Genomic DNA, 108,588 nt, shown 5'->3' with positions numbered 1-108,588 from the left:
AGTGGCCCAATCCACTACCCGCCACAAAGTTAAGAAAATCCCCCGGTAGGCGTAGGGTAGCCGTCTTTTCGCCCGGGGTCGAAGAGGCATAGCCTCGAAGACCCCGGGTTACAGCCAAGGAAAAGGTACCCCTCCGGGGTGCCCTGCGTCCCGTCCAGCCCACCCGCCGGACATTCGCCTTTCGCACCGTCCGACTCGTCCCACAAGATAGCGCGCGCCTCAAAAAAGGGGCAATAATCTAATACCGATAAAAGAAAACACTAATACCGATATTAGGCGCACCTAATATCGGTATTAGTGAAATCTCTCTCCAGGGCCGTATCGGAGAGCTACAAGGTCAGTCGTCCCAGAAGCCGAGGTCGTCGAGCATCTCCTGCTCGTCGCGCTCCAGCTGCTCGAGGTCGTCCGTCTCAGCGTCCGCAGCATCCTCACTCAGCTCGGGATCGTCGTCATCGAGCCAGTCGGGGATATACTGCGTCGGGTCCATGAATTGCTCGAGATCGCGCCGCTCCTTCTTCGTCGGGCGTCCCGTGCCCCGCGCCCGCCCCTGGCGATAAGCGGCCTGCATCGTCTCGAGGATCTCGTACTCGCTCCGTGGGGTGACGTTCTTGAGATACTCGGGCACCAGCTTGGCTCCCACGCGAGCCTTGGGGAGCCCCACCACCTCGAAGGAGAAGGTCATCGGCGGCTTCTTCACCTCGATGCGATCGCCCACCCTCACCTTGGAGGCGGGCTTGAGGGAGACGCCATCGCGGGTGACACGATTGATCTTGCACGCCTTGGCGGCTATGGAGCGGGTCTTGAAGACTCGGGCGCCCCAGAGCCAGCGGTCTATACGTAGGTCTTCCATGGGTCGATTTTTTCTCTCTTAGTGATGATGGCTCTTCTTGTGCGTCTCGTCCTTGGTGCGGGCGTTGTAGGTATTCATCGTCCGCTCGATGCCCTGCAGGGCAAAGCTGCGGATCACCTCGGCGGCAAGGATGGCGAGGTTGGGCCACTGAGCCTCCTCCTCTTCGTCAAAGGAGCCGAGGACATAGTCGATCTGCCCCCCCTTGGCGTAGTGGGAGCCGATGCCAAATCGGAGACGGGCGTACTTCGCACTCCCCAGCGTTGCCTCGATGTGCTTCAGACCGTTATGCCCGCCGGAGCTACCCTGAGCGCGGATGCGAAATTCGCCAAAGGGGATATTGAGGTCATCAACGACGACAAAGAGGTTCTCCTGCGGGATATTCTCCTTCTTCATCCAGTAGCGGACGGCATCACCGCTGAGATTGACGTAGGTGGAGGGCTTGAGGAGGATGAGGATCTTATTCTTGACCCTCATCTGGGCGACCATGCCGTAGCGCTTGTCCTCAAAGGCGACACCACCCTCCTCCGCCAGCGCGCTGAGGACGCGGAAGCCGGCGTTGTGTCGCGTATCACGGTACTCGGGGCCGGGATTGCCGATCCCCACGATCAGGTATTTGCTTGACTCACTCATGACTTGATAGATAATGATCTGCCACCTCCTCCAGCCGGCTGTACCACTCGGCTCCGTAGGCGCGCACCAGTGCGGAGCGGACGAAGCGGTAGATCCGAATTCCCTCTCGCTGTCCCCGTGCCACCGCTGCATCGCAGAGTGGCGACCAGACGTCGTAGTAGAGGATCGTCCGCCCGGCATCGGTCCGCCGGGTACGCACCGGGTAGAGGTGGCAGGAGATTGGCTTGTAGAAGAGCGACTGCGACCCCTCGGTGAAGCACTTCTCGAAGGCACAGCGGCAGCACTCGCCCTCCTCATTGCAGGTAAAGACGCACCGCCCGCCGTCGACGATCATCGTCGCCCAGGCTCCCGGAGCCGGGCTGTAGAGCACGCCATGGGTCGTCATATAATCGACGTTGGCAGGCGGGATGGTGTCGATCACCCGGGGTAGTGTCTCCAGGAGGAGCTCCTTCTCCTCCTCCGCGACGGGAGCACCCTCCACGCCCTCCACGCAGCAGGCGCCCCGGCAGGCCTCGAGGTCACACGCGAAGTACTCGGTGATGACCTCCGGACTGACGAGGATCTCTCCCACCTCGAGGTATTTACTCTTCTTTGCCATAAAAAAAAGGAGAGCCATCCCTACCATGCCGGCACGGGGTGACTCTCCTTAGATCTTGCGACCCGTCGTCTCCTGCATATAGTGCGGGAGGGAGGGGCGTGGGTAGCTTACTCTGCGGAGCCCTCAGCAGCCTCCTCAGCCGGAGCCTCGGGAGCAGCGGGTGCTGCAACCTCCTCCTCAGCCTCCATCTGAGCAGCCATAGCGGCCATCTCACGGGAGGACTTGATGGTGGCGACAACGGCGTTGCCGGCGTTGAGCAGCTCGAGGTTGTCGAAGCTCAGGCTACGTACCTGGATCGGCTGGTCAACACCCATATTGGTGATGTCGATGTGGAGACGATCGGGGATATTGGTATAGAGACCCTTGACCTTGAGGTAGCGCATACGAGTGATCAGCGTACCACCGGCACGGACACCCTTCGCGAATCCATCGAGGACGATGGGCATATTGACCACGATAGGCTTATCCTCAGAGATCTGGAGGAGGTCAATGTGCAGCACCTCGTCGGTGACGGGGTGGAACTGCAGGTCCTGCACGATGCACATCACCTTGTCGCCACCCTCTACAGAGAGCTCGACCGTGTGCACATCGGGGGAGTAGATCAGGTTGCGCACATCCTTCTTGGATACGAGGAGGCTCTGATTCTTCTCACCACCATAGATCTCTACGGGGATCAGACCCTGGCGACGCTGGTCGCGGGTCGCCTTCTTACCCACCTCCTTGCGGAGAGTGGCACTTAGACTGTACGTCTTCATACTTGCTTATTAGTTGTGTTACTCAAAATTAGCTCTTCCTAATTTCCCATCACACCTTGATAGGCCTTTTCCATAAGAAAAGCACGCAAAGATACTGATTTCCTCTCACATAACGACCCCCCCGACTCCCCCTTTGGGCAAAAAAAGGAGAGAAAGCCCGGGTAGGACTCTCTCTCCATAGAGGGATGATCGATTCGCCGACCTTACTCTAAGCGGCGAGCACCGTCACCGATGATGACGGGGTAGACCTTGGGTGCGTGACCAAACTTCTCCTCATACGCCTTGGTGGCGTGGGCGATGAAGCTGTCGTAGAGCTCCTCGCGGACGAGATTGATCGTGCAGCCACCGAAGCCTCCACCCATGACACGTGAGCCGGTGACGCCGTGATGAAGTGCCTCGAGTACGAGGAAGTCCAGCTCCTCACAGCTCACCTCGTACTTCATTGAGAGGCCCCAGTGGGTCTGGTACATCTTACGACCCACGGTGGGGTAGTCCCCCGCCTTGAGCGCATCGGAGACCACCAGCACACGATCGATCTCCTCGATCACGTACTCGGCCCGGAGCGCATCCTCAGCGGAGACCTTGTCCCGGATGCTATCCAGCATGTGGAGGTCAGCGTCGCGGAGATACTCGATCTTGCGGTCGGGATAGGCCTCGCGGAGAGCCTTGACCACATGCTCGCAGGAGGCACGGCGCTGGTTGTAGGCTCCGGAGGCGAGGTTGTGCTTCACCACCGTGTCGATCAGGACGAGGCGGTAGCCCTCAGGCTCCCAGGGGAAGTACTCGTACTCCAGCGAGCGACAGTCGAGGCGCATGATGTGCCCCTCCTTGCCAAAGACGCTGGCAAACTGGTCCATGATCCCGCAATTGACACCCACATAGTGGTGCTCGGTCATCTGCCCGGCGATGGCGAGGTCGAAGTCGTCCACCTTGCCGTCACCGAAGAGCTCATTGAGCGCCCTGGCGTAGCAACTCTCGAGAGCAGCGGAGGAGGACATACCTGCCCCGAGCGGCACATCACCGGAGAAGGCGGTGTCGAAGCCCCTGACCGGGACTCCGAGCTTCTGCATCTCGCGGCTCAGACCGAAGATGTAGCGCGCCCACTGCTCCTCGGGGGCTTCTTCCTCCGTGAGACCGAAGGAAGCTCTCTCGTCGAGGTCGATGGCGAAGGCGTTGATGCGGTCGGTACCATTGGGACGGATTGCCGCCATGATACCGGTATCGACGGCGCCGGGGAAGACGAAGCCTCCGTTGTAGTCGGTATGCTCACCGATGACATTGATCCGGCCGGGGGCGAAGTAGAGGCACACCCCGTCTGTGTGGTCAAAGGCCTGCCCAAAGGCAGCTCTCACTTTTTCTCTATTTCTCATAAGGACTCAGGCTGCAGTGTGGGTGGCAGGGACGTCGGTCTTATTGGGCTTGCACCCCCAGAGGGCGTAGAAGAGGATCCATGCCTCACCGATGGCGACGAGGATCCAGGAGATATTCCAGCCGATACCATCAGCCATCGCGCCCTGGATCACAGGGAGGAGCGCACCACCGAAGCAGCCCATCATCAGGATGCCGGATGCCTTGGAGGTGTAGCGACCGAGGCCATTGAGGGCGAGGGTGAAGGTGGAGGGCCACATCACGGAGTGGAAGAGACCGATGGCACAGAGGAAGTAGGGATTCTCCGTCACCATAGCGAGGATCACGAGGATCAGCGCGGCGAGGGCGGCGATCATCAGCTGCGTGCGGGCGCTCACCTTGCTGAGGAAGCTGCCGACGAAGCGACCGACCAGCAGACCACCCCAGTAGAAGGAGGCAAGCGTGGCGCCGAGCTTGGCGGCCATGGCGAGGTCATTCATCGCATAGAGGACGATATTGGCACCCACGCAGACCTCCACGCCGACGTAGAAGAAGAGGGTCACCAGCCCGAGTGAGAGCTGACGGAAGGACCAGACACTATCGGGGAGTTTCTCGTCACCCGAGGAGACACCCTCGATCTCGGGGAGATTGATGCGGGTGAGGGCAAAGACGATCACCGCCACGAGGACCATCAGGCAGATGATCGGGAGGTAGAGGGAGGTGATATTGACCTCGAGTCCGCTCTTTCCGCTAAAGATCACGTAGGCGACGAAGAGCGGGCCGAGCGTGGTCATAAGGGAGTTACCGGTACCGGAGATATTCTGCCGCTGTACACCGGTGGTGCCGGGGACATCGCAGGCGACGAGGTAGGGATTGACCACAGCCTGGAGGTAGGTGAGTGCCGTACCGGCGACAAAGGCGGCAATGAGGAAGATCCAGTAAGCGATCGGAAGGGTTACGGGACCCTGCCAGGTGAGACCGGTGAAGTCACCGGACTTGGCGGTATTTATAACAAAATTGCCCGTCTCAGCCGCAGATGCCTGCATGGCAGCGATACTGCCCTGCTCCTCGATAGACTTTGCCTCACTGATCGCGTCAGAGAAGCGAGGCAGGTCAAAGCTGTCGAAGCACCAGGCGGAGCACATATAGATCGCAAAGGCAACGATCAGGATGCCGAGACCGAGGATGAGTGACTTCTTGTACCCATTCTTCTCGATATATCGGGTACTGATCGGACCCATCACTAAGTAGGCGAGGAAGAAGGCGAAATTGAGCGCCGTCGTCAGCGTATTGGTCATGCTACCTCCCTTGATGAGGTAGGCGGCCTGCATCGGGGCCTGGAATTGCTGATTGAGGTTGGTGATCAGGCCGATCAGAGCCATCAGCACCACCATGATGATGAAGGGCACCAAGTAATTGGGCTTCGTCTGATTGTACGTTTTAGTCATAAGATATTGTGGAAAGTGTTAGTAAGCGTATGGTCAGAGCTCCTCGTCCTGTATCTCCACGGTGGAGAAGGCGAAGGTGGTCCGACTCTCGTAGGTGTCTCCCGGGCGGAGGACCGTAGAGGGGAAGTCGGGCTTATTGGTCGAGTCGGGGAAGTGCTGTGTCTCGAAGCAGATCGCTGAGCGGGCGGGATAGCGGCTGTCGCCTTTGCCCCTCATATTGCCGGTGAGCCAATTGGCGGTATAGATCTGCACGCCGGGCTGGTCGGTCTGCACCTCCATGGAGATGCCGCTCTTGGGAGAGAAGCAGATGGCGCAGGGTCCGAAGGTACCCGGCTCCTTATCCAGCACCCAGGTGTGGTCGTAGCCACGCGCCTGGAGGAGCTGCTTCTCCTCTCTGTCGATCCGCTCGCCCACCTCGTGCCAGTCGAGGAAGTCAAAGGGCGTCCGCTCCACAGCCTCAGCGGTGCCGAAGGGGATCGCCGTGTCGTCCGTCGGGAGGTACTTCGACCCGAAGAGCCGCAGCATATGGTCGTGGACGGAGGGGTCGCCCTCCCCGGAGAGATTGAAGTAGGAGTGATTGGTGAGATTGACCACCGTCGGCCTGGTCGTAGTCGCCCTGTAGCGTATGTCGAGGGTGTTATCCTCCGTGAGGCTATAGGTCACCTCCACCTCCAGCTCTCCCGGGAAGCCCTCCTCGCCGTCTGCAGAGGTGTACCGCAGCACGAGCGTGGCGTCATCCCTCTGCTCGGCCTCCCAGACACGGAAGTTGAATCCGGTGGGTCCGCCGTGGAGGCTATTGGGACCATTATTGATCCTGAGGCGGTAGGTTATGTCATCAAGCGTGAACTTCCCCTTCGCGATCCGATTGCCGTAGCGACCGATGATAGAGCCGAAGTACTGCTCCTCCGTCCCGAGGTAGTCATCAAGGCTGTCGTGTCCGAGGACGACATCTACCGGCTTGCCTTCTCGGTCGGGGACGAGCAGCTGGACGATCTTGCCGCCATAATTGGTCACCAGCATCTCCATCCCGGCCCCATTGGTGAGGCAGTAGAGGTGGGTGGGATGACCGCAGAGGTTGCGGTCAAATTTCTCTGCGTCTATCGCGACAGGCTTTCTATAATAGTTCATACGTAAGCATTGGTTGGAGTGGTGCATGAGCCGAGAGAAACCCTCCCGGACGATATTCCGTCATCAAATGTACACTTTTTTACCCTTACACCCCACCGATAAGCAAATAATTTACTGTACACCACCGCCACCCAGCTCGATCAGCCAGCGACAAAAGAGGAGGAAAAGGTAGGCCAAGAGGACCATGAGGAGGATCAAGACGATGATGGCCACGACGAAGTAGCGGGCTCGGCGATTGACCTCACGGATCGTCTCGCGGTCATCCTCGACAAAGCCCCGAACCAGCTTGGCGGTCCGGCTATTGGCTCGGAAGAGGAAGTCCAGCACCGGACCGATGAAGGGGACCAGCCCGACGCAGGCATCGATGAGAAAATTGTAGAGTATCGCCAGCGTCAGCGGGAGGGACTTGATCTTGCGGGTCGAGAGTCTCAGGCCGGGGATCACGAAGAGGAAGCCCACCACGTCGCCCGCATAGGGGATGAGGCCGATGAGTGCATCGATCCCGTAGCGGTCCATATACCTATCCGCCCAGAGGATGATCCTGTAGTCGCGGTCGCTGAGGAGCTCCAGCTGGCGCTCCTCCTTCCTCGCATGGCGCGCTGCCTCCTCCGCCCGAGCGCGATCCATAGAGGCTTGCTCCTCGGGGTCAGTCAGCCGGAGCTGACGCCGCAACTGCTCTCGTCGTCCCTCGTGCATCGCCTTATACGTCCAGAGTCGCCTCGCCGCTGAGCAGCTTACGGAGGTCGTCCGGCCCGAGGTCCTGCTTGCCCTCTCCGGCGAGGAGCAACAGGTCCTCACGGACACGCTCATCGGTCAGGTCGGTGTGGACACGGCGCCTCACCTCAGCAAGGAAGGCGGACTTATCATCGATCTGCCGCATATTATACTGAAAGGTCTCACGGATCCGCTCCAGCTCACGCCGGTAGTGGTCCTCGGTCACCTTACTCGCCACCTCCTTCTGCCGCAGCAGGAGGAGCTCATCGACAGCTGCCGCCGACCGCTGAGCGGCGACACGCGAGCGGGCTGCCGCCACCTGAGCCAGCTGGCGGGCACGCTGCTCATCCCGAGGGTCGGCCGGTCTCGAGGGAGTGACAGAGTGAGAGACCCTCTCTGCGATCACCGGCGCCGCCTGTTGCTCCACCCCCTGCAGGCGCTGCCGGAGGCGATCGATCCGCTCCGTCATCTCGGCAGGGAGCGGGGACTGCTCCAGCTCCCTGAGAGACTGAGGAGCCACTAAGCGATCCTCCAGCGGACTCTCGATGATGTCCCGAGCGATGGAGAGGAGCTTTAGCACCGGAGTAAGGTGGGCGGCCGCATCGCTCAGCATCGTCGGTGAGAGGGTCTGCAGCTCATGGATATGCTCCGTCAGGTCACCGGCGTCCATACGCGACTGGTGGTACTCCTTGAGCGACTCATCGTAGATGCGCTGTAGCGAGTCGATCTCCTCGCCGAAGACCCTCAGGTCAACTCTCAGCTCCTCGTACTTACGCACGATCTCTCCATCGTACTTATCCCACTCGGTGAGGTCTCGGCCGTAGCTCTCGCTAGCCTTACCAAAGGTGACCATACGGCGGAACCAATTCGGCTCCTTTGGCTTAGCCTGTAGAGCCTCCTGGTAGCGCCCCTCCAGCGAGTCAAGGAGCACCTTTGTCGTCTCCACCTGATCCTTATAGTAAGTGATATTGAGCCGGGCGTCGAGCATTTTCTCCTCCAGCCCTCTCATATGCTTATGGATCTCCTCCCGCTCGTGGACGATCTGCTTCACCTCGGGATCAGAGTAGAGCGCCTCCCGCAGCGCCCTCCACTCACCCGAGAAGACGCTCTCCCCATACTGATAGAAGAGGTCCGCCCTCGAGAGGTAGAGGTCGTTTATCGTCCGATACACCTCTACCAACCGCGCCATATCCGCCTGTATCGAGGAGGCATCCCGCACCACATCGCTCCGGAGGTCGAGGAGCTGCCCCTTCAGTCGTGCGGTGTCGCCGACCGTCTTGCTGTAGTGCGTGACGAGATTGACCGCCGCCATCACGAGGGCAAAGCGACGACCGGAGGAGTGGCTGTAGTCCCGCACCGAGTCGGAGATGCTGGAGCGGAAGTCCTCCGAGATAGAGCTGAGCAGCTCCGAGGCACGCCCCGAGAGGCTGTCATAAGAGAGCCTCGCCCGGCCGTACATCTTGTCCACATCGATCCAGCGAAGTTTATCAAAGTCAAAGAGCTCCGGCGCCACACTATGGATCCGATCACCAAAGAGATCCTTCAGCAGCGCCACCCACTCCCGATAGCTGTAGAGGACCTGCTCCCGCAGCTCACCATAGGCGGTGATGGCCCCCTTGATATCCCCTTTTGCTTCCTTATATGCCTCTACCAGACCGGCATAGCGCCGGAGGAGATCCTCCGACTCCGCCTGGATCGTCTTGATGCCGGCGGTGCCGACGATGGTATCGACCGCCTGCTGAGAGAGCTGAGGCTTCACACCCGGGCGGTAGTCTCGGGACGCCTCGTCCACCTGCAGGAGTACCCGGTCCATAGCCCTCTTCCCCTCCTCAAGCAGCTTCGTCACCACGCTCACCGCCTTGGCGCTCTCGCTCGACTCGATCAGGTCGATGATGCGGTACTCATCGACGAGGCTCTTGCTGCTGCTGTTATTGAGGAAAGCCTCCCGGATGTGGGGGTCGTCGCCCATCGACCTATACGCCTCCCAGACCAGCCGGCTCACCTCGGACGAGTCCCCGGAGATGCCGTCACCCCGCAGCTCATAGGCGAGGTCGGCACGGGTAAAGTGGTCGTCCCGGGCGACCAATTGGTCAGCAATAGACTTGATGCGCTCGTAGAGACGCTGCAGATCGATATCGGACATAGAAAAAAAGAGAATTTCGGTACATATAAAAAAACAGCCGTGAGCGACACCGCCCACCCGACTGCTCAAATGTAACGCTTTTCAGTGGATCCTCTCCGCCGGAGGGACCCTACCCGGATCTCTATCGGTCGAGCCAGAGGGTCATCTGGCAGGCGCGGCAGTCCGTGGTGATGCGGGAGCGCTCCTGGCCACGGACGAGGTAGAGGGGCAGGGCAAAGGGTGGCCGCTTGCCCTCCCGGGTGCAGTAGCCCAGCCGATGAAGCAGGCAGTGACGGGTCTGCATCACCGGCACCGACCCCTCCGGCATCGCCACCTCCATAGCGGGGGCGATCTCTCCCTCTACACCGAGACGGCGGTAGAGCCGCTCTGCCTGCCGGTTGGCGACGTTGTAGGTAAAGTCAAGGCTCTCCGGCAGACCGGACTCCTCCCGAGAGTGCTCCCGACTGAGGAAGTCCTTCCGCCACTCCCGAAGCCGCTCACCCCGGTGGTCACGCTCCTCGACCATCACCCTCCGGCAGGCTTCCCTCAGTCGCTCCACAAGCTCCCTCCGCAGCTCCGTCACCACGGAGGGCGGCAGGTACAGCCCCCGAAGTCTCAGCTCAGGTTGCTCGACCCTGTAGGGCGTGTCGCCAAGCTTGGAGAGCGTGTCGATGAGTCTCGCTGTGGGATCCTTCTCTGCCGGCTCCAGGGCCATCTCCCTCTGTACCTCCACCGCTATGGAGGGCGCTTCGGCCACAGAGGCACGGAGGATAATCCCCTGCTCCGTCGCCTCGCACTCCATACCTATTTGGACCTTTCGGTTCGAGGCATCATCGCGCCTCAGGAGCCGGTCCAGCCGATGATTGAGGTTGCGGAAGACCGTCGCACCTGGCGTCATCTCGACCGAGGCGGAGAGCCTCAGCCGGTAGGTCCCATCGCCCTGGGGCGTCACCTGATTGACCAGCGCACCGGCTGTCGTTGTTTCATCAGAGGAGACTAAGAGGAGGCCGTCGCCATTACTCAGCTCAGTCCCCATATCGCGGAGCTGCAGCACCATCTCCCGTCCCCGACACTCAGTGAGCGTGCCGAGCTCCTCCCCGACACTCTTATTGGTATAGGGGGTGATGCTCTCCGTCGGGATCGGCGTATGCAGTGGGGTATTGTAGGCGGTGAAGCGGCGGGAGAAGGTCTGCTCCGGTCGTGGAGCAAAGGTAAGCTCCGTCTCGCCCCACGAGCTGCGGCAGTACTCCTCACTGCGTCTACTGATGATCTCATCCACCACTCGACGGTAGTGGGCGGTCACGTTGCGGACGTAGTCGATGTCCTTTAGCCGCCCCTCGATCTTTAGCGACGAGACACCCCGGTCGAGCATCTCCTCGATGATCTCGGTCCGATTGAGGTCCCGCAGCGACAGCAGGTGTTGCCCGGTGAGAAGTTTTCGCCCCATTGCATCCTCCAGGTCGTAGCTCATGCGGCAGTACTGTGCGCAGGCACCTCGATTGGCACTGCGGCCACGGCACGCCTCGGAGATGAAGCAGCGCCCGCTGTAGGAGACGCAGAGGGCTCCGTGAACAAAGCTCTCCACCCGCATCCCTACCCCGTCAAGCAGGCTCGGCAGGTCCGCCGTGCTCACCTCTCGCGGGAGCACCACCTGCTCCATGCCCAGCGCCTCGAGGGTGCGGAGCTTGGCATTGCTGTCGTTGTGGCACTGCGTACTGGCGTGGAGGGGGATGGGAGGCAACTTCTCCATCAGCAGCCCCATATCCTGTATGATCAGCGCATCGGCACCGGCACCATAGAGATCCCATGCGAGCGAGACCGCCTCGGGGAGTTGCTCATCCGTCAGGATCGTATTGAGCGCCACATAGACCCGTGCGCCCACCTCGTGTGCCTCTCGGGTGAGCGTCGCAATGTCCTCGAGAGAGACCCCGGCGGCAGCGCGCGCGCCAAACTTCGGTGCCCCGATATAGACTGCGTCCGCCCCTGCCGAGAGAGCCACCCGCCCGCTCTCGAGGGACGAAGCGGGTGCCAGTATTTCGATGCTTCTCTTCATGGCACAAAGGTACCCATTCCTCCCCTCAGTTCGCCCCCCTGAATTCAGCATGAAACTCGATGCGGTGAGTTAACGAGGCGAAAATGGGTAACTTTGGGCATCAGAGCAGGAATTGGGAGCAAAGCACTGACCAAGACCATGCACTTCACCAAGATGGAGGCACTGGGCAACGACTACGTCTACACGTGATTATCCTCGTGACCGACCTGGTAAACCCCGCCCACATTGAGACCAGCGCGGTGGCGGGTCGCTGCGGCTTGTATTGCGACGGACGGTGGGCGAGGCTATGATACCTGCCGTGAATAAAGAGAATGAACCTAAATCCCCCCCTCTACCCTTGCAGCACTTCGACCAGCTCTACCTCTGCCACCCCAATAACACAACCATTACTTACCTTTAAATATGCCCGTTTCGCTGTCTCGATTCCATACACCCTTTTGATCTGACTGATATTTACGTCCGCGTGAAAGATTCCATGTCAGATTCAAAGAGATCATATTTCCCCACTCCGGAATATATACAGTTAGATCTTTCTTGATGAACTGCGAGTGCGTTGCCTCCCCGAAGGTAGATCCATTTTTCAGGAATAGATGAGAGCCATAAAGACCAATGGAGAGGTTTTGGCTCAGTTTATAATTCACTTGCGCTTCTATATTCTGGCCGGTGGTGTTCTCACTTTCTCCTCTAAAGTTTCTTTCCTTTGCAGACCAAGAAGCTCTAAAGCTCCATTTGCCAAAAAAAAGTTTCGAGCCAACATATCCCCATAGGCGATGGAAGTCGTGGGTATAATTATTTCCCACGTAACGAGATAGCAGGTACGAAAATCCGCCATCCAAAGTCAGAACATTGGGTATTATATAGAGTTGAACAGTTGTATAATTCCAAAAGTCTGCTGCTGACTTCTGCTGTTCATAGCCTAAGTCAAACCATGTCCTCCCATTTGCGTCACTGTGTCTCGTTATTTCTTCTAAGATAGGATTCCGGCTATACGTGTACCCCGTTGTGTTTTCAGTATAGAAGTATTTATGCTCGTAAGAAAGGGTCAGCGTCTGTGTATACCTGCTGTAAGGTTTCAAGTTAGGATTACCTACATGATATTCGTATTCATTTGACTGCTGTCTGTTATTGCTCAGATTAGCCAAGGATGGTGCATTGGGAGATATATTAAAGACATATCGTATGTTTCCCTTGTCCAGAAAAGGGTGGCTGAGACTTAGAGATGGGCGTAAAAGGAAGTAATGATAGCTCTCTGTCCCTTGCGAATAATATTGATAGCTTCCTCCTAAACCAAGCATATAACGTAAGTTGCTGAATCTTCCTGAAATCTGGGAATAAAGATAGGTGCTGCTGTTGTGCATATCATTGATGATGTCGGAAGTCCCTGTATATTTATTTTTGGTATAGCCCTGCAGGTGACTGACGCCAGAGGTCCAGCTGGACTTGCCCAAAGGCTGGCTAAACTTGACGTCACCTATAAGGGAATAGCGTTTGCCGTCTGTATCGTAGCCATATTGTGATGTCGGCAAGTCAAAATCTTCATTGTCAAAGGTCTTAAAGCTATATCCATATTTCGTGTCGTACATGGTACCTACTAAATTGAAGGTCAATGTGCGATTTTTCTTAAAATAGCGCCTAAAGAATAAATCTATCGTTGGCGAGAAATAATGCTCTGTAGGTTCGGTCAAAGCGTAATATGTAGGCTTGCCCGTTTCATAAATGCGCTGGCGGTGGCCTCTGTCCGGACTATTATAGAAGTGACAGCTTGCCTGTGCCATAAAAGTATACTATCCCTTCTTTGTCCAATCATAGGTAATGCCGAAATCATGGTTTGCGTATGCCAGCATTGTATTCATTCCCTCACGGCGTATTCCGTGAAGGTTTCCATCAGATAAGATATAGCTATCCGTTTGGTCGATGTGTCTTCGGCCTAACTTTGAAAAATCATTCTGATAGTAAATGCCCCACTTGGACAGGCGATGATTATATTGTGCATAGATATAATTCTGTCCATTCAACGTAGTCACAGCATCATTCAGATTAAAACCGATGGACATACCTTTCACTCGAGGCTTAACGATAAAATTGATGATGGCAGTAGGTGTCTCCAGCCCAAATTCAACACCGGGATTATCAATGTACTCTATACGCACAACCTCATCTGGTCGCAGGGCAACGACATCGGCTTGTGAAGCACGCTTTTCATTGATAAAAACAGGAACACTTCCCGACCCTCGCCTCTCCACTTTTTTGTTTGCCGTATCAACATAAACTCCGGGCAAGTTGACTTTATCTATGAGATCATAGCCAGAGCTCGAAAGCCTGATGTCATCTTGGGATGGAAACAGTAGCTTTCTATCTACTTTATGGATAATTCTATCAGCCATGACCGTCACCTCCTCGAGGACGTTATCCTCCAATCTTATTGTATCAAGCTCTATCGCTTTCGGCATTTTCTGTAAAGAAAGGAGGTAGGGAGCATAGGCAGCATGTCTAATTTCAAGAATGCAGTCTTGTCCCTCAAGTGTTTTTGTTTCCACCCTAAACTCTCCTTTCATATTTGAAATAGAAATATTCTTAGCCGGACTCCCCTTGCAGGTCAGTGTAACAGAGGCACCACCGACAGGTTGTTTCTCCCTATTAACTATTGTGCCGATAACTTGTGCAGAGCAGACATTACCCATCAATAGTATGATAGCACATATAGTACAAAATAGAAATCGATTATTCATAATAATGTTGTTCGGTTTTCTGATCTATAAAATTGAGAAATTCCTTTCCGTTCTTATCTTGCCCATCAGTCGTGCGGTATCACTGACTATTTTTCTATAAGCACCACCTGCTCCATACTCAGCGCCTCGAGGGTGCGGAGCTTGGCGTTGCTGTCGTTGTGGCACTGCGTACTGGCGTGGAGGGGAATGGGAGGCAGCTCCTCCATCAGCAACCCCATATCCTGTATGATTAGCGCATCGGCACCGGCACCATAGAGGTCCCACGCTAGTGAGACCGCCTCGGGGAGTTGCTCATCCGTCAGGATCGTATTGAGCGCCACATAGACCCGTGCGCCCACCTCGTGTGCCTCTCGGGTGAGCGTCGCAATGTCCTCGAGAGAGACCCCGGCGGCAGCGCGCGCGCCAAACTTCGGTGCCCCGATATAGACTGCGTCCGCCCCTGCCGAGAGAGCCACCCGTCCGCCCTCGAGGGACGAAGCAGGTGCCAGTATTTCGATGCTTCTCTTCATAGTGCAAAGGTACCCATTCCTTCCCTCAGTTTTACCCACCCCAAGTGGAGCTATGGGTCGTCGGGGTGCACGGATCGGTCACTTCTGTCATAGGGGAGAAATGCCGAGATCAGCCCCCTTACCTCTGTTGTTTCCATGGATCCTAACTACCTCCTCCCCTACTATCTACTGCCTTTGCCGTGGAGCCCAAAGGGAGGGGTGTCCAATGCCCGATGGATAGGCGCTTGATCTAATACCGATATTAGAGAATTCTTTTATCGGTATTAGGCGACACTAATATCGGTATTAGAGATTTCTCTGAGAAGCGAGCTGCTTGAACAGGGAGTCACAGATCACAGGGGTTACGCATTTGAGCATTAGGGTAATCATATACCAAGGTGTGCTCACCCGTGTGGCACCCGCAAGGGTGCTCGCTCCTTAGGCATCGGTCATCCGCAAAGCGGTGACCGATGTGCCGAGACCCGCCCCAACACCCTCGACCCCTGGCGGGTCGCCGAGCAGAAAGCCCCCCTCCAGCAAGCGTGTTGCACTCCACGGAGAGGCTTGATAGCGCGACACACTGTGACAGACCATCTCAACCTATCATTAAATATAAATATTGCCTACATTTGCATACTATATGATAGGTTGAGTGAGATGGCAAAGAACACGATGGGGACGAAGTTGCCCCGAAAGTTAGAGCAAAAGATGGAGACTGTAGGCGAACAGATCAAGCTGGCTCGCCTCAGGCGCAATCTGACAATGGAGCAGGTGGCAGAGCGAGCCACCTGCTCCCCCCTCACGGTATCTCGGATCGAAAGGGGGACCCCAACCGTTGCCATCGGCATCTACCTCAGAGTGTTGTATGCGCTTCAGCTCGATGATGACATCCTATGGTTAGCCAAGGAGGACGAGCTGGGGCGACGCCTACAAGACTTAAGCATGGTGGATAGGCAGCGGGCTTCGAAGAAGGGATAGCCATGAAGACATTGCTGATATATGCCGATTTCGATTGGCTTAAGGAGGTGAGGTTGGTCGGGAAGCTCTCTTACGAGTCGCTTCGAGGGAGTGACACCTATGGTTTCTCCTTCGACAGAGAGTGGCTTCGGGATTACGGAAGTCTCTTCTTGAGTGCAGACCTCAATCCCTATCCCGGGATGCAGTATACCGAGGAGGGAAAGGATATCTTCGGGTGCTTCTCTGATGCCCTGCCTGATCGCTGGGGTAGGATGCTCTTTATGCGTAAGCAGCAGATCCTGGCCGTGGAGGAGGGGCGACCGCTCCGCCATATTTCCTCCTTTGACTACCTCCTGGGCATCGATGACTTTTCTCGTATGGGCGGCTTCCGCATCAGGGAGTCGCCGGGTGGTGAGTTCATCAATAGCAGTCCGGTACTGAGGATACCCCCCTTGACGGACATAAGGGCACTGGAGGCTGCCAGCCGGGCCATAGAGCAGAGCGAGGAGGCAAACGAGTTGCCTGACAAGAAGTGGCTGACCCAACTTCTACAGCCGGGTTCTTCGCTCGGAGGAGCCAGACCGAAGGCAAGTGTAGTAGACACCGATGGGGCGCTATATATCGCTAAGTTTCCCTCCCGAAAGGACGACTACGATGTGGGCTTATGGGAGCACTTTTGCCACCAATTAGCCATAGAGGCTGGTATTAATGTGGCTGAGACTAAGGTGATTGCCTCAGGACCTAAGTACCACACCCTACTATCTCGAAGGTTTGACCGGGGCGAGGAGGGGCAGCGGATCCACTTTGCCTCGGCGATGACCCTCTTAGGATTGAGTGATGGGGACAATGCCTCCAATGGCTATGGCTACCTCGACATAGTTGATTTCATCATCCAGCACTGCACGGACGTGCAAGCCAATCTGCAGGAACTATACAGACGAGTAGCCTTCAATATATGTATCGGCAATAGCGATGACCACTTCCGCAACCACGGCTTCTTGCTGACGGCAAAGGGCTGGACCCTGTCACCGGCCTATGATCTCAACCCCACTCTCAGTCAGCATCAGAGCCTCCTGATCAACTCCGTCACGAGTGAGGCCAACATAGGATACCTGGCAGATGCGTCTGAGGAGTATATGATCGAGAAGAACGTAGCCCGGCAGATCATCAGCGAGGTGACTGACGCCGTGAGGGGATGGCAAGAAATAGCAACAAGGCTGCACATTCCAAGCCGTGAGATACCGGCCTTTGCGGGGCGCTTCAGCATCACTTCCGTATCCTGATGCTTTTGCCCTGGAAGAGCGAACGAGGCGAAAATGGGTAACTTTGGGCATCAGAGCAAGAATTTGAGAGCAAAGCAATGACCGAGATCCTGCACTTCACCAAGATGGAGGCACTGGGCAACGACTACATCTACATCGATCGTGACCGCTACCCCTCCCTCGACTATCCTGCACTCGCCCGGCACTACTCCGACCGCCACACCGGCATCGGGGGCGACGGTGTGGTGACCTACTCCCGGCACGACGCCGAAAGCTTCGAAATGCATATATACAATAAGGACGGCTCCGAGGCGGAGATGTGCGGCAATGCGATCCGCTGCGTCGCGAAGCTCCTCCACGAGGAGGGGCGCACCGAGGAGACCTCCCTTCGCATCCATACCGGGGCGGGACTCCTGACTGTGGACCTCCTTTTTGATAAAGAAAAAGAGGTTACCGGGGCGCGCGTCGAGATGGGCATCCCCGAGGTGACCGCGACCCCCGAGACGGTCGAGGGAGTCGAGGGCTGCATTGCAAGTATGGGCAACCCCCACTTCGTCATCCTCGCACAGGGAGATTTCCCGCTCGAGACCAAGGGGCCGATGCTGGAGCAGAGCCGGCGATTCCCCGAGGGGACGAATGTGGAGGTGATCCGCCCCATCGACCGGCACACTCTTGAGATGCGGGTCTGGGAGCGAGGCTCCGGGCTGACCCGCGCCTGTGGTACCGGAGCCTGCGCATCAGCCGCCGTGGCGATCCGCCTCGGGCTGGCGCTCTCCCCTGTATGCGTTCGCATGCCGGGCGGTGATCTGACGATCGAGTGGAGCGGGGAGGAGAGCCGGCCGCTCTATATGACCGGACCCGCCACCCGGGTATTTGATGGCACACTTCAGCTAAGATAAATCCGTATGAATCATAAGATCAACACCAATTACCTCAAGCTCCCCGACAGCTACGTCTTCGTGGAGATCAATGACCGCATCGACTGCCACCTCAAGCACCACCCCGATGCCGACCTGATCCGCATGGGCATCGGCGATGTCTCGCTTCCCTTGCCGGATGCCTGCCTACAGGCTATGGCTAAGGCAGTGGAAGAGCTGGGCCACAGCGAGACGATGCACGGCTACGGCCCCGAGGTGGGGCATAAGTTCCTCCGGGAGCGCATCGCCAAGGACTACCGCAGCAAGGGGCTTCCGGTCGACTGGTCGGAGGTCTTCATCAGCGATGGTGCGGGACCGGACGCCTCCAATATCGTCGACATCTTTGACGACAGCGTGATGGTCGCCGTGACCGACCCGGTATACCCCGCCTACATCGAGACCAATGCGATGGCGGGCCGCTGCGGAGAGTACCGCGACGGACGGTGGACGAGGCTGGAGTACCTGCCGTGCAATAAGGAGAATGACTTTATCCCCCCACTACCCTCCCGGCACGTCGACCTGCTCTACCTCTGCTACCCCAATAACCCGACCGGAACGGTGCTCAAGCGAGCCGACCTGCAGCGCTTCGTCGACTACGCCCTCGCTGAGGATGCGGTGATCCTCTTCGACGGCGCCTATGAGGCCTACATCCGTGAGGAGGACGTGCCCCACAGCATCTACGAGCTGGAGGGAGCAGATCGGTGCGCGATCGAGTTTCGCAGCTTCTCCAAGTCTGCCGGCTTCACCGGGGTCCGCTGCGGCTACACGGTGGTCCCGCACGCTCTGAAGGCGCACCTCGAGGACGGCTCCAAGGTGGAGCTCAATCGGCTCTGGGCGCGGCGTCAGGGGACGAAGTTTAATGGTGCTTCCTACATCTCTCAGGTCGGTGCCGCCGCCTCCTACCTGCCTGAGGCTCAGTCGCAGATCCGCGACCACGTCGACTACTACCTCGAGAATTGCCGAATGATCCGCACCGTCTTTGCAGAGCGGGGCATGGAGGTCTTCGGCGGAATCTCGGCGCCCTACATCTGGATCAAGACCCCGGAGAGCCACCCGAGGAGCTGGGACTTCTTCCAGTACCTCCTCGAGGAGAAGGGCGTGGTGGGTACGCCGGGCGTCGGCTTCGGTCCCGAGGGCGAGGGCTACTTCCGCCTCTCCGGCTTCTCCACGCACGAGCTGACGGAGCGGGCGATGAAGCGGATCCTCGGCTGACCCAATGGGCACGCCTGTCGCCCAAAGAGCACGTGAGCAGATCATCATCGGGATAGACCCGGGGACGATCGTGATGGGCTACGCCATCATCGCCGCCCGGGGGCGCAAGATGCGCCTTATCGCCATGGGTGTGCTTAAGCTCGACCGCTACGCTGACCCGTACCGCCGACTGCGCAAGATCCACGAGGGCGTCTCTCAGCTCATCGCCCGCTACCACCCCGATCAGCTGGCGATAGAGGCACCCTTTTATGGAAAAAACGTACAGAGTATGCTCAAGCTGGGGCGCGCCCAGGGGGCGGCAATCGTCGCTGCTCAGCTCGCTGACCTGCCGGTGACGGAGTACCCCCCATCGACAATCAAGAAGATGGTGACCGGCAACGGCAGCGCCTCCAAGGAGCAGGTCGCCTACTACCTCCGCAAGATGCTCTCCATCCCCCCAGAGGCGATGATGGATGCGCTCGATGCCACCGATGCCACCGGTGCAGCGGTCTGTCACGTCCTCTCCGCAGGTCGCGGACCGGTCACGGGCGGTCGCTCCTCCTCGTGGCGCGACTACCTCCGCAACCATCCCGACAAGGTCGTCAAGTGAGAGCCGATTTTCCGTCCCTCTAAAGATCATTTGCCAGATCCCTCACGACGTGGTGCAAAGGCACAAGAAGAAAGGGAGGGCGTAGTGTCATCGAGACTCATACTATCTCCTGACTGAAACAACATTCACACGATACGCCAAAGGGGCTGTCTCACTTCTCGGTGAGACAGCCCCTTTGGGATTGATCTATACTCTAAAGCTGTGCCTTAGGCATTGGCAGCGGCGACGAGGTCAGCTACCGTCTTATTGGCATCGCCGAGGAGGAGAGTCACACCGAACTCACGCTCGTAGAGCGGGTTGGGGACACCGGCGTAGCCGGGGTTGAGGTCGTAGTTGCAGATGATGACGTACTTCGCCTGATCGACGTTCAGCACCGGCATGCCGTAGATTGGCGTACCCTCGGCCTCACGGGCGGCAGGATTGAGGACGTCATTGGCTCCGATCACGATCACGAGGTCGGTTTCCTTGAAGTCGTCATTGATCCGTTCCATCTCGAAGAGGTCATCGTAGGGCACATCGGCCTCGGCGAGGAGGACATTCATGTGGCCCGGCATACGACCGGCGACGGGGTGGATGGCAAAGCGAACCTCTGCCCCCTTACGGGTCAGGGTGTCCGCCAGCTGCTTCACCAAGTGCTGTGCCTGGGCGAGCGCCATACCGTAGCCGGGGACAATGATCACCTTCTTCGCATCAGTGAGCACCTTGGAGAGGTCGGGACCACCGGTGGCCTTCTTCACCTCCGAGGGTGCAGCGGCAGCCTCGGCAGCGAGCTGAGCCACGGTCTCCTTGGCGTCACCAAGCTTCAGCGTCACTCCCTCCTTGCGGGTGTAGAGCGGGTTCTCCACTCCGGCATAGCCCGGCTTGAGGTCGTAGTTACAGATGATGATGTGCTTCGCCTGGTCGACGTTGAGCACCGGCATGCCGTAGATCGGCGTGCCCTCAGCCTCACGGGCGGCAGGATTGAGGACGTCATTCGCTCCGATCACGATCACGAGGTCGGTATCCTTGAAGTCGTCATTGATCCGCTCCATCTCGAAGAGGTCATCGTAGGGCACATCCGCCTCGGCGAGGAGGACATTCATATGCCCAGGCATACGACCGGCAACGGGGTGGATGGCAAAGCGAACCTCAGCGCCATTGCGCCGAAGCGTGTCGGCAAGCCCCTTCACCTCGTGCTGCGCCTGAGCGAGCGCCATACCGTAGCCGGGGACGATGATCACCCGCTTGGACTCGTGGAGGAGAGCACCCTCATCGGAGAGCTCCGTCGGCTCACATGCAGTGGCGAGGGGTGCGGTCGTCTTGGCGAGGAGCTCGCCGACCGTCTCCTTGGCATCGCCGAGACACATCGTCACGCCCTCCTTGCGGGTATAGAGCGGATTCTCCACTCCGGCGTACCCCGGTTTGAGGTCGTAGTTGCAGATAATAATGTGCTTTGCTTGGTCAACATTGAGCACCGGCATGCCGTAGATCGGTGTACCCTCAGCCTCGCGCGCGGCAGGATTGAGGACGTCATTTGCCCCGATCACGACGACAAGGTCGGTCGACTTGAAGTCGTCATTGATCCGCTCCATCTCGAAGAGATCATCATAGGGCACGTCCGCCTCGGCAAGGAGGACATTCATGTGGCCAGGCATACGACCGGCGACGGGATGGATCGCAAAGCGTACGTGTGCGCCATTGCGGGTCAGCGCATCGGCGAGGTGCTTCACCTCGTGCTGCGCCTGTGCGAGTGCCATACCGTAGCCGGGGACGATGATCACCTCCTTAGCCTCGTGGAGGAGCTTGGCGGTATCATCGGGAGCGGCATCCGCCTTGGCAGGTGCCTGGGTAGCGGCACTGACGAGGTCAGCCACCGTCTCCTTGGCATCACCGAGACACATCGTCACGCCCTCCTTGCGGGTGTAGAGCGGGTTCTCCACTCCGGCGTAGCCCGGCTTGAGGTCGTAGTTGCAGATGATGATGTGCTTCGCCTGATCGACGTTGAGCACCGGCATGCCGTAGATCGGTGTGCCCTCAGCCTCACGGGCGGCAGGATTGAGGACGTCATTCGCTCCGATCACGACGACAAGGTCGGTCGACTTGAAGTCGTCATTGATCCGCTCCATCTCGAAGAGGTCATCGTAAGGCACATCCGCCTCGGCGAGGAGGACATTCATATGGCCCGGCATACGACCGGCAACGGGGTGGATGGCAAAACGAACCTCTGCGCCATTGCGACGAAGGGTGTCGGCGAGCTGCTTCACCTGATGCTGTGCCTGTGCGAGCGCCATACCGTAGCCGGGGACGATTATCACCTTCTTCGCATCGTGGAGGAGCTCCGGGAGGGAGGCCTCCTTCTTAGCTGCCGGAGCAGCAGGGGCGGCGGCGGGAGCGGCAGCCTTGGGGGCAGCTTTCTTCTTCCCTGCAGGAGCAGCGGTCTTGCCGAGGAGGATATCCCCGAGGGAGCGATTCATCGCCCGACACATGATCTGCGTGAGGAGGAGTCCGGAGGCACCTACGATACCACCGATGGCTACCAGCATCACGTTGCCGATAGCCATACCGGCGATCGAGCCGGCGACACCGGAGAGAGAGTTGAGGAGCGAGATCGTGATCGGCATATCGGCACCACCGACGCGGATGGTGAAGAGCCCACCGAAGAGGGCAGCAAAGAGGACCGATAGGCAGACGATCCATGCGGCATTGCCGTCATTGACACCGAAGAAACTCCAGATGAAGAGGATGCCACAGAGGGCGAGGGAGACAGTGAGGTAGAGGCTGTGATTCTTGATCACCTTGGGTCGACCATCGATGACGCGGTGGAGCTTACCGGCAGCGATGAGACTGCCGACGAGCGTGATCATACCGACGATCACGGCGAGGACACCGGTGGAGGACTCGAAGGCCCCCAGCGAGAAGGAGTCGGCGTGCATACCGACTAAGGTAATCGACACCTCGGGCGAGGTGATGCCCATCAGCGTGACGATACCGACGAGGGCGGAGGCACCACCACCGAGACCATTGAGCAGTCCGACCATCTCAGGCATCTCGATCATCTTGACCTTACGAGCCATCATAAAGCCGATCACGAGACCGATGAGGATGAAGAAGAGGGTGCAGAGAAGTGGCACCATACCGTGTCCCCAGAAGGCGACGAGTATCGCCAGGATCATCGCCAGGATACTGGTCCGATTACCATTAACAGACGAAGAGACACGGCTCATCATCCAGAGGCCGGCGAGCACTAAGAGGGGGATAATAATATTGAGTACAGATATCATAATACCGATCATTTACCCCCCTTGGAGGACTTGCTGTGGTGAAACATCTTGAGCATCCGCTCCGTGACGCCAAAGCCACCGACGACATTGATCATCGCCAGGATGAGCGCAATGCCGCCGAGGATCAGGGCGAGGTAGTAGCGGAAGTCGCCCCCGTAGGCATCGATGCACTCCACCGTCTCACAGACGACGATGATCGCGCCGACGATGGTGATGCCGGAGAGTGCATTCATACCCGACATCAGCGGCGTATGGAGCAGACTGGGGATCTGCCGGATGATGAAGTATCCGACCACTGCGGACACTATGAAGACCAGGACTAAGACTAGTGGTGAAGCCATATCATAAGAGATAAAAAAGAGCCAAACCGGTCTCCCTATCCAGGAAAATCGATTTGGCTCATGGTGATTAGATGATTAGCACTCCAGAGGACCGTCTGCACCGAGCGCCTCGAGGCAGCCGGCATGTACGATCTTGCGGTCCTTGGTCACGGTGATACCCTTGCAGATCTCATCCTGAGGATCGAGGACGATCTTGCCGTCGTGAGTGAGATACTTGGTCAGGTTGTAGATATTCTGAGAGAACATCCAGGTGGAGCTATTGGCGAGCAGTCCGGGGATATTCTTGATACCATTGATCATAACATCGTGGACACGCTCGTGCTTTCCGGGAGGCGTGCACTCGCAGTTACCGCCCTGGTCGATAGAGATGTCGACGATGGCAGCGCCCTTCTTCATCCCCTTGACCATCTCCTCGGTGATGATCGTAGGAGCGATCTTACCGGGGATCAGTGCGGAGCAGAAGACGATGTCCATCTCCTTGATCGTAGGATAGAGCTTCTCACGCTCTGCAGCCAGCACATCGTCGGGAAGACGCATAGCGTAGCCTCCCTCGCCGACAGCGAGCTTGGGATCGACACCGGTCTCGACGATCTGAGCGCCGAGAGACTTTGCATTCTCAGCAGCCATCGGGCGGATATCAGCAGCGTAGGTGATCGCACCGAGACGCTTGGCGGTGGCAAGAGCCTGCAGACCGGCAACGCCGACACCGATGACCATCACCTTGGCGGGGACGATCTGGCCGACAGCGGTAAACATCTGGGGCATAAAGTAGGGCAGGTCGTTGGCTGCCATGATCATACCCTTGTATCCGGCGCAGGTACTCATCGAGGTGAGTGCGTCCATATTCTGAGCGCGAGAGATACGGGGTACACCATCGAGGGTGAGAGCTACGACGCCATTGTGGGCGAGCTTCTTCACCATCTCATGATTGACGGGGGAGGCGGGGTGGATGAAGGTGATCAGCACCTGACCCTCGTGCATCATGTCTGCCTCATTCTTCTGCAGCTGCTCATTGAAGAGCGGCTCCTTGACCTTGAGGATCACGTCGGCCTTGTCGAAGAGTGCCTGAGTATCGGTCATCAGCTTGGCACCGGCAGCCTCGTAGTCCTTGTCGTGGTGGTAGGAGGGCTCTCCTGCACCGGCCTCTACGAGGACTTCGCAGCCGTCAGCGACAAACTTCTTCACGGTCTCCGGAGTCGCTGCGACGCGACTCTCACCGGGCATGATCTCACGCGGAATGCTTATAATCATAGATGATAAGTGGTTGGTTTTGGTTTTAAAGGTGATTGTAATTGTCTTGTCTGAGACAAATGTATGGAAAAAAGAGTCGGACCAAACAAGAAAAATAGAGGTTCGGGGATACTAAATTTTCACATTAACTCACTCGCTAATAAAAAGAGCCACCAAGAAGATCGCGTACATACTTAATATACAGAGATCTACATCCCACAAGAGCCGCCGACAATCATCTGAGGGAGACGCATCTCAGCTGATGGCAAGTAGTGCTAATTGCTTACTGCACTTTGCACATCCCGTGCTACCTTCACGCGCAATCCGCATCCTACCCTACGGAGTGGTAGACGAGCAGACTGCCCTCTCAGATCACCGTTTATGATCCACGATGGCAACCCCCGGGCATAGACGCTTGTTTTAATGGGAATAAAGAGTACTTTTGTACCCTAATCTATTGTTAATCATTGGAAATACTTTCTAATCATTTTACTTCATCATGGAAGTACGAGTAAGTCGCATTATTGCTGAATACTACGACTACACCCGACGCGAGGCCGAGGATTACATCCGCCAGGGGCGCGTCACTGTCAATGGATCGAAGATTCAGATCGGCGACAAGGCCGGCTCCGGCGATATCGTCGCACTGGATGACGTCTCCATACCCCTCAAGGGGATCTTCCGCCGACTGGAGCGTCAGGAGATTGGGCGGACCGAGGTCGGCTCGGGAAAGCAATTTCGACAGGAGGATGAGCGCTACGAGGACCCCAAGAGTCGCGAGCTGAGGAAGGGTCGGAAGAAGCACCGTCGTACCCGCTCCAAGGTGGACGAGTACGAGGAGGATGCGTACGACGAATAGATAAGTAGACACACAATATATATGAGCGTGATGAGGATGGGAGTGGGGAGTATGACTCTGGTGCTCCTATTGGTGGGCTCTCTCTCCTGCAGCGGCAGTAAGCGGCAGAGCGAGGAGAAGAGCTGGGAAGAGGCGACCCCCGCCCCTCTCACGACTGAGCAGAGCGTCCCGATGGCGACGGAGGTGGAGGAGCCCTGCACCTTTGCGGTGTACCAGTCCAATAACTCCCTCCTTGAGAGCATCGAGGCGCCATGCAATCAGGGGACCGAGCCACTGACCTCCTTCCTCGTAAGCTTCCGTAAGGACGCCGGAGTGGTACGCTCGCGCGCCCTCCTCCCAAGCGGAGTCACTCCACCTCATGTGGTCGAGGATCCCTTCCGGATCATCTCGCCTGACAGCACCGGTTACTTTGCCTCATGGATCATCATCGAGAGGGACACTGCCTCCTTCTGCACCGGATACATCGACTCTGACATCCTTGAGCAGTACACCTTTGCCCGGAAATCTCCGGACGACAAGTGGTACCTCATCGATTACTACAACGCCGCCACACAAGACGATATCAGCGAGTACGCCGACTGAGCCGCTGATCCGGTAGGCAGTTTGCCGGGAAGTATGTGATAGATTTTGCCTAACTTTGTCCCTGATCATTATCAGGCAAGTGCTATGGGCAAAGTAATAGCTATATCCAATCAGAAGGGCGGTGTCGGCAAGACAACGACGGCGATGAACCTCTCTGCGGCACTGGTCGCGCTGGGGTGCCACGTGTTGCTTATCGATGCGGACCCGCAGGCCAATGCTACCAGTGGTCTCGGTGCTCAGGCCAAGTCCGCCGAGCTCTCTACCTACGGCTGCATCCTCGGGGATACCGACCCGAGGAAGTGCCTGATCCCCTCCTCCGTGGAGGGACTGGAGATCCTCCCATCACACACCGACCTCGCTGGGGCTGAGGTGGAGCTGGTCAACGTCCCACAGCGGGAGTATGTCCTCAGGCGCATCACGGAGCTACTCAAGCCGGACTTCGACTTCATCCTCATCGACTGCGCGCCCTCCCTCGGTCTCATCACCATCGCTGCCCTCGCTGCCGCCGACTCGGTCATCATCCCTGTCCAGTGCGAGTACTTCGCCCTCGAGGGGATCAGTAAGCTCCTCAGCACCCTACGCATCGTCAAGGAGCGGCTCAATCCCCCCATCGACATCGAGGGCTTCCTCATGACTATGTACGACAGCCGCACCAAGCTCTCCACGCAGGTCTATAAGGACGTCAAGAAGCACTTCAAGGACCTCGTCTTCGACACGGTCATCAATCGCAACGTCCGCATCAGCGAGGCACCGAGCTTCGGCAAGAGCGTACTCGACTTTGACCTCTCCTCCAAGGGGAGTCAAAACTACCTCGAGCTGGCTCACGAGGTGATGGAGAATAATCACACCCCGATCCGCCGAACCATCTCATGAGTACGAGCAATAGAAATAGCGCCTCTCTCGGGCGAGGACTTGACGCCCTCTTCCCCAATGACTTCGTCAATATAAAGAAGGTAGAGACCGGAGGATCCTCCTCCATCTCTGAGCTACCTCTCGATGCCATTTACCCCAATCCCGACCAGCCACGGCGAGACTTCGATGCCGAGACCCTCGAGGAGCTGGCCTCCTCGATCAAGCACATCGGGCTCGTCCAGCCGATCACCGTGCGGGAGGATGGTAAGGGGCAGGGAAAGTACATCATCATCAGCGGTGAGCGCCGCTACCGAGCTGCCCGGCTGATAGAGTTGGAGACGATCCCCGCCTATATCCGCACCGTGGATGACGACCAGGTAGTGGAGATGGCGCTGATCGAGAATATCCAGCGCGAGGACCTCAATGCGATCGAGATCGCCCTCACCTTCAGCAAGCTGATCGATGCCGACGGGCTGACGCAGGAGGAGCTGGCGACACGCGTGGGGAAGAAGCGCGCCACGGTCGCCAATTACCTCCGGCTCCTCAAGCTCCCGGCGCAGATACAGCTGGGGCTGAAGAATAGGAAGCTCACCATGGGGCACGCCCGCGCCCTCCTCAGCATAGAGGACACCGAGCTGCAGCTGGCGCTCTACAAGCAGATCCTCACCGATGATCTCTCCGTCAGGGACGTGGAGCAGATGGCTCGCGAGTACAGCACTGCTGAGCCGAGCGACCGGGCAAAATCGCAGGAGGAGGCACGCCGGGTCGCCAAGGAGCGCTTGGCACAGTACCGCAGCACCACCGACCAGATCTCACAGATCTTCGGGACGAAAGTGAAGATGAGCTGCAACGCCGCCGGTAAGGGTCGGATCACGATCCCCTTCGCAAGCGATGATCAGCTGCAGGAGATCCTCTCGATGCTGAGCAAGCTGTAGCGTATGTACCGCCTGAGTCATCGTCTGGCACACCTTTTCTTCCTCCTCTTGGCTCTCGGCTTGGGGACAAGCTTGGCGTATGGGCGCGAGACGATCGGCTGCGACACCATCCCCTCTGCCCCACCACTGCAGCCCGACACAACCATCCTCACACCCGCCAAGACAGACGCCCTGGCAGTACAGCAGGATAGCACTCGGCTGATACCGACCGAGGTCCCCACTGAGGAGGAGGAGGTGACGAAGGTGGAGCAGAAGACCTTCTCCCCCAGTCCCCGCGCCGCAGTCCTCTGGGCGATCATCCCCGGAGGCGGACAGGTCTACAATAGGAAGTACTGGAAGGTCCCGATCATCATCGGGGGCATGACCGCCCTCTACTACGCCATCTCGTGGAATAACAACAACCTCCTCGAGTACGCCAAGGCCTACAGCGACATCAAGAGCGACGACCCGATGACCAACGACTCGTGGATCGCCTTTGTCCCCGCCGGTGCCGACCCCAAAAGCTACCGGACTAACGGCTCCTTCCAAGAGACCCTCCGCCATGGACGCGACTTCTATCGGCGCAATCGCGACCTCTCCATCATCGTTGCCGTGGGCGTCTACGCCCTCTCGATCGTCGATGCCTACGTCGATGCGGAGCTGGCACACTTCGACATCTCCCCGGAACTGACACTTCGGGCGACCCCCTCCTACATCCCCTCGACCACTCTCCCCTCATCGGGAGGACCTGCCGTCCAGGTAGCTCTATCCTTTTGACCTTATATGAGACGCCCATTCCCACTCCTCCTACTCCTCCTGCTGACAGCACTCGCCCTACCTCAGGCCTATGGTCAGAGCAATGGTGAGGAGCCCGACCTAGGACGTCTGCCGGAGAGCTTCGATATGGCTCTCGACTCGCTCCTCAACTCTCGGTACAAGGAATACTACTCCCTCAGCAAGCCACACCGACAGGCGAGCAAGCGAGAGCTGGAGGGTAAGGACCAGCTCTACCGCGACCGGCTGGCACGGATGGAGAGCGCCATACCGCTCACCTACAATCCCGCTGTGCGGGAGGCGATCGACCTCTATGTCAATCGCCGGAGCAACCTTATGAGCCTGATGCTAAGTCGGGCCACCTACTACTTCCCTATCATCGAGGAGGAGCTCGACAGACAGGGGCTGCCCCTCGAGCTGAAGTACCTCGCCATCGTTGAGAGTGCACTCAATCCCACCGCCGTCTCCCGGATGGGAGCGACAGGCTTCTGGCAATTTATGCTCCGCACCGGCAAGATCTACGGTCTCACGATCAACTCGGTGATCGATGAGCGGATGGATCCCCGCAAGTCCACCCGCGCCATGTGCGAGTACTTCAAGGACATGTACGCCCTCTACGGCGACTGGATGCTCGCCATAGCGGCCTACAATTGTGGTCCCGGCAATATCAATAAGGCGATCCGCCGCTCAGGGGGGAAGAGAGACTTCTGGGAGATCTTTCCCTACCTCCCCCGCGAGACCCGCTCCTACGTCCCCTTCTTCATCGCTGCCTTCTACAGCATGGAGTACTACCGGGAGCACGACATACGACCCTCAGCGATCCACATACCGCTCGCCACAGACACAGTCCACCTCGCCCGTCGCTGCACCACGAGAGAGCTGGCGGAGATCACCAGCGTCTCCCTCGATACCATCGAGCTGCTCAATCCTATGTACAAGAAGGGGATCATCCCCGGCAACCAGCAATCGCAGGTGATCGTGCTGCCGGCGCAGGCAGCGATCGACTTTGACTCCAAGAGGGAGAAGTACTTCGCCACTCACCACGAGAGCGAGGCGAGGGAGGAGGACAGCACGTCCGACTCTGATGACATTGACGAGCAGCAGACTGCCGACAGTGAGCGAGAGGTGACCTACCGCGTCCGCCGAGGCGACTCTCTCGGCTCCATAGCCCGCCGCTTCCACGTCACCACAGCTCAGATCAAGCAGTGGAATGGATTGAGGTCAAATACGATCCACCCCGGGCAGCGGTTAGTGATCCGGACAGGCGACAAAGCCTCAGTCTCCGCAGCCAAGTCCGGCACGACGAGCAAGAAAAAGGGCAGCACCCAGCAGCATAATGCCCGCTACTACACCGTGAAGAGAGGCGACACCCTCTCCGGGATCGCCTCGAAGTACAAGGGCGTCACCGTCACCAAGATCAAGCGAGCCAATAACCTCCGCTCCAATAACATCCGTCCCGGGCAGCGCCTCCTGATCCCGTAAGTCCCCGTCTGCCATCTGAGAGGGCTATAGTACGAGGCCTCGTGGAGCAGGTCGTCACCTACGAGATACGCCCTATGGAGCATCCCGTGGCCCTCTTCCTCCACTTCAGATCTTATAAAAGAGGTCAAGCGGACCACTTAAGTCGGACACTTTGGGTATATTTGTGGTCGGTAAAGAAAGATTTTTAGTACTAATCCTATAGAATAATGAGAAGAATGGAAATTCAGAACGTACATGGTCGCGAGATCCTCGACTCTCGCGGCAACCCCACCGTAGAGGTAGAGGTAGAGCTGGAGTATGGCATCATCGGTCGCGCTTGCGTCCCCAGTGGTGCCTCCACGGGTGAGAACGAGGCTCTCGAGCTCCGCGATGGCGACAAGAAGCGCTACTGCGGCAAGGGCGTCCTCAAGGCTGTGGAGAATGTCAATACTAAGATCGCTCCCGAGCTGATCGGTATGGACGTCCTCGACCAGCGTGGCATTGACCAGAAGATGCTCGAGCTCGACGGCACCAAGACGAAGTCCAAGCTCGGAGCCAACGCCATCCTCGGCGTCTCCCTCGCCTGCGCCCGTGCTGCCGCCACCGCACTCGACCTGCCCCTCTATCGCTATATCGGCGGCACCAATACGTACGTCCTCCCGGTACCGATGATGAATATCATCAATGGTGGCGCTCACTCCGATGCGCCCATCGCCTTCCAGGAGTTTATGATCCGCCCCGTGGGTGCTGAGACCTTCCGTGAGGGTCTCCGTATGGGTGCTGAGGTCTTCCACGCTCTCGCCAAGCTACTCAAGAAGCGTGGCCTCTCCACCGCTGTCGGTGACGAGGGTGGCTTCGCCCCCAAGCTCGATGGCATCGAGGACGCCCTCGACTCCATCATCCAGGCTGTCAAGGACGCCGGCTACGAGCCCGGTAAGGACGTGCGCATCGCTATGGACTGCGCCGCATCTGAGTTTGCTGTACAGGAGGATGGCAAGTGGTACTACGACTACCGCCAGCTCAAGACCGGTATGCCCAAGGATCCCAATGGCAAGAAGCTGACCGCTGAGGAGCAGATCGACTACCTCGAGCAGCTCATCGCTAAGTACCCCATCGACTCCATCGAGGATGGTCTGGATGAGAACGACTGGGAGAATTGGGTGAAGCTCACCGACCGCATCGGTGACCGCTGCCAGCTCGTCGGCGACGACCTCTTCGTCACCAACGTCGACTACCTCAAGAAGGGCATCGAGATGGGCGCTGCCAACTCGATCCTCATCAAGGTCAATCAGATCGGTACCCTCACCGAGACCCTCGACGCCATCGAGATGGCTCACCGCGCCGGCTACACCAGCGTCACCAGCCACCGCTCCGGTGAGACTGAGGACACCACCATCGCCGACATCGCTGTGGCCACCAATAGCGGCCAGATCAAGACCGGCTCTCTCAGCCGCACCGACCGCATCGCCAAGTACAATCAGCTGCTCCGCATCGAGGAGGAGCTGGGTGACAAGGCTCAGTACGGCTACTGCCGCGTAAGCCGCAAGAAGTAATCTCTCCCTCGAGAGAGAGCCCACAGAGAGGGGGCGACAGGTCACTACTGACTTGTCGCCCCCTCTTTTTTCCCCAAAAAAAAGATCGTCAGGCACCAAAGGAAAGGCGCCCCGGGGGATCTAAGTCCGCCGGGGCGCCATAGGTTTGGATGAAGTGGAAGTGGATTACTTCAGGATCCCGAGGTCGTGGCCAATCTTATCGAAGGCAGCGATGCAGCGGTCGATCTGCTCGTGGGTGTGAGCAGCAGAGAGCTGTACGCGGATGCGTGCCTTGTCCTTCGGTACCACCGGATAGCTGAAGCCAGTGACGAAGATGCCCTCCTCCTGCATGCGGGCAGCAAACTCAGCAGCCTTGGCAGCGTCGTAGATCATCACAGCGACGATGGCGCTCTGTGTGGGGAGCAGGTCGAAGCCGAGCTTCTTGATCTTCTCCTGGAAGTAGGCGACATTGTCCATCAGACGGTCGTGGAGCTCCGTTGACTCCTCGAGGATGCGGAAGGTCTCGATGCCGGCACCGACGAGAGATGGGGGGAGAGAGTTGGAGAAGAGGTAGGGACGTGAGGTCTGGCGGAGGAGCTCGATGATCTCCTTCTTACCGGTGGTGAAGCCACCGACAGCACCACCAAAGGCCTTGCCGAGGGTACCGGTGATGATCTCCACCTTACCACGCACGCCATACTGCTCGGTGACACCGCGACCGGTCTTGCCGACGACACCGGCAGAGTGGCTCTCGTCGACCATCACCATAGCGTCATACTTCTCAGCCAGCTCGCAGATCTTATCGAGCGGAGCGACGTTGCCGTCCATAGAGAAGACACCATCCGTGGCGATGACGCGGAAGCGCTGAGCCTGAGCCTCCTTGAGCTTCGCCTCCAGGTCGGCCATATCGCCATTGAGGTAGCGGTAGCGCTGTGCCTTGCAGAGACGGACACCATCGATGATGGAGGCGTGATTGAGCTGATCGGAGATGATCGCATCCTCCTCGGTGAGGAGGGAGCCGAAGAGACCGCCATTGGCATCAAAGCAGGCAGCGTAGAGGATCGTGTCCTCGGTGCCGAAGTAGCGAGAGATAGCCTTCTCCAGCTCCAGGTGTACATCCTGCGTACCGCAGATGAAGCGGACAGAGGACATACCGAAGCCACGGCGGGCCATCATCTTCTCTGCGGCATCGATCAGGCGCTGATCGTCAGCGAGACCGAGGTAGTTATTGGCGCAGAAGTTGAGTGCATGGATCTCCTTGCCATTCTGATCCACGGTGATGGCAGAGCTCTGCTTGCTGGTGATGAGGCGCTCACGCTTGTAAGTGCCGGCATCCTTGATCGCCTGGAGAGTCTCCTCGAGGTGCTTCTTATACTTGTCGTACATAGATTGTGATTGTGTATAGAGATGATTAAAAGTGTCTTCTACTGAGGATTCGCTTTTTGAGTACCCCAAAGATACCATTTTTTACTCGTCTTGACTGCCTCTCAAGAGCCGGTGTGAGAGTATGGAGAAAAGGGATCATCCGCCCATCCCTAATGCGCCTGCCCCATGACGAAAAACAGGCGCTTGTCTAATACCGATATTAGGTGATTCTAATACCGATATTAGGAAAGTCTAATACCGATATTAGAGTTACCTAATATCGGTATTAGACTTTTCCCTTAGGACTGGGCTCCGACCTTTCATCCTCTGAGCAAAAGAAAAGGGTCCCCACAGCCGGTGCGACTGTGGGGACCCTTTTGATTCTCTATTAGGGAAAGGCGATGGCCTTACTTCATCTTGCCGGTGACGATGGCGACGGTATCGCGTGCGATGACCAGCTCCTCGTTGGTCGGCACGACGATCACCTTGACCTTACTGTCGGGGGCAGAGATGACGGTCTCGGTACCGTGGACCTTGGCATTGAGCTCCTTGTCGAGCTTGATGCCACAAAACTCCATATCGGAGCAGACGGTCTCACGGGTGATGGCCTGATTCTCTCCCACACCGCCGGTGAAGATGATCGCATCGGCACCACCGAGCTCAGCGAGGTAGGCTCCGACGTACTTCTTGATCCGCTGATCGTACATAGAGAGGGCGAGGATGCAGTCCTTGTCGCCTGCAGCCACACCAGCCTCGATGTCGCGCATGTCGCTGGACTTGCCGGTGACGCCGAGGACGCCAGACTCCTTATTGAGCAGGTGGTCCATCTGATCGGGAGTGAGTCCCTCCTTCTTCATGATATAGAGGACTGCAGCCGGGTCGATGTCGCCTGAGCGGGTACCCATCATCAGTCCCTCCAGCGGGGTGAGCCCCATCGTGGTATCGATGCACTTGCCATCCTTGACAGCGCAGATAGAGCCTCCGTTGCCGATGTGGCAGGAGATGAGGCGATTGTGATCGGGGTCAAGCCCGAGGATCTCGCAGGTGCGGTGGCTGACATAGCGGTGGCTGGTGCCGTGGAAGCCGTAGCGACGGATCTGATACTCGTCGTAGAAGCGGCGAGGGATGGCGTACATGTAGGACTTCGCCGGCATCGTCTGATGGAAGGAGGTGTCGAAGACTACCACCTGGGGAGCCTTGGGCAGGACCTGTGAGACAGCGTCGATACCCTTGAGGTTGGCGGGGTTGTGCAGTGGCCCGAGGGGGATGCACCTCTTGATCCCCTCAATCACCTCGGGGGTAACGAGACAGCTCTTCGTGAAGACGGAGCCACCGTGCAGGACGCGGTGACCGACAGCGCCGATCTCATCAAGGCTGGAGATGCAGTGGTACTGCGGGTCGGTGAGCTGCTTGAGGATCAGCTCCACCGCCTGGGTGTGATCGCGGAAGTACTGCTCGATGGTATTGGACTTGCCGTCCGGGGTCTTGACCTTGAGGAACGACTCCTTGTCGCCGATGCGCTCAGCATTCCCCTTGATCATCACCTGCTCCGACTCGGTGTCGATGAGCTGAAACTTGGCAGACGAGCTGCCGCAATTGAGGACTAAAACCTTCATATCCTGATATTACTTCTGAGACTTACGATGAGCAGCCTGGAGGGCGGTGACAGCAGCGAGGTAGTAGATGTCCATGGGGGAGCAGCCGCGGGAGAGGTCGTTGACAGCACCGTCAAGACCCTGCAGGATCGGGCCGATGGCGGTGGCACCACCGATACGCTGTGCGATCTTGTAGGCGATGTTGCCCACCTGGAGGTCGGGGAAGACGAGGACATTGGCGTGACCGGCCACCTCGCTACCGGGAGCCTTGAGCTCAGCGACAGTGGGATCGAGGGCGGCATCGATCTGGAGCTCGCCATCGATCTTCAGCTCGGGAGCGATCTCGCGGGTGTACTCCATAGCCTCGACCATGAGGTCGACCTTCTCATCCTTGGCACTGCCCTTGGTGGAGAAGGAGGTGAAGGCGATCTTGGGATCCATACCGAGGACAGACTGTGCGGTCTCGGCGGAGGAGATGGCGATCTGAGCGAGCTGCTCCTTATTCGGTGAGATCATGACGCCGCAGTCGGCAAAGACGAAGAGGCCGTCGGAGCCGTACTTGGGCGTGATCTGGTCATTCATTTGGATGATGAAGCTACCGCTCACAGCCTTGACTCCGGGAGCGGTGCGGAGGATCTGCAGGGCGGGGCGGATGGTGTCGCCGGTGGAGTGGATCGCACCGGATACCTCTCCGTCGGCGTCGCCACTCTTGATCATAAGGCAGCCGAGGAAGAGCGGGTCCTCAGCCTTGGCGAGTGCCTGCTCGGGCGTCATGCCCTTATGCTTGCGGAGATCGTAGAGGAGGTCTGCGTACTCCTGCTTCTTGGGGTTGCTCTTGGGACAAACGATCTGAGCCTCATGGATGTGCTCCAGCCCGAGCTCCTCGGACTTCCTCCGGATCACTTCCGGGTCGCCGATCAGGATAGGCGTGAGGATCTTGTCCCGAAGGAGCATATCGACGCCCTTAAGCGTCCGCTCCTCCTCGCCCTCTGGGAAGACGATCGACATGACATTTTTCTTTGCCTTCTCGGCAATAGACTCCAGTAGTTTCATAGGATATGATGAACGTATTGATTGTAATGATTTTTTCTCTCTCGCTGGGCAAAAGTAACCATTTTTTACCACTTTGGGGTGGGTCGGAGGAGAGCGACAAATCGGGTGTCGGGGAGGATCGGGGTGAGCAGCGTGGGGGCGTACGTGTGGAGTGACCCGGTGAGGTAGAGGGGGAGGTCGGTAAGACCCTGCGGGGAGGTGATCTCGTAGAGGAGGGTCAGTCCGGTCGGCTCGGCATACCGCCGCGACAACTCGAGGGCGACGTGCCCCATCGTCCGCCGGAGATTGATCTCCACAGAGGGGGCGAGCCGTAGGTGGTCGCCATCCCTCCATACCACAGTGTCGATACCGAAGGGACCGGTGTAGCCGTGGAAGTCGTAGCCTCGCAGTCGCTCCAGCAGGTGTGCCACATACTCCTCGTGCGTGGGCGTGGTAGGCTGACGGCGGAGTTGCTCCAGCACCACCGCTTGAGGAGCAACGAGACTGGCGCCATAGCGACCCTGACCGGTGGTGAAGAGATGGACACCCACGTACTCGATCCCGCCATCGGGGTGGCGGACAAACTCGTACCCTCGGTCTGCCACCCGATCGAGCCACGGCTCCAGGTAGAGCTCCTGATGCCTCCGGAGCACCTCCCGAAGCTCCGGTATGGACTTAGGGAAGAAGACCCCACGACCGGAGCTGCTGAAGTCGAGCTTGGCGACCCAGCGTCCCTCCTTGGGCACTTCGCTCTCCTCCGAGATGCGTCGAGGTGGCATCATAGGACCGAAGAGCGACGGCTCGTACAGTTTTTTCCACAACTCCTGTGACCGCTCCCGACTCGCGAGCCGGCGCATCACTTCCGGTTCATACCCGATCCCCGGCACTTCCGGTGCCGCCCCCCACGGCACGATCCGGTCGCCCGTCTCCGCCCGGCTGACCATTTGCTCCGTCCGCAGCTCCGTAGGGAGGTCCTGCGGCACCAGCACCCCCTCACCCTCCGCAGCGTAGTAGATCGGCAGGGTGGCGAGGTCATGCCGCAGCTGCCGGACCGGCTTCGTCGGCGTGTAGTGAGCCTGCCGCCGCTTTGCGGAGAGCTCGTACCCGGGATTGAAGTAGTGGAGGATCATAAAAGATATGGTAAGAGCACCCGCACCTCGCATAAAGACGAGCGAGGTGCGGATGCTCTCAACTACTCCTTAGTCTACGTATTGAAAAGCAGTCCCCAAACCGGACAAATATTATCAATGAAAAGATAGGAGAAGATCACAATCCAGAGATAGATCTCCCTTCGACGCGCAGATACATAAGGAGGATTTTGGTATGTGTCTTTCTTTTTCTCTAGCTCGATCAAGTTAGAGATGTACAGGACAAGTCCCAAAAGACCAATAACCAGAGGAAATAAAGGTCGCCAATTCATAAAACACTTATAACAATAAGGTTACTCTATCATTCAATTAGCAAAGTCATATACCGGTATACCCGCCAAACACAGGGAAAATCCTGTCACGCCCATCTGCGGTATCTGTAAAGGTGATGCCCGTCCCTCACAAGCTCTTGGTCAGGTGTCAGTGCGTCCAGCGACGGAGCTTTCACCCCCTCACCGAGCGTCACATCCGGCACCTGCTCCACGTAGATCTCATCCCAAAGGTCCGCCTCCAGGAACGCCCTCAGCGTCTCTGCCCCACCCTCGACGAGCAGCGAGGTGACACTCTCCATCAGGAGGTAGGACATACTCTCCGGCGAGACGCTGCGGAGGAGCTCCCAGCCGGGATCCAGGTCAACCTCCTGCGAGGAGAGGAGAAAGCGCTTCGGCGAGTAGGGCGAGAGCGGCCAGTAGCGATTGGTGAGCGACGGCCGGTCCAGCTCAAGGGTCCTCCTCCCGACCACAATCCCACTACAGCAGCTCCGGAGCCGATGAACCAGCATACGCGTATGAGGGGTGGAGAAGGCGACCGGGCGCTCCTCCGGGCTTTGCCGCAGCCGATCGAGGAAGTGATCGGCCGACTCCGCCCACTTCAGTATAATATATGGCCTTCCCTGCTCCTGATTGGTGAGGAAAACTCTCGCCACCTGCCGGCACTGCTCCTCGAGGCAGCCGGTGGAGACCTCAATACCGGACTGGCGCAGGAGACTGATCCCCCGTCCGGAGACAAGAGGATTGGGATCGAGGCAACCGACGACCACCCGCCGGATGCCTCTTGAGATCAGCATACGGGCGCAGGAGGGGGTTCGTCCCTGATGAGAGCAGGGCTCGAGAGTGACGTAGAGTGTGCTGTCGGGGATCTTCGACTCGTCCTCGGGGGCGACAGAGCCGAGACAATTCACCTCCGCATGCCCCTCTCCACACCGCTGATGATACCCCTCACCGATGACCCTATCCTGCCAGACCAGCACCGCACCGACCCGGGGATTGGGGCAGACAGCCTGCAGCTCTGCACGGCGAGCGAGATCGATGGCTCGCCACATATATCTCTCGTCACTCATCATTTCATTAGGGAAAATGCTTGTATATTTGCTACAGATGGATATCCAGTCGCATAGTCGCCATATCGCAGACCGCCTCGCGAGCTACTACACCGACCGACGCGAGGCGATCGGTCTCTCCCGTCGTCTCCTCGAGGAGGTGACGGGGAGGGGCTACCCTGAGATGATCCTCTCCGACTACAAACTTACGAAAAAGGAGATCGAGACCCTCACGGACTACACCGATCGGCTCATAGAGCACGAGCCGCTGCAGTACATTCTCGGTCGTGCCGACTTCGGGGAGCTGACCCTGGCGACCGCCCCCGGAGTACTGATCCCACGGCCCGAGACAGCCACCCTCTGCGACCTCATCGACCGACGAGGCTGGCTCGTAGGTAATGAGCGGGTGGCAGACCTCGGCACCGGCACCGGTGCCATCGCCCTTCTCCTTGCCCACCGCCACCCTGGGATCCGTGTCACCGCCATAGACGTCAGCCCGGATGCCGTCCGACTGGCACAGCAAAATGCGGAGACCACCGGGCTCTCGGACCGGGTGACGATCCTCCGGGCCGACCTGCTCATCAACACCTTTGCCCTTCCCCACCCTGTGAATCTCGTGGTGAGCAACCCACCTTACATCCTCGAGCGGGAGCGTCAGGAGATGGCACCACACGTAACGGAGCGGGAGCCGGCGGAGGCACTCTTCGTCCCGGACGATGAGCCGGCACTCTTCTACGAAGCGATCCTCACTCGCTGCCCCGCCCCTCGGTACGCTCTGGAGATCAATCCTCTTGCCGCCGTGCGCCTTGAGGAGCTTTTCCACAGAAGGGAGTACGAGGTCACCTTTGGCTACGGCTACAGGAGGGAGAGGCGATTCTTATTTGCAGAGAAGGGATGATCGACGAGAAGGAGCGGAAGCGACTGCTGACCAAGGCGGGTTCCTACTGCGCCAAGGCGGAGCGGTCGGCGAAGGAGGTGACCGACAAGCTCTACAAATGGTCTCTCGAGCCCATCTCCGCAGAGGAGGTGGAGCAGATACTGGAGTGGCTGAGGTCACAGCACTTCATCGATGAGGAGCGGTATGTGAGGCACTTCGTGGCGGATAAGACGGAGCTCCTCGGCAAGGGACCCTTTATGCTAAGGCGAGAGCTTCGGGGCAAGGGGGTCTCCGATGAGGCGATCGAGCGTGAGCTGGCGACGATCCCTGACGCCAAGTGGATCGAGCTCCTCGAGCGCTACCTAGCGCCTAAGCTCGAGCGATACCGCAAGAAGTCTAAGTCCGCCTACGACCTCCGCGGACGGCTGATGACCGCAGCCTATGGTCGAGGCTACCCCTCCGAGATCACCGAAGAGGTGCTGCGGGAGATGGACCTCACGGTGGAGGGCGAGGATGAGGAGCGATGGTACGAGTAGCAGAGTGGCTCAGCGTGGCGGCGAGAGAGCTGGGTAGCACGCTCTTCCCTCACTACTGTCTCGTCTGTGGCGAGCGGCTATCCGCTGACCGACTGATGATCTGCCCCGCCTGTCTCGACCTCCTGCCCCGCTACCCGGGATCCGAGACGCTCTACGATGCGGAGAAGCGGATCGAGGGACACGCCCCCTTCACCGAGTATCGGAGCGACCTCGGCTTTACGCACCACAATCCCGTGCGAGACCTTATCCATACGATCAAGTACGAGGGTCATCCCGAGCTGGGAGAGCGACTGGGGCGACTCTTCGCCCCGGAGCACCTCAGGGCGGGACACTTTGCTGACATAGGAGTGGCGGTACCGGTTCCCCTCACACCAAGTCGCCTCCGCCAGCGTGGCTACAACCAGTCGGCTTACATCGCCCGCGGACTGACGGATGTCCTCGGCATCCGCCTTGATGAGACGCTCCTCGCCAGACGCGACAGCACCGGCACCCAGACCCACAGAGGGCGAGAGGCGCGGTGGGCATCGATGCGAGAGACTTTTTACGTCCCCGATCCCGACAAGGTCTCTCGCCGAAGGATCCTGATCATCGATGACGTGCTGACGACCGGTGCAACGCTCTCCGCCTGCGCGCTGGCGCTGATGGAGGCGGGCGCCGAGAGTGTCTCCTACTACACTCTCGCTTGTGGCGAAAGGACGATATGACGGACGAGCAGAAACTACCTGAGCTGGTGGAGGACTTCCGGCAGTACCTCACACTGGGACGAAACCTGAGCTCCAATACGATCCGGAGCTATACCTTTGACCTCAAGCACCTCTACGAGTACGCCGCTGACCGGCGACTGGAGGTGCTGCAGCTCACCTACCCCGACCTGGAGCACTTCCTTGCCTACCTCGCCGACCTGGGGCTTGACGCCCGGAGCATGGCACGGGTGGTGAGCGGGGTGAGAGCCTTCTACCGGTACCTCTTTGCAGAGGAGATCATCCCCGCCAATCCTACCGACCTGCTGGAGGTACCGCGGATCGGACGGCGCCTTCCGGAGGTGCTGACGGTGGAGGAGATCGACCGGCTGATCGACAGCATCGACCTGAGTACGGCTCACGGCGTACGCAATGCCGCTATGCTGGAGCTACTCTACAGCTGCGGGCTGCGGGTCAGCGAGTGCTGCGAGCTAAAGTACGAGCACATCTTCCTCGAGCACAAGTACCTCCGAGTGATGGGGAAGGGGAGCAAGGAGCGGCTCATACCGATGTCCGACACGGCGGTGGCGCGGATCGAGGACTACATCCCGATCCGGCAGGAGATCCGGGAGAAGCCCGGCTGCCGGGACTACCTCTTCCTGAGCCGTCTCGGGCGACCGCTCTCGCGGCAGATGGTATTTATGGTGATCAAGGAGCTGGCTAAGGAGGCCGGCATCCGGAAGCCCATCTCCCCGCACACCCTACGCCACTCCTTTGCCACCCACCTGCTGGAGGGCGGCGCCTCCCTCTCCGCCATCCGGGATATGCTCGGGCATGCCGACATCGCCACGACGGAGATCTACACCCACGTCGAGCTGACCGGACTCCGCGACGAGATCCTCACCCACCATCCCCGCAATAAGTAGCCAAGTCCGGATCCGGATTATTGCTGTCCGATAAAGCGTGATCCTCATCCGTACCCCCCTACTCACGGCCACACCGGCAGTCAAGTCTGAAAGGGGAAGAGGAGCTGTACATCTATAGGACAGTACAGCTCCTCTCCATAGACCGGTCAACGCAGGTTACTCTGCCGGACCGGACAGATAATAATGTGTGATGTGACTACCGCTTATAGCGCCCCTCTCGGAGATCCTGAAGAGTGGGATTGTACCCACACTTGGTGACCGTCCAGCCATTATCTGGGATCACGCCACTCTCCACTGCAGTCCTGACCCCTGTGTAGTCGGTTAACTGACTAAAGCCGGAAATCGTGATTTTCCCAACGTGCGTGAGGGAGGAGAGGTCGGGGAGAGTAGTCATAGCATAATTGGGAAACGAATTGTACCCCAGTGCCAAAGTCTGGACCTCAGAGAGCACTGGGAGGAGAATCTCCTTAAGTCCGCCCGACCAGAGCGTGAGGGACTCTGCCTTCCTCAGCTTCGGTAGACTGACAGACACCATCGCATCACCACCAATGACAGAGAGCTTACCCACCTCCTCAAGTGAGGGCGCGGAAAAGGGACCATAGTTATTGGAAGCGAGGGAGATCTCGCCTGTGACTACCCTAAGTGAGGCAGGGAGGCTGATTGCACTGGTGAGCTGGAAGGGATTGTCAAAGATAATCTTCTTGCATCGCTCCAGCCCCTTGATGACCGGAATGGAGGTCTTACCGGACTGGGCGTAGGTGAGCTGCTCGATCTCGCTCGGGAGGAGGATGGTGCACTCATCTGTGCAACCAACGACTTTCACATTTTTCACTCCCTTAAGTGGTGAGAGATCAAGGGTGAGCCCCTTGCCCTCGTCTACGGGCATTAAGACCACCTCTGTCACACGACTAAGCTTAGGGAGTGACTCTTTACTGAAGAAGGGGAGAGAGATGCTACTCCTGACCTCCTCCAGTGCAGGCAGACTATAGGATCGGAGTGTGGCTGACAGCACCAAGTTCCCTACGACCCGCAGCGAGGGAAGAGAGAGCTCCTCCATAGCAACGAAACTCATCAGACTCAAACGATCTGTCACCTCTGTCAGCTTAGGTAAGGTGATGGATCGGATCAGCTCGTTGTGGCGGGACGGAGAGGAGGAGTAGGAGGCGTACAGTAAGCTTCCCGCCCGGGTGAGTTCCGGTAGCTCAAGGGAGGTGAGACCGGGCAGTCCCCCAAGACTCAGCTCACCTCCGACAGTAGTAAGAGAGGAGAAATCAACCTGAGTCACCTTTTGGAAACCCTCTATAGCGAGGTCACCCTCGCAAGTCTTTAGCTTGGGGAGACTGAGGGAGGTGATGGGTCCCGGCTCCTCCTGACCATAGGCCGGCTCGTCCTCAAGGTAGAGGCTACCCACCCTCTCGAGGCTAGACAGGTCCAGGATCGCCGAGCGACATGTGCTGAGACTCAGCATCTCCGCCTCAACCAGCGATCCAAGCTTGATAGCACTCACAGAGTCGGCCTCAAGTAGCAGAGCCCCCAGGCTGTGTAGCTCCGGCAGGTCAATGATGCGCAGACTATCTGAGCGGATCTTACCACCATAGCCGGTAGACTTAATGTCCCCACCGACATACTTAAGCGAGGGAAGTCTGACAGCCCTCACCCGGTTGATACGATCTGTCTCAAAGACTATGTCCGTGACACGCTCCAAAGAGCTGAGCTCAAAGAGCTCCCCAACATAGCTGTCTCTGATGATGACGCTTCCTCTCACCTCGCGGAGACCTGCAAGAGGGGCAAGGCTTGTGACCTGTGAATTCTCCTCTGACGGACTATTCTTCTTGACCTTCTCACCGATGATCAGACTGCCATTGAGGATCTCTACTCCACGTGCGGCGAAGGCCTCCACCTCAGCATCAGACTTCAGGAGGACATCCTCGGTAGCCTCCTTAAAGAGAAGTGTGGGACGATAGGTGTAGGCTCGCTTTGCCCCGGAGTAAGAGGTGATCTCAAACTTTGTCTCCAGAGACCAGTCCTTTACTGTCTCCGGTCTGGGAGCAATGGTAGCATGCTCGCTGATGTGGTAGACCGGATTGAGACCGGACTGAAGCGAGCTCGGCGGGAGATCGATGCGGATCTCTTCACCTGAAATACGGGCTGTGTAGATCTCGCCATCAGCAGACTGAAGCGAGAAGTCCAATAGGTAGTCGTCACTTCCCGAGAATGGAGTGTCTCTCTCACATGCAGTGAGAAGGAGCAGCGATACAATCAGGGAGGCACAGAGACTTAGTGTATATCGTGCATTCATCTTATTCTTGTCTATATATGTGTATAGTGAGACGCATCATTACCTATTAGTGAACCGACCCGCCTTGAGATCATCAAGGGAGGGATTGTATCCACACTTGGATATAGAGAGGGAGGTGAGGGATCCGCTCTCTACCGCCCTCTTAAGGAAGCTGTAGTCTCTAAAGGCGCGGTACTTACTGATATGCACCCTCTGTACCTCCTTGAGGCTTGAAAGAGAGCTGAGATCCTCCATAGCGTCATTATGGACAGTGTAATAGATGCAGTCAAGCTTGAGCTCATCGACCCTCCGGAGCTTGGGCATATCCAAAGTCTTAAGGGTGACACTATTGGCTCCCACACCATCCGCCTCTGTCAGGAGGGGACAGGAGAGAGTGTGGACATCCGTCACGGGATGGAGGTCCTCCTGCTGGTAAAACTGAGTGATATAACTCAGGTATATATTGGCCCTCTTCCGGGTTTTGTCACCCTCAAGAGCATGGACGGTCGTGAGTGCCGGGAAGGAGACCTTCTCTACCATCGCAACACTGACCTCAAGCTTCCGAGATATCGTCTCAATGCCGGGGAAGGAGAGTTCCTTAGTACTCTTTTTCGTCCAGTAATTATTGTAAGAGAATTCCCCCACATGCTTGAGTCCCGTGACTGCAGTAAATGCATCTGTCCCGGCATCCTCAACACTGCTAACGTAAGAGAAGCCCTTGAGGCGCACCACGTCCATCGACTCGGGGAGAGCTAAGGAGGTAAGGTGAGGGGCATCGGTGATCACGAGCTCCGTAATCCCCGTATGGGAGAGATCAATCCCCTCGTGTCCCTGATAAGTATCTATCACAATACTCTTGACGGCCGTAAGAGCCTCAAGCGTCAATCCCAGATTGAAGAGATTGGAGACTTTCATAACACTCAGCTTCCCTCCGACCTTAGTCAAGGGTATATCTGACAGGCTCTTAAGACCAGCCTGGGAGATCAAGAAGTCCCCTGTCACCTCACTCAGCTTTGGGAGGGAGAGACGGACAAGCTGTGGCACATTGGACAGCTCCACATTCTCCGCCGTGACGAGAAGGGGTAGCGAGAGATCTGTCATCTTGGGCGAGGATATAGAGACAGAGCCCACCTCCTCAAGGGAGGGGAATGATACATTCTGTAGCGACTCAGAGGCCTTGATGGAAAGGGTCCCGGAGACACGCCCAAGACGACGCACCTTGAGATCAGAGAGCATGGGCGCTGTGGAGATAGTCAGATCCTTACTTACCGACTTAAGTACCGGCAGATTGACGAAGCTGAGGATAGGACAATTCATGACGATGAGGCTCCCGCTAGTGGAGAGACCGGGTAGTAGCAGCGAGCGCATCGACTTACTCTGCAACTTAAGTGTACCCTCGACTTGCTGCAGAAGAGGGAAGTGTACCTCCTCAAGGACGTCACTCTCAAGAGATATGTCCCGGTGTACCACCCGCAAGGATCTCAGCTCAGCTTTCTTGAGCTCCTTGGCACTCCGTATGACGAGACTGCCGACCTCAGAGACATTTCGGAGCCCCGTGAGGTCTGTCCCCTTGAATGTAGGATTGATGACAATGCCTTGCTCCACCTTGGTCAGCGCTGTGAGCGGCGTAATGTCTGAGATGGAGTCCCGCCCTGTAGCAGCTCCAATGATCAGATTTCCTCTCACCACACCGGTGTGAGTTGCCCCAAAGACCCTCACCTCTGCATCGGTAGTGAGACGTACATCATACTGGGACGTGGGATGATCGGTGATCACTCTCAGGATATAGGAGCGTCCCTTGCCGGAGGCCGAGGTAACCCTGAAGACTTGATCCTCCCTCCAGTCGCGGACCCTCTCCGGAGCGGGGAAAATGGTCGCGTTCTCACTCAGTAGATACCTCGGCTTAGCGTCTGTGAGATCCACTCCGACCGGGATGGTGATCACCAGCTTGCTCTCACCCTCAGTGTAAGCCGGATACTCCTCCCCCCCCAGAGTGAGGGCAAAGCTGAGTATGCGATTGTCTCCCTCAAAGTCCGGCATATCCTCTTTGCAACCGGACATGAGGAGCATAATGATTGTAAAAAGGAGGATCCCGCCACTTGTGATGAATCTATTTCTCATATCTCTTACTTGCTTGATGGTACTTGGATGTCAATGAACTTGAAGCACTCGGTGGATACTTCCCCAAGCCATCCGGACTTGGTATTCAGTCCCGTGACGACCTTGACGAAGTCGATATACTCCAGATGTATGGGCTTCCCGTTGGAGTCCATGGCATCCTTGATCCTGAAGTGATTGGCATTAGGTGCTGCGCCGTAATTGATATCATCGGTCAGTCGATCTATCGGGCTGAAGTTGTCCACATACCCCCACTCGTACTCAGGATTGATCCAGTAGGTGCCCTGACCGGACTGGTCAAAGTTGGCACTCTTAAGACGAGTCCCTCTGAGGACATATCTATTCGGCTTGACCCATATTGGATAGTAGGAGTCTTGCTGGTGGAAGTTGAGCCAGTCTATCTCTCCAGTGTTGCCCATATTGTCTGCCCAGAGGACATTTGATCGGGCCGTTGCAGGACGGAAGTAAGTCACCTCATAGTCCTGTATAGTCCCCTCCTTACCGGTCTCACTACCTCTGAGTTCATACCAGTTGTCATCCGGGAGACCATTTCCATTCTCATCCTGCATAACCCACACAATGCCCGGCTCAGAGCTACCCTTGAAGGAATTGCCCATTACAGCGAAGTCGTACCCCTTGAAAGCGCCGGTATTGGGGATACTGTGGTCAAATCCAATGACGAGATATCCTCCAAACCCACCCAGTGAGACATAGACATCCTGTGACAGTCGCTCCTCAGCATACTTGATAGCATCATCCATGGTGTGAGCACTGTATCCCTCGTTGACAAACTGTCCCGGAGCGGCGAGGAACTCGTAGACCTTGCCCCCGTACTTACTACTCTTCGCAGGATTAAAGCTTCGGAAATGTGCATCGGGCTCTCCCACCTGCACCGGTATGATCGACTCTCCCGCTCTCTCTTTCTTCGCTCCGCTTGGATCTGTCTTGTAGGCGCAGACCTTCACCTGCAGGGTCCCCACCCGGGTGGGCGTATAGACGAGTATCGGCCCGGTCTGACCCTCAATCACCTGTCCGTCCACGGACCACTCATAGGAGATGTTTTTCGTGGTGCTGATCCGGGGCTCTATACGGAGCGGACGACCTACCGTGCCGGAGTGCTGCGGATAGGGGAAGCTTATCTCTAGTGGTATGGAGGGGACCACCACCACCTTGACCAAGTAGTCGTCCTCACCATCATCATTCTGAGTAAAGAGGTGGACGAAGTGTACGCCCTCCTTGTCTGGTCGGAGCTCAAAGACCGGCTCGCTGGAAACCGCCTTCCCATCAAGCTCCCAGGTATACTTGATATTCTCCGTATTGGCTATCTCGGGGGTGAGCGTCAGAAGCTCCCCTATCTCAGCCAAGATGTCATTGCCCTCCTTCATCCCGATGATGGGTAGCTCGAGGTCAATAACCTTTACAACGATCTCCTGCCATGCTGTTCCGTCTGCTGTCGAGACGCTATACTTAATGGTGTAGTCTCCGGTGATGGGGAAGGAATACTCGAGGTTCTTCTCTGTCGAGATGACCCTACCGTCCAGCTTCCAGGAGTAGATCGCATTAATGTTGTCATTAGACACCTCAGGTGTGATCAGCAGCTTGCGATCAGGCTTGATGGTGTACGTCTTCTCCATAGTGATCGTAGGTGGCATCTTTGACTCGATGTCCCTGCACCCAGAGAGGCCGCCTATTAAGAGTAGGAGCATAGTAAGCAGCAGATTGGCTTGAAGAGTGTGTTTCATGGGCATGAATGAGTTATTTGTGATACAGGAAGGCAAAGTGCCCGGGAATATCCCCGGTGTCGGTCTTCCACTTGAGGTATCCGTCCTTGCCGTAGCAACGCAAGTCTCCAGGCGTTACGTAGTCAAGGGCGTCTGTGATGTATATATCTTTATTGATAGGATTGACCGCTATACCATAAGGTATGCGTATGTCCTCCTCCGTGTGATCCTTGATGAAGTTGGTGGAGGTGAGCTCGTGGGTGCGTATGTCAAATGTCCCATAGGTGATGGTATTTTGCTGGGTATTATAGCTCCAGTCAACGGCATAGAAGTAGGCCTTTTCTGTCTCGTAGTCGATGTAGAGATTGGTGACCGCCTTGCTAAGAGTATCGATGACCTGGTCGGTCTTAAGGTCGATGAAGAAAAGCCTCGATGGATGATCATAATAGTCTCCTCTGCTGGTGACGATTAGCTCCTGTGGTCCATTACTATCCTCAGACAACTTCCCCTTACGCAGTCGGTGGAGGTTAATGTCCACATCAATCTTCCTCTCTTGAGTAAAGGTATTGAGATCAATGACGGAGATCGTATGGTCGTAATTGGGGAACATATAGCCACCGGAGTTGGCTACATACAGCTTCTGCCTATTCTCCTTACGGTCGTACCAGATCACCATCTCCTCCGGCTGATAGCCTACATTGCAGGTCCGGGTGACCTCCAGCGTAGCAGTGTCGATCTCTGCGACATAGCCGACACGGGCGTTTTGGTCAAATTTCACCGGTGCCACATATGACGAGGCGTAGGCCTTACCATTAGCTTCATTGAATATGATGTACCTCACGTTGGGGATCTTGATCATCCCGATATGCCTGGCTGTGCGTGCATCCATCACTTCGATGAAATTGGAGACATTGATCACGGCGTACAGCTTACTACCGAAGATCCCAATGTCATTGCCGACGTCACCCAGCTCCTTGACCATATGAGGATTAGCTTCCGCATAGACATTCCGATGGTACACCCCGGTGCTCAGATCACAGTAGTCGAGAGTCGCCTTGTTACTCCCCATATTACCCTCGTTTAGGAGATAAAAACCTCTCAGATCCTTGTAGTCCTCGTGAGGGATATTGAGCTCATTGGAGACGACGGGCAAGATCTCATACTCCCCTCGGCAGCCTACGAGAGTCAGGCTGCAGATAAGTAGTAGTGCGATAGTATGTGTAAGTCTCCGGATCATGGCAGTATTTCTTAGAGGATCAGCGCAATAGTAAGCTTATAATTACGTCCCGGCATCGGGTAATTCAGCACCACATCATAGTGCTGATCAAAGATGTTATTGATATCCACGGAGGTCCTGATAAGCCCCTTCCCGCCAAAGCCGGTGAAGGCCTTCCGGAAGGAGAGATCGCTTGTGTACCATGGGAGCATACGACTATTCACATCGTTGTACTTAGCATTGTATCGTATGCCGGTATAGATGAAGCTGTAATTCACGCCCCAACTCTTGTAGTCCATCATCGTCGTGAAGGAGCCACTGTGCCTGGGAATGTAGATGATCTGGTGTCGATAGTTCTTGTCCTCACTCGAGGTGACATCAATGGCACTCTGGTACGTGTAGCCGGCTCGGCAAGATACGGCGAAGTCCGGTAGGAGCATTGTCCCGAGAGAGGCATTGAGCTCCAGACCGGTGACCTCCACCTGTCCGAGATTGAGCATCATCCAGCGAAACATATTCCCTGCCGGGACGGCGATGATCTTATCAGTGACGTGATTTAGGTACGCCTCTGCCTTGAGATCGACTTTCCGCAGCCACCCCTCGGAGCGCTCCAGATCGTAGTGTACCCCGAGACTGAGCTGTCTGGTGTACTCCGGCCTAAGGGCAGCATTGCCTATAAATGTGTAGTACAGGTCATTGAAGGTCGGCATCCTGAAGATGCGCTTGTAGAAAGCATCGATGGTGAGATCGTGCTCCTCCCACGGCTTGTAGGAGAGAAAGACGGAGGGAGTGAAAATGTCCTTCGGTGGGGCAGCTGCATTTCTCTTTACCGTCTCCCGGACAATCGTCTCAAGACCGCTGAGCTGGAGTATCAGCAAGGATCCCCAGCGGAGCTGTGTCGCCAAGGCGATGAGGGCGGTGTGTCGTGTAGGCTCGGAGAAGTTGACTAGATTGGCCTTCATCATATTATACTGGTAGTCCGTCGAGAGACTGATATGCCACCAGGGGCGTATACGGAGTAAGTTGGCCGCTGATAGGTACACCTCATGCTGCAGGTACTCGTTGTCCACATAGGTGGGGCTGGTCCACTCATCATCGACATATCGGGTGTAGTCATTGGCATACTTGACATTAAGCTTCAGGGCATAGAGATCGGAGAAGTCCATACTGTATTTACTCTGGACGAAAGCGTTCTCATCAGTGAGCCGCTGCCCGTGCTTAAAGACATTTCTGATGATGGGACCGGGCAGACCTCTGTGAGACTGGTAGTAGTATCCGTGTATGTCCCATGCTCCATTCTCGAGGGTCTTGTAGAGAGATGCCTCTACACGATAAGCTGTGATATCGCTATTCTCTCGGTATGCAGTAGTGTCGTATGCCGTCACTCCGTCTTGAAACAGTCGTCGGTACTTGAAGGGGTAATTGCCGCGAGATCGGATAACCTCGGCGTTGGCACCTATGGCATAGTGCCGAGGCAGTTTACGCTCCCAGAGGATGGAGGATGATAGGTAGCCGAATGAGCCACCCCTCGCTGTAAGTCGGAGATTACTCTCCTTGCCATCAATGAAGCTCGGATTACGTGTCTTGATGTATACAGAGCCGGCACTGCCAAAGTCCTTAGCCGGCTGGAAGATCATACTCCTCTGACCATTGTAGAGGGAAATGGATGCGATGTTGTCCATTGAAAATTTCCCGAGGTCGACTTGTCCGTTTTGGGCGTTTCCCACCTCTATCCCGTCATAGAATATCCCGACATGCTGGGAGCCCATACCTCTGATATTGATCGTCTTGAGTCCGCCAATACCTCCATAGTCCTTGATCTGTACACCCGAGAAGAAGCGCACCGCATCCGCTATAGAGAATGTACTCATCCGCTGCAGTGAGGGTCCCTCAAGCACCTGTCCCCGGATCACCTCTTGTCTCCGGATAGTCTCCTGCACGACCACTTCGGGGAGGCGAAAGAGCGTATCCGAGAGACTGCTCTGTGCCGAGAGACGGCAGGAGCAGGTGACAGCGTACAGTAGGAAAAGCAGGGCACCTATAGACCTTCTCTTTATCACCACTCTGACTCTCTTCGCTCTACTTGTGCCTGCACTCCTAACCAAAGGAATGCAGGCTATTGATCTATCGGTTACTTATTGATCCACTCATTCGTGAACCGGTAGTAGAAGTCCACGCCCGCCGGGCTAGCGCCCTCTCTCGAGCCGTAGAAGAACTCCCCTACAGGAGCAGGCTGGTCACCGACAGTGTAATTGAATACCGTACTTGTGGTATAGTCCTTGGAGGTCCCTATCCACAGCTTCCCGGTATACTTATCGACACCCATATATCCGTAATTGACATAAGGGGTGATGATGTACTGACTGTCAAAGGTGTCGGCCTCATAATTGTACCGAGCGGCCGTATAGGAATTGAAGTCTGAGGTACCCCTGAAGTAGAGGTAAGGATCAGTGAAGGATGCACAGGCACCTATGTTGGGTGACCATGTGGCAATGGGGAGTGTGATCTGTGCCGGAGCCTCTGCTTGATCGATGATATTCCCCTCCTTATCCAGCTCCACGATCAGCGGGTTAGAAGTGAATTGAGCTCCCCACTGCATATTTCCGGTAAAGGTGCCGGCAAAGAATGCAAATAGGTTCCCATTGGCACCCTTGACCACGTCCTTACACTGCCGTCCCTCCATCTTCACCGTCTTGATGACCTTTGATGTCGTGGGGTCCAAGATGCTTACACCGTGACCATGAGCGAAGTAGATCTTCCCCTTGGAGAGGATCATTCTGGCCTTGATGGCATTCTCTTTTGTCCAGAGACCATAGGTTCCCTCAATGTCTTCGGAGATCTTTGTCACCTTATCGTCTGCCAGGGTGATCTCTCGCATACCGCCCGTTCGCTCATAGTCAGACGAGCCATACTGGATGAAGATCTGAGTGGGACTGGTGACGATCAGGTGCTGAGGCCATGCATGGGCACCATTGGCCTTAGGATCGGTGATCGGGATGTCAAGGGCATCCTTGCTGAGCATCTTCATCGTCTTGAGATCACAGATGACGAGCCTTCCCTCTCCGCCAAGATCCTTACGCGTACCATTCTGAGTGATGAGATAGACCTTGTCCTTGTAGATGAACATATCCTGCACCACATTGCCAATCGTCTTGCCGGGATTAGCGTTGCGGAAGATGTGCCGGTACTCTCTCCCTTCCCCATCGTAGTACATCAGCATCCCATTGGAGTCGGTCATATTGCCCTCCACGACGACGAAGACACCCCTCGGGTCGGTAAAGTCGGCTACTCTCACATCTGTGGAGGCTCGATAGAGCTTCCCGTCTGCATCCACTCCCTCCACGACGATGATCCCACCAGAGCAGTAGGAGCCCGATGCCGGAGGAGTTACCTCTATGGCGAGGGGGAAATTCTGACCGATGCGGACTGTCCAGCCGTCAGGCTGCTTGGCGATCGTCAGGTCTTGGATGCCCTCAGCATCCAGCTTGATGGATCGTGTCTTCTCTCCGTACTCAAAGGAGTGGTACGGAGCTCCCTTAGGCTCATTGATATGAAGATGAGTGGCTCCGGCTATCGGCAGGGTGAAGGACTCTCCTCCGGCGAGCGTGAAGACAACCACGCCCTTTCTCTTGTCAACCCTGACATCCTTGAAGAAGGAGTCTCCCTGAGCTTTGACCTCTTTCCCATCAGGGTCTTTCAGTCTCTCTCCGTCAACAGTCCAGAAGCCATCACTATCAATGGCAATCGAGGGAGAGTGTCCCGGGGCACCGGGCTCTCCCTTCTCTCCCGGGGCACCGGGCTCTCCCTTCTCCCCGGGGGCACCGGGCTCTCCCTTCTCCCCGGGGGCACCGGGCTCACCCTTCTCTCCCGGGGCACCGGGCTCACCCTTCTCCCCGGTGGCACCGGGAGCTCCATCATTGCCTGTGACGGGGATCTTATTGCCCTCCTTATCTGTGAGGAAGACCTGAGTCCCATCAGGCTGGATAAGTACCCAGTAGAAGCGGTCTCCCTCCTTGGCGATATTGACCTCAGCCGGTTTCCCATTCCGGATCTCTATCGGCTGTGCATTGCCACTCAGAGTGATTCTCCATCCCTCATTATCGGGAAGAGGTGTCACACCCGTGATCACATTCCCTTTGGAGAGGGCGTCTACTACAGTCTGTGCAGATGTGATCTGATCTCTCAGCTGCTTGAGCTCTGTTTTGATCTTGTCGACCTCCTTCCAGAGACCGCTGTCGTCATAGGAGCAACCCAAGGCTATCACGAGGACAGCCAACAGCGACAAGACTCGACCTGTGTTTTTTGTCATACTCTACTCAGTAAGATGATATAAAAGTTAAATAAACTCCTCCTGTGTGGGGTGAGGATGTGGTCGGTGAGCGATTGAGTACAATCAGCACCCTCTACGTCAAAGCGGGAAAAACACACCGATGATGGAGCTCCTCATTCCCCGAAGCTCACATCTCATATACTCGTGGCAGGTCTTCCGGCTTGCTTCCTCCCCCTCACATCCTTCCCATTACCATAGTGGCAACAGTGGATCTAATAGAGTGTGCGGGGAGCTTCATAGTGAAGCTTACGGCAGTGGGTCTGCTCAGGTTTTGCACCTGATTCCCTTTTCATCGTCTTACCCTTAGACATAAGGCAGACGACACCAGAGTATGTGCTCGCAATATTACTATTTTTTTCATTCCCCACAAATGAGATCCCAGAATAACAACCCATTGATGGCTCATCGTAGGTATAAGAGTACCATCTGATGTATTTAGAGATCCCCTCACCTCACTATTCCTCAGATGGGCGAATCTGCACGTGTGGCTAATGAAATGAGAGTAGGTGAGGTAGCCGATCTTACGGGGGAGTAACCGCAACTACACCTCCTCCCACACCTCTACTCATTTGAGGAAAGCTTTGACTTGTATTGACCACAGTCACCCGCCACAACTATCCACCGAGACGTACACAACTGTGCGCATAGCACGTAGGCAATAGTATTCTCTGTCAGAGCCGGTCCGGCGCCTGCCGGAGGTGCTGACGGTGGAGGAGATCGACCGGCTGATCGACAGCATCGACCTGAGTACGGCTCACGGCGTACGCAATGCCGCTATGCTGGAGCTACTCTACAGCTGCGGGCTGCGGGTCAGCGAGTGCTGCGAGCTAAAGTACGAGCACATCTTCCTCGAGCACAAGTACCTCCGAGTGATGGGGAAGGGGAGCAAGGAACGGCTCATACCGATGTCCGACACAGCGGTGGCGCGGATAGAGGACTACATCCCGATCCGGCAGGAGATCCACGAGAAGCCCGGCTACCGGGACTACCTCTTCCTGAGCCGTCTCGGGCGACCGCTCTCGAGGCAGATGGTATTTATGGTGATCAAGGAGCTGGCAAAGGAGGCCGGCATCCAGAAGCCCATCTCCCCGCACACCCTACGCCACTCCTTTGCCACCCACCTACTGGAGGGTGGCGCCTCCCTCTCCGCCATCCGGGATATGCTCGGGCATGCCGACATCGCGACGACGGAGATCTACACCCACGTCGAGCTGACCGGCCTCCGCGACGAGATCCTCACCCACCATCCCCGCAATAAGTAATTCCCTCGTCAGCCGCGTCTTGGCGGAAAAAGGAGATAGCGGATCTTGCGAAGGAGATACGGTAGACGCCCCACCTCCAGCCCAGGGATACGGAAGTGGTGGTCTCTCGCAAAGCAACGGATATCGGCTATCATCTCCTGCCGATCTGCCTGTACCGCTTTGTGTCGATCCGGATCTAGCAGGAGTGATCCCTCATTTCGCCTATAGAAATACTCCGCCCCGGGGACGGTGACGATGCGATCAGCGTAGTAGACCGCTCGGAAGGAGAATGGCAGATCCTCGCAGTACCGCCCAAGAGGGAAACTGAGCTCGTGCTCTCGGATAAGATCGGTCCTGATTAGGTAGCGCCAGGCGTAGCCCCACTTGCCGACATAAGTAGCGCGCATCTTCTCCTCCACATCGGAGAAGACCCGCTCCTTGGTGAAGAGCTGTGTGTACTGCGGTGCCGCCTCATTGACCATACCTGCGAAAGCCATATCGGCATCGTTCCGCTCAGCCGCCTCTACGAGTCGCTCGTAGAAGTGACTGCTGATCTGGTCATCTACGTCGAAGAAGTGGATGTACTTCCCCCTTGCCTCCCCGATCCCTCTGTTGCGGGTGTAGGAGCTGCCACCATTCTGCTCATTTCGGAGGACGGTCACCCCGGGATAGCGCGAAGCCCTCTCTACGGAGCCGTCACTGCTACAGTCGTCGATGAAGAGCACCTCCAGCTCCTCATAGTCCTGCTCGTGGATGCGGTCGAGGCAGCGGTCGACGTACTTCTCGCCATTATAGCAGGGGATGATGATCGTGACAAGTGGCTTGGGATTCATGGCTTGAGTTCTTCTGTAAGATCGGTCTGACGAGAGGCAAAGAGCCTGCGGCGGAGGTACTCGAGTCCGAAGCGGAGGAAGCCACCATTCACCCCCGGTATGCGCTCGCCCTTCTCCTCCGCAAATCGGCGAACCTCCTCCCGTGACAATTGCCTGTCTCTCCTTCGCCTCAGCTTATGAGCCTCGTCCCGGGTAGTCAGGATCGAGCCCTCGTTGCGGATGTAGAGATACTCGGCATCAATGGCGGTGGAGACCTTTTGTGCGAAATAAAAGGCTCGGATGGTAAAGGGGATATCCTCCATAAGGCGTCCCTCGGGGAAGGTTATCTGATGCTCCCGTAGCAGTGAGGTGCGGAAGAGGTAGAGCACCGAGTAGCCCCAGCGACCGGGATAGGTAATGCAGTACTTGGATCGCCCGGTATAGGTCTTGATCTGCGAGAAACGCTGATTATGGTAGTACCGCCCTTGGAAGACCGCACCGCCGATCACGATATCCGCACCGGTAGCCTGTGCTGACTCTGCCATCCGGAGGTAGTAGTCGGAGCTGACCCGGTCGTCGACATCGAGGAAGTGGACGTACCGCCCATGCGCCAGCTGTATCCCTCTATTTCGGGTGTAGGCGAGGCCTCTATTTGAGTCATTGGAGATCACCGTCACCTCCGTATACTCCGCAGCGAGGGCGACAGAGTCATCCGTACTACCGTCGTCGATCAGCAGCACCTCCAGGTCTCGGAAGCTCTGCCGCCGGATCGAGTCGAGGCAGCGATGCACATACTTTGCCCCATTGTAGCAGGGGATGATCACGGTGATGAGTGGAGTCATATATCTATGGATCTGAAGCGCTCGGGCAGCCTGACTACCCGCTTGCGACCGGGCATGAGTGGCTTATTCCAGGCAAAGAGGGGGCGAAAGAGTCTCTGTAGGCGGCGCGCCCTTCTCAGGATTCGATCTGCGTCAATAGGTGTGCGGGTGGAGGTGAAGTGAATGGTCCTCGCACGTCGGGAGAGGTGATTTCCCCAGTCCACACCCCGCTCGCCCTGCCGTGCTTTCACCATCTCGAGGTCGCAGTAACCGGCATGGATCAGGTAGAGATCGGGAAGGATGTGGAGGTTGTGCCCCCTCACTCTGTGGAAGCCGCTTCCCCAGTCGAGAGGGCGGGTGAGGATGCAGCTCTTAGTGTAGCGAGCGGTTAGCACGGCATAGCGACGCTGCTCGAGGAGGGAGCGATCGGGATCCAGAGGAGCCTCTTCGTCAAGTCGCTGTCCCAGGTCAAGTCCCAGAGCTGAAGCGTGGCTCTCCGGTCGGTGCTCCGAGAGGTACTCCCTCAGAGAGAGACCGGTCCGAGGGTCGGGCACGACGAATTCGTCACTGTCGGTCCCGAGGATTAGATCGTACCCCTCATCGAGCAGATGATGAGCTAGTCTCGTCAGGAGTCCGATGCGATACTTATCGCCTGCCGAGCGAGAGAGAGACCGATGGGGCAGTTTCGTGATATGGACCTCCTCCGGTGTGCCGACTGGGATCTCCTGATCCTCCCCATCGAGGTATACATAGAGGTGATCGTACCCCAGCTCTCGTCCGTAGTAGCGGATCCATCGGGAGAGGAAGAAGGAGTCGTTACGCGCCATCGTCACAGCGGCTATCCGTATCGTATCACTCATCGCATCAGTCGCTCTGTCAGGTCGGTCTGACCACCGCGTAGGCGATTGGAGACCTTGTGCAGGAAGTAGGAGATGAGGTGGGAGTCTCGTCCCGGTCGGCGATGCACCCCGTGTGCAGCGAGGAAGGTCTTGACATCCTCCTCCGCAAGATCATATCCCTCGGCAAAGGCTCTCCTCACCTCCGGATCGTCCGACTCCGTCAGAGAGTCCGCCTCGTAGCGGTAGAGATACTCCGCCCGGGGAGCAGTCGCCACCTTATTGGCATAAAAGAGTGCCCGGACGGCAAAGGGCAGATCCTCCACGAGTCGTCCGACCGGGAATCGAAGATCCTCATGACGGCGAATAAAGTCGGTGCGGAAGAGGTATCTCCAGACCACACCTATCTTGCAGACATAGGTGACCCGAAGCTTGTCCATCGTCCCTGTGTAGACCCGAGGGGTGCGGAAGATCTGAGACTTCTCCGGCACATACTGGTAGACGAAGCTACAAGCGGTGACGTCTGCCCCGGTCTGCTCTGCGCGCCGAACCATCGCCTCATAGAAGTTGCTGCTCACCTCATCGTCGACGTCGAGGAAGTGGAGATACTTCCCCTTCGCCTCTTCGATGCCTCTGTTGCGTGTGTAGGAGACACCCCGATTGGTCTCGTTGCGCAGCAGTTTCACAAAGGGATACTTCGCCACCGCATCAGCCGTCTCATCCGTACTGGCGTCATCGATCAGTAGCACCTCCATGGGACTATAGCTCTGCCTCTCGAGGGCGGAGAGACAGCGCCCCACCACCTTTGCCCCATTATAGCAGGGGATCACCACAGTGACTAAGGGACTCATACTACTCTGATAAAATCTGTGTCAGGAAGCGCTCCCACTCATCGGTGATCGCATCTATGTCGTACCGGTGCGACCACTCTCTGCCGGCCCGCGACATCTCCTCCCGCCCGGCATCGTCCTCCATCAGTCGGGAGAGGCTCTCAGCGTATGCTCTGAGGTCAAAGGGGGGAACCATCACCCCCAGCCGCCCCTCATCGGTGACATCCCTGAAAGCGGCATAGCTGTCGAAGGCGATCGGCACCACGCCATACTGAAGCGCCTCGAGGATCACGAGGGGCAATCCCTCGTAGCTGCTCGAGGAGACCAGGACCGCAGAGCGGCTTAGGTAGGGCTGCGGGGAGCGCACGCCCTCGAAGTGGATCCTCTCCAGATGGAGTGTCTCCGCCCGCCTCCTCAGGTCACGCTCCACCCGCTCGTTTCCCCCTCCCACGATGTAAAGCGACCAGTCCGGGAAGCGATCCTGTATCATCCCCCACACATCCAGCAGGCGGTCGGTTCGCTTCTGACCGTAGTCGAAGCGTCCCACATAGAGGAGCATTTTCTCCTTAGGAAGCTCTGCCGGTATTTCGGTCGGGTCGTAGGTGTTGGGATTGGAGATACTGATCAGCTTGCCCTCCGAAGCGTTACCTACCAGGTCTCTAAAGATCGGTACATAGGAGGGCGAGAGAAGCACGATCGCATCGCCGACTCTCGAGATGAGCCGCCACTGTCGGAGAGCCTTGTGGCGCCGGAAGAGGTACTCCGCCCGGTGGAGGAAAGGAGGTGTCCGGCGCTTAAACTTGTACATCGTCGGATCGGTGTGGATCTCAAAGACAAGTCTTGCCCCCAGTCGGTCGGCCACCTCGGCGAGAAGCAGTGCCAGCCGACGGCGGTAGGCATTGTGGCAGACGATCACATCGACGTCGTGGACTCCGAAGTACTCCACCAATGCATCAAAGTTAGCCTTGGAGCGAATACGCTGCTTATCCGGCAGAAGGAGGTTCTCAAATCCCTCTACCGAGGGATAGCCCTCCTCCACGGCTGCCAGACAGACGTGGTGCCCCCGGGCGGTAAGCGCACGGGCAACTCGGGCACCGACCGCTTCGATCCCGCCCATGACCGTATTGAAGGTCCACCAATTGACAAACGCTATATTCAAAACTCTCTACTCTGACTTTTGGTGCAAGTTACTCATAATTACCGAGAGGGCATACGCCGAAGTTCCCCTCAGACCTGCGCCCCCAAACTAAACCCGGTAATAGTGATCACTAATACCGGGTTTAGAATTCACAGACCTCTATCCCGCTCGATACGATACTCCCCGGCGCCTGCATAGGGGATGAATGCGGGATATGTCGGGGGTGTGGTGTCAGAGAGGGGAACCGGCGGAAAAGTCCCTGCAGGATCGATCCGGCGCGTGATTAACGACGGCTCTCAAATGCGTCACCTCTCCTCTTGCCCCGGGATTACCGAGACCAAGAGAGAGATAACCCTTATATTTGCGGTGAAGTATCAGGCCAGCTACTCGCAAAGCCACCGGTGATATGAAGATAATAGACTATTTCAAGAGACTGAATCATCGTCGGCTGTCTCGCCGACAACCACGGAAGCATCAGAGGGCTGCCGCCGTCTGGTACGGACTGATAGACGATTACTACAAGGGGAAGGCTAAGCACTACGAGGTGATACCGAAGCACCCGGAGTTGGTGGGGGAGAAGATCATCTGGCAGTACTGGGCACAGGGTCTCGACGAGAGTAAGCTCCCGGAGATGATCCGCCTCTGCTACGCCTCGGTGGATCAGCGCAGGGGAGACTACCGGGTGATCCGTCTCTCGGATGAGACGGTCAGCGAGTATATCGATCTCCCTCCGATCGTGGATCAGGTGCGGCAGTCCAATCCTGCGATGATGATCGCCTACTACTCAGATATACTGAGGCTGGCACTCCTCTCCGCTTACGGAGGCGTGTGGCTCGACTCGACGATCTTTATGGCCGGACCGTTTGAGCCTTACTATACGGAGCCGGAGTTCTTTATGTTTCAGAGAGATCCCTCGGAGCCGCTAAAGAAGTACTGGCGGGATCATCTGCCCTTTGCCTTCGACTGGCGAGAGGAGTATCGGACCAATGTGCAGAATGCGATCATCTTTGCGAAGCCACAGTCGGAGGTGATCGGCACGCTGCTGGATATCCTGATCCTCTACTGGGAGAGGAAGGAGGATCAGAAGTTTCCGGAAGTGTACTTATTCTTCCACATACTCTTCGACTGCCTGGTGGGGCGAGAGGATGGTCGGCTCCATGACCACAATTGCCGGAGGATCAGCGATACGAATGTGGAGATCCTGCAGCGGATGATGTTTGACGACTGGCCCGCCAAGTACGGCACGACGGAGGAGATCCTGGAGCGATACCACCTGCAGAAGATGACCTTCAAGGTCGATCACCCCACCTACCTCCACTTAGTGGAGCTCTTAGAGGAGTCCGGTCACATGCCTTACATTTAGACTTACTGGGCGGTCTCGTCGGTGTCGGAGAGCAGGTCGGAGAGGACGAAGAAGCTGCCGCCGACGAAGAGGGTCCGGACAGAGTGCGCCCGGCAGTAGTCGATCGCCGCACGGTACGCCTCCCGCACATCCTCGATCACCAGCACCGGCTCGATGCCGTGCGACCGAGCGTGCTCGGCAAAGTCCGCACCGCTCATCGCGCGCTCCACATGAGCCCGAGTGCAGATGAGATGCGTCTCCCTCGGCAGCCGCTCCAGCACGTGGTCGACATCCTTGTCGGCCGACATACCCAGCACCACGGCAAGCCCTCCGTCCCCGGCCCACGTCTCGAGCTGAGGACCGAGGTAAGCCCAGGCGCCGATATTGTGCCCGGCGTCGATGAAGATCCGCGGGTCGCTCTGCCGGATCATCTGTAGCCGACCGCTGAGACCGAAGTCTGCCACCCGGGCGACTCCCTCCCGGACCATCTCCGGGGTGATCCCATACCGATCGCGGATCAGCTTGATCGTCTCGAGGACGGTCCCGAGGTTCTGCAGCTGGTATGCTCCCATGAGTGGCAGATCGATGGTGCCAAAGGTCTTTGTCTCCACACGGTACCCTACCCCCTCGATCTCCTCGTGCGACAGGATCTCATCCGACCGATCCGCCAGCGTGAGGGGTGCCTGCTCCTCAGCTGCCTTAGCCCGCACCACCTCCAGCACAGGCTCATCGATGCTCCGCCCCAGCACCACCGGGGTATGAGGCTTGATGATCCCCGCCTTCTCATGAGCGATCTCGCCGAGCGTATTGCCGAGGAACTGCATGTGATCCATGCTCACATTCGTAATCACGCTGACGAGGGGGCGGAGGACGTTGGTGCTGTCGAGCCGACCGCCCATACCGACCTCCACCACGGCTATGTCCACCCTCTCATCCACAAAGTAGCGGAAGGCGAGCGCCGTGGTAAGCTCAAAGAACGACGGCTGCAGGTGGTCACCCAGGTCGTGGAGGAATTGCTCCACAAATCGGGTGATATACTCCTCAGGGATCATCTCCCCATTGATCCGAATCCGCTCCCGGTAGGTGACGATATGGGGCGAGGTGAAGAGCCCCACCCTCAACCCGGCCGCCCTCAGCACGGAGGCGAGGAGGTAAGAGGTAGAGCCCTTACCATTGGTCCCCGCCACATGGAGAGCGGTCAGCTCTCTATCAGGGCGACCGCAGGCGGAGAGGATCTCACGCGTCCGCTCCAGCCCCGGTTTATAGGCTCTTCCTCCCTCGATCTGATAGACCGGTAGTTGCTTAAATAGAAAGTCCAGTGTCTCCTCGTAAGTCATAGTACTGCTTATTGTTTCTTGGTCGTTGGTTTCTTAGTCTGGGGGCGGCGCTTCGTTGCCGGATGCTGGCGGTCGTAGAGCTGCCGGAGGTACTGCCCGGTGTAGGACTCCTTGCACTCCATCAGCTCCTCCGGCGTGCCGGCAAAGACGAGGTGTCCCCCCTCGAGACCGCCCTCGGGTCCCAGGTCGATGACGTGATCAGCCAGCTTCACCACCTCCAGATTGTGCTCCACGATGACGACGGTGTGCCCCGCCTCCACCAGCCTCCGGAAGGTTCCCATCAGCGTCCGTATGTCGTGTATGTGGAGGCCGGTAGTAGGCTCATCAAAGATAAAGAGGCACTTCTCCGAGACCCCGGCGAGGTAAGAGGCGAGCTTGAGCCGCTGACTCTCCCCTCCGGAGAGGGTCGAGGAGGACTGCCCCAGGTGGACGTACCCCAGCCCCACATCGCTCAGCACCTGCAGCCCCTGCAGGATGGAGGGGACCTCCTTAGCCTCCTCCGTGAGAGGGGTGAAGAAGTCGATCGCCTCCTCAACCGTCATCTCGAGGAAGTCGTAGATATTCTTGTCGTGGAAGGTCACCTCAAGGATGTCGTCCTTGAAGCGCTTGCCGTGGCACTCCTCGCAGAGGAGCCGCATATCGGCCATAAACTGCATCTCCACGGTGACATAGCCCTCGCCCTGACAATTTTCGCACCTACCGCCCTCGCGATTGAAGGAGAAGTCTCCCGGTCCGAAGCCCATCTGTCGAGCCAGCGGCTGCTGCCCCATCAGCGACCGCAGGTCGTCGTAGAGGCCGATGTAGGTGGCGGGGTTGGAGCGCGAGCTGAGGCCCAGCGCATCCTGATCCACATACTCCACCCTGTCGACGGCATTGAGGTCCCCTCTCAGCCCCTTCATCTCCAGCTTGACACCGGAGAGCCCATAGAGCAAGTACTTGCTCATCCCCTCGTAGAGCAGGTCCTTCATCAGCGTACTCTTGCCGGAGCCACTCACCCCGGTGACCACTGTGATCACCCCGAGAGGGATGGAGACATCGATATTCTTCAGATTGTGCCGATAGGCGCCCTTGATATCGATAGTGTGGGAGAAGGGGTGCCGCTCCTCCGGCCACGGGATCATCATCCGCCCCGTCAGGTACTCCACCGTCAGGCTCTTGCTCTTCCGTGCCGGCAGTTCCTTTGGACTCCCCTCATAGACGATCTCACCGCCGAGCCGTCCCGCCAGCGGTCCCAGGTCGACGAGGTGGTCCGCCGCGCGGATCATCTCCTCATCGTGCTCCACCACGACCACGGTATTGCCGGCATCGGTGAGTCTCTTGACGATGTCGATCAGTAGGTGGCTGTCCCTCGCATGAAGTCCTATCGAGGGCTCGTCAAGGACATAGAGCGCACCGATGAGTCCACCACCGAGCGAGGTGGCAAGGTTGATCCGCTGACTCTCGCCCCCGGAGAGGGTCCCCGAGACGCGGTCGAGGGTCAGGTACCCGAGGCCGATGTCGACTAAGAGCCGCACCCTGCGGCGGAGCTCATCGAGCAAGCGCGCGCCCACCTTCACATCCTCCTCCGGCAGTTCGAGCGCATCCAGCCAGTCTGCCAGCTGGCTCACCGGCATCTCCACGAGGTCGCCGATGTCCTTGCCGCCCACCTTGACATAAAACGCCTCCTTCCGCAGCCGCCGGCCCTGACAGTCGGGACAGAGCGACCGACCCCGATAGCGTGCCAGCATAATCCGGAAGTGCATCTTGTGCTGATTCTCTCGCAGGAAGTCAAAGAAGTCATCGATCCCCCGGACCCCTCTCCCGCCATGCCAGAGGAGGTTTTTCTCCTCCCTCGTCAGCTCGTGGTAGGGGGTGTCGAGGGGAAATCCCCGATCCCCTGCCTGGGTCATAAAGCGCTTCTGCCAGCGAGACATCTTGGGTCCGTGCCAGCACTGGACACACCCCTCACGGACGGAGAGGGACTTGTCGGGCACCACGAGGTCCTCATCGATCCCCATCACCATGCTGAAGCCCTCACAGGTGGGGCAGGCACCGATGGAGCTATTGAAGCTAAAGAGCTTGTCCGTCGGCTCCTCGAAGACGATCCCGTCCGCCTCGAAGCGGTCGCTGAATGAGCGCGCCCCGCCTCTCCAGACGATCCGACAGTCGCCATGTCCCTCAAAGAACGCGGTCTCCACCGAGTCCCCTACCCGACCCCGGGCAGCATCGGCATCACTCTCCACCCTCAGGCGGTCGATCACCAGCAGCATCTCACCGAGCTGCCGGGCGGAGGGGAGCTCCTCCTTCCCCTCTACGAGATCATTGATCCGCTGCACCTCGTCCCCGACCAGCACGCGCGAGTAGCCATTAGCCCTCAGGATGGCGAGGTGGTCCATCGGCGACCGGTCGCCGGGGATGAGGAGCGGGGCGCAGATCATGTAGGGCGTGCCCTCGCCGAGGGACTGGATAAAGTCGACCACGTCCTCTGTCGTCTCACGCTTCACCTCCTCCCCACTAATGGGGCTGAAGGTGTGCCCCACCCGGGCGAAGAACATCCTCAGGTAGTCGTAGATCTCCGACGAGGTGCCAACGGTGGAGCGGGGGGTCCTATTGGGGATCCTCTGCTCGATCGCGATGGCGGGCGGGATGCCGAGGATATAGTCCACCTCGGGCTTGGCCATCTTGGCGACAAACTGTCGGGCGTAGACACTCAGGCTCTCGACGTAGCGCCTCTGACCCTCCGCGTAGAGGGTGTCAAAGGCGAGCGAACTCTTTCCCGAGCCACTCAGACCGGTGAATACGGTGTAGTGGTCCCTCGGGATCGAGAGGGAGACATTCTTCAGGTTATTGACCCGGACGCCATGCGCCACGATGTACTCCTCGGTGTCGATGGGGTCTGTCTGAGGGTCTTCGTGTAAAGTCTTTTTCGCCATAGATGATGCTGCTGGTGAGGATCCGACATCAGCCGGGACCTCCATAGGTCATTAGCCCGTAAAGGTACCCATTTTTGCAGACCCCCACCCACCCCTCGAGCTTTTGCCTGCAGGGGTGACGTTTTTGGATTTGCCCGAGGTCTCCCGGGTAAAAAAACGAGCACGCCTGTCGGGGTGCTCTTCCTGCCGACCTCCTTAGGGTCATCGGACAGGAGCGCATGTGAAGACCGCTACATAGGCGACTTTCCCGCATCCGAAGGATGCACGCTCCATAGGCATCGGTCGAGGCACGAAGTGCCGATGACCGATGTATAAGCGTACACATCATCCCTCGACCCCTTGCGGGTCGCCGGCATTGGAGATGTCTGCTCGGCGACCCACAAGGGGTCGAGGTGGTAGGCTGGGGCTCTGTACATCGGTCACCGCTTCGCGGATGACCGATGCCTATGGAGCGAGCACCCCTGTCGGGGTGCATCGTTCACCACCCTTCACAATGAGTGGATAGGCTTCTGTACCGCTCAAATGCGTCACCCCTGGCTCTTGCCTGTGGCGAAAAACTAATACCGATATTAGACTTTTCTAATACCGATATTAGTCGAGCCTAATATCGGTATTAGTTTTCTCTTTTACCGGTATTAGATTTCGCTCTCCTCAGGGCGGTGCGGCAGAAATCGTTAACTTTGTCATCCACAGATGACAATTTAGGAAGAGAATCCATGAGAGAGACCAAGATAGACTTCATCCGCCATACCCGCCTACACAACGTCGATGGCTCCTTCTGCTACGGAGCATCCGACCTGGATGTGGCAGAGAGCTTCCGGGAGGAGGCGGAGAGCGTGAGGCGCGCCCTCGAGGGGCGTACGTACGATGCCACCTTCACCAGTCCGCTCAGGCGCGCTCGCAAGCTCGCCGCTTACTGCGGCTACGAGACAGCGACGATAGATCCTCGGCTGGCGGAGCGAAACTTTGGCGAGTGGGAGATGAGGCCTTGGGATGAGCTCTACAGTGAGATCCGCCGTCAGCCCGACCTGCTCCTCCTCGAGGAGCGAAATCCCGAGCTGGTGACGCCTCCGGGAGGTGAGAGCATCGATGAGATGCGTCGCCGAGTCACGGACCTCGTAGAGGAGGTCTGCCTCCATCCGGAGTGGGAGCGGGTAGCCTTCTTTTGCCATGGTGGCGTGATCAATATGGGCCGGTGGATCAAGGGGGTGATAGACTTCTCTGACCTCTTCATCGACATACCCCACTACGGCAGCATCACCACCCTGAGCTTCACGCCCGATGAGCTTGCGCATAACGAGTAAGCGACACTTTTGGTACCTTTACCTCACAGATAACCAATCAATCAATGGGGAGAGATGAGTAATAGATCCACAAGACCCTGTCCGGTAGGCGGCAGCACCGACTGCTCCACGGCACGACCATTCTTCATCGGTATGATCGTCGGTATCGTCGTACCCTGCACTGTGACACTGCTGGTCGATCGGTGCATACGGCGATCTCAGGAGAGTTGCCCGCCCACAGGCGCGCGACATATGATGTATGACGACGGCTCTCTGGAGCCCGAGCTATTATCAGAGAGATGACTACGAAATGAAAAAGAGAAAGTTCCTCACCCTCGGCGGACTCATCGCCATCGCAAGGAAGCAGGTGGGCAGGATGTCCGTAGAGGATATAAAGAGGTATGGAAAGCACTTTAGCGAGCTCGGGCTCAAGGAGAAGGTCCAAGAGGTGGCACGTCTCGCCGGCGAGCAGATCCTGCTCCCGGTGCTGCGTCTATGGTACGTCTTCCGTGCCGACAGCACCCCGGCGGTCCGCAAGGCGTACATCGCTGGTGCGCTGGGATACTTCATCCTGCCGGTCGACCTGATCCCCGATGCGCTGGGGCTCCTCGGCTTCTCCGATGACCTCGGCGTGGTGCTGATGATCACGAAGTGGGTCAGCGAGCTGATCACACCCGAGATCGAGGCGCAGGCGCAGGCGACCTACCGCAAGCTCACCCCCTGCCTCCACTCAGCCGACACCCACTTAGTCACCCGCGAGTAGATCCTCCGACCGAGGAGCTACTCACTGTCACCCTCCTGCCGGTTAAAGGCTCGAGGGAGTATCAGGTTGTCCGGCAGCTGAGACTCGTCCCCGATGGACTGCCAAAGGAGACGTCGCACCGTCGCCGGCTCCCACCCGGCTATGCCGCATCCGATGAGAGTGAGGTAAAAGGTGTTACGCGGGTGCTGACGCACGTATGCGATGAAGCGCCTTAGGCTCGCTCTGAGCTGCTCCTCAGTGACCCGATGATGGACGGCATCGAGCGTCGGGATGGCGTAGGTCCTCCCCGAGGGTCCCTCACCCATCCCCCACTCTGCCCCGAAGCGCTCAAAGGCCTGCAGCGCTGCCCCACCGCCGTGATGGCCGAGGGCATTGGAGCCAAAGACAAAGACCTCATCCGGACCAAGGGCGGTGATCAGGTCAGGGGTATATCTCTCACGATTCATAGGCTTCGACTTTTTAGGGTAAAAAAAAGAGCGCACTACGCTGGTCACCGGGACCACACGTAATGCGCTCGTTGCGTTTGTTTGCGACTTGGACTGAAATAGGGGGTCAGAAGCGGAATGTGAGCGAAGCGACCATCCGATTGGTCACCGTGCTCATCGCCGCACCCTCAGAGGAGATGCCTGGAGCAACCACCTGACCCGACGACTGGTCCTTCACCTCGCCCGCGCCGGGGAAGGGGAAGACCCGCTCGCTTGCCTTGCCCCTCACGTAAGCGAGGTCAAGGGTGGTCCGACCGAAGAGTCGGCAGCCAACCCCCGCAGAGATGGTCTGGTAGCTGTCCCTCAGCACCGCGTCGGTGATCGCACCGCTCGCGATATAGTCGTAGGCCATCACGTTGCCCTCTTGAGGGCGGATGCCCTCCGACTTGAGCCCCCCATCGGAGTAGCTGTAGCCGGCACGCAGGTAGAAGCCGCTCACAGGGCGGATCTCCAGACCTACGCGGTGGGTCATCTGACTGCCGTAGTCCTCCTTGAGGAACTGGTTGGCGTCCTGGAAGTTACCTCCCTGCAGGCGAGCAGAGCCGAGGTCACGCCAATTAAAGTCGTACGTCACCATACCGTAGCCACCGAGGAAGACCATCGCGCTGGCGGTCAGGTCACCGGGAAGCACAAGGTCGTAGGTATTGGTCATGTCGTCCGAGCCATTGGTGTAGAGCGGCTCGAGCTCTCCCTTGCCATTGGTCCTATTATTATTGTACCACTGGGTCGTGGTAGAGAAAACCTCATTGTAGCGACCAAATTGCGGCGTATTGTAGGAGATGCCGACACGACCGAAGTCGCCCACGGCAGCCATCAGACCAAACGTGGCACCGACAGTACCGCCGGAGACGGTCAGATTATTGCCGAGCTCGGTGTAGTAGACCTGGTCCTCGACATTATACTTAGGCTTGTAGGTGTAGTGGAAGTCCTCCCGATACATGGACGACCGTGCGTAGGTCGATGATGTAGTCCGGAGGGTGGCTCCGAAGTAGACCTTGTCAGCCCAGCTACCACCGATGGTGAAGTCGTACATCTTGCGGGACCCTTTCTCGGAGACATTGAGCCGCCCAGCGTCCGGCTTGAGGTACGTCACATTGGACTCGGCATACTTGTCGTGAGCAAAGGGATCAATCGCTGCATAGGTAGCGGGGACGTAGACATTGTCATAGCCCGGTCTCGTCTCAATAAAGCCTCCATTGTACGCCATCGTGCCGAGGAAGTAGGGCGAGCTCGCCATATCTCCGAGGGTCTTGTAGGGCGCACCGAAGAGGGTCGCCTTATTGGCGATATACTCCGAGAGGCTGTACTCAGGATTGACGGACCTCATCTCGTAGTCCCGGTCGTAGTCGTAGAGGGAGCTCATCGAGGCACCCATGACCACTCTCCAGTCAGACGTAGCGAGGTAGGGATTAGAGATCGGGAAGATGAAGCTGAGGTGGTCGAGGTTGCCGACCCACCTGCTCATATCGGCTCCCTCCTTATCCTGCCAGTTGGTGGAGCTCTTGACGTGACCGACATTGAAGCCAAAGGTCACCTCGCTCGAGCGGTAGAGCCCGATGCCGGCAGGATTGACGGAGACCGCAGTAGGATCAGCGCCCAAGGCTCCGACGGCATTGCTCATCCCCTGAGCACGCGCCGTACCATAGGTCTCCCGCATACTATTGCGGTAGACATCGGTGGGAGCCTGCGCCATAGCGACACTCACCCCGAGCAGGAGCGTGGACGCCAAGAGGGGAAGGACTATCTTATTGCGTGACATTGTAGTATAATCTATGCTGATGAGAGGGGGGATGGCCCCTGATGATTAGCGACGACCGCCTCCGGTGCCGTTATTGCGCGTGGTCGTAGTCGTCGTGGTCGTGGTAGAGCGAGACGGCGTATAGGAGCGGGACGGCGTGCTGTAGGTGCTACGTGAGGTACTGTAGCTGCTACTTGAGCTGCTGCTTGAGCCGCTATTCCACCGCGAGGTGGTCCGGTTGGTCGAGTAATTTCCCCCATTGCTGTAGGTATTCGCCCGAGTGGTACCGATGGTGGGACGGCGACCGCCATTGACGTAGCGGGAGTTATTGGAGCGGGTATAGCTTACCCCATTGCCGCCATTGCTCCAGCGGGACACATTGCCCTGACCGAGTGCGCGACCATAAGTGGCGGCGTGACGGTCGTAGTAGCTCTCCGTGCGACGTGCACCGGGCGTGTAGCGACGAGAGAAGTCCCGGCTGTACCAGCCATCGTAGTAGCCACCCCAGTAACCACCGCCATAGTAGCCGTAGTCGTAGGGATAGTAGCGATAGTAAGGTCTCGACCACGTGTAGCCAAAGCTATAGTAGCCACCCCAGGGGGAGTACCACGGATCATACCAGGGGTCATACCACCCGGGGTAAGACCAGCGGCCAGCGTACCACGGGTCGTAGTAGCCATGACCATAGGCACCACCATACCAGGGATAGTAGTAGGAGGAGTACGCGCCACCCCAGCCATAGCCTCTATAGCCACCGTACCAGGGATCTGTATTGATGGTGATGTAGACGCTATTGTTGCGATCCCATCCTCTGCCGTAGTAGCTCTGAGTCCACGGGTCGTACTCATAGTCATCCATGACGTACACCCTCTGCACGTCATCGAGGACGATGCGGCCATCATCCTCACCATTGAAGCGTCTCATCTGGGCAGCGTACTTGCCTCCGTTGCGAGGCGTATCTAGGTTGTCCAGATTACGCTCCATATCCTCGACCGTGACCCTCATGTCACGGCGGTTATACCAGTCTGTAGCCCGATCCCGGGCCTGCAGCTGAGCATCGCGTATGGAGTCGCGCTTAGCCTGGCGCTGTCTCTCCAAAGCCATCTCGCGGGCGTATGCCTTCTTAGCCTGCTGACGTGCTACCCGAGCCTTAGAGGGGGTCAGGTACGCATCGTCCTGCGCTTGTCCGACATAACCCACAGAGACTGCCGCCAGCATTAGCGCGGCAGTTAATATCCGATGTAAAGCTTTCATATCGCGTCGTTAGTCTAATAAGTTATACTCACCATCTCTTCTGTGGACAAGAGTGTCATGGGATACTCGATCCCATCCGCAAGGTACGAAAAAGTATGATACTTCGCTCCATACCGCACACTCCCTATCTACTACTTGGATCAAATTGTGAGCCAATAGTTTAACCACGCCCGCTCTACAGCTCAGAGACTGATCGAGAGATCTACTCCGAAGGTGAGCGGAGCACCCTTCTGGAAGAGATCCTGGCCGAAGAAGCTGAAGTAGAAGGGGTGGTACTCCGTATTGAGCAGGTTGCGGCCCCAGAGGGTGACGTCGACGAGACCGAGCTGGACTCCGGCGCGCGCTCCGAGGAGGGAGTAGAAGTCCTCCCGTACCGTATTCTCCGGATCACGGTAGATCGGTCCGACACCGCTGTACTCCACGGAGGCGTGTACCGCCTTGAGGACGCGGCGGTCGAGTCCCTTGTGGTAGCTCAGGAGCGCGGAGGCGGTGTTCTGTGGCATATAGGGGACAAAGTTGCCTGCCATATCTACCTTCTTCTTCTCGCCGGTGGGGCTAGTCACGCTCGCATGCCAGACCTCAAACTTCGAGGCGGCATATCCGTAGGAGGCTGAGGCACGCAGACCCGGGAGGATCTGCCACGCAGCGGTCACCTCCACACCGGTGCTGCGACTGCGTCCCGCATTGTCCACATACCGACCGGCACTGGTTGTGACGAAGCGGGTGATCTGCTGATTGGAGATCCGGGTGTCAAAGACAGTGGTGGTCAGGAGGAGGCGGTTCTCGAAGAGCCGAGCCCGGAAGCCCACCTCATAATTGATCCCATACTCCGGCTCGTAGGCGGCAGCCTTGGGGTCAGATGGCACGATCGGCAGATTGTTCCCATCGATCGGAGCAGGGCGCCCAGGCTTGGCTCCGGGCTTCGGCATCAGGCTGGCAAAGGCGGCCTGCATAGCCGTCTGAGTCATCACCTGATCGCTGTATCCTCCCGTCTTGTACCCGCGAGAGACAGTGATGAAGGCATTGAAGTCATCAGTCAGATCGTAGCTCAGTGCCAGCTTAGGCAGAGCGACGAGGAAAGTCTGGGTGCCGTGATCCTTCACACGCCCACCGATCGGCTGGGGCATGCGCATCACCTTGCCCCCGCGGTTCATCTCCATGATGACCTTCGAGGCGAAGTCACTGTCGTAGTCAAAGCCCTGATGCTCGAGGTCGACCCGCAGCCCGGCGGTCAGTGTGAGGTGTGGGATGAGGAAGTCATTGATGCTGCCCTCCACGTACGCGGCAACGCCGTAGTCCTTCTTCCAAGACTGATTGTTATTCAGCGCCATCTCCGTGTCAGCAAGCAGCTTTCCCGGCATCTTGATCCCCTTCTTCGCCATCATCGCCATAGCGCGATTGAGCTGGGGCTGCACCAGCTTCTGCAATCCGTCAGGGTAAATCTCCACCGGGGAGAGGTGGTCCGAGTAGAGGTAAAAGGCTGAGAGCCCCGTGGTCCAGTGGAATCGGCCCTCTCCCTTTGACTTCAGTGCCAGCTCCAGTGTCGTGGCAAGCTGCTTCTCCCGCTGATTGACCGAGAAAACATCCGCCGGGCTGTAGTCCTGATCCATATGGATCTTTCCGTGGAGGTACTCCACGCCTCCGGTCACATGGAGGTCTGCCTCGTCTCCGGCATAAGTGTAGCTAATCCGCTCCTGGGTGGAGAAGCGCTTGTACGTCCCGGGGCGATTGATATTAGGTGCCATCACCTTACCCGTCTCGGGATCCTTAGGGGCGTAGGGGAAGGCGCCCTGGTCCACTCCGTCGGCATTGGCTGAGAGAATCAGGGTATGAGCCCCCCTTCGCCACTCACCGCGAATGGTCCCGCCTCCCGTGAGGGAGCGGTCCAACTTCTTCCCATCGTACTGATTAGTGTAGTAGCCGCCGAGGTACTGGACATATCCGCCCACAGTCAGTCCCCACTCCGGCGATAGCAGCGTGCGGTAGATCGCCTGTCCTCGCCCGGTCATATAGCTCCCCCCACGGAGCAGTACCTCCAGCCCTTGCTTCTCAAAGGGGCTGACCGTCCGCACGTGGATGTTGCCGGCCATCGAGTTGCGCCCATAGGTGGAGCTCTGGCTGGCAGACATGACGCGTATCGATGCGGCATCGAGGATGTCTTTCTTCAGCGTCTGAGTAAGCGTCGGCACTCCATCGATGTAGAGGGAGGCAGCGGAGGAGCCACTACGCGAACCGATCCCTCTGTAGTAGATCGGGGCATTGTATCCCGAGCCGTAGTCCGGGATATAGAGTCCGGGGACCAGCGCCGTCAGGTCGGTCATATTCTGCAGGTGAAACTCCCGCATCACCGTCGGTGTGATCATCGTGACACCGCCCGGCACACGCCAGAGCTCATTTGCCTCCTTTACCAGAGGGGTCTGCGCATAGACTCGCACCTCCTCCAGCTGCCTCGTCTCGAGGCTGTCTACAGGCACCTCGTCCCGATCGATAGGGGTTACGGCAAGAGCGACCTGAGAGACCGCCAGGAAGGACAGAGTGTAGATGAGTTGTCTCATGGGTAGGTATTTACCAGTATTGTCAAAATTAAACTCTATTTCAGACCACAAAGATAGGCAAAAATAAGAGTCCCCAACCTCCCAAGCCACCACGAGGATAGGCGGGAATATGATTAAAAAGTTTCTGTACTTTTGTACTCTATAGAGCTAACTGCGCATTTTCCCATCACAAGTGAGATATGATATGATCGAGAAGCCATTGGTAAAGTTCTTCGAGGAAGCATTCCGCAAGCACTGGATCCGCCCGGCACTCTGCAACTACGACACCGGGACCATCTATAGCTACGCCGAGGTGGCGCGCGGGGTGGCGAAAGTCCACCTCCTCCTTGAGGCCTCCGGCGTGAAGAAGGGGGATCATGTGGCTCTGCTGGGCGAGGATAGTGCCGAGTGGTGCGTTGTCTGGCTCGGCGTCGTCACCTACGGGGCGGTGCTGGTGCCGATACTGCCCGCCTTTACCCCCGAGGACACGATGCACCTCGTAGAGCACTCCGACTCTGTGGTGATCTTCGTCGGGCCGGAGCATATCTCCTCCCTTGACTCCAAGAAGATGAAGGCGATCCGCGCCACCTACCGGATCGATACGCTCGCCCCTCTCCCGGACTTCACGCCCCACAAGGAGTACCGGACCCTCGATGCCGACCAGCTGATGACGGAGCGCTACCCGGATGGCTTCCGCAGGAGTGACGTGGTCTACGACAAGGTGTCCAATAGCGACTTCGTCCTCCTCAGCTACACCTCGGGCACCTCAGGCTTCAGTAAGGGCGTGATGCTCTCGGCAAATAACCTTGCCGCCAATATCAATATCACCCACACGAGGGGCGTCTTCCGCCCCGGTCAGCAGATGCTCAGCTTCCTGCCGCTGGCGCATGCGTATGCGCTGATGTTTGACTTCCTCTCCCCGCTCACCAGCGGCGCTCAGATCTACATCCTCCGCTACAAGCCCACCCCCACGATCCTGATCAAGGCCCTGCAGGAGGTGCGGCCTCAGGTGGTCCTCTCCGTGCCCCTCGTCTTGGAGAAGATCTACAAGAGCATCATCCTCAAGAAGATCAACGCCTACTCTCACGCCGTCAAGACGATCATCGGCATCCCTGTGCTCAACCTCCTCGTCTACAATCGCATCGGAAAGATCATGATCGACACCATGGGCGGGAGGGTCGAGCAATTCATCGTCGGTGGAGCGGCGATCAATGACCAGGTGGAAAAGTTTGTCCTCAATACCGGCTTCCCCCTCACGGTCGGCTACGGCATCACCGAGTGTGCGCCACTCATCAGCTACGTCCCTCCGCGGGAGCACAAGTACAGCAGCTGCGGCAAGGTGCTCCCCGAGATCGAGCAGGTACGCATCAGCCCGGTGGAGGGGAGCTTCCAGAGCGACTCCTCCGGTCACGAGGTGGGCGAGGTACAGGTGCGCGGGGAGAATGTCTGCCTCGGGTATTATAAGAATGAGGAGGCGACCAAGGCACTCTTCACCCCCGACGGCTGGATGCACACGGGCGATCTCGGCTTCATCGATGCCAATGGCTATGTCTACCTCCGCGGTCGGAGCAAGGCGATGCTACTGACGGCAAATGGGCAAAATATCTTCCCCGAGGAGATCGAGTCGCTCTACGGCTCTAGCCCACTTGTCTCGGAGTGTGTGGTGGTGCAGCGCGACTCCAAGCTCGTCGCCATCGTCGTCCCCGACTTTGATGCACTCAAGGCCGATGGGAAGGTAAAGCAGAAGGAGGTCGCCGAGGTGATGAATACCCTCCGCGATATGATCAATCAGCGGCTGCCGATGTACGAGCAGGTAAGTGCCGTGGAGCTGAGGGAGGAGCCCTTCGAGAAGACCCCGAAGCAGAGCATCAAGCGCTACCTTATCAAGTAACTTCCTAATATGAATCCACTACTCAAGGTTCTCTGGGCGATCTACTACTGGCTCATCTTTGTCCCCCTCTTCGTCCTCGCCACAATCCTCACGTCGATCCTCACGGTGCTCGGCTCTGCGCTCGGCTGGAGGAGGGGAGCCACTTACCTCCCCTCCCGCATCTGGAGCAAGCTCACGATGACCCTCCTCTTCTCGCCCGTCACGGTGCGGGGTAAGGAAAACATCCCCGACGAGGCGGTCCTCGTGGCGCCCAATCACATGAGCGCCCTCGATGTCTTTGTCATGGGGGGGTATCTCCACATGCCGTGCCGCTGGGTGCTCAAGGCACCGATCCGCAAGATCCCCTTCGTCGGCTGGGCGTGCGAGAGGATCGGCTTCATCTTCGTCGACCACACCCCGAGTGGGGCACGGAGGGTGATTGATGATGCCAAGGCGACGATTGCCGAGGACTTCAGCATCCTGATCTTCCCAGAGGGGACACGCTCCACGACCGGACGGGTGGGACGCCTGCGTAAGGGCGTCGCCAGCATCGCCCTCTCCACCGGTACGCCCGTGCTACCGGTGACGATAGATGGCACCTTCGAGGCACTGCCCAAGGACCACTACTTCGTCCACCCCCACCGCATCACGATGACGATCCACCCGCTTATCCGCACCTCCGGCTACAGTGAGGATGCCGAGGGGATGATCCGCCTCACCGATGACCTCGCCGCCGCCATCAAGAGCGGCATATAGCACCGGCTTACAGCCCCGCCTTATACCCTCCGCCACTCCCCGGGTCGTACCCCGAAGAGTGGCGGAGGTGTTTTTCCTACAGCCCCCTACCCTGATCTGAGTAATTGGTGCCGGAGAGGTACTCGGCAGTGGGTATTTTCCTTCGCTTTACGAAAAACGAGGGACTCTATTTCGTATTTTTGCCCCGCTGAGGAGGACTGGTTCACTCCTTTTATGTTATTAGTTCGAAAGTAGATATGAGAGCAATCACCAAAGTCATCATTGCCGGCATCGTCCTCGCGCTCCTCGGAGGCACTAATGCGGTGGCCCAGGAGCGGGTCGAGCAGGAGCGGGTCGAGCAGGAGCGGGTCTTCCCAAGGACGGGCATCCACGGGAAGGACCTGCTGGATCGGCTGACCTTGTCGGGGTATGGCACTGTCAATTACCAGAATTATCTCACCAAGGAGCGCGACCCGTACCTCAAGGACCGCCTTGACCAGGAGCGCTTCGCTCTCTATCTCAAGCTCCGCTTTACGGATCGGATCCGGATGAGCAGCGAGATCGAGTTTGAGCACGGTGGTACCGGTGCCACGATGGAGTTTGACGCACTGGAGGAGGCTGGTGAGTACGAGATGGAGATCGAGCAGGGCGGGGAGGTAAAGCTGGAGCATCTCTACCTCGACTTCCTCACCCACGAGATGGCCAATCTCCGTGTCGGCCGCTTCAAGCTCCATATGGGGCTCGCCAGCAGCCTTGACCGACCCAATAAGTACTTCACCGTACTTCGTCCCGAGGGCGAGGATGCGATGATCCCCCTTGGCTGGTACGAGACGGGCGTGATGCTCTTCGGAGGCTTTTTCCACAATAGACTCACCTACGAGCTGGCAGTCAGCTCCGGTCTCGACTCCAGTGGCTTCTCAAGTCGCAACTGGGTCAAGAGGGGGTATCAGACCCGCTTCGAGATGCCGGTGGCTGAGGCGCTCGCCTACTCGCTCCGTATGGACTACCACTTCGGTCGCTTAGGGGAGTCCTTTGTCGGCTTCTCCGCCTATGCGGGGAATACGAACCCCAATCGCCCTCGATACGACATGGAGAATGTGAAGGGCTGGCTCAAGGTCGCCGGTGCTCACCTGGCGGTCAATGAGGGCAACTGGCGCTTCCATAGCTCCCTGCTCTGGGGAGACCTGCAAAATTCGGACAACATCTCCTTCAAGAACGCCCACCTCTCCAAGCACCTCAATGCCAAGCGCACCGCTGTCGGCAAGCAGGCACTCTCCGTCTCGGCAGAGCTGGGATACAATGTCCTCCCGCTGATTAATCGAGAGACGAAGCAGAGGCTCTACCCCTTCGTCCGATACGACTACTACGATACGATGTTCCGCACCTCGGGCGATGTGATCAAGCTCGATATGTGGAGCCGCAGCGTCATCACCGCGGGGCTCAATTGGATGATCACGCCCGGTCTCGTCGCCAAGGCCCAGTACACCGACCGCACCTATGGGGACAACTACGTCGACCCGGTCTCCAAGCAGGACATGGGGCGCAAGACCAAGGAGCGGGAGCTGCTGGTCGGACTCGGTTTCTCTTTCTAATTGCAAAATCAACAAATTATTACATACCCATATTATGCGTTTTTCTAACATCTTTAAGGCAGGGCTCTGCCTGTCCCTTATGAGCAGTTCTCTGCTGCTCTCCTCATGCGATGGTGACAAGCCCAAAAATCCTGAGAAGCAGTACGACACCTCCTCGGTGATCGCTAATACCATCGACATCGTTACCGTCCGCTCCTTTGCTGACCTCACCGCTGAGGTTACCGCTCTTGACAAGGCTTGCATGGAGCTGAAGAAGAGCCCCACGCAGGCCAATCTCGACAAGGCGCGGGAGCTCTGGAAGGTTGCTCGCAAGACCTGGGAGCAGACAGAGGCCTTCGGCTTCGGTCCAGTCGGCGAGCTGGAGCAGGGCAATGATATCGCTGAGGGGGAGGATAATTATCCCCTCGACATTGACCCCAACATGGATACTTGGCCGGTCGATGTCAGCCTGATGAACCAGACCATCGCCTCCAATGAGCCGATCACTAAGGAGACCATCGAGAAGCACAATGAGACCCGCGGTTTCCACCTCCTGGAGTTCATCCTGTGGGGTCCGCAGAAGAGTCCCTTCACCATCGAGACGCTCCAGGGCAATCCCCGTCTCCTGGAGTACCTCGTCGCCGGATCCAACGACATGAAGAGCGTCTGCGACAAGCTGACCACCAAGTGGCCCGCCTTTGCCAAGATGATCAAGGCGGCCGGTAAGGGCAGCAAGGCTTATCCCACCACCAAAGCAGCCATCGAGGAGATGGTGACCGGCATGCAGGACATCGTCGACGAGGTGGGGAAGGAGAAGATCGAGTTCCCCCTCAATGGCGGTGGCCCCACCGGCAGCGTAGAGGGCGGTGATATCAATAAGGACGGCAAGCCCCACTTCGAGAAGGAGGAGTCCCCCTTCTCCAATAACTCGCTACAGGACTTCCAGGACAATCTCCAGAGTGTCTACAACCTCTACACCTGCAGCTACAAGGGTCAGTCCGGCGCCTCCATCTCCGACCTGATCGTCAATGTCTTCAAGAAGCCCGAGCTGGACAAGAGGTTTAAGGCTCAGATCATCAAGGCCCAGACGGCGCTCAAGAACCTCCCCGGCACCTTCACCGAATGCATCGAGCACCATCGTCCTGAGGTGAAGAGTGCTCAGGCAGAGGTGATCAAGCTCTCCGAGATCCTCGAGAAGGAGATCGCACCGCTCGTCAGCGACTCTCAGGGTGAGATCTAAGTGATGACCATGGGTACAAGAGAGTGGATAGCCATCGTCTGCGGGACGCTGACCCTCACCCTTGCGGGGTGTCGTCAGGAGCCGGCGGTGGAGCCCGACCCCTACGACATCGTCGCCCACCTGCGTCCCGGCGGTGCTGCCTCGACCAATATGTCCTCCAGCAAGGCCTACGGACAGCCGGTCGATGGGATGACGGAGGAGCAGACCCGGAAGTTTGATCACGGCGACTACATCTTCGAGCACCAGTTTGTGCCGAGCGGAGACGTCATGTCCGGCCTCGGACCGCTGTACAATAATCACACCTGCGCCCAGTGCCACCCCAACGAAGGTCGCGCCCCCTTCCCTCGTAATCTCAATCAGCCGAGCGGCTTCTTCCTCCGCATCAGTAGCGGCAACGATCCCGTCTACGGGCACATCGGTGTCCCCGGCTTCGGTGCCCAGCTCCAGCAGCTCGCCATCGACGGTGTGAAGCCTGAGGCGAAGTTTCACGTCGAGTGGTCGGAGAAGGTAGAGGTCTACGACGATGGGACCAAGGTGGTTCTCCACCGCCCGACGTTCTCCATCTCTGACACCCGCATCCCGCTGCCTGCCTACTATATGCTCTCGCCCCGTATCGGTATGCCGACATACGGTCTGGGACTGCTGGAGGCGATCCCCGAGGAGGAGATCCTCTCTCATGCAGACCCCTACGACAAGGACAATGACGGCATCTCCGGCAAGCCCAATTATGTCTGGGACAGTGAGTATAAAAAGGTGCGCATCGGTCGCTTCGGATGGAAGGCCAATACCTCCTCCGTCATGGAGCAGACCTGTCAGGCCTTTGTCAACGACATGGGCCTCACCAACCGCCTCTACCCCGTGGAGGAGGACTGGGATCGGCAGGGCGACGGTGATCCGACCACCTACGAGGTGCCGGACGATGTGCTGGATGCGGTGGTCTTCTACGGCAGGACGCTCGCCGTCCCTGCACCGAGGGGGCTCGATCGCCCTGTGGTGAAGAAGGGGTACAAGCTCTTCGACGAGATCGGCTGCGCCAAGTGCCACGTCCCCACGATGCACACCGGTCAGACCGATGTGGCGGCACTCTCCGGTCAGACCATCTACTGCTACACCGATATGCTGCTGCACGACATGGGCGAGGACTTGGCGGATCAGCGTCCCGACCACCTGGCCGACGGTCATGAGTGGAAGACCCGCCCGTTGTGGGGCATCGGCCTCACTTATCCGGTCAATAGGTACGAGTTTTACCTCCACGACGGTCGCGCCCGCAGTTTGGAGCAGGCGATCCTCTGGCATGGCGGAGAGGCTGACCATGTCAAGCGGAAGTTTAAGGCGCTCTCCAAGGACGATAGAGACGCCGTCCTCGCTTTCCTAAGAGCACTCTGAGTTGAGTAGAGACTTACAAATGAAATGGAGGAGAAGAGCCGGTGGGGTCACATTTGCCCTGCTCGCTCTTCTCCTTCTTATCCTCGCCGGCGGCACCGTGATGGAGCGGGTGCTGGGGCACGAGGTGGCGATCCGTCAGGTCTACGGGGCGCCCTGGATGATCGCCCTCTGGTTGCTCGCCGGGCTGGGGTTGCTCTTCTCTCTCGTGAGAGGGGGAAGGAGACTCCCCACAGCTACGCTGATCCTCCACGGCTCGCTCCTCCTGATCCTGGTCGGAGGACTCTGCACTGCCCTCCTCAGCCGGCAGGGGAAGATGATGATCGAGCGGGGAAGACCGGTGGAGCGCTATCTCCTCTCGGGAGGGGCGGTGACCGACTCACTCCCCTTCGCCCTCACCCTGAGGGACTACGGCACCACCTACTCCGATGAGGGGGGAGCCTTTCCCTCCGACTACTACGCCGTCGTCGAGGTGGAGGGGGCTACCCACAGACTCTCGATGAATAAGATCCTGCGCCACCGGGGCTACCGCTTCTTCCTCCATGCGCTCTCCGAGGAGAGTGACGAGGTCTCCCTCCTCGTCACCTACGATCCCATCGGGATGTATCTCGTCTACGCCGGCTTCGTCCTCCTGATCCTCGCCTTCCTGATGCTGATGCTGCAGAGAGGGGGGCGCTTCCGGCGCCTGCTGAGGCGCACCCTGCTGCCCCTCGTCCTCCTCTTCCCTCTCGTCGCCTCGGAAGCGCATGCAGAGGAGCCGGCGGTATACTACCGAGGGCGGGTCGTGCCGATCTCCACCCTGTCGCGCGACATTGCCCTCAAGACCACAGGATCTGCTCGAGGGCATAGAGAGCTACTCCGCCGCTGGGTGACCGACTTCGACAGCTGCAAGAGAGAGCCACTGATCCGGGTCAAGGGGCGCGAGCTGAGGGAGCAGACCCATCTCCCCGGACGGGTGGCGCTGACCGACCTCTTCTCCCCGGAGCGTGGCTATCTCCTCCAGCCTTACCTCAGAGCGTACGACGAGGGGGACGATTCCCCCGCCACCCGTCAGGCTGTCGCTGTGAGCGAGGCGGTGGAGCTTGCGTTCAGCATCCGCATGGGAGAGACCCTCTACCTCTTCCCCACCCGCACCTCGGCGGGTAAGGTGAAGTGGTATGCCGCCGGATCCCCCATAGCACCGGGCGAAGTGGCAGAGCGGGACAGCCTCTTCATCCGCACCTTCATGCCCACACTCATCAGCAAGCGGGACAGCCCGGCTGAGTACCGGCAGCTGATCGATGCACTGATTGCTTATCAGGATCAAGTCCCGGAGGTGAGGGCAAGTCGTCCCCGACTCCGCGCCGAGGTTCTGTACCACAGTGTCCCCTATCCGCTGATCCTCTTCATCACCTACTTCGTCCTTGCACTGCTTGCCCTCACGCTTCCGCGGATCTTCTCAGGCAAAGTGGTGCGGTGGGGACTCCTTGCGGGGCTCCTCTTCCTCACACTCTTCATCGGCTGCCGTGCCTACATCACCGGCAGAGTCCCGCTGGCGACCGGCTACGAGACCTCTCTGGCGATCGCCTGGTCGATCACGCTCCTCGGGCTGCTCCTTGTACGGCGTGTCGCTCCTCTCGGTGCACTCTGCATGGGCGGGGCAGGGTTCTTCCTCCTCGTGGCGCACCTCGGTATGTCCTCCCCGGCGATGACGCCTATCATGCCGGTGCTCCACTCGCCCCTGCTGAGCTTCCACGTGAGCGTGCTGATGATCAGCTATGCGCTCCTCTCCACCACGGCGGCGATCGGGCTCTACAGCCTCCTCGGGCGACAGTCGCGGGAGCAGGTGCTGCGACAGCGAGACCTCAGCCTGCTGCTCCTCTACCCCGCACTCCTGCTCCTCATCATCGGCATTGTGATCGGCGCCTACTGGGCCAATGTCAGCTGGGGGAACTACTGGTCCTGGGATCCCAAGGAGGTGTGGGCGCTGATCACGCTCGTCGCCTACTCGGCACTCCTCCACGAGGGGCTGCTGCCGTGGCTGCGGGACCCGAGGCACTATCACCTCTGTATGGTCCTCCTCTTTGCGGTACTGCTGATGACCTACTTTGGCGTCAATACCCTACTCGGCGGGCTCCACTCGTACGGGTAGGCGATAGTTCCTGAAATGCGTCCCCCCGGAGGTGCTTTTGTACAGGAGCCCTATCTTCAGGAAAATGAGTAATTTTGCAAGAGAGAGGGTACGTGTAATGCTTAGAGACTAATGGATTAAAGACATGATAGAGACACCTTTCATCAAAGCCTACGAGAAGTCGTTTGCAGACTCTTGGGCGCTGGCAGCGCTGACCAATTACGACACCGGCAAGACCTTTAGCTACGCTGACGTGGCGAGAGGGGTGGCACGCACACAACTGCTCCTCGAGGCCTTAGAGGTCAAGAAGGGGGAGCGGGTGGCGCTCATCGGTGAGGACTGCGCTGAGTGGTGCATCCACTGGCTCGGCATCGTCACCTATGGAGCGGTCGTTGTGCCGATCCTGCCCGCCTTTACGGCTGATGATGTGGAGGCGATCATCAACCACTCCGACACGGTAGTGGTCTTTGCTGACGTTGAGCACCGGGAGCGCCTCTCGATCGGCCATCTCCCCGAGGTACGTGCCTTCGTCGACATCATGTCGGGCAACGTCATTCCCGAGATGACCCGAGAGGAGCGACTCCATAGCATCGATGTGGAGGCACTCTTCACCGAGCGCTACCCGTCCAGCTTCACCAAGGAGGACATCCACTACGACGGGGTTTCCAATGAGGATGTCGTCCTCCTCACCTACACCTCCGGCACCTCCGGCTCCAGCAAGGGCGTGATGATCACGGCGAATAACCTGATCGCCAATGTGGTTGCGGCTCAAGAGAAGAAGGTCGAGATGCCGGGTGACGTGCTCCTCTGCTTCCTCCCCAATGCGCACGCCTTCTCCCTCGCCTTCAACGTCCTCCTGCCACTCTCCGTCGGCGGACACGTCTTTATCCTGCGCTACAAGCCTACCCCCTCGATCCTCGTCAAGGCGATGAAGGAGGTACGCCCCCACGTGATCCTCTCCGTGCCACTGGTGCTGGAGAAGATCTACGCCAAGGCGATCCTCCCCAAGATTGAGGGCAATATGATGGCGCGCCTCGCACTGAAGATCCCGCTGCTGAATAAAGCGATCTACGGCAAGGTAGGCGATACGCTGCGAGAGACCTTCGGCGGACGGCTCAAGTTCTTCATCGTCGGTGGTGCAGCACTCAATGACGAGGTTTCCGACTTCCTGATGAAGGCCGGCTTTCCCCTCACCGTCGGCTACGGCATGACCGAGTGCGCCCCACTCATCAGCTACGTGGAGCCCAAGCGCTACCGCCACGGCAGTGTCGGCAAGATTATGTCGATGATCCAGGAGGTCCGCATCGCCAAGGCGGATCACGTCGAGGAGGACGCCGAGGGACACCGAGTGGGCGAGATCCAGGTCCGCGGGGAGAATGTCTGCAAGGGCTACTACAAAAATCCTGAGGCCACCACGGCGCTCTTCACCGCCGATGGCTGGCTCCGCACCGGAGACCTCGGCTACTACGACAAGGACGAGTACCTCTACATCTCCGGACGCATCAAGGCGATGATCCTCACCTCCAATGGGGAGAACGTCTACCCCGAGGCGATCGAGGAGAAGTACAATATTCACCCCTACGTCGCCGAGTGCGTCGTCGTGCAGCGAGGGGAGCGCCTCGTTGCCGTCGTCTACCCTGACTACGCTGTCTTAGAGAAGGAGCAGAAGGAGCCCAAGGCAGCACTCGAGGAGGTGCGCAAGCAGATCAATACCCTCCTCAACCCCTACCAGCAGATCGCTGAGGTGGAGCTCCGTGAGGAGGACTTCGAACGCACACCCAAGATGAGCGTCAAGCGCTACCTCGTCAAGTAACCCTCCCCCAAGGAGCTATTTAATAGGTATACAGAGGTCGCAGGTCGGGTCGCCAGTCCCCACCTGCGACCTCTCTCTGTATGCCCAGTCTCCTAAGACACGCCCTGCACCCGACGCCTATGGAGCGGGCTGCGGATGCAGCCGTGCTGTGTAAGCCGGTGTATTTGAGTAAAACTTCCGACTTGTCCGACTCGTCCGACTTGCGGGGCGCACCCCGGCAGGGGTGCTCGCTCCATAGGCATCGGTCATCCGCGAAGCGGTGACCGATGTACAACGCCCCACCCATCTCCCCACGACCCCGCTAGGGGTCGCTCGTAATGGGGACCGCCGGAGGGACCGACACCCTATCAGGGTCATATATATAGGCGTATCGCAGGCAATCCAGGGATCAGGTAGGTACCATAAGCGATCCTTACGCACATCTCACGAGATACGCTATAGCTCGTAGTAATCAGATGGGTTAAAGTCATCAGCAGCCCTTGGGATACGCAATCCCACAATAGTACCATGCAGTCCCAGGTGGTTTGGGAGAGGGAAAACCTTCTCTTCCCTTGGCGTACTCACATAGAGTGCGCTGCCGGAAAAAAAAGAAACTCCCCCTGAAGCCCATGTACCAGCATTTGCCGAGAGCTTGAGATGCCAAATCCTCTATTGACAGAGCCGGCAGTATTCTTTGTTGAGAGCCTCCGGTTAATTGTCGTCTGAAGAGCCTGAGCATCTGTACTTCTGTCATCTAATAGCTTTGCTCTCCTATAGCTTCCCGGAATAGTTACACCATTATCGAAGACGCAGATATCCATATACCCTTTGCGAGCATAGTCTTGACAAACTATCCCACCACCATGAGAGAAAGAGTGCTCTATGACGTTATCCAATATCTCCGAGATCAAATAATTAACACCCGTGAAGATCCTACCGCTTAAGTCAAGTCTAGATCTTAACAGATTAGCCACGGCAGATCCGACAGACGTCACATGTGCCCTTGATCTCTCGCCAAAAAGGGGAAATCGCATAATTGGGATATAGGACTTATCCCTATAGGATCCGAGATACTCCTCGACGTCATCCAGGTCGTCTGTAGAGACGCCGCCATCATCAAAACTGATTGTACACAAATAATTGGTACGCACGTCTAACTCAATACGACTGGAAGCCAGAGGATCAAACTTCCTCGCAAGGAGAGCAGAAAGGAAAAGAGGGGTTGCGAAAGTCCCCTCCTCAAATATTAATACATTGTCTCGATCCGAACTTCTCTCAATCTTCTCAAAGATCAGGAGTGCCTCCCTGAGCCCACTCAGAAAGCCACTCCCCACACGGACTGATGCGTCTATATTCATAGACAAGAAAGCTCACTCAGGTACAGGGTCAGTTCATCCATATTTTCCACCTCCTGAATCTGGACTTGGGAGGATGCGCCTCGACGAATAGGGACCTGAGTTGCTTCGACCGCATCGAGAAGTCGCGCTAGCTCGCCCGTCATATTAGTCACCCGTGCATGCCTCTCAACAATCAGCTTATTATAGAATTCATCCATAAAGCTCCGGCTTGAAAACTTGACACCGGAGAAGTCAAAAGTAACCTCTTCATCAGCAGGCATAGCATCATAGCGGGCAATAAGCTCCTCCACGCTACTACGAAGCCTGAGGTAAGGCTGTAAAATGTCGCTCACTACAATTATCCTACTCATAATACGCTGATTGATAAAGCCAAAATGAACATCGTACTTCTCTTACTTCCACAAATGTAATGAAAAGGAGAACACACAACAAGAGAAAAGATCACGACCCCGCCAGGGCGTCGCACTTTCAGATCGGCGATCAGTATGACCTATGGGTGTCTGCACCCCGGCAGGGGTGCGTTTTTCGTAGCTCGGGTGTCGGTGGGGTGTAGCCCCGACGACCCCGGGTAAGCATAGCCCTCTTTTACCCCCACGACCCCGCCAGGGGTCGCGCTTAGAGGATAAGGCTGCCGGTGCGACACCCTGTCGGGGTCGCATTTATTTATGATGATCAACCGTTTCCCGGGGTCATCGGCACTTCGTGCCTCGGCACCCGGGCTAAAAGCCGACGATCCCTCCGGGCTCCGCCCATGCGGGATCAAATTTTTGCACAGCTATAGCCGAGACTGAAATTTTAAGCAGACTTGAAATTTTTATCACGACAACAAAATTTTCAAGTACACTTGAGAATATCTACATCAAGCTCCCGGATGACCACGTGTGTATCCGGGCAATAACGTCTCTAAACACTCAAATCACCCGAAGACTGCTGCAAATATACCACACCCGGCAGGGCATATTGTCCCTTTGGGTCTCCTCCGACCCTGATCAGCCACCATTCCGACAAACGCCACACAACAGTCCTACCTACAGGACAGGGGTGACACGCTTAAGTGGCTCAGTAGCCATTGATCTCATCGTGATGAGAGGAGGGAGAGGCACCCCTTGTGGGTGCCCGCTCCATAGGCATCGGTCATCCGCGAAGCGGTGACCGATGTACAGCGCCCATCCCCTTCCCCCTCGACCCCGCCAGGGCGTCGCCGAGCAGGCATCTCCTTTCACGGCGACCCGCAAGGGGTCGAGGCCTATTGGGTATGGCTATAGATCGGTCTTCGGCACTGCGTGCCTCGACCGATGCCAATGGAGCGGGCATCCGTGCGGATGCCGGCGTGCTATGTGAGCCGACAAGTTTGGGCAGGGCATCCGACGCGTCCGACAAGATAGTGCGGACTAAAGGGCTGCACCCTGGTAGGGGTGCGTTGTTCTTAGCGTTAAGGTAACGATTAGCCCATCGTGCACGTACAACATTCTCAGGCACCACCCTGATGATGCTCAGAAACTCCCCTACCGCATTGCGCTATTCTCATTGTGCGTGGGTATCCTCTCACTAGCTTTAGGGGTGATCTGCCTCGTCATAACCATAGTGAGCTAAGTCTTAGTAGCACACTTTCGCCACGGAGCCTGACCGGTGACCCTCTACCAAGTCACACGGTCAGGCTCTGTGCAAGAGATCAGAGTGGTCTTGTCAGGTGAGCAGACGCCGGCAAAGGATCAGAGACTCACTGCACGTCACCAATTCCCTTGACACATCCACTGACAGAGTACACAAAGAAGGTGCGCCGCAACTCGTGCGACGCACCCTCCATCATAGCAAGCAGATAAAACTGCTTTATCAGTAGAGGCTAACTATATCAGAAGACAAACTCCGGATCATTACCCTCAGCATGGAAAGGTACCGGGTTGTTCTCATTCGGATTGTAGTTGACCTCAGTATCAACGATACAGTAGTTAAACCAATCGGGGGTGTGGTCAACATTCCAACAATACTTATTGAGGTGGTTGGTCCCCTTGTAGCATTGAATGACACCACCAGAAAGATGGGCAACCAAAGCCATTGATTATAATCATTATGGATTACATTGAGGAAAAACTCCAAACTCAAGACTCAAGAAACTCATAAATTTCCTGTCTCATAACAGAAGCTTCCTTCATTCCACAGACGACTAGCATAAGATTTCCATTCTTTGAGTACTTAGGGGAGTGATAGTTCGAGGGAAACAAAAAACCTGACAACTCTCCGACATAAGTACATCCGGACATCAACTCAATAAATTCCAATTCGCCTCCGGGGAGTATTTGCAGGTATTTCTCAAGGTCTGTTCTATATTCCATATTCTCACTGGACCATTTATCTATTAACACGATGCGTTCCTTTCCCCTCCAGATGGCATGCATCCTTTTGATAAGATTGTTAACATACAAATCTCCAAAAGAGTACCCTACTATAACCATAGAATTACTACCGACGATAGCTTTGTGCAAATTACCATGATAAAAGTCGTATGGCATACATATAAGTTTCTCCGTCTTACGAAGACCTGTAATGATAGGCCCCGCTATATATTCCTCGTTATTTTGCGAGACCGGGTTACTTTGCCCCCGTCCTATCATTCGATCCTCCACTTCATCAAAACTAGGATACTTATACAAGTCATGTATATCCGTCTCAAATATATCATCATTCGAATGGTCCTTATAGTAGTAGTTGATACATCCATGAATATGATTAATAGTGGAGAGCTTATCTTTATTCTCCATTAGCTTTTTAGGGCGGAAGATGGCATCAGCCCTACCTGGAATCTGCTCGAAACCATCCTCAAAGACTCCCAAACTCTGCTCCACCGTAGTATCATAATTGAAGTTGAAAACATCCCACTTGAAATCACTCTCAAAGAAATCTCTATACGAGTTTTCCTTTCCTTTATCATTCCAAAAGTATTCGTTATAGTCGTTTACAATTCTCATAATACGTAAAACATACTCACTCCTTACAGCAGATAAATCATTTCTATCAAACACAAAATTCTGCTTCGTAAAGGGTGCGAAGTAGGGATATATATATGGATTCTTATTGTTACCAGACCATACACTCTCATATGAGAGCAATTGTTCTATAACATGAAACAATATCTCAAAGTTGACATTTGGCTTCAAGTCATCCTCCCACCAGATATTTGGATCTACAGGAAACTTTTTGATCAACTCGTCAAAAATATCATTCACCACAGTGATCTCTCTACTATCGTTGAAGATATCACGATAGGGTTTTAATACTTCTTCCGTTATTTTCTTTGTCGTGGGAGTCACTATATTACCAGGGAAATTCATATCCAAAACTGCCCCGGCACCCATGATCATAGTAACCCGATGATTAGTCTCACGCATATTAGCAATGCATTACAATGTGATTAAACCTCCTATTATACACCACTTGTTTTCACAATATACCTATTTCCTTATGGTAATAGCATCTGTTCTCACTCAATGCTCAAGCACACTGTTTTTGCCCTATAGCTCAAAAACCCTTCAGGAGCTACTCAAGCTCACGCAAAGGGGGGTGCGCCGAAGATAATACTCGACACACCCCCCTTAAATAGCGTGAGCTTAACACTCACATATAATGTACTAAAGCAGGATTAGAATTACTGTACCAGAGGATTCTGTTTGATAACACCTCCGGCAGCCTTAATCTCATCGTAAGGGATGGCAAATTCCCAAGCAGGAGAATTAACATCCTTAGGGATATATCTGACGAGGTCTCCAGTATTTCTCTTCCTGAACATCTCAGCAGCTGCACCGCTAAGGTACTTCACATTACTTGCCGTAGAGCGATCAAAGGTAATTCCGAGACGCTTGATATCAAAGAAGCGAAGTCCTTCACCCCAGTGATCAATCCGCTTATTGCGCATGATCTCAGAGATAAGCTGCTCCCCAGAGTACTTAGAGGCATTGTATTCAGGGTCACGCGTCACCATAATTTCTCCCAGCGTTTTCTGAGCCGCAGCATCCTTGCCTTGGCGTGCCTCTGCCTCAGCCTTGATGTAGTACAGCTCTGAGAGTCGGAGGATGAGCATATCACCTCTGGAGCTGTCGCTGGACTGTGCCCAGAACTTCACCTGCTGCCCCGTAGACGACCACTTGCCACCGGCATAGTTACCCAGCGCAAAGAGCTCTTCATTTACTCCGCTTGGGATCTCATCACCAAGATCGGCGCAGACGAACCACTTACGACGGGCATCATTCTTCCCCATAGGATCATAGATGTCACGATTGATCGCGAAGTGCGTTCCTCCGATCTGCCATGCCTTGAAGTTACAAGACACGTGGGCCATATACCCCCAATACCCCTGGTCTTGATCAGAGGCCTGCTTGTAGCCCCAGATCCACTCGGTGGCATTGATATCGTTGAACCCATCCAGCAGGTCTGTACCCGTCTGCAGCTTGATATTGCCATTCTTCTTTGCAATACCCTCTGCAGCATACTTCTCAGCAGCGGCATAGTCTTGCTTAGCCAAAGCCACACGAGCGGCAATGGCACAAGCAGCACTATAAGAGATCTGGTTCTTATCCTGCGTCTCGACTCTTGACAGATGATCCAGAGCCTTGGCAATGTCACTGTCGATCTGATCATAGATCTCCTTGACAGAGGCACGGGGCAGCGGGTCAGTCTTCTCGCCATCAAGCTTCAGAGGCACAGCAGGAGTGTCGTTAGCACCACCCTTTACATACCTCTTTCCGAAGAGCTGAGCCAGAAAATGGTAAGACATAGCCCTGAAGGTGTATGCCTGCCCCAGGAGGTAGTCCTTTTCTTTCTCGGAGAGCTTAGAAGCCTCAGCGGAATTGATGATAGTGCTTGACTGATTAATAATGGAGTAGAAAAACAACCAAGCCCTTTCATTAATTTCACCATAAGGATTAGTGTGATCCTCGTAGCGATGCAACCCCATATAGATGGCTGGGACAGAGTTGATAAAGTCGTCACCCAGGTAGTCCATCTTGTACATTAAGGATCCGTAGCCTACTCCAAAGCCCTGAGGATTTCCCATGGCATCGAAGTAGTCATAGTTGTACATGGTGTTGTGTACACCATCAAGCAACGCCTTCATTCCGTTGAAGGAGCCACTCAGCTGGCCGCGGGTAAGTGCGTCTGTGGGAGCCGTATCCAAAAAGTCCTTAGAGCAGGAAGTTAGCGTCAGACCACACAGTAGTAGCACTGTTGCAATAATATTTCTTTTCATAATATAATCGGTGCGTATCTACTTTAGAAGTTGAAAGAAAAGCCAGCCGTTACGGTACGTGCAAACGCATACCCGGCTGCACCTACAACACCGTCAAACTGACCCATTGGGTTAAGTCCCTTTCTCTTAGAGGCGAGGAAGAGATTCTCACCGGAAAGAGAGATACGGGCATTAGAGAAGCCATAATCCTCGAGCCAGCTATTTGGCAGTGTGTAGCTGAGGCTGATATTCTTCAGCATCAGAGCAGTAGAGGAGATAAGGTGCCTTTCGGAAATCATGTTGTCATACTGTCCGTCAGGACCGGCATCAAGACGTGGCACATTGGTGATCTGACCGGGCTTGGTCCAGGCATTCAGCATATCCTTATGCATAGCTTTACCTCCACCAATGTTACGACCCATAAGACTAGCATATCCGCTGTCCAACGTCTTACCACCGAGCTGATAAGCGAAGTTGACGTTGAAGTCAACGCTCTTCCATCTCAGAGAAGTACCAAATCCACCATAGAGATCAGGAATAGAGGAGCCGAAGAAGTCCTTCTTGGCAAACTTTCCATTCTTCGTCCAATTCTCTGATTCAGTACCCTTCTCCCCGAGACCCTTTGCATCGGGGTAGTTCTTACGATCTATCTCGTAGATGGCAACACCATCCTTAGGATCTACCTTTACAAAAGAGTTGAGGTAAAAATCGTAGATGCTTCCGCCCTCCACATACTTGTGGTAATCCAGCTCAATACCATCCTCACGGTTGGCCTCGGGGAGACGAACAATCACGTTGCTCACCTTAGTACCATTAAAGAAGATACTCCAGTCCCAATCGTTGCTGCGGATAATATCGTACTTTAAGTCAAACTCAACTCCACGGTTACGGACCTTTCCAAGATTGGTATTGATCTCAGTCTTACCGGTAGAGATGACCAGAGGCTTACCGAAGATCAGGTCAATAGACTCCTTATTGAAGAACTCTACAGAACCTCTCAGGCGATTAAAGAGAGAGAACTCCAAAGCGACATCGAAGCTGGCCTGTGTCTCCCACTTGATCTTAGGATCAGCAATGGTAGTGAGCGCAAGACCTACGGAAGATCCATTGTTGAATCCAAATCCGTAAAGCGACTGATAGGCATAGTAATTGCTCAGATCGTGAGTGAGCAGATCGTCATTACCTGTGCGACCATAGGAAGCTCTCAGACTAAGGTTGTCCAGCCAATCACTGGTGCTCTTCATAAACTCCTCATTGGAAATATGCCATCCGGCACCGACTGCCCAGAAATTACCCCATCGGCTGTCACGAGCAAAGCGCGAGCTACCGTCTCTACGATAGGAGGCTGAGAAATTGTACAGGTCGGAGTAGTCATAATTGATACGACCGAAGTAACCCTCTTTCCTGTAGCTATCCGTCAAGGAAGAGAGCGCATCCTGACTACTGAAGTTACCAAACTCATCAATCCCAAGGATCAGCATCCCCTTCTTTGTAGCATTCAGGGACTGATACTGATATTTATAGCTCTCGTGACCGAGAAGGGCAGAAATACTATGGTCGCCAAAGGTTTTGGAGTAGTCAAGCAGCTGATTAAATGTCAGCGTTGTATAGCGACCATCTTCGATAGTCAGCAAACCTACAGGCTGATCGCCCATAATATTGTTGAAGCGCTGCTTGTACTTCTGGTTAACCAGATCGTAAGCCACATTGGTAGTAAACTTAAGCTCCGGCAGGATCTTGAAGATCGCACTGCCACGAGAGGTCAACATATCTCTCGTGTAGATCCCAAAGTCCAGCTCGCCCTCATACACAGGGTTGAACTTTTCCATATACTTACGACCTCTATAGTAGTCGTATTGAGGCTTCCCGTCTTCCCCTACGAGCAGCTTCCCGGTCTCAAAGTCATGAGCATGGATGGGATAGTGGGGTGCAATGCCAGCTGCGAAGTAGAATGAATTGGAGCTATAGCTACCGGCACTTCTCTTGGGAGCAGTATTGACGGCCTGTACGAAGGAGACGTTTCCGCTCAGGTCAAGCCACTTGGTAGCGTTGTAGTCTACACTCACACGTCCGGAGGTCCGTTGGTAGCTGGTATAGTTACGATACCCCTGCTCAGAGATATGCCCCAGAGACATATAGCTGCGCACGTTTTCCCCGCTATAGGATCCACTCAGGTTATACTCACCCCTGTAACCTACACGGAAGAGAGCATCATTCCAGTTCAGGTCATCGCCCCACTTTAGACCGGTGATCTCAGGATTGAGCGATCCGTCAGGGAGGACATAGAGGGGAGCCTCCCACTTAGACTTATCCTTGGAGGCACCGAGGACAGGATTACCACCATCCATACCTACTACGGCCACACCACTCTGGATCCCAGAGTAAGGATTGTAATTCGCAAGATTCTCATTGCTATGCAGCTCATAGTTTGCCCAGTATGCAGCCTGATCATTGTCCAAGCCATACTGATACTGGTACTGATTACGCCACTGACTCCACCTCAGCTTCATCCAGTCGTCAATGCCTACAGTATCGTAGTACTCTTGACCACGTGTGCTAAAGCCCTGATTGGTGCTGAATGTGAAAGTCGGCTTGCCACTGCCACCTCGTGAACCACTCTTTGTCGTGATAAGGATGACACCATTACCTGCGCTTGAGCCATAGAGTGCCGTTGCGGCCGCATCCTTGAGCACGGAGAGACTCTGGATATCCTGAGGGTTAAGATCTGCGAGAGATCCATTATAGACCGTACCATCAACGATAAAGAGAGGCGCAGAGCCTGCATTCACAGAGCCAAAACCGCGAATACGAATCGCAGCAGACGAGCCCGGCTGTCCAAGAGCAGAGATAGACTGCACGCCCGGAGCTGCACCTGCAAGTGCATTCGTCACGTTCGTAATTGGACGGGTCTCCAGTTGCTTGGAGGTGATATTACTCTGTGCGCCCACAAGTGACTGCTTCTTGGCGGTACCATAAGCCACAACGACGACGTCGTCAAGCATTTCAGCATCGGGAGCCATCTTGATGGTGAGCTGTGCAGCTGCCTTAACCTCTTGGGTCTTGTAGCCGACGTAGGAGACGATGATGGTAGCGCCCTGATTGACAGTCAGCGTAAAGTGGCCATCAATGTCGGTCTGCGCACCATTGGTCGCCACACCCTTCTCGCGGACCGTGGCACCAATGATCGACTGACCAGTCTCGTCGAGGACGGTACCCTTAACGGTCAGCTTCTGAGCAAAGGCGCAACTGATCGATAGCAGAAGAAATGCTAGCAATAGTTCGATTTTCCTTTTCATACTTGCTATTGAAGATTAGTTTTTATGCCCGGCATGGATGCCTCGCATCCGCCGGTTGGTTTGAAAGTTATTAAATGTGTCTTAAGGCAAACTGTCCTCTCCCACGACAGCCGGGGTTATGATCAACAAGAGGACTCGCTCTCCCGCTTGATTAGACGACCTATCCCACACCATCGTATCACAATGTTAAAGTATTCCAACGAATATTCCCAACAGATGAGGAGCGAATGCGTGCAGATTCGCCATTTTAACATTTGACGAAGCGAGTTAAGGCTGTTTTTGCAATCTTCGGGTTACAATATCGTGACACCGAAATAGAATAGTCCTTAAGAAAGCCACCCTGAAGAATAAAAATACTTTCAGAAAAAGCGTGGAGGACATCAGGGGATGAGGAGTCACAGACGGAGACCTTTGCATAATATCCCATCTGCGGCGTCACTTTCGAGATTCGGGCTTAGTCATGTGCGTAAGCACACTCCCTTCGCCCTCACTCTCAGTTCCTTGCATCTGTGGCATTCTGCAAAATCCCTGCCGAAAAAGCGGTGCTTTTTCGGCGAAAGACCATTTTGCAAAGGTCTTAGACGATCGGAAGGAGACAAAAAAATCCAGGGTCTCCTCTGCCAAGCTTGGCAGAGGAGACCCTGAAAATAATTTGACGAGATCCCTATTAGGCTCTTATAAGCCCTTCGGGAGACAGACTACTATCTACTAGCCCAGATGGACAGTAAACCAGTAACGAGAGTCCTTGCCACTTATGAAACGCAAGACACTATTGTCACCCTCTCGAGACACATCCTGAATATATACTCTTGTGTCGGCATCATAGTAGTTAGTGAAGTACTTGAGGAACGCTGCGTAACCACTATCCGGGGCGGTGACCAGAGCCTTAATATTATCCGGGACAAAGACCTTGAAGAGCCACGCCTGATCTTCCTCCACAAAGGAGTATCCCAGCTCCACACGAGGCTGCGGTCCCGTTGGTGCCCACAGGGAAAAAGGACGCCACTCGTCAGTGTTATTAAACCAGCCGAGGTCCAGCTCCTTGGCGTCAGGATTGATATTAGCCCTATAGGGCTCAAGCACGTTACGGGTAAAGAGCTGGGAGAACTGACCATTACTCAAGCTGGTCCAGTAAAATTGTCTTGGGATAAAGGCACCCGGATTAGGCAGTGACATAGGCTTGTCTGAGTCAAGATTGAATACAAGCGAGGGATTATCCTTGGCTACAATCTTGTCCTCATTGATCAGGAAGTCCTGGTACGTCTCACCACCAATGGTGAGTGCCGGATCAGCCCTGAAGCCTCCGTCAGTGGGATGAAGGGTATGCTTACGAGTGACCACCTGCCCCTCGCCGTCCTTCATCAAGACGTCAATGACCGGCAGACAAGCCGAGCTGATGAGGTCATTAGACTCATCATGCACAAAGAAGTCCGCCTGCGGGGATCCCGCCAGGTCTATGGAGTGGAAGTAGTGCATCGAGCTATGGAAAACACGCACCAGGCGATGAAGTGCAGGCACCGACTTGTGAATATCCGGCTCATGATCAAGAGGGACGAGGATGGTACTGTCATTGATGTTCTTCATCCCTCTGAGAATAATCTTCTCGGGTGAGACACTTAAGATCTCAAACTCAGTATCCCCTTGATATCCCTTGCCACGCATAGAGTCATCCCACATATCCGGCAGTATAGAGGGGTCTGAGATCTTATGCAAGAGACCATACGTGTCAAAAGACAAGACGGCACCACGACTCAGCCTGAAGCGGTAAGAGGAGACGGACGGCTCTGGGTCAAAGTCAGAGTAGATCGTGACGTGATGATCTTTGTCAAAGCGGAACTGCAGAAGAAATGGTGCCCCGCCACCGGATACATAGCGCGTCTCCCACCCATACTTGGCAGAGGTAAGGACCTCTGAGGCCATGTCCACAACATCCTGCGAGACCTCACCGTACTGCCTGTCAAATGCCTGTGGCTCCACTCGGCTACACCCCACCGTCAGGGCGAGAAGTCCCGAGAGGGCGAGTCCACATATACAACTATTTATCTTCATAATGATCTATCAATATCAAATAGTTAGTGATCCCCACGATCGATCTTGTCATAGCAACCCTTATCACAAGAGTAGGTATGTATATACCTTAGATCACCGGTCAGACCATCCTCAAGGGCGCGTGTGGTGACACCACCGCCTGCGCCCGAGGCACGGGCAGAGAGAGCGGCCTTGTAGTTGTCCTGCACGATATCTCGTAATTGATTCAAGTCAATGCTCCACTTTTCTCTCAGATAATTAGAGATGAAAGTAACCTTCTTGGAGATCTTCTCCTTAGCCTCCGCCGCCACCTTGATTGCGGCTGCTTTTGCCTGACGCTCTGCCTTGCTGTCCAGCATCTGGCTGAGAGACTTTGTCTCTTTGGCTACCGGGATTGACGCATTCCAGATGTCATCAAGGCTCTTTCCCTCAAGGAGAGGCTCAAGGATTGCCCAAAGTTCATCAGAGAACTTATCTTTCTTCGCGGCACTCTCAAAGTCACGCCTCAAGTCCCTCGACAGCTTGATACGCCCATCAATGGCCGCCTTGTCGAGTATGGCCATGATGGCTGCGACATAAGCATCCTTAATCTCACGATCAGTCACCTCCATGGTTGCGGCATTCTTGAGAGCCTCGTTACGCTCGTCCGGAGAGAGGCCTGCGTCCTTGGTGGCCTTGTAGGCCTCCTGATAGGCAACATGACCATCAATGCCATTGAGCAACCGCTCCCAGTCCTCCGGAGAGAGGATCAAGTAGTAGGCAATCGTCTCAACAAAGTCTTCGTTGCGATCCTTGCGGGCATAGTCACTCACGAAACCTTGCTCTCGAGACTGACTGATCCTTAGCGCCGCATTGTCCTGGGGATTGAACCACTGTGCGGTATATCCCTCCTTAGTCACCTGCTCAAAGCTGATGTCAAAGAGCTTATTTTGATGAAGAATATGGCTAAACTCATGGAATATGGTGCGCATAAATCGCTCCAAGATCGCCGGATCCTCCCAGTAATTGATCCCGGAGAGGACAATCTTGCGACCACCCTCTGCCACACCTAATCTGATATTACCATTTCCCTGATACTCGTAGTCTCCAAGCAACTCTATCTGCTTAGGGATATAGGTGCGGATGAAGTCCTCCGGATGCTTATAGACAGGATTTCCTCTGTAAATGTCAATATAGGACTTGACGAATACATCTCTGAAGACCTCCAGGAAGGGGCGGACGTTACTCTCCAGTGGAGGTATGACATTATAGCCCATATCCGTCTCAATATCGTTGTACCTCCAGATCACCTCAATGTTATAGGGCTGCTGCAGATTGTCCCGTACCCAGACATCAGTGGGAGTCTCTGCAGATCCCAAGGTGCGGGCATAGCGAGAGTAGTCCACATCAGGGATCTCACCCTGCTTGCTGCAGGAGCTGACAAGAGCTCCTACACCTCCGAGAAGTACTCCGACCGCAATTGATTTTAGTATAAAACGCTTCATAATGTTTGTGTTTAGTCAATGGGTAAAGACTTGTCGTATCCGGGGTTGGGCTCCAACTCATACCCCAAGACACTGGATGGCAGCTGAAAAGCATACCTCGGATCCCCCGGCTCAAGCTCGTGGATCGTGGTCCTTCTGTCGTTGTCATGGAGGAGCTTGTGCTTCACGGGGAGGTTGTAGTGGCGGATGTCAAGCCACCTCAGACCCTCCTGGACGAAGGCAAAGCGACGAAGGTCAGTAATTGCCTTTACGTAGCAGGTCTGCTCCGCCGTGAGCGGATAGAAAGGCTTGAAGACGCGACTATCCTTCTCGTAGAAGTCCATAATCTTGGAGGTGTCCACCTTGTAGAGATAGGAGTGGGGGCTGTAGCCGGTAAACCACCGTGCGACAAAGATCTGCATGAGGTCATTGGACTTGGCAAAGTCTCCCTTCATGGCATAGGCTTCTGCTAGGTTAAACAACACCTCTTCCCCGGAGAAGATCACAAAGCCCGTATACGCATACCAATTGGTCTTTAGAGAATTGGTGTACTGCTTATACTCAGGATGCTTGGCAAAATTAAGATACAGATCACCACCATACTGCCTCATCCCGTGAGTCAGGCCGGAGCCAAGAAATCCTCCATTAGGCTGAACCTCTTTATTGAATATGGAAACAGTCATAGAGTATCGACTATCACCACAGAGATAGTGAGCATTGGAGAGACAGGAAGAGACCATAAGATTGCACTTCTCCTCGGGCAACGACCATGCCGCCTTGGAGCCTGCCCAAGTCATCTTGGCAAATCGAGGATAGTCTCTCACCTTGGCAGCAGGATCACTCCCAAGAGCCACCCGAGACAGCTCTATCACCTTATCCCAGTCCCCTAAGGTACGATAAAGACGTGAGCCAAATGCCGCTGCAGATGTCTTGGTGAAGTGATACTTTGGTTGGTCATAATCGGATCCGATGAGGGCATATCCCTCGTCAAAGTCCTTCTTGATATTATCGTAGAGCTCCTTCAGTGTCCCTCGAGTATATTGTTTGAGAAGCTCATTCTCGGGGGTTTTCGGATAAGGAAGACCTAGCATCTGGTCAGCTGTAGACGGGTCATACGGGCGACAGAACGTCTGTGCCAGCATATACCCATCGTAAGCCCGACAGACGAGGGCCTCTCCGCGGAGTTCGTCGGCGACGACCTTCTCAGAGGGAGAGAGATCCTCAAGCTCATCAAGGGCTACCAAAGCCTGATTGGCAGAGGAAGTGGCCCAGTAGAGTGCACGCCAATACCCAGACGGAGAGTCTTGGTAGGTATTGTCACACTGTGGCTGAAAAGCATAAACCTCACGCAACCACTGAGACTGTGACCAGGCACGCATACCCTTGTCGTCAGAGTTGTCTGATCGAAGATCATAGAGTAGCTGGTAGCTGTTGTCCGGGTAAGCTGCGGTCAGAAGCTCCTTGATGTTACTCAGGCTCGTAAGATCAGCCCGATCATCAGGGGCGTGGTCCAAAAACTTATTACACCCGGCTGTGACTGAAATAGTCAGGCAGAGGAGGGAGCCGGCTAAGAACTTGTATATCCTTGAAGTCTTCATATCGTTCTTTGACATCATCGATTAGAATCCCAGTCTTAAAGTGAGCGTGTACTGGTGGGGAGTAGGCAACGCGACACCACCACTGTTGGCAAACTCAGGATCTACTCCGTTGAGCCTCTTGTCGGCATAGATCAGCCATAGATTAGACGCAACGAAGCGTACCTGTGCACTTGAGAGAGATCCCCATGACTTAAGCCAAGAGGGGGCTATGTTGTAGCTGAGGGTCACATCCTTCAGTCGGAAGAAATCACCCTTCGCAATACGTACATCGCTATAATTAAAGGCACTGTACGCACGTCCTACACCCTTCTCCGACAGCTCTCTATAGAGACGATAATCCAGGATGGCAGGGATATTCACCCTCTTCTCATCACCGGCCTTGCGCCAGCGATTGAGCATCTCACGAGGCATGGCATACTGATCGCTATAGCTGCTGTAGAAGTCGTACGGCAGACGGATCACATTACCTGCCTGATAAGTGAAGTAGAGGCTGAGCTCCAGTCCCTTATACCTGAAAGACTGCTCCATACCACCTGTAATGGACGGATCCACGGTACCCTCATACTTGAGGAACTCAAGGTTGGAATTTTGCTGGAAGTCTATCCCCTGATACGTGGGATTATCTCTCTTCTCGTCCAGGTAAAATCTTGGGACACCATGGCTGTCAAGCCCTGCGAAGGGTATTGAGAAAATCGACCGTACACTATAGCCCTCAAGCGGGGTACCATACTCCTGTACCATCCTCCAGAGACGAGCGTTATTCTGCAGCTTGGTAATCTTATTCTTATTAAACGAGAACGTATAATTACTTCGCCAGCCAAAGTCGCTTGTCTCAATATTTCGAGTATTCAGGGAGAACTCAAAGCCATGACTGTCCATATTGGCATAGTTTCCGGTCTTGAATTGCTGGCCTCCGATACCGGTAGTAACCACCTGACCAATCAGATCAAATCCCTTACGCCAATAAATGTCACCGCTAAAGCTGATGCGGTTGTTAAAGAATCCGAGATCGAGTCCAAGGTTGGTCTCATACTGCTTCTCCCACGTAAGGTTTTTGTTGCCTAAGGAAGAGATATAGATATAAGACTCATCGTATGTGGAGTGCCCTCTGAAAGTGCGGCCATTATAGAAAATGGGCAGTGAGTTTCGAGCCGGTCCCATAGAGGCGGTAAGACCAAACGTACCACGTATCAGTGCAGTGGAAACCTTTCGGTTTGTCGGGAAGAAAGTTTCGTGGAGGTTCCACGATGCCGATGCATTCCATGTAGGCAGCCATCTGGCACTCATTGCCTTTCCGAGAAGGTTAGAGCCATCATAGCGACCGGTAAGGTTGAGCGTCGCCTTGCCCATATAAGAGTATGAGGCGGTTGCAAAGAAAGCGACAAACCGATCATACGAGTTGCCCATACCGAAGTAATTGCTACCTCCCTCGATGAGCTGCTTCAGGATCTTGTAGTTTGTAAAGACCGAGTTACCCTTACTGTACTGCATACCGAGGCCATTACTCCAGCTGTATTGGCGATCGGCAAACTTCACCTCGTTTCCGACCAGGAAATTAACGATGTGGGTATCGTCATAGGTGTCATTGTAATTCGCCGTCGCCCTAAAGTAATAGGAGTGCATCAAGTTGTCATCCCTGTCGTAAAATCCACCCTGAGGCAGGACCACCTCGGGGTAAGAGTCTACGTTGTCAGGATCCACGTAGAGGTACTGATTATTGAGGATGACTGTTGCATCCTGAGCCGCACGATAAGCCATCGCCTGATTAGACTTCTCAGACACACGAGTCTCTGTGGTTGTCTTGACAAAGCGAGCACTACCGAGCACACTAAGCTCAAGCTGCTTTATGGGATTATAGTCCAGCTGGAGCTGAAACTTCGAGTCAAGCTGATTGATCAGGATGTTATTCTCCCTCAGCTCATTAAGGATGGAGAAAGGAGCGTAATTGCGCTGGTAGTAGAATGGCGTCACACCATCACTCGCATATGCCCGCATCGTACGGGTGGTATTGAGGGCATAGCTAAAAGGATTGATGTCAAACCCACGAGAGACCTCGCCGCTCGTGACATCGATGCTTCTATTTTGCGTACCCGGTGCCACTTGCGTGCGGTAGCTCTGATTGGTGGCAAACTTAAGGGTCAGATCATCACTAAACTTATGTCCAATATTGAAGTTCGCAGTATAGCGATTGACCTTATCGGCTACTGTCCAGCCCGGATCATAGAGGAGCGAAAGCGAGCCGTAGAAGTTTGTAGTCTTATTTCCACCGGAAATGCTGACGGAGTGATTTTGCTGCATGCTCGGACGAAAGAGAATGCCGAACCAATCCGTATTCCGTCGAGCCGCAGCCTCCTGAAACTTCAGTCTCGCATCCATGGTATTGGGCATACCGAAACTTTGGCTCTCCGGGTCCCAATGGTTGATTAAGTTGGACATCACATAAAACTCTCCACCATTGCTGGCGCGACTGGTGCTGGCATAGTTCAGCCACCCCTTCTGCTCCATCTCTTTAAAGATGTCCATCTGCTCGGCAGAGTTGAGAAGGTTATAGTCAGAGTATCTTGGGCGCTCCCTAAAGGTAAACTCCCCCGAGTAAGTAACATTAGTCTTGCCGGCACCACCGCTCTTAGTCGTGATCACCACGACACCATTCATCGCACGTGCACCATAGAGTGCTGTTGCAGATGCGTCCTTGAGGATCTGGAAGGACTCGATATCATTGGCATTGAGTCCTGCAACAGCACTGGCAAGCAGGGTGTTGGCATTACCTGAGGAGAGATCATCTGCAGAGACATTGACCACATCCTCGAGGACAACTCCATCAACCACCCAAAGAGGAGTCGAGTTGCCGTAGATGGAGGAGGCACCGCGGACACGGATCTTAGGTGCCGCACCGAAGGTACCGGAGATATTTTGCACCTGCACTCCTGCTACCTTTCCCTGAAGCATCTTAGAAATATCTGCATTACCATCGACCAGAGCGTCTTTGGCATCCACCTTGGCAGCGGAGCCGGTGAAGAGACGGCGGTCGATCTTACTGTACCCTGTCTCTACGGTAACGCCCTCGAGGAGCTGTGCGTCGGGCTCCAGCTTGATGGTCAGCTCGGCTTTTGCCTTGACCTCCTTGGTCTTGTACCCCACATAGGAGAAGATCAGCGTTGCTCCTTGGTTAACTGTCAAGGTGAAGTGGCCGTCGATGTCGGTCTGCGCACCATTGGATGGCACACCCTTCTCACGGACCGTTGCTCCTATGATCGATTCACCAGTCTCGTCGAGGACCGTACCCTTTACGGTCAACTTCTGAGCAAAAGCGCAACTGATCGATAGCAGAAGGAAGGCCAGTAGCAGTTCAATTTTCCTTTTCATACTTGCTATTGATGATTAAGTAAGTTAGCTGTCGGATGATACAATCCGCAGTCTAAGTTCCACTACACGTACAGGGAGATAAGAGGCCGACATTCGCAAAATAATGACTATCGGCCGTCGACTTGGTGCAAAATTTTGAGACGCCGGCGGTTACTTCGCAAAGTAATTAGCCTCTGATTTCTCGTCTGTATCTATGTAGTTCAATGTTAACTCTTTTTAGAGGCAAGTCCAAGTATTTGGAGGTTAACCTTAACCAATCGGTCCGTTTTAACACTTACGAGGGCGAGAAGTGGCGAAATTGTCATCAGCAGGTAGCAATCTGAAGCTTTTCACAAAAGAGAACTATTTTACAACTTTGTGCGTTTCCGGGGGATTTTTCTTTTACCGATATTAGAGAAGACTAATATCGGTATTAGTTTTCTCTAATACCGATATTAGAATTTGCCGGTTGACGAGGGGGTGGTGAGGGGGCTGTCTTGTCGGACGAGTCGGACGAGTCGGACGAGTCGGACGGGGCAGACGACCTGCACAGAGCCCAGACCACCAACATACCAGCATCCGCAAGGGGTGTCACACCCCCGCCCTATTTCACGAGAGGCGATCCAGCAGAGGACCCCGGTAGGGTGTCGCCGAGCAGATATCCCCTTCCACGACATCCCGGAGACCGGGTACCTATAGAGACAAGTAGTCAGGAGGACCTTAAGGAGCTATCTCCTCAAGGTCCTCCTGACGCTTGTGATGCTATGAGCTACTCTTGGTGGTCCTCAGTAGAACATGTGGATGGTCTACACTACTTCCGTACTACTCTGACATAGATGCGGATAGTGAGGTGAGACCTTCCATCGGTGGCCGTGATCCGTATAGGTGCTGAGCCGACAGACTTCGGGCTGAGGGATAGGATCCCATCCTTTAGCGTCACCCCAACGACGCTCTCTCTCTCAGACGTAGCCTCGTAGGTGAGAGTGGCCCCGGGGGTGCCACGGAAGATCTTGGTGAGGTCCACCGTGCGACCGCTCTCACCCTCCTTGACCACCAGTTCAGTAAGGTTAGCAGCGAGCTCAATGGGCGTATAGGAGATGCTCTTGAAGGGGATCTCCACGCTGGTCGACTTGCCATACTCATCCGTGAGTATCAGCTTGAGGGCATAACTCCCGAGGTGCTGGGCTCCACTGATAGTGATCACAATGGTATCATCCTCTCGTAGGGCAGTCACGCCGGAGAGATCGCCCTCGAGACGATAGGTCCACTTGTGGCTATCTGCATCGGAGACCTTGAGACGAAGCGTATAATTCTCCGTCCTGTCAAGTGTAAGAGGGCTCTCAGGCATCCCCTCCGTGATGACCGGGGCGTTATTGACTCTCGTCTTGATCTCAGAAGTAGCCAGTCCGGAGGTGTTGCCGAAGCGGTCTACAGCCACCACACCCACGTAGTAGGTGGTTCCATCCTGGAGCCCTGCAATCCGCCCGGTGATACTCTTTCCGAGAGGTAAGCCGCTGCCATAGACCTCTACGAAAGGAGTCTTCTCAAGGTCGGATGCAGTGATGGGGCTCTGGCTGTAGTAGAGTCGGTAGAGAGTTGCCGTCTCATCGAGCCCATCCTCATCCTTGGCGACGGGCCAAGTGAGGGAGGCAGTAGTGTAACCAACCTCAGCCGTGATCTTACCAGGCGTCTCTGGCGCGATCTTACCATCGTCAAGCAGTGCGGCCGCAGCATCAAGGTAGCCGGAGCCGAGTAGTCCACGGAATTGCCGGTTGAGATCCCCGATGCTATAGGGCTTGACGGCAGAGATGAGCCGTTGCTTGAGCATCTCGGAGGTGTAGCCCATACGACCATACTTAGATACGATCAGTGCAGCGACACCGGATACGTGAGGGCAGGCCATAGAGGTCCCCTGCATATAGCCGTACCCACTCTTGTCGTACGCAGTGGGGACCGTGCTGAGCACCCCACCCCGATCAAAGTGGCGGTTTTGGTCTCCACCCGGAGCCGAGATGGACACCCAGTCACCACTATTGGAGTACGAGGCACGCTGGAAGTCCCAGCCGAAGGAGGCGACGCTGATGCAACCCTCATACGAGCCGGGGAGGCTGTGGAAAGTAAGTCCGTCATTGCCTGCAGCGAAGATGACCACACCTCCTGCCATTGGGCTCTTGGGATCCTGAGTGCCATCCTCCAGCTTGCCGGCATTGCGGACAAAGTAATCGATCGCCTCACGGTCCTGCTGCGGGAGGGTCCTGGGTCCCGGGGCTCTGTAGCCCCAGGAATTCTGACTGATGACAGCCCCATGGTCTGCACCGTAAACAATGCCTGCGGCACCACCGAGGGAGCGCTCCGTGTCGTAGCCGAACACCTGAGCATTGATCAGAGTAACACCGGTACCGGGAGTACCATCACCTCCGGCAATACCGCAGACACCGATGCCATTGTTATTAACGGCAGCGATGGTGCCGGCGACGTGAGTTCCGTGACCGGATGCATCGTAGATATTTCCCTTACCCTTGGGGTGATTGTTCTTATCAAGCACGAAGTTGAAGCTTCGCTCTACATCGACATGACCTGCAAGGTCGGGATGCTTGTAATCAATACCGCCATCGACGACACAGACGATGACATTGGGCTTTCCGGTCTCCATCTGCCAAGCCGGAAGGAGGTTAATATCAGCACCAGCGATGCAATTGGGGTAGTGATGACCATCGTTGTAGTAGTGCCACTGAGCGGGAAGCAAGGGGTCATCAAAGCGGTCCATCGCTCTAGTGGCATTTCGCTCACTAAGCTCTCTGAGCTGCTCAGCCGGGACCGGTGTGATCTTAGACTCCGGTGTGGCCATAGCCCACTGGAGCTCCACCGCCTCAAAACTCTCAGACGCCTCTACCAGAGCCTTAGCCTTATGCGGCGGGACCTGACCCGCATAGGTAACGATCATCCAGCGATCCAGCCCTGCCTCGTGACGACGCGCCCTGAAGGCGTCCTCGTCGAGGAAGAGAGGGGTCATAGTGATCTCGCCTAAGGTCTCCGGCCAGTACGCGGCGTCTGAGGAGAGTGCTCTCGTGACAGAGGCAGATCCGCCTTGGCGGTAGGTAGTCAGCTGCTCAGGAGTGAGCTTAACGACCAGTGTCCCCGGGATGACATTGGTGTAGTTCTCCCCATGGTTGCTCTGCTGCTCCACGATGGGTGCGCTCTCCTGGTCAGGCTGATCCGTCGAGACGCAAGAGGAGAGCCCCATGAGGGCAGGAATGAGCAGGGAGGCTGATAAGTAATGTATATGTTTCATCTCATTAGTGTCGGTTAGATAGGAATGTGTCGGACGCTCTCACACCGGTAGCGACAGCAGCCGCCTCAGGCACTCTGGCAGATGTAAGAGAACGGGTGGCCGGAGCCATCTTCTTGTAGTAAAGGACTGCCATCACGGTATCATCTCCCTCGACGACGCCCTTGAAGTCCGCCAACATCACGTAGATCTCCATGCCCTTCTGAGCATTTTGGTACCTCATGCCGAGGCTGGGGGCGACACCATGGTACTCGTAGCCATTGGCCTTGAGGAGGTCAGAGAATTCCTTGGTGGTCTTGAACTTCAGCGTCCTCTTGTCGATGATGAATAGGATCTTGGACTTGTCACGGAAGACAAGCTTGCAGTCGGTGACACTCTGGATCTTATCCCCTGGGTTGATATTGCGTGGGGGATAGGAGAAGTAGAAGGTGTACCACCGCATATCCTCGGGAGTGCCCTCGGCAGCCTGATAGAGCGCCATATAGACATCATCCGGACGACTCGGATCGGTATTTGCCTTCTGCACGAAGAGCTGCTTACTCTTGAGCGTCTCCGTCTCCCACTTATCTATGTCGGGGAACTTGACATCCTTCTTATCCACTCGATCGAGCATCCCCTCCGGTCCCAGGGGTAGGGTCTCAAAGGTGGAGAGAGGTCCATCCTGACGGTACTCGGGAGTAAACTCGAAGTAGAAGTTGTCATCCTGCCTGCTGTAGGCTGTGCGGACAGAGAAGTAACCATCGGGGCTGACCAGGTGGACGTCATTCTCGTGGTGGTCATACCTCTTGGTATACCCCTGAGCGAGGAGATACTGCACAAAGGGGTGGTCCTCCTTTGGCATCTCATCGGTCTCTACAGTCACTCTGGCTGACTCATAGATATTGTCATAATCGACAGCACGGAAGTAGCTGATCTGGGGGAGGAGGTCACTGGTGGTCTTGAAGGAGAGCACATCCGGAGAGCCCATAAACCCTTCTTTGGACCCAATCTGCATAAAGGTGAAGACGAAGCCTCTGTCCTCCTCGAAGTCGATCAGATCCCTGTAGATGAGCTCCTTGGTATCATCCTTAAAGGGCTCGAAGAAGAGTAGTGGAGCAGCCTGGGTGACCGTCACCTCTTGCGCCTCCTTACCCTCGTAGCCAAGGATAACCTTAGCGCTCCGCTCCTCCTGTGTGGTATTACGGGTGGCGCGGATCAGGAGCAGTCCCTTCTCAGGCACAGAGCTTACTGAGAGCCAGTCGGCTCCCTCCTCTGTGCGGACTGCCCATGCGGAGCTATTGCTCTCCACGCGGACTACGCTCTCTCCACCCATTGCGGTGAGACTGATCTCCTTAAGATCAGTGGATAAGGTCATATCAGCTGCGGACTGGGTCACCTGGATCCTGCCTGCCCGATGACCGAGAAGCAATTGCACCGTCGTATGGCGATCTTGCGAGTCGTTATTCTCTTGTGCGGTTAGGACGACGTCAGAGCCCTTTCGGGTCACTTGGAGCCAGTCGACATCAGGCGTAAGCATATAGTCCCAGTCCTCCATCTCACTCTCATCCATCTTCATGGTGACCGTCTCTACAGAGGCGCTCTTGGGGAGCGTGATCTGTGAGGCTGAGAGCGGTATGGTAACGGGAGTCTCATCCGGAGCATCCTTGCTGCAGGCCGTCACCAGCAGTGCACAGAGCGCAAGGAGCGGGAGGATTGTGTCTCTATATAGTCTCATAAGTTATGATCTCTATGGGGTCCGACTCTCTTATCGACGGGGAGCACGATGGCTGTATCTATTGTAGCCGAGAGACCCGATACGGCTGTAGTCTCCCTTCTTAGCCTGGCGGATGGCGATAGCCGCCTCAGACTGAGCCCCGGAAGCCTTCTCATTGTAGAGCATATAGTAGCCAAGCTCCAATGCCTTAGCGTTGTCAAAGACATCAACGAACCTGACGGCACTGACATACAGTACCCGTACCCACTTGCTGTCTACTCGCTTGGCATAGTAGTATACACCTTTGTCGTTACGTCCGTCGTACTCAAAACCATTGGTCTTGAGGAGGTCCTCAAACTCAGAGGTAACAAACTGATTTTTCCCCTCCAGGCGAATAGCGAGGCTTGGGTCACGGAAGTAAAGGCAGACCTCACCAACAGACTGCAGGAGACCGGATACCTGAGGATGGTCCTTGGTGAAGAAGAAGTAGGTTCGGATCCCTTCCTCTTGTGCGCCGGTCAGGTTGGTCTTAAAGGAGACCATTCTGTAGAGGTCAGGATTATCCTTATCCATCACCGGCCACTCACCGCCCTTATTGAATGTACTGCCGGCCTTGGTCTCAAAGTCGAGTACCTCCTTGTACTTCACGGCTGGATTATTGATCAGGTCCATTAAGCCCTTGGGTCCCTCAGGCAACTTACTGAAGGTAGGGTAGGCCTTTGTCTGAGGATACGTTGGCTTGAAGGAGATAACGGAGCCACCTTCCGTGATATTGATCTGGGCAAATACGAGATCGTCCTTTCTGAAGTAAGACTTCACAAGATCCTGAGACAGATCCTTATCCAGCTCGTAGCCATTAGCCTCGAGGAGCTTCATATAGGCCTCGGTCTCAGCATGACTGACGTTATCCTTCTCATAGATCAGCGTCTGAGCGACGGTATACTTGGGGTCTCCCATCTCCTGTACATAGACGAGTACAGGCATCACGTCACTGGAGGTAATATACTGCGCAATGCCGTTGATAGGCTCTTCCCTCAGCTTATCGTAGCCGGGCTGCTGGTAGGCTTGGAGGATATTACCTCTCTCCCTCTCAAAGTTCATCATATCGATGGTCCGATAGGTCTCTCCCGGCACATAGGGAAGGATGTACCTCTCTACACCCTTCTGCGTCACCTTGAGAGCAAATTGCTCTCCGCTCTCCGTCTTAGCAATGATGGTCGCTGTACGATCAGCGTAGGAGTTGTTGGCAGACGCCTTCAAGACGAGGATATTATTATCTCCGGAGGCGGTCACCTTGAGCCAGTCAATCTCTGCTGGGAGAGGCTCGAGACTCCAGGACTGGGTATTAGTCTCGACGGTAACCATCCGGCTCTCTTCCTTATTCGTAAGGGTTATCTCGTCCGTATTTCCGAAGCTTATCTTGGCCTCTGCGGCAGATTGGATGACGGAGATCTTCTTATTATTCTTGCTACCAATGATGACGATGGTGGCAGTCCGCTGAGCTCCCAGCTGATTGGGTGCCACCTTGACGGTAAGCTTATCCTCGCTCTGTGTCAGAGTAAGCCACTGCCCCTCAGGAACGTTGGAGATATAGGTCCACTCCTTGGATCCGGTGACGGTGATGTCCTGTGAGCCTCCGTCATTGGCAAAGGTGAGTGCGGTATTGCTGACCGAGACATTGCCGACTGAGCTGTCATCGGGTGTGTTGTCGGACTTACAGCCACTTAGAGTAAGGAGGCCTACAATAGTAAGCCAAAGAAGTACTTGTTTTGTCTTCATGACAATGGTTGGATTAAGTGATTATTGTCTCTCTCGTTTTGTCTATGGCCTTCCACATCGGGTAGGAGTCGCCTACCGCCTTGGTTAGTCACTCGCTATAGACAAACTTAATAATTCTTCACACCAAGGTAAATCTTAAATTACCGAAAAAGCACTTCGGGGAGAGAATTTGATCCATTTCGTAGCAGAATAAGGGCATTTCCGTCAACTTGGGTTTACAATTCGCCCTATAGGCGTCTGGTTTACCATAGAGAGAAGGCAAGGGCGATGACATATCGCCCTCATCGGACTACTCAAAAGCTCTCACCACACATAATGACTCTAATGCGTTGTCGCAAATTGGTAGCGCTGTATATTCCCGGGGGATTTTTCTTTTACCGATATTAGAGAAGACTAATATCGGTATTAGTATTCTCTAATACCGATATTAGAACATCGCTTGTAGGGAGGGGGCTTTTCAGAGACCCTCTGGGGGTCGAGATCGTTGAGGGCGACTCTGCACATCGGACACCGCTCCGCGGATGACCGATGTCTATGGAGCGAGCACCCCTGCCGGGATGCCTCGCTGTCCGATCCCGAAGGGCGCGCTATATTATCGGACAAATCGGGCAGGTCGGACAAGTGCGATGGACACCTAAGTGCTCACCCGCATAAGACTCACCCCGCCTGCCGATCCCGAAGGGGCAGAGCCCCGGAGGGATCGTCGGCTTTTAGCCCGGGTGTCGAGGCACGAAGTGCCGATGACCCCGG

76 protein-coding genes, 2 pseudogenes and 1 riboswitch are annotated in these 108,588 nt (G+C 56.2%); of the genes and pseudogenes, 27 read left to right on the top strand and 51 right to left on the bottom strand.

The features are described 5' to 3' along the window. Window positions 1–337 precede the first annotated feature (337 nt). From QZR17_RS04445 to QZR17_RS04385, 13 genes and pseudogenes are all read right to left on the bottom strand, one after another. Window positions 338–850, bottom strand: a complete 513-nt coding sequence (locus QZR17_RS04445) for a S4 domain-containing protein (RefSeq protein ID WP_070464060.1) — start codon at window positions 848–850, stop codon at window positions 338–340. Between the two features lie 18 nt (window positions 851–868). Next, a complete protein-coding gene (pth, locus tag QZR17_RS04440) occupies window positions 869–1,480 on the bottom strand; it encodes an aminoacyl-tRNA hydrolase (RefSeq protein WP_297128136.1) in 612 nt (203 codons plus the stop codon). Next, window positions 1,473–2,096 (bottom strand): DUF3109 family protein, encoded by a 624-nt coding sequence (locus QZR17_RS04435; RefSeq protein ID WP_297128133.1) that lies wholly within the window; start codon window positions 2,094–2,096, stop codon window positions 1,473–1,475. Before QZR17_RS04435 ends, pth begins: the two co-directional genes overlap by 8 nt. Window positions 2,097–2,185: 89 nt before the next feature. Next, window positions 2,186–2,833 (bottom strand): 50S ribosomal protein L25, encoded by a 648-nt coding sequence (locus QZR17_RS04430; RefSeq protein WP_297128130.1) that lies wholly within the window; start codon window positions 2,831–2,833, stop codon window positions 2,186–2,188. Window positions 2,834–3,036: 203 nt separating this feature from the next. Then, complete coding sequence (gene galK / locus QZR17_RS04425; protein ID WP_297128127.1) at window positions 3,037–4,203, bottom strand: galactokinase; 1,167 nt, start codon at window positions 4,201–4,203, stop codon at window positions 3,037–3,039. A 6-nt stretch (window positions 4,204–4,209) separates the two neighbouring features. Further along, the gene (locus tag QZR17_RS04420) at window positions 4,210–5,628 is read right to left on the bottom strand and encodes an MFS transporter (RefSeq protein WP_297128124.1); all 1,419 of its coding nucleotides are present in this window, start codon (window positions 5,626–5,628) and stop codon (window positions 4,210–4,212) included. A 33-nt stretch (window positions 5,629–5,661) separates the two neighbouring features. Further along, window positions 5,662–6,756: an aldose epimerase family protein gene (locus QZR17_RS04415; RefSeq protein WP_297128121.1), complete on the bottom strand. Its 1,095-nt coding sequence runs from the start codon at window positions 6,754–6,756 to the stop codon at window positions 5,662–5,664. A gap of 111 nt (window positions 6,757–6,867) precedes the next feature. Next, window positions 6,868–7,452, bottom strand: a complete 585-nt coding sequence (locus tag QZR17_RS04410) for a DUF4112 domain-containing protein (protein WP_296158947.1) — start codon at window positions 7,450–7,452, stop codon at window positions 6,868–6,870. A 4-nt stretch (window positions 7,453–7,456) separates the two neighbouring features. After that, window positions 7,457–9,613, bottom strand: a complete 2,157-nt coding sequence (locus QZR17_RS04405) for a hypothetical protein (protein ID WP_297128118.1) — start codon at window positions 9,611–9,613, stop codon at window positions 7,457–7,459. Between the two features lie 121 nt (window positions 9,614–9,734). Next, window positions 9,735–11,645, bottom strand: coding sequence for a U32 family peptidase (locus tag QZR17_RS04400; protein ID WP_297128117.1), 1,911 nt, complete (start codon window positions 11,643–11,645; stop codon window positions 9,735–9,737). Between the two features lie 386 nt (window positions 11,646–12,031). Further along, entirely contained in the window at window positions 12,032–13,420 is a 1,389-nt protein-coding gene (locus tag QZR17_RS04395; RefSeq protein WP_297128114.1) for an outer membrane beta-barrel protein, read from the bottom strand. 9 nt (window positions 13,421–13,429) lie between these two features. Beyond that, entirely contained in the window at window positions 13,430–14,374 is a 945-nt protein-coding gene (locus tag QZR17_RS04390; protein ID WP_297128111.1) for a hypothetical protein, read from the bottom strand. Between the two features lie 98 nt (window positions 14,375–14,472). Continuing rightward, window positions 14,473–14,883, bottom strand: a pseudogene (locus QZR17_RS04385) (U32 family peptidase); the annotation flags it as partial. Between the two features lie 636 nt (window positions 14,884–15,519). On the opposite strand from QZR17_RS04385, the gene QZR17_RS04380 reads away from it, so the two are divergent. The 5 genes from QZR17_RS04380 (at window position 15,520) to ruvC (ending at window position 19,799) form a co-directional block, all read left to right on the top strand. After that, window positions 15,520–15,840, top strand: a complete 321-nt coding sequence (locus QZR17_RS04380) for a helix-turn-helix transcriptional regulator (RefSeq protein ID WP_296119324.1) — start codon at window positions 15,520–15,522, stop codon at window positions 15,838–15,840. Window positions 15,841–15,842: 2 nt separating this feature from the next. Next, window positions 15,843–17,102 carry a type II toxin-antitoxin system HipA family toxin gene (locus tag QZR17_RS04375; RefSeq protein WP_297128107.1) on the top strand — a complete coding sequence of 420 codons (1,260 nt, stop codon included), beginning with the start codon at window positions 15,843–15,845 and terminating at the stop codon, window positions 17,100–17,102. 77 nt (window positions 17,103–17,179) lie between these two features. Then, entirely contained in the window at window positions 17,180–17,980 is an 801-nt protein-coding gene (gene dapF, locus QZR17_RS04370) for a diaminopimelate epimerase (RefSeq protein WP_297128104.1), read from the top strand. A 6-nt stretch (window positions 17,981–17,986) separates the two neighbouring features. Then, window positions 17,987–19,210 carry an LL-diaminopimelate aminotransferase gene (locus QZR17_RS04365; protein WP_297128101.1) on the top strand — a complete coding sequence of 408 codons (1,224 nt, stop codon included), beginning with the start codon at window positions 17,987–17,989 and terminating at the stop codon, window positions 19,208–19,210. A gap of 4 nt (window positions 19,211–19,214) precedes the next feature. Next, window positions 19,215–19,799, top strand: a complete 585-nt coding sequence (ruvC, locus tag QZR17_RS04360; protein WP_297128098.1) for a crossover junction endodeoxyribonuclease RuvC — start codon at window positions 19,215–19,217, stop codon at window positions 19,797–19,799. A gap of 206 nt (window positions 19,800–20,005) precedes the next feature. Here the strand turns inward: ruvC and QZR17_RS04355 are convergent, their stop codons facing one another. From QZR17_RS04355 to QZR17_RS04345, 3 genes are all read right to left on the bottom strand, one after another. Further along, window positions 20,006–23,059: an NAD(P)(+) transhydrogenase (Re/Si-specific) subunit beta gene (locus tag QZR17_RS04355; RefSeq protein ID WP_297128095.1), complete on the bottom strand. Its 3,054-nt coding sequence runs from the start codon at window positions 23,057–23,059 to the stop codon at window positions 20,006–20,008. A gap of 8 nt (window positions 23,060–23,067) precedes the next feature. Then, entirely contained in the window at window positions 23,068–23,400 is a 333-nt protein-coding gene (locus QZR17_RS04350; RefSeq protein WP_018107869.1) for an NAD(P) transhydrogenase subunit alpha, read from the bottom strand. Window positions 23,401–23,475: 75 nt separating this feature from the next. Continuing rightward, window positions 23,476–24,651 (bottom strand): NAD(P) transhydrogenase subunit alpha, encoded by a 1,176-nt coding sequence (locus QZR17_RS04345; protein ID WP_297128092.1) that lies wholly within the window; start codon window positions 24,649–24,651, stop codon window positions 23,476–23,478. A gap of 478 nt (window positions 24,652–25,129) precedes the next feature. Here QZR17_RS04345 and QZR17_RS04340 point away from each other — a divergent pair, with 478 nt between their 5' ends. From QZR17_RS04340 to eno, 7 genes are all read left to right on the top strand, one after another. After that, window positions 25,130–25,489 carry a S4 domain-containing protein gene (locus QZR17_RS04340; protein ID WP_297128089.1) on the top strand — a complete coding sequence of 120 codons (360 nt, stop codon included), beginning with the start codon at window positions 25,130–25,132 and terminating at the stop codon, window positions 25,487–25,489. Between the two features lie 21 nt (window positions 25,490–25,510). Next, window positions 25,511–26,071: a hypothetical protein gene (locus QZR17_RS04335; protein ID WP_297128086.1), complete on the top strand. Its 561-nt coding sequence runs from the start codon at window positions 25,511–25,513 to the stop codon at window positions 26,069–26,071. Between the two features lie 84 nt (window positions 26,072–26,155). Then, entirely contained in the window at window positions 26,156–26,944 is a 789-nt protein-coding gene (locus QZR17_RS04330; RefSeq protein WP_070464738.1) for an AAA family ATPase, read from the top strand. Beyond that, entirely contained in the window at window positions 26,941–27,858 is a 918-nt protein-coding gene (locus QZR17_RS04325) for a ParB/RepB/Spo0J family partition protein (protein ID WP_297128082.1), read from the top strand. The genes QZR17_RS04330 and QZR17_RS04325 overlap by 4 nt, the downstream gene beginning before the upstream one ends. A 3-nt stretch (window positions 27,859–27,861) precedes the next feature. After that, window positions 27,862–28,614 carry a DUF5683 domain-containing protein gene (locus QZR17_RS04320; RefSeq protein WP_297128079.1) on the top strand — a complete coding sequence of 251 codons (753 nt, stop codon included), beginning with the start codon at window positions 27,862–27,864 and terminating at the stop codon, window positions 28,612–28,614. 6 nt (window positions 28,615–28,620) lie between these two features. Beyond that, a complete protein-coding gene (locus QZR17_RS04315; RefSeq protein ID WP_297128076.1) occupies window positions 28,621–30,093 on the top strand; it encodes a lytic transglycosylase domain-containing protein in 1,473 nt (490 codons plus the stop codon). Window positions 30,094–30,308: 215 nt separating this feature from the next. Beyond that, window positions 30,309–31,625, top strand: a complete 1,317-nt coding sequence (gene eno / locus QZR17_RS04310) for a phosphopyruvate hydratase (RefSeq protein WP_296162391.1) — start codon at window positions 30,309–30,311, stop codon at window positions 31,623–31,625. A 165-nt stretch (window positions 31,626–31,790) separates the two neighbouring features. Here eno and kbl read toward each other — a convergent pair whose 3' ends face one another. From kbl to ribD, 5 genes are all read right to left on the bottom strand, one after another. After that, window positions 31,791–32,990 (bottom strand): glycine C-acetyltransferase, encoded by a 1,200-nt coding sequence (gene kbl / locus QZR17_RS04305; RefSeq protein ID WP_070464715.1) that lies wholly within the window; start codon window positions 32,988–32,990, stop codon window positions 31,791–31,793. Between the two features lie 386 nt (window positions 32,991–33,376). Further along, window positions 33,377–34,585 (bottom strand): acetate kinase, encoded by a 1,209-nt coding sequence (locus QZR17_RS04300; RefSeq protein ID WP_297128071.1) that lies wholly within the window; start codon window positions 34,583–34,585, stop codon window positions 33,377–33,379. A 9-nt stretch (window positions 34,586–34,594) separates the two neighbouring features. Beyond that, the gene (gene pta, locus QZR17_RS04295) at window positions 34,595–35,617 is read right to left on the bottom strand and encodes a phosphate acetyltransferase (protein WP_070466721.1); all 1,023 of its coding nucleotides are present in this window, start codon (window positions 35,615–35,617) and stop codon (window positions 34,595–34,597) included. A gap of 65 nt (window positions 35,618–35,682) precedes the next feature. Beyond that, window positions 35,683–36,726 (bottom strand): hypothetical protein, encoded by a 1,044-nt coding sequence (locus tag QZR17_RS04290; protein ID WP_297128068.1) that lies wholly within the window; start codon window positions 36,724–36,726, stop codon window positions 35,683–35,685. Window positions 36,727–37,102: 376 nt separating this feature from the next. After that, window positions 37,103–38,083: a bifunctional diaminohydroxyphosphoribosylaminopyrimidine deaminase/5-amino-6-(5-phosphoribosylamino)uracil reductase RibD gene (gene ribD / locus QZR17_RS04285; protein WP_297128065.1), complete on the bottom strand. Its 981-nt coding sequence runs from the start codon at window positions 38,081–38,083 to the stop codon at window positions 37,103–37,105. 37 nt (window positions 38,084–38,120) lie between these two features. On the opposite strand from ribD, the gene QZR17_RS04280 reads away from it, so the two are divergent. The 4 genes from QZR17_RS04280 to xerD are packed head-to-tail and all read left to right on the top strand — an operon-like array spanning window position 38,121 to window position 41,081. Further along, window positions 38,121–38,960, top strand: coding sequence for a HemK family protein methyltransferase (locus tag QZR17_RS04280; RefSeq protein ID WP_297128062.1), 840 nt, complete (start codon window positions 38,121–38,123; stop codon window positions 38,958–38,960). Further along, a complete protein-coding gene (locus tag QZR17_RS04275) occupies window positions 38,957–39,475 on the top strand; it encodes a RecX family transcriptional regulator (protein ID WP_297128060.1) in 519 nt (172 codons plus the stop codon). Before QZR17_RS04280 ends, QZR17_RS04275 begins: the two co-directional genes overlap by 4 nt. Next, on the top strand, window positions 39,463–40,179 hold the full coding sequence (locus QZR17_RS04270) for a phosphoribosyltransferase family protein (protein WP_297128057.1): 717 nt from the start codon (window positions 39,463–39,465) through the stop codon (window positions 40,177–40,179). The genes QZR17_RS04275 and QZR17_RS04270 overlap by 13 nt, the downstream gene beginning before the upstream one ends. Continuing rightward, window positions 40,176–41,081, top strand: coding sequence for a site-specific tyrosine recombinase XerD (gene xerD, locus QZR17_RS04265; RefSeq protein ID WP_297128054.1), 906 nt, complete (start codon window positions 40,176–40,178; stop codon window positions 41,079–41,081). Before QZR17_RS04270 ends, xerD begins: the two co-directional genes overlap by 4 nt. Window positions 41,082–41,277: 196 nt before the next feature. Here the strand turns inward: xerD and QZR17_RS04260 are convergent, their stop codons facing one another. From QZR17_RS04260 to QZR17_RS04235, 6 genes are all read right to left on the bottom strand, one after another. Then, complete coding sequence (locus QZR17_RS04260; RefSeq protein WP_297128051.1) at window positions 41,278–43,380, bottom strand: hypothetical protein; 2,103 nt, start codon at window positions 43,378–43,380, stop codon at window positions 41,278–41,280. Between the two features lie 39 nt (window positions 43,381–43,419). Then, window positions 43,420–45,480 carry a hypothetical protein gene (locus QZR17_RS04255; RefSeq protein ID WP_297128048.1) on the bottom strand — a complete coding sequence of 687 codons (2,061 nt, stop codon included), beginning with the start codon at window positions 45,478–45,480 and terminating at the stop codon, window positions 43,420–43,422. Between the two features lie 5 nt (window positions 45,481–45,485). Then, window positions 45,486–47,129, bottom strand: a complete 1,644-nt coding sequence (locus QZR17_RS04250) for a PKD-like domain-containing protein (protein ID WP_297128141.1) — start codon at window positions 47,127–47,129, stop codon at window positions 45,486–45,488. 103 nt (window positions 47,130–47,232) lie between these two features. Continuing rightward, window positions 47,233–48,435, bottom strand: coding sequence for a DUF5074 domain-containing protein (locus QZR17_RS04245; protein WP_297128045.1), 1,203 nt, complete (start codon window positions 48,433–48,435; stop codon window positions 47,233–47,235). A gap of 11 nt (window positions 48,436–48,446) precedes the next feature. Further along, the gene (locus QZR17_RS04240) at window positions 48,447–50,474 is read right to left on the bottom strand and encodes an outer membrane beta-barrel protein (protein ID WP_297128042.1); all 2,028 of its coding nucleotides are present in this window, start codon (window positions 50,472–50,474) and stop codon (window positions 48,447–48,449) included. 71 nt (window positions 50,475–50,545) lie between these two features. Then, window positions 50,546–52,723, bottom strand: a complete 2,178-nt coding sequence (locus tag QZR17_RS04235) for a DUF5074 domain-containing protein (protein ID WP_297128040.1) — start codon at window positions 52,721–52,723, stop codon at window positions 50,546–50,548. A gap of 149 nt (window positions 52,724–52,872) precedes the next feature. Next, window positions 52,873–53,088, bottom strand: a riboswitch (cobalamin riboswitch). A gap of 339 nt (window positions 53,089–53,427) precedes the next feature. On the opposite strand from QZR17_RS04235, the pseudogene QZR17_RS04230 reads away from it, so the two are divergent. After that, a pseudogene (locus QZR17_RS04230) lies at window positions 53,428–54,006 on the top strand (tyrosine-type recombinase/integrase); the annotation flags it as partial. A gap of 8 nt (window positions 54,007–54,014) precedes the next feature. Here the strand turns inward: QZR17_RS04230 and QZR17_RS04225 are convergent. Genes QZR17_RS04225 through QZR17_RS04205 form a run of 5 tightly spaced genes read right to left on the bottom strand, consistent with a single transcriptional unit; the run spans window position 54,015 to window position 58,443 of the window. Continuing rightward, window positions 54,015–54,818, bottom strand: coding sequence for a glycosyltransferase (locus QZR17_RS04225; protein ID WP_297128037.1), 804 nt, complete (start codon window positions 54,816–54,818; stop codon window positions 54,015–54,017). Beyond that, a complete protein-coding gene (locus QZR17_RS04220; protein WP_297128034.1) occupies window positions 54,815–55,639 on the bottom strand; it encodes a glycosyltransferase family A protein in 825 nt (274 codons plus the stop codon). The genes QZR17_RS04225 and QZR17_RS04220 overlap by 4 nt, the downstream gene beginning before the upstream one ends. Next, window positions 55,636–56,478, bottom strand: a complete 843-nt coding sequence (locus QZR17_RS04215; protein ID WP_070466689.1) for a glycosyltransferase family 2 protein — start codon at window positions 56,476–56,478, stop codon at window positions 55,636–55,638. The genes QZR17_RS04220 and QZR17_RS04215 overlap by 4 nt, the downstream gene beginning before the upstream one ends. Then, window positions 56,475–57,305: a glycosyltransferase gene (locus QZR17_RS04210; protein ID WP_070466685.1), complete on the bottom strand. Its 831-nt coding sequence runs from the start codon at window positions 57,303–57,305 to the stop codon at window positions 56,475–56,477. Before QZR17_RS04210 ends, QZR17_RS04215 begins: the two co-directional genes overlap by 4 nt. A gap of 1 nt (window position 57,306) precedes the next feature. Beyond that, a complete protein-coding gene (locus QZR17_RS04205) occupies window positions 57,307–58,443 on the bottom strand; it encodes a glycosyltransferase (protein ID WP_148130700.1) in 1,137 nt (378 codons plus the stop codon). A gap of 385 nt (window positions 58,444–58,828) precedes the next feature. Between QZR17_RS04205 and QZR17_RS04200 the strand changes: the two genes are divergently transcribed. After that, entirely contained in the window at window positions 58,829–59,785 is a 957-nt protein-coding gene (locus QZR17_RS04200; RefSeq protein ID WP_297128028.1) for a capsular polysaccharide synthesis protein, read from the top strand. A 2-nt stretch (window positions 59,786–59,787) separates the two neighbouring features. On the opposite strand, the gene QZR17_RS04195 is transcribed toward QZR17_RS04200, so the two are convergent. Further along, window positions 59,788–61,101 carry a folylpolyglutamate synthase/dihydrofolate synthase family protein gene (locus QZR17_RS04195; protein WP_297128025.1) on the bottom strand — a complete coding sequence of 438 codons (1,314 nt, stop codon included), beginning with the start codon at window positions 61,099–61,101 and terminating at the stop codon, window positions 59,788–59,790. Between the two features lie 8 nt (window positions 61,102–61,109). Beyond that, entirely contained in the window at window positions 61,110–64,013 is a 2,904-nt protein-coding gene (gene uvrA / locus QZR17_RS04190) for an excinuclease ABC subunit UvrA (RefSeq protein WP_297128022.1), read from the bottom strand. A 716-nt stretch (window positions 64,014–64,729) separates the two neighbouring features. Here uvrA and QZR17_RS04185 point away from each other — a divergent pair. After that, window positions 64,730–65,317 (top strand): histidine phosphatase family protein, encoded by a 588-nt coding sequence (locus tag QZR17_RS04185; protein ID WP_297128020.1) that lies wholly within the window; start codon window positions 64,730–64,732, stop codon window positions 65,315–65,317. Between the two features lie 41 nt (window positions 65,318–65,358). On the opposite strand, the gene QZR17_RS04180 is transcribed toward QZR17_RS04185, so the two are convergent. Continuing rightward, window positions 65,359–65,505: a hypothetical protein gene (locus QZR17_RS04180; RefSeq protein WP_297128016.1), complete on the bottom strand. Its 147-nt coding sequence runs from the start codon at window positions 65,503–65,505 to the stop codon at window positions 65,359–65,361. Between the two features lie 101 nt (window positions 65,506–65,606). On the opposite strand from QZR17_RS04180, the gene QZR17_RS04175 reads away from it, so the two are divergent. Continuing rightward, complete coding sequence (locus QZR17_RS04175; protein ID WP_297128013.1) at window positions 65,607–66,059, top strand: YkvA family protein; 453 nt, start codon at window positions 65,607–65,609, stop codon at window positions 66,057–66,059. Window positions 66,060–66,076: 17 nt separating this feature from the next. On the opposite strand, the gene QZR17_RS04170 is transcribed toward QZR17_RS04175, so the two are convergent. The 4 genes from QZR17_RS04170 to QZR17_RS04155 all read right to left on the bottom strand — a co-directional run bounded on the left by QZR17_RS04170 (window position 66,077) and on the right by QZR17_RS04155 (window position 72,091). Continuing rightward, window positions 66,077–66,505 (bottom strand): hypothetical protein, encoded by a 429-nt coding sequence (locus tag QZR17_RS04170; RefSeq protein ID WP_297128010.1) that lies wholly within the window; start codon window positions 66,503–66,505, stop codon window positions 66,077–66,079. Between the two features lie 106 nt (window positions 66,506–66,611). Continuing rightward, a complete protein-coding gene (locus tag QZR17_RS04165) occupies window positions 66,612–68,303 on the bottom strand; it encodes a hypothetical protein (RefSeq protein WP_297128007.1) in 1,692 nt (563 codons plus the stop codon). A gap of 45 nt (window positions 68,304–68,348) precedes the next feature. After that, window positions 68,349–69,536 (bottom strand): hypothetical protein, encoded by a 1,188-nt coding sequence (locus QZR17_RS04160; protein ID WP_297128004.1) that lies wholly within the window; start codon window positions 69,534–69,536, stop codon window positions 68,349–68,351. A gap of 182 nt (window positions 69,537–69,718) precedes the next feature. Beyond that, window positions 69,719–72,091 (bottom strand): TonB-dependent receptor, encoded by a 2,373-nt coding sequence (locus QZR17_RS04155; RefSeq protein WP_297128002.1) that lies wholly within the window; start codon window positions 72,089–72,091, stop codon window positions 69,719–69,721. A 184-nt stretch (window positions 72,092–72,275) separates the two neighbouring features. On the opposite strand from QZR17_RS04155, the gene QZR17_RS04150 reads away from it, so the two are divergent. The 7 genes from QZR17_RS04150 to QZR17_RS04120 all read left to right on the top strand — a co-directional run bounded on the left by QZR17_RS04150 (window position 72,276) and on the right by QZR17_RS04120 (window position 82,792). Further along, window positions 72,276–73,961, top strand: coding sequence for an AMP-binding protein (locus QZR17_RS04150; protein WP_297127999.1), 1,686 nt, complete (start codon window positions 72,276–72,278; stop codon window positions 73,959–73,961). 9 nt (window positions 73,962–73,970) lie between these two features. Continuing rightward, window positions 73,971–74,696 (top strand): lysophospholipid acyltransferase family protein, encoded by a 726-nt coding sequence (locus QZR17_RS04145; protein ID WP_297127996.1) that lies wholly within the window; start codon window positions 73,971–73,973, stop codon window positions 74,694–74,696. A gap of 236 nt (window positions 74,697–74,932) precedes the next feature. After that, window positions 74,933–76,267, top strand: a complete 1,335-nt coding sequence (locus QZR17_RS04140) for an autotransporter outer membrane beta-barrel domain-containing protein (protein WP_297127993.1) — start codon at window positions 74,933–74,935, stop codon at window positions 76,265–76,267. 34 nt (window positions 76,268–76,301) lie between these two features. Beyond that, a complete protein-coding gene (locus QZR17_RS04135; protein ID WP_297127991.1) occupies window positions 76,302–77,486 on the top strand; it encodes an imelysin family protein in 1,185 nt (394 codons plus the stop codon). A 9-nt stretch (window positions 77,487–77,495) separates the two neighbouring features. Then, entirely contained in the window at window positions 77,496–78,872 is a 1,377-nt protein-coding gene (locus QZR17_RS04130) for a di-heme oxidoredictase family protein (RefSeq protein ID WP_297127988.1), read from the top strand. A 19-nt stretch (window positions 78,873–78,891) separates the two neighbouring features. Further along, window positions 78,892–81,000: a cytochrome c biogenesis protein CcsA gene (gene ccsA / locus QZR17_RS04125; RefSeq protein ID WP_297127985.1), complete on the top strand. Its 2,109-nt coding sequence runs from the start codon at window positions 78,892–78,894 to the stop codon at window positions 80,998–81,000. Window positions 81,001–81,124: 124 nt separating this feature from the next. After that, on the top strand, window positions 81,125–82,792 hold the full coding sequence (locus tag QZR17_RS04120; protein WP_297127982.1) for an AMP-binding protein: 1,668 nt from the start codon (window positions 81,125–81,127) through the stop codon (window positions 82,790–82,792). Between the two features lie 560 nt (window positions 82,793–83,352). Here QZR17_RS04120 and QZR17_RS04115 read toward each other — a convergent pair. The 12 genes from QZR17_RS04115 to QZR17_RS04060 all read right to left on the bottom strand — a co-directional run bounded on the left by QZR17_RS04115 (window position 83,353) and on the right by QZR17_RS04060 (window position 107,838). Next, window positions 83,353–84,129 (bottom strand): hypothetical protein, encoded by a 777-nt coding sequence (locus QZR17_RS04115; RefSeq protein ID WP_297127979.1) that lies wholly within the window; start codon window positions 84,127–84,129, stop codon window positions 83,353–83,355. After that, a complete protein-coding gene (locus tag QZR17_RS04110; RefSeq protein WP_296119680.1) occupies window positions 84,126–84,479 on the bottom strand; it encodes a hypothetical protein in 354 nt (117 codons plus the stop codon). The genes QZR17_RS04115 and QZR17_RS04110 overlap by 4 nt, the downstream gene beginning before the upstream one ends. A 1,749-nt stretch (window positions 84,480–86,228) precedes the next feature. Continuing rightward, a complete protein-coding gene (locus QZR17_RS04105) occupies window positions 86,229–87,515 on the bottom strand; it encodes an SIR2 family protein (RefSeq protein ID WP_297127976.1) in 1,287 nt (428 codons plus the stop codon). A 257-nt stretch (window positions 87,516–87,772) separates the two neighbouring features. Beyond that, window positions 87,773–89,368: a RagB/SusD family nutrient uptake outer membrane protein gene (locus QZR17_RS04100; protein ID WP_297127972.1), complete on the bottom strand. Its 1,596-nt coding sequence runs from the start codon at window positions 89,366–89,368 to the stop codon at window positions 87,773–87,775. 23 nt (window positions 89,369–89,391) lie between these two features. Next, the gene (locus QZR17_RS04095) at window positions 89,392–92,643 is read right to left on the bottom strand and encodes a TonB-dependent receptor (protein ID WP_297127969.1); all 3,252 of its coding nucleotides are present in this window, start codon (window positions 92,641–92,643) and stop codon (window positions 89,392–89,394) included. A 708-nt stretch (window positions 92,644–93,351) separates the two neighbouring features. Then, window positions 93,352–94,692 carry a DUF4302 domain-containing protein gene (locus tag QZR17_RS04090; RefSeq protein ID WP_297127967.1) on the bottom strand — a complete coding sequence of 447 codons (1,341 nt, stop codon included), beginning with the start codon at window positions 94,690–94,692 and terminating at the stop codon, window positions 93,352–93,354. Window positions 94,693–94,715: 23 nt separating this feature from the next. Next, window positions 94,716–96,155, bottom strand: a complete 1,440-nt coding sequence (locus QZR17_RS04085) for a substrate import-associated zinc metallohydrolase lipoprotein (protein ID WP_297127964.1) — start codon at window positions 96,153–96,155, stop codon at window positions 94,716–94,718. Window positions 96,156–96,166: 11 nt separating this feature from the next. Further along, window positions 96,167–97,732 carry a RagB/SusD family nutrient uptake outer membrane protein gene (locus QZR17_RS04080; RefSeq protein ID WP_297127961.1) on the bottom strand — a complete coding sequence of 522 codons (1,566 nt, stop codon included), beginning with the start codon at window positions 97,730–97,732 and terminating at the stop codon, window positions 96,167–96,169. A 21-nt stretch (window positions 97,733–97,753) separates the two neighbouring features. Beyond that, window positions 97,754–101,098 carry a SusC/RagA family TonB-linked outer membrane protein gene (locus QZR17_RS04075; RefSeq protein ID WP_297127959.1) on the bottom strand — a complete coding sequence of 1,115 codons (3,345 nt, stop codon included), beginning with the start codon at window positions 101,096–101,098 and terminating at the stop codon, window positions 97,754–97,756. A 790-nt stretch (window positions 101,099–101,888) separates the two neighbouring features. Beyond that, complete coding sequence (locus QZR17_RS04070; RefSeq protein ID WP_297127956.1) at window positions 101,889–104,369, bottom strand: S8 family serine peptidase; 2,481 nt, start codon at window positions 104,367–104,369, stop codon at window positions 101,889–101,891. A gap of 4 nt (window positions 104,370–104,373) precedes the next feature. Further along, on the bottom strand, window positions 104,374–106,080 hold the full coding sequence (locus tag QZR17_RS04065) for a BACON domain-containing carbohydrate-binding protein (RefSeq protein WP_297127953.1): 1,707 nt from the start codon (window positions 106,078–106,080) through the stop codon (window positions 104,374–104,376). A 30-nt stretch (window positions 106,081–106,110) separates the two neighbouring features. After that, on the bottom strand, window positions 106,111–107,838 hold the full coding sequence (locus QZR17_RS04060; RefSeq protein WP_297127950.1) for a BACON domain-containing protein: 1,728 nt from the start codon (window positions 107,836–107,838) through the stop codon (window positions 106,111–106,113). Window positions 107,839–108,588 lie beyond the last annotated feature (750 nt).

The sequence above is a fragment of the uncultured Porphyromonas sp. genome, assembly GCF_900541275.1.
Taxonomy (GTDB): Bacteria; Bacteroidota; Bacteroidia; order Bacteroidales; family Porphyromonadaceae; genus Porphyromonas_A.
Note: the sequence above shows the minus strand (reverse complement) of the source record. Positions and strands in the feature narration are given on the sequence as shown.

What these genes read in the sequence shown, in the direction of transcription:
- QZR17_RS04400 (WP_297128117.1), bottom strand. Translation starts at nt 11,645, where the DNA reads ATGAAGAGAAGCATCGAAATACTGGCACCCGCTTCGTCCCTCGAGAGC.
- QZR17_RS04075 (WP_297127959.1), bottom strand. Translation starts at nt 101,098, where the DNA reads ATGAAAAGGAAAATTGAACTGCTACTGGCCTTCCTTCTGCTATCGATC.
- QZR17_RS04155 (WP_297128002.1), bottom strand. Translation starts at nt 72,091, where the DNA reads ATGAGACAACTCATCTACACTCTGTCCTTCCTGGCGGTCTCTCAGGTC.
- QZR17_RS04340 (WP_297128089.1), top strand. Translation starts at nt 25,130, where the DNA reads ATGGAAGTACGAGTAAGTCGCATTATTGCTGAATACTACGACTACACC.
- dapF (WP_297128104.1), top strand. Translation starts at nt 17,180, where the DNA reads ATGACCGAGATCCTGCACTTCACCAAGATGGAGGCACTGGGCAACGAC.
- ribD (WP_297128065.1), bottom strand. Translation starts at nt 38,083, where the DNA reads ATGAGTGACGAGAGATATATGTGGCGAGCCATCGATCTCGCTCGCCGT.
- QZR17_RS04150 (WP_297127999.1), top strand. Translation starts at nt 72,276, where the DNA reads ATGATCGAGAAGCCATTGGTAAAGTTCTTCGAGGAAGCATTCCGCAAG.
- QZR17_RS04405 (WP_297128118.1), bottom strand. Translation starts at nt 9,613, where the DNA reads ATGTCCGATATCGATCTGCAGCGTCTCTACGAGCGCATCAAGTCTATT.
- QZR17_RS04255 (WP_297128048.1), bottom strand. Translation starts at nt 45,480, where the DNA reads ATGAGAAATAGATTCATCACAAGTGGCGGGATCCTCCTTTTTACAATC.
- QZR17_RS04435 (WP_297128133.1), bottom strand. Translation starts at nt 2,096, where the DNA reads ATGGCTCTCCTTTTTTTTATGGCAAAGAAGAGTAAATACCTCGAGGTG.
- QZR17_RS04280 (WP_297128062.1), top strand. Translation starts at nt 38,121, where the DNA reads ATGGATATCCAGTCGCATAGTCGCCATATCGCAGACCGCCTCGCGAGC.
- QZR17_RS04420 (WP_297128124.1), bottom strand. Translation starts at nt 5,628, where the DNA reads ATGACTAAAACGTACAATCAGACGAAGCCCAATTACTTGGTGCCCTTC.
- QZR17_RS04270 (WP_297128057.1), top strand. Translation starts at nt 39,463, where the DNA reads ATGGTACGAGTAGCAGAGTGGCTCAGCGTGGCGGCGAGAGAGCTGGGT.
- QZR17_RS04165 (WP_297128007.1), bottom strand. Translation starts at nt 68,303, where the DNA reads ATGTCACGCAATAAGATAGTCCTTCCCCTCTTGGCGTCCACGCTCCTG.
- QZR17_RS04260 (WP_297128051.1), bottom strand. Translation starts at nt 43,380, where the DNA reads ATGAATGCACGATATACACTAAGTCTCTGTGCCTCCCTGATTGTATCG.
- QZR17_RS04105 (WP_297127976.1), bottom strand. Translation starts at nt 87,515, where the DNA reads ATGCGTGAGACTAATCATCGGGTTACTATGATCATGGGTGCCGGGGCA.
- QZR17_RS04415 (WP_297128121.1), bottom strand. Translation starts at nt 6,756, where the DNA reads ATGAACTATTATAGAAAGCCTGTCGCGATAGACGCAGAGAAATTTGAC.
- QZR17_RS04235 (WP_297128040.1), bottom strand. Translation starts at nt 52,723, where the DNA reads ATGACAAAAAACACAGGTCGAGTCTTGTCGCTGTTGGCTGTCCTCGTG.
- QZR17_RS04115 (WP_297127979.1), bottom strand. Translation starts at nt 84,129, where the DNA reads ATGAATATAGACGCATCAGTCCGTGTGGGGAGTGGCTTTCTGAGTGGG.
- QZR17_RS04390 (WP_297128111.1), bottom strand. Translation starts at nt 14,374, where the DNA reads ATGAATAATCGATTTCTATTTTGTACTATATGTGCTATCATACTATTG.
- QZR17_RS04220 (WP_297128034.1), bottom strand. Translation starts at nt 55,639, where the DNA reads ATGACTCCACTCATCACCGTGATCATCCCCTGCTACAATGGGGCAAAG.
- QZR17_RS04110 (WP_296119680.1), bottom strand. Translation starts at nt 84,479, where the DNA reads ATGAGTAGGATAATTGTAGTGAGCGACATTTTACAGCCTTACCTCAGG.
- QZR17_RS04315 (WP_297128076.1), top strand. Translation starts at nt 28,621, where the DNA reads ATGAGACGCCCATTCCCACTCCTCCTACTCCTCCTGCTGACAGCACTC.
- QZR17_RS04060 (WP_297127950.1), bottom strand. Translation starts at nt 107,838, where the DNA reads ATGAAGACAAAACAAGTACTTCTTTGGCTTACTATTGTAGGCCTCCTT.
- QZR17_RS04170 (WP_297128010.1), bottom strand. Translation starts at nt 66,505, where the DNA reads ATGAATCGTGAGAGATATACCCCTGACCTGATCACCGCCCTTGGTCCG.
- QZR17_RS04180 (WP_297128016.1), bottom strand. Translation starts at nt 65,505, where the DNA reads ATGCACCGATCGACCAGCAGTGTCACAGTGCAGGGTACGACGATACCG.
- QZR17_RS04320 (WP_297128079.1), top strand. Translation starts at nt 27,862, where the DNA reads ATGTACCGCCTGAGTCATCGTCTGGCACACCTTTTCTTCCTCCTCTTG.
- QZR17_RS04375 (WP_297128107.1), top strand. Translation starts at nt 15,843, where the DNA reads ATGAAGACATTGCTGATATATGCCGATTTCGATTGGCTTAAGGAGGTG.
- QZR17_RS04275 (WP_297128060.1), top strand. Translation starts at nt 38,957, where the DNA reads ATGATCGACGAGAAGGAGCGGAAGCGACTGCTGACCAAGGCGGGTTCC.
- QZR17_RS04175 (WP_297128013.1), top strand. Translation starts at nt 65,607, where the DNA reads ATGAAAAAGAGAAAGTTCCTCACCCTCGGCGGACTCATCGCCATCGCA.
- QZR17_RS04395 (WP_297128114.1), bottom strand. Translation starts at nt 13,420, where the DNA reads ATGGCACAGGCAAGCTGTCACTTCTATAATAGTCCGGACAGAGGCCAC.
- QZR17_RS04300 (WP_297128071.1), bottom strand. Translation starts at nt 34,585, where the DNA reads ATGAAGGTTTTAGTCCTCAATTGCGGCAGCTCGTCTGCCAAGTTTCAG.
- QZR17_RS04445 (WP_070464060.1), bottom strand. Translation starts at nt 850, where the DNA reads ATGGAAGACCTACGTATAGACCGCTGGCTCTGGGGCGCCCGAGTCTTC.
- QZR17_RS04120 (WP_297127982.1), top strand. Translation starts at nt 81,125, where the DNA reads ATGATAGAGACACCTTTCATCAAAGCCTACGAGAAGTCGTTTGCAGAC.
- QZR17_RS04345 (WP_297128092.1), bottom strand. Translation starts at nt 24,651, where the DNA reads ATGATTATAAGCATTCCGCGTGAGATCATGCCCGGTGAGAGTCGCGTC.
- QZR17_RS04325 (WP_297128082.1), top strand. Translation starts at nt 26,941, where the DNA reads ATGAGTACGAGCAATAGAAATAGCGCCTCTCTCGGGCGAGGACTTGAC.
- pta (WP_070466721.1), bottom strand. Translation starts at nt 35,617, where the DNA reads ATGAAACTACTGGAGTCTATTGCCGAGAAGGCAAAGAAAAATGTCATG.
- kbl (WP_070464715.1), bottom strand. Translation starts at nt 32,990, where the DNA reads ATGTACGACAAGTATAAGAAGCACCTCGAGGAGACTCTCCAGGCGATC.
- QZR17_RS04145 (WP_297127996.1), top strand. Translation starts at nt 73,971, where the DNA reads ATGAATCCACTACTCAAGGTTCTCTGGGCGATCTACTACTGGCTCATC.
- QZR17_RS04330 (WP_070464738.1), top strand. Translation starts at nt 26,156, where the DNA reads ATGGGCAAAGTAATAGCTATATCCAATCAGAAGGGCGGTGTCGGCAAG.
- QZR17_RS04355 (WP_297128095.1), bottom strand. Translation starts at nt 23,059, where the DNA reads ATGATATCTGTACTCAATATTATTATCCCCCTCTTAGTGCTCGCCGGC.
- QZR17_RS04335 (WP_297128086.1), top strand. Translation starts at nt 25,511, where the DNA reads ATGAGCGTGATGAGGATGGGAGTGGGGAGTATGACTCTGGTGCTCCTA.
- QZR17_RS04210 (WP_070466685.1), bottom strand. Translation starts at nt 57,305, where the DNA reads ATGAGTCCCTTAGTCACTGTGGTGATCCCCTGCTATAATGGGGCAAAG.
- QZR17_RS04080 (WP_297127961.1), bottom strand. Translation starts at nt 97,732, where the DNA reads ATGAAGACTTCAAGGATATACAAGTTCTTAGCCGGCTCCCTCCTCTGC.
- QZR17_RS04140 (WP_297127993.1), top strand. Translation starts at nt 74,933, where the DNA reads ATGAGAGCAATCACCAAAGTCATCATTGCCGGCATCGTCCTCGCGCTC.
- QZR17_RS04090 (WP_297127967.1), bottom strand. Translation starts at nt 94,692, where the DNA reads ATGAAGATAAATAGTTGTATATGTGGACTCGCCCTCTCGGGACTTCTC.
- QZR17_RS04380 (WP_296119324.1), top strand. Translation starts at nt 15,520, where the DNA reads ATGGCAAAGAACACGATGGGGACGAAGTTGCCCCGAAAGTTAGAGCAA.
- QZR17_RS04250 (WP_297128141.1), bottom strand. Translation starts at nt 47,129, where the DNA reads ATGCCACCTACGATCACTATGGAGAAGACGTACACCATCAAGCCTGAT.
- QZR17_RS04430 (WP_297128130.1), bottom strand. Translation starts at nt 2,833, where the DNA reads ATGAAGACGTACAGTCTAAGTGCCACTCTCCGCAAGGAGGTGGGTAAG.
- QZR17_RS04365 (WP_297128101.1), top strand. Translation starts at nt 17,987, where the DNA reads ATGAATCATAAGATCAACACCAATTACCTCAAGCTCCCCGACAGCTAC.
- uvrA (WP_297128022.1), bottom strand. Translation starts at nt 64,013, where the DNA reads ATGGCGAAAAAGACTTTACACGAAGACCCTCAGACAGACCCCATCGAC.
- QZR17_RS04290 (WP_297128068.1), bottom strand. Translation starts at nt 36,726, where the DNA reads ATGATCCTCCACTACTTCAATCCCGGGTACGAGCTCTCCGCAAAGCGG.
- xerD (WP_297128054.1), top strand. Translation starts at nt 40,176, where the DNA reads ATGACGGACGAGCAGAAACTACCTGAGCTGGTGGAGGACTTCCGGCAG.
- QZR17_RS04215 (WP_070466689.1), bottom strand. Translation starts at nt 56,478, where the DNA reads ATGAGTGATACGATACGGATAGCCGCTGTGACGATGGCGCGTAACGAC.
- QZR17_RS04225 (WP_297128037.1), bottom strand. Translation starts at nt 54,818, where the DNA reads ATGAATCCCAAGCCACTTGTCACGATCATCATCCCCTGCTATAATGGC.
- QZR17_RS04095 (WP_297127969.1), bottom strand. Translation starts at nt 92,643, where the DNA reads ATGAAAAGGAAAATCGAACTATTGCTAGCATTTCTTCTGCTATCGATC.
- QZR17_RS04200 (WP_297128028.1), top strand. Translation starts at nt 58,829, where the DNA reads ATGAAGATAATAGACTATTTCAAGAGACTGAATCATCGTCGGCTGTCT.
- QZR17_RS04350 (WP_018107869.1), bottom strand. Translation starts at nt 23,400, where the DNA reads ATGGCTTCACCACTAGTCTTAGTCCTGGTCTTCATAGTGTCCGCAGTG.
- QZR17_RS04100 (WP_297127972.1), bottom strand. Translation starts at nt 89,368, where the DNA reads ATGAAAAGAAATATTATTGCAACAGTGCTACTACTGTGTGGTCTGACG.
- ruvC (WP_297128098.1), top strand. Translation starts at nt 19,215, where the DNA reads ATGGGCACGCCTGTCGCCCAAAGAGCACGTGAGCAGATCATCATCGGG.
- QZR17_RS04245 (WP_297128045.1), bottom strand. Translation starts at nt 48,435, where the DNA reads ATGATCCGGAGACTTACACATACTATCGCACTACTACTTATCTGCAGC.
- ccsA (WP_297127985.1), top strand. Translation starts at nt 78,892, where the DNA reads ATGAAATGGAGGAGAAGAGCCGGTGGGGTCACATTTGCCCTGCTCGCT.
- QZR17_RS04130 (WP_297127988.1), top strand. Translation starts at nt 77,496, where the DNA reads ATGGGTACAAGAGAGTGGATAGCCATCGTCTGCGGGACGCTGACCCTC.
- QZR17_RS04070 (WP_297127956.1), bottom strand. Translation starts at nt 104,369, where the DNA reads ATGAAACATATACATTACTTATCAGCCTCCCTGCTCATTCCTGCCCTC.
- QZR17_RS04160 (WP_297128004.1), bottom strand. Translation starts at nt 69,536, where the DNA reads ATGAAAGCTTTACATCGGATATTAACTGCCGCGCTAATGCTGGCGGCA.
- pth (WP_297128136.1), bottom strand. Translation starts at nt 1,480, where the DNA reads ATGAGTGAGTCAAGCAAATACCTGATCGTGGGGATCGGCAATCCCGGC.
- galK (WP_297128127.1), bottom strand. Translation starts at nt 4,203, where the DNA reads ATGAGAAATAGAGAAAAAGTGAGAGCTGCCTTTGGGCAGGCCTTTGAC.
- QZR17_RS04135 (WP_297127991.1), top strand. Translation starts at nt 76,302, where the DNA reads ATGCGTTTTTCTAACATCTTTAAGGCAGGGCTCTGCCTGTCCCTTATG.
- eno (WP_296162391.1), top strand. Translation starts at nt 30,309, where the DNA reads ATGGAAATTCAGAACGTACATGGTCGCGAGATCCTCGACTCTCGCGGC.
- QZR17_RS04065 (WP_297127953.1), bottom strand. Translation starts at nt 106,080, where the DNA reads ATGAGACTATATAGAGACACAATCCTCCCGCTCCTTGCGCTCTGTGCA.
- QZR17_RS04185 (WP_297128020.1), top strand. Translation starts at nt 64,730, where the DNA reads ATGAGAGAGACCAAGATAGACTTCATCCGCCATACCCGCCTACACAAC.
- QZR17_RS04085 (WP_297127964.1), bottom strand. Translation starts at nt 96,155, where the DNA reads ATGAAGCGTTTTATACTAAAATCAATTGCGGTCGGAGTACTTCTCGGA.
- QZR17_RS04410 (WP_296158947.1), bottom strand. Translation starts at nt 7,452, where the DNA reads ATGCACGAGGGACGACGAGAGCAGTTGCGGCGTCAGCTCCGGCTGACT.
- QZR17_RS04195 (WP_297128025.1), bottom strand. Translation starts at nt 61,101, where the DNA reads ATGACTTACGAGGAGACACTGGACTTTCTATTTAAGCAACTACCGGTC.